General features: G+C 33.3%; 124 protein-coding genes and 1 other annotated feature (2 of these 125 cut by a window edge). Of the genes, 112 read left to right on the forward strand and 12 right to left on the reverse strand.

Going from position 1 to position 115,343, the window contains the following annotated elements; genetic code table 11:
- Positions 1 to 820 carry the 5' portion of a polysaccharide deacetylase family protein gene (locus tag ERL59_RS16070; protein ID WP_160647253.1) on the reverse strand. The gene continues 47 nt to the left of window position 1, outside the view, so only the first 820 of its 867 coding nucleotides appear in the window; the start codon lies at positions 818 to 820; the stop codon falls past the left edge of the window.
- A gap of 175 nt (positions 821 to 995) precedes the next feature.
- Here ERL59_RS16070 and ERL59_RS16075 point away from each other — a divergent pair, with 175 nt between their 5' ends.
- The 56 genes from ERL59_RS16075 (at position 996) to ERL59_RS16335 (ending at position 47,859) form a co-directional block, all read left to right on the forward strand.
- Entirely contained in the window at positions 996 to 1,316 is a 321-nt protein-coding gene (locus ERL59_RS16075; RefSeq protein ID WP_160647254.1) for a YtxH domain-containing protein, read from the forward strand.
- Positions 1,317 to 1,607: 291 nt separating this feature from the next.
- Positions 1,608 to 2,204, forward strand: a complete 597-nt coding sequence (locus ERL59_RS16080; protein WP_160647255.1) for a genetic competence negative regulator — start codon at positions 1,608 to 1,610, stop codon at positions 2,202 to 2,204.
- A gap of 145 nt (positions 2,205 to 2,349) precedes the next feature.
- Positions 2,350 to 3,600 (forward strand): Glu/Leu/Phe/Val family dehydrogenase, encoded by a 1,251-nt coding sequence (locus ERL59_RS16085; RefSeq protein ID WP_235929924.1) that lies wholly within the window; start codon positions 2,350 to 2,352, stop codon positions 3,598 to 3,600.
- The gene (gene prsW / locus ERL59_RS16090; protein WP_160647256.1) at positions 3,600 to 4,286 is read left to right on the forward strand and encodes a glutamic-type intramembrane protease PrsW; all 687 of its coding nucleotides are present in this window, start codon (positions 3,600 to 3,602) and stop codon (positions 4,284 to 4,286) included. The genes ERL59_RS16085 and prsW overlap by 1 nt, the downstream gene beginning before the upstream one ends.
- A 51-nt stretch (positions 4,287 to 4,337) precedes the next feature.
- The gene (locus ERL59_RS20815; RefSeq protein WP_201763592.1) at positions 4,338 to 4,499 is read left to right on the forward strand and encodes a hypothetical protein; all 162 of its coding nucleotides are present in this window, start codon (positions 4,338 to 4,340) and stop codon (positions 4,497 to 4,499) included.
- A gap of 64 nt (positions 4,500 to 4,563) precedes the next feature.
- On the forward strand, positions 4,564 to 5,892 hold the full coding sequence (gene ypeB / locus ERL59_RS16095) for a germination protein YpeB (RefSeq protein WP_160647257.1): 1,329 nt from the start codon (positions 4,564 to 4,566) through the stop codon (positions 5,890 to 5,892).
- 204 nt (positions 5,893 to 6,096) lie between these two features.
- On the forward strand, positions 6,097 to 6,744 hold the full coding sequence (locus ERL59_RS16100) for a flagellar brake protein (protein WP_160647258.1): 648 nt from the start codon (positions 6,097 to 6,099) through the stop codon (positions 6,742 to 6,744).
- 71 nt (positions 6,745 to 6,815) lie between these two features.
- Positions 6,816 to 7,052, forward strand: coding sequence for a hypothetical protein (locus tag ERL59_RS16105; protein ID WP_160647259.1), 237 nt, complete (start codon positions 6,816 to 6,818; stop codon positions 7,050 to 7,052).
- 122 nt (positions 7,053 to 7,174) lie between these two features.
- Complete coding sequence (cmk, locus tag ERL59_RS16110; RefSeq protein ID WP_201763593.1) at positions 7,175 to 7,891, forward strand: (d)CMP kinase; 717 nt, start codon at positions 7,175 to 7,177, stop codon at positions 7,889 to 7,891.
- Positions 7,872 to 8,453, forward strand: a complete 582-nt coding sequence (locus ERL59_RS16115) for a lysophospholipid acyltransferase family protein (protein ID WP_160647260.1) — start codon at positions 7,872 to 7,874, stop codon at positions 8,451 to 8,453. Before cmk ends, ERL59_RS16115 begins: the two co-directional genes overlap by 20 nt.
- A 180-nt stretch (positions 8,454 to 8,633) precedes the next feature.
- On the forward strand, positions 8,634 to 9,854 hold the full coding sequence (gene rpsA / locus ERL59_RS16120) for a 30S ribosomal protein S1 (protein WP_160647261.1): 1,221 nt from the start codon (positions 8,634 to 8,636) through the stop codon (positions 9,852 to 9,854).
- A 118-nt stretch (positions 9,855 to 9,972) separates the two neighbouring features.
- Entirely contained in the window at positions 9,973 to 10,575 is a 603-nt protein-coding gene (locus tag ERL59_RS16125; protein WP_456236792.1) for a YphA family membrane protein, read from the forward strand.
- Between the two features lie 89 nt (positions 10,576 to 10,664).
- The gene (der, locus tag ERL59_RS16130) at positions 10,665 to 11,984 is read left to right on the forward strand and encodes a ribosome biogenesis GTPase Der (RefSeq protein ID WP_160647263.1); all 1,320 of its coding nucleotides are present in this window, start codon (positions 10,665 to 10,667) and stop codon (positions 11,982 to 11,984) included.
- Positions 11,985 to 11,999: 15 nt separating this feature from the next.
- Positions 12,000 to 12,593 carry a glycerol-3-phosphate 1-O-acyltransferase PlsY gene (plsY, locus tag ERL59_RS16135; RefSeq protein ID WP_328699964.1) on the forward strand — a complete coding sequence of 198 codons (594 nt, stop codon included), beginning with the start codon at positions 12,000 to 12,002 and terminating at the stop codon, positions 12,591 to 12,593.
- 239 nt (positions 12,594 to 12,832) lie between these two features.
- Complete coding sequence (locus tag ERL59_RS16140; RefSeq protein WP_160647264.1) at positions 12,833 to 13,879, forward strand: NAD(P)H-dependent glycerol-3-phosphate dehydrogenase; 1,047 nt, start codon at positions 12,833 to 12,835, stop codon at positions 13,877 to 13,879.
- 60 nt (positions 13,880 to 13,939) lie between these two features.
- A complete protein-coding gene (locus ERL59_RS16145; protein ID WP_160647265.1) occupies positions 13,940 to 14,236 on the forward strand; it encodes a stage VI sporulation protein F in 297 nt (98 codons plus the stop codon).
- Between the two features lie 264 nt (positions 14,237 to 14,500).
- Positions 14,501 to 14,680, forward strand: coding sequence for a DUF2768 family protein (locus tag ERL59_RS16150; protein ID WP_160647266.1), 180 nt, complete (start codon positions 14,501 to 14,503; stop codon positions 14,678 to 14,680).
- A gap of 17 nt (positions 14,681 to 14,697) precedes the next feature.
- Positions 14,698 to 15,066: a 2Fe-2S iron-sulfur cluster-binding protein gene (locus tag ERL59_RS16155; RefSeq protein ID WP_160647267.1), complete on the forward strand. Its 369-nt coding sequence runs from the start codon at positions 14,698 to 14,700 to the stop codon at positions 15,064 to 15,066.
- 33 nt (positions 15,067 to 15,099) lie between these two features.
- On the forward strand, positions 15,100 to 15,705 hold the full coding sequence (locus ERL59_RS20820; RefSeq protein ID WP_201763594.1) for a nucleotidyltransferase domain-containing protein: 606 nt from the start codon (positions 15,100 to 15,102) through the stop codon (positions 15,703 to 15,705).
- A 3-nt stretch (positions 15,706 to 15,708) separates the two neighbouring features.
- Complete coding sequence (locus ERL59_RS16160; protein WP_201763595.1) at positions 15,709 to 16,050, forward strand: 2Fe-2S iron-sulfur cluster-binding protein; 342 nt, start codon at positions 15,709 to 15,711, stop codon at positions 16,048 to 16,050.
- A 45-nt stretch (positions 16,051 to 16,095) separates the two neighbouring features.
- The gene (locus ERL59_RS16165) at positions 16,096 to 16,818 is read left to right on the forward strand and encodes a hypothetical protein (RefSeq protein ID WP_160647268.1); all 723 of its coding nucleotides are present in this window, start codon (positions 16,096 to 16,098) and stop codon (positions 16,816 to 16,818) included.
- A gap of 213 nt (positions 16,819 to 17,031) precedes the next feature.
- Complete coding sequence (gene spoIVA, locus ERL59_RS16170) at positions 17,032 to 18,510, forward strand: stage IV sporulation protein A (RefSeq protein WP_160647269.1); 1,479 nt, start codon at positions 17,032 to 17,034, stop codon at positions 18,508 to 18,510.
- A gap of 270 nt (positions 18,511 to 18,780) precedes the next feature.
- The gene (locus tag ERL59_RS16175; protein WP_160647270.1) at positions 18,781 to 19,053 is read left to right on the forward strand and encodes an HU family DNA-binding protein; all 273 of its coding nucleotides are present in this window, start codon (positions 18,781 to 18,783) and stop codon (positions 19,051 to 19,053) included.
- Between the two features lie 194 nt (positions 19,054 to 19,247).
- Entirely contained in the window at positions 19,248 to 19,466 is a 219-nt protein-coding gene (gene mtrB, locus ERL59_RS16180; RefSeq protein WP_160647271.1) for a trp RNA-binding attenuation protein MtrB, read from the forward strand.
- A 204-nt stretch (positions 19,467 to 19,670) separates the two neighbouring features.
- Positions 19,671 to 20,201, forward strand: coding sequence for a hypothetical protein (locus ERL59_RS16185; protein WP_160647272.1), 531 nt, complete (start codon positions 19,671 to 19,673; stop codon positions 20,199 to 20,201).
- Between the two features lie 108 nt (positions 20,202 to 20,309).
- Positions 20,310 to 21,173: a heptaprenyl diphosphate synthase component 1 gene (locus ERL59_RS16190; protein ID WP_160647273.1), complete on the forward strand. Its 864-nt coding sequence runs from the start codon at positions 20,310 to 20,312 to the stop codon at positions 21,171 to 21,173.
- Positions 21,174 to 21,191: 18 nt separating this feature from the next.
- A complete protein-coding gene (locus ERL59_RS16195) occupies positions 21,192 to 21,908 on the forward strand; it encodes a demethylmenaquinone methyltransferase (protein ID WP_160647274.1) in 717 nt (238 codons plus the stop codon).
- Positions 21,908 to 22,777 carry a UbiA-like polyprenyltransferase gene (locus ERL59_RS16200; RefSeq protein ID WP_160647275.1) on the forward strand — a complete coding sequence of 290 codons (870 nt, stop codon included), beginning with the start codon at positions 21,908 to 21,910 and terminating at the stop codon, positions 22,775 to 22,777. Before ERL59_RS16195 ends, ERL59_RS16200 begins: the two co-directional genes overlap by 1 nt.
- Positions 22,777 to 23,427 (forward strand): UbiX family flavin prenyltransferase, encoded by a 651-nt coding sequence (locus ERL59_RS16205; protein ID WP_160647276.1) that lies wholly within the window; start codon positions 22,777 to 22,779, stop codon positions 23,425 to 23,427. The genes ERL59_RS16200 and ERL59_RS16205 overlap by 1 nt, the downstream gene beginning before the upstream one ends.
- A complete protein-coding gene (locus ERL59_RS16210; RefSeq protein ID WP_160647277.1) occupies positions 23,387 to 24,244 on the forward strand; it encodes a menaquinone biosynthesis protein in 858 nt (285 codons plus the stop codon). Before ERL59_RS16205 ends, ERL59_RS16210 begins: the two co-directional genes overlap by 41 nt.
- A 23-nt stretch (positions 24,245 to 24,267) precedes the next feature.
- Entirely contained in the window at positions 24,268 to 25,242 is a 975-nt protein-coding gene (gene hepT, locus ERL59_RS16215; RefSeq protein WP_160647278.1) for a heptaprenyl diphosphate synthase component II, read from the forward strand.
- Positions 25,243 to 25,317: 75 nt separating this feature from the next.
- Positions 25,318 to 25,761 (forward strand): nucleoside-diphosphate kinase, encoded by a 444-nt coding sequence (ndk, locus tag ERL59_RS16220; protein WP_160647279.1) that lies wholly within the window; start codon positions 25,318 to 25,320, stop codon positions 25,759 to 25,761.
- A 7-nt stretch (positions 25,762 to 25,768) separates the two neighbouring features.
- Positions 25,769 to 26,554, forward strand: coding sequence for a CheR family methyltransferase (locus ERL59_RS16225; protein WP_160647280.1), 786 nt, complete (start codon positions 25,769 to 25,771; stop codon positions 26,552 to 26,554).
- A 169-nt stretch (positions 26,555 to 26,723) separates the two neighbouring features.
- Positions 26,724 to 26,876 (forward strand): hypothetical protein, encoded by a 153-nt coding sequence (locus ERL59_RS20825; protein ID WP_201763596.1) that lies wholly within the window; start codon positions 26,724 to 26,726, stop codon positions 26,874 to 26,876.
- Positions 26,877 to 27,119: 243 nt separating this feature from the next.
- On the forward strand, positions 27,120 to 28,283 hold the full coding sequence (gene aroC / locus ERL59_RS16230; protein WP_160647281.1) for a chorismate synthase: 1,164 nt from the start codon (positions 27,120 to 27,122) through the stop codon (positions 28,281 to 28,283).
- A gap of 1 nt (position 28,284) precedes the next feature.
- A complete protein-coding gene (gene aroB, locus ERL59_RS16235) occupies positions 28,285 to 29,379 on the forward strand; it encodes a 3-dehydroquinate synthase (RefSeq protein WP_160647282.1) in 1,095 nt (364 codons plus the stop codon).
- A 7-nt stretch (positions 29,380 to 29,386) separates the two neighbouring features.
- A complete protein-coding gene (aroH, locus tag ERL59_RS16240) occupies positions 29,387 to 29,755 on the forward strand; it encodes a chorismate mutase (RefSeq protein WP_160647283.1) in 369 nt (122 codons plus the stop codon).
- A 389-nt stretch (positions 29,756 to 30,144) separates the two neighbouring features.
- Entirely contained in the window at positions 30,145 to 31,674 is a 1,530-nt protein-coding gene (gene trpE / locus ERL59_RS16245; protein WP_160647284.1) for an anthranilate synthase component I, read from the forward strand.
- 109 nt (positions 31,675 to 31,783) lie between these two features.
- Complete coding sequence (trpD, locus tag ERL59_RS16250) at positions 31,784 to 32,821, forward strand: anthranilate phosphoribosyltransferase (RefSeq protein WP_160647285.1); 1,038 nt, start codon at positions 31,784 to 31,786, stop codon at positions 32,819 to 32,821.
- Positions 32,811 to 33,599, forward strand: a complete 789-nt coding sequence (gene trpC / locus ERL59_RS16255) for an indole-3-glycerol phosphate synthase TrpC (RefSeq protein ID WP_160647286.1) — start codon at positions 32,811 to 32,813, stop codon at positions 33,597 to 33,599. The genes trpD and trpC overlap by 11 nt, the downstream gene beginning before the upstream one ends.
- Positions 33,596 to 34,294 (forward strand): phosphoribosylanthranilate isomerase, encoded by a 699-nt coding sequence (locus tag ERL59_RS16260; protein WP_160647287.1) that lies wholly within the window; start codon positions 33,596 to 33,598, stop codon positions 34,292 to 34,294. The genes trpC and ERL59_RS16260 overlap by 4 nt, the downstream gene beginning before the upstream one ends.
- The gene (gene trpB, locus ERL59_RS16265; RefSeq protein ID WP_160647288.1) at positions 34,287 to 35,492 is read left to right on the forward strand and encodes a tryptophan synthase subunit beta; all 1,206 of its coding nucleotides are present in this window, start codon (positions 34,287 to 34,289) and stop codon (positions 35,490 to 35,492) included. The genes ERL59_RS16260 and trpB overlap by 8 nt, the downstream gene beginning before the upstream one ends.
- A complete protein-coding gene (gene trpA / locus ERL59_RS16270) occupies positions 35,479 to 36,285 on the forward strand; it encodes a tryptophan synthase subunit alpha (RefSeq protein WP_160647289.1) in 807 nt (268 codons plus the stop codon). Before trpB ends, trpA begins: the two co-directional genes overlap by 14 nt.
- Positions 36,286 to 36,408: 123 nt before the next feature.
- Positions 36,409 to 37,500 (forward strand): histidinol-phosphate transaminase, encoded by a 1,092-nt coding sequence (hisC, locus tag ERL59_RS16275; protein WP_160647290.1) that lies wholly within the window; start codon positions 36,409 to 36,411, stop codon positions 37,498 to 37,500.
- A 41-nt stretch (positions 37,501 to 37,541) separates the two neighbouring features.
- Positions 37,542 to 38,633, forward strand: a complete 1,092-nt coding sequence (locus ERL59_RS16280; RefSeq protein ID WP_160647291.1) for a prephenate dehydrogenase — start codon at positions 37,542 to 37,544, stop codon at positions 38,631 to 38,633.
- Between the two features lie 582 nt (positions 38,634 to 39,215).
- Complete coding sequence (locus ERL59_RS16285; protein WP_160647292.1) at positions 39,216 to 39,806, forward strand: RNA polymerase sigma factor; 591 nt, start codon at positions 39,216 to 39,218, stop codon at positions 39,804 to 39,806.
- Position 39,807: 1 nt separating this feature from the next.
- Entirely contained in the window at positions 39,808 to 40,365 is a 558-nt protein-coding gene (locus ERL59_RS16290; RefSeq protein WP_160647293.1) for an anti-sigma factor family protein, read from the forward strand.
- A 90-nt stretch (positions 40,366 to 40,455) separates the two neighbouring features.
- Positions 40,456 to 41,034, forward strand: coding sequence for a histidine phosphatase family protein (locus tag ERL59_RS16295; RefSeq protein ID WP_160647294.1), 579 nt, complete (start codon positions 40,456 to 40,458; stop codon positions 41,032 to 41,034).
- Positions 41,035 to 41,637: 603 nt separating this feature from the next.
- Positions 41,638 to 42,759: a hypothetical protein gene (locus tag ERL59_RS16300; RefSeq protein ID WP_160647295.1), complete on the forward strand. Its 1,122-nt coding sequence runs from the start codon at positions 41,638 to 41,640 to the stop codon at positions 42,757 to 42,759.
- 130 nt (positions 42,760 to 42,889) lie between these two features.
- Positions 42,890 to 43,072, forward strand: coding sequence for an IDEAL domain-containing protein (locus ERL59_RS16305; protein WP_201763600.1), 183 nt, complete (start codon positions 42,890 to 42,892; stop codon positions 43,070 to 43,072).
- 118 nt (positions 43,073 to 43,190) lie between these two features.
- The gene (locus ERL59_RS16310; protein ID WP_160647297.1) at positions 43,191 to 43,625 is read left to right on the forward strand and encodes a DUF2487 family protein; all 435 of its coding nucleotides are present in this window, start codon (positions 43,191 to 43,193) and stop codon (positions 43,623 to 43,625) included.
- A gap of 327 nt (positions 43,626 to 43,952) precedes the next feature.
- A complete protein-coding gene (locus ERL59_RS16315) occupies positions 43,953 to 44,495 on the forward strand; it encodes a ubiquinol-cytochrome c reductase iron-sulfur subunit (RefSeq protein WP_407925730.1) in 543 nt (180 codons plus the stop codon).
- 17 nt (positions 44,496 to 44,512) lie between these two features.
- Positions 44,513 to 45,184: a menaquinol-cytochrome c reductase cytochrome b subunit gene (qcrB, locus tag ERL59_RS16320; protein ID WP_160647298.1), complete on the forward strand. Its 672-nt coding sequence runs from the start codon at positions 44,513 to 44,515 to the stop codon at positions 45,182 to 45,184.
- Between the two features lie 57 nt (positions 45,185 to 45,241).
- The gene (locus tag ERL59_RS16325; RefSeq protein ID WP_160647299.1) at positions 45,242 to 46,144 is read left to right on the forward strand and encodes a menaquinol-cytochrome c reductase cytochrome b/c subunit; all 903 of its coding nucleotides are present in this window, start codon (positions 45,242 to 45,244) and stop codon (positions 46,142 to 46,144) included.
- Positions 46,145 to 46,294: 150 nt separating this feature from the next.
- Positions 46,295 to 46,903 (forward strand): DUF1405 domain-containing protein, encoded by a 609-nt coding sequence (locus tag ERL59_RS16330; RefSeq protein WP_328699965.1) that lies wholly within the window; start codon positions 46,295 to 46,297, stop codon positions 46,901 to 46,903.
- Positions 46,904 to 46,998: 95 nt separating this feature from the next.
- Positions 46,999 to 47,859 (forward strand): sporulation protein YpjB, encoded by an 861-nt coding sequence (locus ERL59_RS16335; protein ID WP_160647301.1) that lies wholly within the window; start codon positions 46,999 to 47,001, stop codon positions 47,857 to 47,859.
- Positions 47,860 to 47,902: 43 nt separating this feature from the next.
- On the opposite strand, the gene ERL59_RS16340 is transcribed toward ERL59_RS16335, so the two are convergent.
- Complete coding sequence (locus tag ERL59_RS16340) at positions 47,903 to 48,775, reverse strand: YitT family protein (protein ID WP_160647302.1); 873 nt, start codon at positions 48,773 to 48,775, stop codon at positions 47,903 to 47,905.
- Between the two features lie 215 nt (positions 48,776 to 48,990).
- Between ERL59_RS16340 and ERL59_RS16345 the strand changes: the two genes are divergently transcribed.
- From ERL59_RS16345 to ERL59_RS16495, 31 genes are all read left to right on the forward strand, one after another.
- Positions 48,991 to 49,317, forward strand: coding sequence for a nucleotide pyrophosphohydrolase (locus ERL59_RS16345; RefSeq protein WP_160647303.1), 327 nt, complete (start codon positions 48,991 to 48,993; stop codon positions 49,315 to 49,317).
- Between the two features lie 164 nt (positions 49,318 to 49,481).
- On the forward strand, positions 49,482 to 50,003 hold the full coding sequence (locus tag ERL59_RS16350) for a tetratricopeptide repeat protein (protein ID WP_160647304.1): 522 nt from the start codon (positions 49,482 to 49,484) through the stop codon (positions 50,001 to 50,003).
- A gap of 21 nt (positions 50,004 to 50,024) precedes the next feature.
- Complete coding sequence (gene dapB, locus ERL59_RS16355) at positions 50,025 to 50,828, forward strand: 4-hydroxy-tetrahydrodipicolinate reductase (protein WP_160647305.1); 804 nt, start codon at positions 50,025 to 50,027, stop codon at positions 50,826 to 50,828.
- Positions 50,829 to 50,881: 53 nt separating this feature from the next.
- Positions 50,882 to 51,301 (forward strand): methylglyoxal synthase, encoded by a 420-nt coding sequence (gene mgsA / locus ERL59_RS16360; RefSeq protein WP_160647306.1) that lies wholly within the window; start codon positions 50,882 to 50,884, stop codon positions 51,299 to 51,301.
- Positions 51,298 to 51,999, forward strand: a complete 702-nt coding sequence (gene bshB1 / locus ERL59_RS16365) for a bacillithiol biosynthesis deacetylase BshB1 (protein WP_160647307.1) — start codon at positions 51,298 to 51,300, stop codon at positions 51,997 to 51,999. The genes mgsA and bshB1 overlap by 4 nt, the downstream gene beginning before the upstream one ends.
- Positions 52,000 to 52,073: 74 nt before the next feature.
- Positions 52,074 to 53,225, forward strand: a complete 1,152-nt coding sequence (gene bshA / locus ERL59_RS16370; protein ID WP_160647308.1) for an N-acetyl-alpha-D-glucosaminyl L-malate synthase BshA — start codon at positions 52,074 to 52,076, stop codon at positions 53,223 to 53,225.
- A 50-nt stretch (positions 53,226 to 53,275) separates the two neighbouring features.
- Positions 53,276 to 54,568, forward strand: coding sequence for a CCA tRNA nucleotidyltransferase (locus ERL59_RS16375; RefSeq protein WP_160647309.1), 1,293 nt, complete (start codon positions 53,276 to 53,278; stop codon positions 54,566 to 54,568).
- On the forward strand, positions 54,555 to 55,538 hold the full coding sequence (locus tag ERL59_RS16380; RefSeq protein ID WP_160647310.1) for a biotin--[acetyl-CoA-carboxylase] ligase: 984 nt from the start codon (positions 54,555 to 54,557) through the stop codon (positions 55,536 to 55,538). The genes ERL59_RS16375 and ERL59_RS16380 overlap by 14 nt, the downstream gene beginning before the upstream one ends.
- 355 nt (positions 55,539 to 55,893) lie before the next feature.
- Positions 55,894 to 56,739, forward strand: coding sequence for a 3-methyl-2-oxobutanoate hydroxymethyltransferase (gene panB / locus ERL59_RS16385; RefSeq protein WP_160647311.1), 846 nt, complete (start codon positions 55,894 to 55,896; stop codon positions 56,737 to 56,739).
- Positions 56,740 to 56,769: 30 nt separating this feature from the next.
- Entirely contained in the window at positions 56,770 to 57,690 is a 921-nt protein-coding gene (gene panC / locus ERL59_RS16390; protein WP_160647312.1) for a pantoate--beta-alanine ligase, read from the forward strand.
- Positions 57,683 to 58,066, forward strand: a complete 384-nt coding sequence (gene panD / locus ERL59_RS16395; RefSeq protein ID WP_160647313.1) for an aspartate 1-decarboxylase — start codon at positions 57,683 to 57,685, stop codon at positions 58,064 to 58,066. Before panC ends, panD begins: the two co-directional genes overlap by 8 nt.
- Before the next feature lie 133 nt (positions 58,067 to 58,199).
- Entirely contained in the window at positions 58,200 to 58,790 is a 591-nt protein-coding gene (locus ERL59_RS16400) for a tetratricopeptide repeat protein (RefSeq protein ID WP_160647314.1), read from the forward strand.
- Positions 58,791 to 58,847: 57 nt separating this feature from the next.
- Positions 58,848 to 61,697 carry an ATP-dependent DNA helicase DinG gene (dinG, locus tag ERL59_RS16405; protein WP_160647315.1) on the forward strand — a complete coding sequence of 950 codons (2,850 nt, stop codon included), beginning with the start codon at positions 58,848 to 58,850 and terminating at the stop codon, positions 61,695 to 61,697.
- A 26-nt stretch (positions 61,698 to 61,723) separates the two neighbouring features.
- Positions 61,724 to 62,338 carry a redox-sensing transcriptional repressor Rex gene (locus tag ERL59_RS16410; protein ID WP_160647316.1) on the forward strand — a complete coding sequence of 205 codons (615 nt, stop codon included), beginning with the start codon at positions 61,724 to 61,726 and terminating at the stop codon, positions 62,336 to 62,338.
- Between the two features lie 44 nt (positions 62,339 to 62,382).
- The gene (locus tag ERL59_RS16415) at positions 62,383 to 63,288 is read left to right on the forward strand and encodes a CPBP family intramembrane glutamic endopeptidase (protein ID WP_160647317.1); all 906 of its coding nucleotides are present in this window, start codon (positions 62,383 to 62,385) and stop codon (positions 63,286 to 63,288) included.
- Positions 63,289 to 63,376: 88 nt separating this feature from the next.
- Positions 63,377 to 64,666 carry an amidohydrolase gene (locus ERL59_RS16420; protein ID WP_160647318.1) on the forward strand — a complete coding sequence of 430 codons (1,290 nt, stop codon included), beginning with the start codon at positions 63,377 to 63,379 and terminating at the stop codon, positions 64,664 to 64,666.
- A 2-nt stretch (positions 64,667 to 64,668) separates the two neighbouring features.
- Positions 64,669 to 65,193, forward strand: a complete 525-nt coding sequence (locus ERL59_RS16425) for a cell wall elongation regulator TseB-like domain-containing protein (RefSeq protein WP_160647319.1) — start codon at positions 64,669 to 64,671, stop codon at positions 65,191 to 65,193.
- 122 nt (positions 65,194 to 65,315) lie between these two features.
- Positions 65,316 to 65,840 carry a cation transporter gene (locus ERL59_RS16430; protein ID WP_160647320.1) on the forward strand — a complete coding sequence of 175 codons (525 nt, stop codon included), beginning with the start codon at positions 65,316 to 65,318 and terminating at the stop codon, positions 65,838 to 65,840.
- Positions 65,841 to 65,842: 2 nt separating this feature from the next.
- A complete protein-coding gene (locus ERL59_RS16435) occupies positions 65,843 to 67,324 on the forward strand; it encodes an AAA family ATPase (protein WP_160647375.1) in 1,482 nt (493 codons plus the stop codon).
- Between the two features lie 263 nt (positions 67,325 to 67,587).
- Positions 67,588 to 67,887, forward strand: coding sequence for a hypothetical protein (locus ERL59_RS16440; protein ID WP_160647321.1), 300 nt, complete (start codon positions 67,588 to 67,590; stop codon positions 67,885 to 67,887).
- 196 nt (positions 67,888 to 68,083) lie between these two features.
- Positions 68,084 to 70,330 carry a YcdB/YcdC domain-containing protein gene (locus tag ERL59_RS16445; RefSeq protein WP_160647322.1) on the forward strand — a complete coding sequence of 749 codons (2,247 nt, stop codon included), beginning with the start codon at positions 68,084 to 68,086 and terminating at the stop codon, positions 70,328 to 70,330.
- Between the two features lie 181 nt (positions 70,331 to 70,511).
- Complete coding sequence (locus tag ERL59_RS16450) at positions 70,512 to 70,838, forward strand: PadR family transcriptional regulator (protein WP_160647323.1); 327 nt, start codon at positions 70,512 to 70,514, stop codon at positions 70,836 to 70,838.
- Entirely contained in the window at positions 70,835 to 72,145 is a 1,311-nt protein-coding gene (locus ERL59_RS16455; RefSeq protein ID WP_160647324.1) for a DUF2812 domain-containing protein, read from the forward strand. Before ERL59_RS16450 ends, ERL59_RS16455 begins: the two co-directional genes overlap by 4 nt.
- Before the next feature lie 111 nt (positions 72,146 to 72,256).
- Complete coding sequence (locus tag ERL59_RS16460) at positions 72,257 to 72,685, forward strand: hypothetical protein (RefSeq protein WP_160647325.1); 429 nt, start codon at positions 72,257 to 72,259, stop codon at positions 72,683 to 72,685.
- Positions 72,686 to 72,860: 175 nt separating this feature from the next.
- Positions 72,861 to 73,979, forward strand: coding sequence for a carbohydrate kinase (locus ERL59_RS16465; RefSeq protein WP_160647326.1), 1,119 nt, complete (start codon positions 72,861 to 72,863; stop codon positions 73,977 to 73,979).
- Positions 73,969 to 74,892 carry a pseudouridine-5'-phosphate glycosidase gene (locus ERL59_RS16470; RefSeq protein WP_160647327.1) on the forward strand — a complete coding sequence of 308 codons (924 nt, stop codon included), beginning with the start codon at positions 73,969 to 73,971 and terminating at the stop codon, positions 74,890 to 74,892. Before ERL59_RS16465 ends, ERL59_RS16470 begins: the two co-directional genes overlap by 11 nt.
- 220 nt (positions 74,893 to 75,112) lie before the next feature.
- Complete coding sequence (locus tag ERL59_RS16475; RefSeq protein ID WP_160647328.1) at positions 75,113 to 75,982, forward strand: 3-hydroxyacyl-CoA dehydrogenase family protein; 870 nt, start codon at positions 75,113 to 75,115, stop codon at positions 75,980 to 75,982.
- Entirely contained in the window at positions 75,979 to 77,175 is a 1,197-nt protein-coding gene (locus tag ERL59_RS16480; protein WP_160647329.1) for an acetate/propionate family kinase, read from the forward strand. Before ERL59_RS16475 ends, ERL59_RS16480 begins: the two co-directional genes overlap by 4 nt.
- Positions 77,176 to 77,225: 50 nt before the next feature.
- Positions 77,226 to 78,521, forward strand: a complete 1,296-nt coding sequence (gene asnS / locus ERL59_RS16485) for an asparagine--tRNA ligase (protein WP_160647330.1) — start codon at positions 77,226 to 77,228, stop codon at positions 78,519 to 78,521.
- A 72-nt stretch (positions 78,522 to 78,593) separates the two neighbouring features.
- On the forward strand, positions 78,594 to 79,274 hold the full coding sequence (locus tag ERL59_RS16490; RefSeq protein WP_160647331.1) for a DnaD domain-containing protein: 681 nt from the start codon (positions 78,594 to 78,596) through the stop codon (positions 79,272 to 79,274).
- 130 nt (positions 79,275 to 79,404) lie between these two features.
- Positions 79,405 to 80,052, forward strand: coding sequence for a hypothetical protein (locus ERL59_RS16495; protein ID WP_160647332.1), 648 nt, complete (start codon positions 79,405 to 79,407; stop codon positions 80,050 to 80,052).
- Between the two features lie 99 nt (positions 80,053 to 80,151).
- Here ERL59_RS16495 and ERL59_RS16500 read toward each other — a convergent pair whose 3' ends face one another.
- A complete protein-coding gene (locus ERL59_RS16500) occupies positions 80,152 to 80,538 on the reverse strand; it encodes a hypothetical protein (protein WP_160647333.1) in 387 nt (128 codons plus the stop codon).
- Positions 80,539 to 80,768: 230 nt separating this feature from the next.
- The gene (gene cls / locus ERL59_RS16505; protein ID WP_160647334.1) at positions 80,769 to 82,214 is read right to left on the reverse strand and encodes a cardiolipin synthase; all 1,446 of its coding nucleotides are present in this window, start codon (positions 82,212 to 82,214) and stop codon (positions 80,769 to 80,771) included.
- Between the two features lie 315 nt (positions 82,215 to 82,529).
- Between cls and ERL59_RS16510 the strand changes: the two genes are divergently transcribed.
- Positions 82,530 to 85,970, forward strand: coding sequence for a BadF/BadG/BcrA/BcrD ATPase family protein (locus tag ERL59_RS16510; protein ID WP_160647376.1), 3,441 nt, complete (start codon positions 82,530 to 82,532; stop codon positions 85,968 to 85,970).
- Positions 85,971 to 85,992: 22 nt separating this feature from the next.
- Entirely contained in the window at positions 85,993 to 87,639 is a 1,647-nt protein-coding gene (locus tag ERL59_RS16515) for a 2-hydroxyglutaryl-CoA dehydratase (RefSeq protein WP_160647335.1), read from the forward strand.
- A gap of 156 nt (positions 87,640 to 87,795) precedes the next feature.
- On the opposite strand, the gene ERL59_RS16520 is transcribed toward ERL59_RS16515, so the two are convergent.
- A complete protein-coding gene (locus ERL59_RS16520; RefSeq protein WP_160647336.1) occupies positions 87,796 to 88,206 on the reverse strand; it encodes a hypothetical protein in 411 nt (136 codons plus the stop codon).
- A 169-nt stretch (positions 88,207 to 88,375) separates the two neighbouring features.
- Positions 88,376 to 89,302, reverse strand: a complete 927-nt coding sequence (locus ERL59_RS16525) for a phosphotransferase (RefSeq protein WP_160647337.1) — start codon at positions 89,300 to 89,302, stop codon at positions 88,376 to 88,378.
- 202 nt (positions 89,303 to 89,504) lie between these two features.
- Between ERL59_RS16525 and ERL59_RS16530 the strand changes: the two genes are divergently transcribed.
- The 6 genes from ERL59_RS16530 (at position 89,505) to ERL59_RS16555 (ending at position 95,213) form a co-directional block, all read left to right on the forward strand.
- Positions 89,505 to 90,185 (forward strand): RNA polymerase sigma factor, encoded by a 681-nt coding sequence (locus ERL59_RS16530; protein ID WP_160647338.1) that lies wholly within the window; start codon positions 89,505 to 89,507, stop codon positions 90,183 to 90,185.
- Positions 90,186 to 90,257: 72 nt separating this feature from the next.
- Positions 90,258 to 90,620 (forward strand): VOC family protein, encoded by a 363-nt coding sequence (locus ERL59_RS16535; protein ID WP_160647339.1) that lies wholly within the window; start codon positions 90,258 to 90,260, stop codon positions 90,618 to 90,620.
- A 345-nt stretch (positions 90,621 to 90,965) separates the two neighbouring features.
- A complete protein-coding gene (locus ERL59_RS16540) occupies positions 90,966 to 91,391 on the forward strand; it encodes an NUDIX hydrolase (protein ID WP_160647340.1) in 426 nt (141 codons plus the stop codon).
- Between the two features lie 24 nt (positions 91,392 to 91,415).
- The gene (locus tag ERL59_RS16545; protein WP_160647341.1) at positions 91,416 to 92,339 is read left to right on the forward strand and encodes a 5'-nucleotidase; all 924 of its coding nucleotides are present in this window, start codon (positions 91,416 to 91,418) and stop codon (positions 92,337 to 92,339) included.
- A 250-nt stretch (positions 92,340 to 92,589) separates the two neighbouring features.
- On the forward strand, positions 92,590 to 94,377 hold the full coding sequence (locus ERL59_RS16550; protein ID WP_160647342.1) for a S9 family peptidase: 1,788 nt from the start codon (positions 92,590 to 92,592) through the stop codon (positions 94,375 to 94,377).
- Between the two features lie 197 nt (positions 94,378 to 94,574).
- Positions 94,575 to 95,213, forward strand: a complete 639-nt coding sequence (locus ERL59_RS16555) for a winged helix-turn-helix domain-containing protein (protein WP_160647343.1) — start codon at positions 94,575 to 94,577, stop codon at positions 95,211 to 95,213.
- Between the two features lie 67 nt (positions 95,214 to 95,280).
- On the opposite strand, the gene ERL59_RS16560 is transcribed toward ERL59_RS16555, so the two are convergent.
- Positions 95,281 to 95,460 (reverse strand): hypothetical protein, encoded by a 180-nt coding sequence (locus tag ERL59_RS16560; RefSeq protein WP_160647344.1) that lies wholly within the window; start codon positions 95,458 to 95,460, stop codon positions 95,281 to 95,283.
- Positions 95,461 to 95,663: 203 nt separating this feature from the next.
- Between ERL59_RS16560 and ERL59_RS16565 the strand changes: the two genes are divergently transcribed.
- From ERL59_RS16565 to ERL59_RS16610, 10 genes are all read left to right on the forward strand, one after another.
- A complete protein-coding gene (locus ERL59_RS16565) occupies positions 95,664 to 96,731 on the forward strand; it encodes an undecaprenyldiphospho-muramoylpentapeptide beta-N-acetylglucosaminyltransferase (protein WP_160647345.1) in 1,068 nt (355 codons plus the stop codon).
- 17 nt (positions 96,732 to 96,748) lie between these two features.
- Complete coding sequence (locus tag ERL59_RS16570; protein WP_160647346.1) at positions 96,749 to 97,543, forward strand: DUF3891 family protein; 795 nt, start codon at positions 96,749 to 96,751, stop codon at positions 97,541 to 97,543.
- A 3-nt stretch (positions 97,544 to 97,546) separates the two neighbouring features.
- Entirely contained in the window at positions 97,547 to 98,221 is a 675-nt protein-coding gene (locus tag ERL59_RS16575) for a hypothetical protein (RefSeq protein WP_160647347.1), read from the forward strand.
- The gene (locus tag ERL59_RS16580) at positions 98,214 to 98,687 is read left to right on the forward strand and encodes an NUDIX hydrolase (protein WP_160647348.1); all 474 of its coding nucleotides are present in this window, start codon (positions 98,214 to 98,216) and stop codon (positions 98,685 to 98,687) included. The genes ERL59_RS16575 and ERL59_RS16580 overlap by 8 nt, the downstream gene beginning before the upstream one ends.
- Positions 98,665 to 99,045, forward strand: coding sequence for a hypothetical protein (locus tag ERL59_RS16585; protein WP_160647349.1), 381 nt, complete (start codon positions 98,665 to 98,667; stop codon positions 99,043 to 99,045). The genes ERL59_RS16580 and ERL59_RS16585 overlap by 23 nt, the downstream gene beginning before the upstream one ends.
- 108 nt (positions 99,046 to 99,153) lie before the next feature.
- Positions 99,154 to 99,405 (forward strand): hypothetical protein, encoded by a 252-nt coding sequence (locus ERL59_RS16590; RefSeq protein ID WP_160647350.1) that lies wholly within the window; start codon positions 99,154 to 99,156, stop codon positions 99,403 to 99,405.
- A gap of 157 nt (positions 99,406 to 99,562) precedes the next feature.
- Entirely contained in the window at positions 99,563 to 100,087 is a 525-nt protein-coding gene (locus ERL59_RS16595; protein ID WP_160647351.1) for a YfiT family bacillithiol transferase, read from the forward strand.
- A 45-nt stretch (positions 100,088 to 100,132) separates the two neighbouring features.
- The gene (locus tag ERL59_RS16600) at positions 100,133 to 101,194 is read left to right on the forward strand and encodes a DUF6687 family protein (RefSeq protein WP_160647352.1); all 1,062 of its coding nucleotides are present in this window, start codon (positions 100,133 to 100,135) and stop codon (positions 101,192 to 101,194) included.
- 217 nt (positions 101,195 to 101,411) lie between these two features.
- On the forward strand, positions 101,412 to 102,197 hold the full coding sequence (locus ERL59_RS16605; protein WP_160647353.1) for a nucleotidyltransferase domain-containing protein: 786 nt from the start codon (positions 101,412 to 101,414) through the stop codon (positions 102,195 to 102,197).
- A gap of 133 nt (positions 102,198 to 102,330) precedes the next feature.
- Positions 102,331 to 103,665 carry a glycoside hydrolase family 30 protein gene (locus ERL59_RS16610; RefSeq protein ID WP_160647354.1) on the forward strand — a complete coding sequence of 445 codons (1,335 nt, stop codon included), beginning with the start codon at positions 102,331 to 102,333 and terminating at the stop codon, positions 103,663 to 103,665.
- Between the two features lie 84 nt (positions 103,666 to 103,749).
- Here the strand turns inward: ERL59_RS16610 and proC are convergent, their stop codons facing one another.
- Genes proC through proB form a run of 3 tightly spaced genes read right to left on the reverse strand, consistent with a single transcriptional unit; the run spans position 103,750 to position 107,005 of the window.
- Positions 103,750 to 104,598 (reverse strand): pyrroline-5-carboxylate reductase, encoded by an 849-nt coding sequence (gene proC, locus ERL59_RS16615; protein WP_160647355.1) that lies wholly within the window; start codon positions 104,596 to 104,598, stop codon positions 103,750 to 103,752.
- 15 nt (positions 104,599 to 104,613) lie between these two features.
- Positions 104,614 to 105,858: a glutamate-5-semialdehyde dehydrogenase gene (locus ERL59_RS16620; RefSeq protein WP_160647356.1), complete on the reverse strand. Its 1,245-nt coding sequence runs from the start codon at positions 105,856 to 105,858 to the stop codon at positions 104,614 to 104,616.
- A gap of 34 nt (positions 105,859 to 105,892) precedes the next feature.
- Complete coding sequence (proB, locus tag ERL59_RS16625; RefSeq protein WP_160647357.1) at positions 105,893 to 107,005, reverse strand: glutamate 5-kinase; 1,113 nt, start codon at positions 107,003 to 107,005, stop codon at positions 105,893 to 105,895.
- A 177-nt stretch (positions 107,006 to 107,182) separates the two neighbouring features.
- Positions 107,183 to 107,400: a binding site (T-box leader), on the reverse strand.
- Positions 107,401 to 107,534: 134 nt separating this feature from the next.
- Between proB and ERL59_RS16630 the strand changes: the two genes are divergently transcribed.
- The 4 genes from ERL59_RS16630 to ERL59_RS16645 all read left to right on the forward strand — a co-directional run bounded on the left by ERL59_RS16630 (position 107,535) and on the right by ERL59_RS16645 (position 110,173).
- The gene (locus tag ERL59_RS16630) at positions 107,535 to 108,161 is read left to right on the forward strand and encodes a LysE family translocator (RefSeq protein WP_160647358.1); all 627 of its coding nucleotides are present in this window, start codon (positions 107,535 to 107,537) and stop codon (positions 108,159 to 108,161) included.
- A 7-nt stretch (positions 108,162 to 108,168) separates the two neighbouring features.
- The gene (locus ERL59_RS16635; RefSeq protein ID WP_160647359.1) at positions 108,169 to 108,351 is read left to right on the forward strand and encodes a hypothetical protein; all 183 of its coding nucleotides are present in this window, start codon (positions 108,169 to 108,171) and stop codon (positions 108,349 to 108,351) included.
- Positions 108,352 to 108,501: 150 nt separating this feature from the next.
- Complete coding sequence (locus ERL59_RS16640; RefSeq protein ID WP_407925731.1) at positions 108,502 to 109,347, forward strand: YitT family protein; 846 nt, start codon at positions 108,502 to 108,504, stop codon at positions 109,345 to 109,347.
- Between the two features lie 34 nt (positions 109,348 to 109,381).
- A complete protein-coding gene (locus ERL59_RS16645; RefSeq protein ID WP_160647360.1) occupies positions 109,382 to 110,173 on the forward strand; it encodes a carbon-nitrogen family hydrolase in 792 nt (263 codons plus the stop codon).
- On the opposite strand, the gene ERL59_RS16650 is transcribed toward ERL59_RS16645, so the two are convergent.
- On the reverse strand, positions 110,170 to 111,066 hold the full coding sequence (locus ERL59_RS16650; RefSeq protein ID WP_160647361.1) for a LysR family transcriptional regulator: 897 nt from the start codon (positions 111,064 to 111,066) through the stop codon (positions 110,170 to 110,172). The two genes, ERL59_RS16645 and ERL59_RS16650, sit on opposite strands and share 4 nt — an antisense overlap.
- 242 nt (positions 111,067 to 111,308) lie before the next feature.
- Between ERL59_RS16650 and leuC the strand changes: the two genes are divergently transcribed.
- Both leuC and leuD read left to right on the forward strand, forming a co-directional pair.
- Positions 111,309 to 112,718: a 3-isopropylmalate dehydratase large subunit gene (leuC, locus tag ERL59_RS16655; protein WP_160647362.1), complete on the forward strand. Its 1,410-nt coding sequence runs from the start codon at positions 111,309 to 111,311 to the stop codon at positions 112,716 to 112,718.
- 68 nt (positions 112,719 to 112,786) lie between these two features.
- On the forward strand, positions 112,787 to 113,374 hold the full coding sequence (gene leuD, locus ERL59_RS16660; RefSeq protein ID WP_160647363.1) for a 3-isopropylmalate dehydratase small subunit: 588 nt from the start codon (positions 112,787 to 112,789) through the stop codon (positions 113,372 to 113,374).
- Positions 113,375 to 113,547: 173 nt separating this feature from the next.
- Here leuD and ERL59_RS16665 read toward each other — a convergent pair whose 3' ends face one another.
- Entirely contained in the window at positions 113,548 to 113,718 is a 171-nt protein-coding gene (locus ERL59_RS16665; RefSeq protein WP_160647364.1) for a hypothetical protein, read from the reverse strand.
- A 432-nt stretch (positions 113,719 to 114,150) separates the two neighbouring features.
- Between ERL59_RS16665 and ERL59_RS16670 the strand changes: the two genes are divergently transcribed.
- Positions 114,151 to 115,343 carry the 5' portion of an N-acetylmuramoyl-L-alanine amidase family protein gene (locus tag ERL59_RS16670; protein WP_160647365.1) on the forward strand. The gene runs 325 nt beyond the window's last position, so 1,193 of the gene's 1,518 nt are visible here — the first part of the coding sequence; the start codon lies at positions 114,151 to 114,153; its stop codon lies beyond the right edge, outside the window.

Here is a 115,343-nt window from a genome sequence, read left to right on the forward strand (position 1 = left end):
CATACCCTTCTGCTTCAATTTTAGTTAATAATTCATCCAGAGCTTCTACTGTCCATGGTAATTCATGCATAAGAATATTGCTGCCTGCTCTTAATTGCTCCATCACTCTTTGAATGACTCCCTCAGGATATTGATACTTTTTAACCCAATCTTCTGAACCATTGGACCAAGTCATGTATAACATACCTTCTTCTTTCACTTTTGTGGTTAAATGAATATTGCCAGCACCTTGGCCATGTGGAGGACGGAAAAATAAAGGTCTTTCTCCTGTCAATTCTTCAACAATGTTTTGAACATCACCTACCTGTTGATTTATAGTCTCACTAGTCTCATTTTTTAAACTAATATGATCCCAAGAATGATTGCCAATGATTTGACCTCTTTTATGTATTAGCTGCAATAATTCTGGATTTTGCTCTATTCTGAATCCATTTACAAAAAAAATAGCTTTAGCTTCGTGTTTATCCAAAATGTCTAACATCTTAGTTAACATTTCTTCTTCTTTTGGACCATCATCAAAAGTTAACAGTACAACATTTTTATTAATATCTTCATTTTTAGGTTTAATGTCATAAATACCGTTCATATAGTAATCTAATTCAATTGGTGGTTCACTAACCGGTTCAATCTCTTCATTGATTTCATTTACTTTTTCTGTTTCCGTTTCACCAGTTTCATTTAAATTTTCATTACCTTTATCTTCAATCTGAATAGGATTTGTGGGAGGGGATTCATTTGAATTTTCACTTGGATTTTGTCCACATGCTGTTAAAGTTAAACTTAGTGAGATGAGAGAGATAAGAGCAAATTTTAATTTCATTTTTTTTGTATCCTCCTGTAGTTTTATTTCATTTTATCTGTATTTTACCATGTGAATTATAAAATGTAATTGTTTTTTTCCCATCCATAAATTACTTTTAATTTTCTGAATGTTTATGCTATAAAATGAAAAAAATAAATTTGAAAAGAAAGTAATGAAAAGGAGGTTGATGGAGTTGAGAGGGTTTTTAATGGGTGGACTTTTCGGAGCTGCATTAGCACTATACTTAAATAAAAGCAACAATAGAGAAATGTTAATGGCAAACATGGATAAAATGGCTAATTCTTTGGGTGATATGTTTGATACAGCTACAGAGAAAATGAAGGAAGTAACTTTTAATCAAATGACTAAAAACATGGAAGGAAAGAAAGATAAAAACTTTCAAGATTTTGACAATGGGATAGAACAAATACAGGATATAATCAATGAAGATCCAAAAGTAAAAGCAGAATCAGACAAAATTTTAAAAGAAAATGAAAATTCAATAACACAGTAAAGTATTTCTCTTTCTATTTTCATAGGAAAAAGAACGATTAGTTTTTAAATCATATAAAAAATCATTTTCATTTCGTAAATTTGAAAATGATTTTTTTTTGTTTTTTAGGTCATTTATATTAGTGCAATAAATTGGTTTTAATGTTAACATAAGTAGTAAGATTATGATAAAAAAAATTGTAATTTGGTCAAGCTTAATTTCACGATTATGTGTGTTCTAACATATTTTATAACATAATACATTCATCTTAAAATATGTTGAATTAACTTTAATAGAAGGGAGCTCCTAATCATGAAGATGGAACGTTTAAGTACAGACAAAATTCGTATATTTTTAACTTTTGAAGACTTAACTGAACGTGGTATTCAAAAAGAAGATATGTGGAAGGAGATCCCAAAAGTCCGCGAGCTTTTTAATGATATGATGGAGCAAGCCTATTCAGAATTGGGATTCGAAGCATCTGGTCCATTGGCCGTGGAAGTAATTACTCACCCTGCTCAAGGAATGGTAGTCATAGTTACTAAAGGTAATTTAGATGAAGGTGATTTTCCTGAGTATGATGAAGAAGAGTTATTATATGAAATGGAAGTTACTTTGGAAGAATCTCACTTGATCTCGTATACATTTCAAGACTTTGAACATGTTATCACTGTATCTAAATTATTAAAGAAGTATTTATCCGAAGAGGAAGGTATGTTATATTCTTATGAAGATCAATGGATTTTACAAATAGATTCTGAAAAGTTTGATGACAACTTGTTTCACACACTTATCGCTTTATTATCAGAGTATGGTGAGACCACCTCACTTACCCAGTCTATTTTAGAAGAATATGGTAAAGTTATCATATCCGAAAATGCAATAAAAGTTATAAATGAGCACTTTTAAAATGACCTCTATAACATATGATTGAGAGCATCTACAAAACTATTTTGGTTTTTGTGTGATGCTTTTTCATGGATTATATTTTTTCTCTTTTCTAAATTGGCTAGGAGCCGGATCAATACAAAACCAGTAAAAGAAGGTGGATTGTTTGAATCTCAAAGAAACAGATAACATACTTTACTCTACACAAACAGTCATTAAAGAAGCATTGACAAATTTAGGTTTTGGGGAAGATATGTTTAATTTATTAAAGGAACCTCTAAGGCTATTTAAAGTACGAATCCCAGTAATGATGGATGATGGTAAAGTACATGTGTTTACTGGTTTTAGAGCGCAGCATAATGATGCTGTTGGTCCTACAAAAGGTGGAGTTAGGTTTCATCCAGATGTAACTGAAGATGAAGTAAAAGCACTGTCCATATGGATGACATTGAAGTGTGGTATAACAGACATTCCATACGGGGGAGGAAAAGGTGGAATTATTTGCGATCCTCGAAAAATGTCATTTAAAGAACTGGAAAGATTAAGCAGAGGTTATGTACGTGCGATTAGTCAGGTAGTTGGTCCTTCAAAAGATATCCCTGCCCCTGATGTGATGACAAATTCACAAATCATGGCATGGATGCTGGATGAATATAGTCGAATAAGAGAATTTGATTCACCTGGATTCATTACAGGCAAACCTCTTGTGTTAGGAGGCTCTCATGGTCGTGAGACCGCTACAGCAAAAGGTGTATCCATTATGATTCAAGAAGCTTTGAAGAAAAAAAATATAGCAATTCATGATGCGAAAGTTATTATTCAAGGTTTTGGAAATGCAGGGAGTTATCTTGCCAAGTTTATGCATCAAATTGGAGCTAAGGTGGTAGGAATATCAGATGTCCTTGGAGGTTTATATGATCCAAATGGACTAGATATTGATTTTCTAATTGATAGAAGAGATTCATTTGGTACAGTAACAAACTTATTTAAAAAAACGATTTCTAATCAAGAGTTACTTGAAATGGATTGTGACATCCTTGTACCAGCCGCAATAGAAAATCAAATAACAGTCCATAATGCAGAAAAAATAAAAGCAAGTATTTTGGTAGAAGCTGCAAATGGACCTACTACACTAGAAGCAACTCAAATATTGACGGATAGAGGAGTTCTGCTAATTCCAGATGTTCTGGCAAGTGCAGGGGGGGTAATTGTATCTTATTTTGAATGGGTACAAAATAACCAAGGTTATTATTGGAGTGAAAAAGAAGTTCATGAGAAATTAGAGGATATTATGGTAAGAGCTTTAGACAAAATATATCAGACACATTCATCAAGAGGTGTTAATATGCGTTTAGCTGCTTATATGATGGGAGTTCGTAAGGTGGCAGAAGCCGTTAAATACAGAGGCTGGATTTAATGCAAATTCTAACTATACTATGTATTGCAATAGCACCAAGTTTAGCTCTGCTGACTTATTTCTATTTAAAGGAGAGTCACTCTTCAGAACCAATAAGTATGGTAATGAAATTATTTTTATTTGGTGTATTACTCGTATTTCCGACAATGGTTATTCAGCGTGGTTTAGTTTTAGGCTTAGGAGAAAATGATTTTTTATTTTCATTTGTAATTTCAGGTGGAATTGAAGAATTTTTAAAACTGTTTATTTTATATTATACAATTTACAATCATCACATTTTTGATTCCCCTTATGATGGGATAGTTTATGGGGTGTCTATCTCATTAGGGTTTGCAACTCTGGAAAATATCATTTATGCATTTTCTTATTCATCTTCATTTTTTACACTGTTGTTAAGAGGGTTGCTCCCAATTTCAGGACATGCAATATTTGGTGTAATGATGGGTTTCTATATAAGTAAAGCCAAGTTTCTTTCACAAAAGAGATATTTAATTTTAGCGTTGGCTCTTCCAATCACTTGGCATGGACTATTTGATTATATTATGCTTGTATTTCAAACCAATTGGATTTTGATTTTAGTTTTATTTATGGCTTTGTTATGGATTAAAGGGTTAAGAAAAGTGAAGCAGGCGAATCATTATTCAGCAGGGTTTAATGTTTCTAATGATAAAAAGTTTGAAGTATAACTAATTTGGTAATGATAAAGCGTATCATCATTTGCAGGAGGATTTTCATCTATGCCAAACTACAGAGTGAAAGTTACAATCCGATGTCAATCTTGCGGTGAAAAATATATTCTCAAAGGTAGAAGAGAAAAGGGAAGAGTGGATACAGGTTTTAAAAAATGTTTATGTAATAATGATTCTAATTTTGAAGTTCAATATGAAAATGAATTATAGTGTATAAAGCCTCTTTCATTAACAGAAACTATGTAACAAATTGTTAATGAAAGGGGCATTTTTGATGTATAGGCGATTAAGCGCAGTTGCGTTTCCTATCCTTATCATTGCTTTAGTAGGTACTTCTTTTTGGGGGTATCAAGAACATCAGGAAAAAAACTCAATATTAATAAAAACAGAAAATCAATATCAACGAGCTTTTCATAATTTATCATTTGAATTAGATCAACTGCATAACGAATTAGGGAATACATTGGCTGTGAATTCATCATCTCGTAATTTCCATAGAAGATGTTTGGTAAATGTGTGGAGAATTACGAGTGAAGCTCAAAGTGATATTAATCAATTACCACTTACATTATTGCCATTTGATAAAACAGAGGAGTTATTGGCTAGTTTGGCTAGTTTCTCATATTCAGCAGCAATAAGAGATTTATCTGATAAACCATTGTCAGAAAAAGAAATGGAGAACTTGAAATCATTATACGAGCGAACAGGTGAAATATCTAATGAACTAAGGTCTATCCAGTCTAACGTATTGAGTAATAATCTTCGTTGGATGGACGTAGAGGTGGCTATAGCTTCTGAAAAGGAGCCGTTAGATAATGGTATAATAGATGGATTTAAAACTGTTGATAAAAAAGTTACTGAATATTCTGAAATTGATTGGGGACCTTCTAACACTCAAATGTTTCATAATAGAGACTATAATCAATTAAGTGGAAATATTATCTCTTCTGAAGAGGCTAAAGAGATTGCTGGAAAAATATTGAATGTGAAAGAAACAGAGCAAATGAAGGTGAAAGAAAATGGAAAAGGGACTGAATATCACACTTACAATATTCAGATTAACAATTCTGATAATAAATCCAATATAGAGATGGATGTATCAGCCAAAGGTGGGCATGTAGTATGGTTTATGAACACTCGTCCTGTAAATGGGAACAAACTTAATGTTAACCAAGCAAAGGAAAAAGCGATAAAAGCTCTTGATCAGATGGATTTTAGAGGAATGAATGCAGTGAGCTTTGATCAATATGAAAATGTTGTAAGTTTCGCATTTGTAACAAAAATCGATGATGTTATTATATACCCTCAAAAAATATCGGTCAAAGTAGCGCTAGATAACGGAGAAGTAGTTGGAATTCAAACTACAGATTATATTTTTGCAAATCAACAACCTAAAATAGAAACACCTAAGCTAACAATTGAAGAAGCTAAGAAAACATTAAATCCAAACTTTAAGGTAGAAAGTACAGATAAAGCCTTAATCCTAAATGACATGAATGAAGAAACTTTATGTTACGAATTTCTAGGAGAGATTAACAGTCAGCTTTATAGAATATATATCAATGCAAGTACAGGAATGGAAGAAAAAATCGAACAAGTTTAACACACCCCAAAAAGTGAAGAAATGAGTTTGTAGCAAAATCCGAATATTTTTCGGGAATATATAATTAAAAATAGTCCCACTAAATCCGGTATTGAAATCATTGATTTTCGACCGAATTTAGATGGGATTTTATTTTTTTCTACAAAATCTGAGTTCTTTTGATATAATTTGATATATCCATTGAGTTTTTTTGAGGTGAGATACTTGAAATTAAAAATTGGCCAAATCCTTTTTTTAGAAATTGAGCCTATTACTGAAAAGGATAAAAAGGATGTATCTTTTTATAAAACTAGAATTTCTGATATTGAGAATAATTATATTTCTATAGAAACGCCAACAAATGAAGATGGGGAATATAAATACTTATATGATGGAGATGAAATTTTTGTACGTTTCAGTTCGGAGGATAATATAAAATATGCTTTCTCGTCTTTTGTTATCGGTACAAAAAAAGAAATAATTGAGCAATTTTTAATAAAAAAACCTTCTTCACAAGAAATTATACATATTGATGATCGGAATTATTTACGAGTTCCAGCACAGTTGGAAATTGCAGTGAAACTTTTTAGTCAAGTGCGTTTTTTAGCTAAAACAATTGACATCAGTGGGGGTGGACTAGCATTTATTTGTGAAGAAGATATTAATATTCAAGATTCGATTAGCTGTTGGTTGTTAATTAAACATAAAAATGAATTACAACACATCCCTTTTGAAGGTAAGATTATAAGGACGAAGAAAATAGATACTGAGAAGACAAAAGTTATGGTTTATTACCGTAATATTGATGAAGAGGATCGGAGAGCGATTATTCGTTATTGTTTTGATCGTCAATTTGAACTACGAAAAAAATAAATTGATTATAAATGAATGAAGAATTTTTTTTGAGGTAAAATATGGTTACCAATATACAATAGGTGAGAATCATGTCAACTCAAAAAAAACATCCAAAATTTGAAGATCTCTTTATTGTTTTTTCTAATATAATTGAAAATTTCTTATTAAAAATATTTTTGTTTTTATTTATTATTCTTATTATCTTGCAGTTTTTATCCCAATTTGATTTTGTTCGTTCTAATTTAATTAAGGTTGAAAAACTAGAAGGTGTTCCCTATCAAATTAACGATTGGTATCAAAATGAAAACGACAAAAATAGTAATTGATTTTTGCAAAAATCTTAATTCTGTGTTACAATCTTCATCATAGCAGGCATTGCCTGCTTTTTTGCTGAAATTAGAAGGGGTTTATTTACATAATTATTGTAGACATAAAGGAGGTGACTCCATTGATCCAGCAACGTCATAAAATTAATGTTGCTATTGATGGTCCTGCCGGGGCTGGGAAAAGTACTATTGCACGTTTAGTGTCAAAAGAATTAGGATATGTTTATATTGATACAGGTGCAATGTATAGAGCTGTAACCTTAAAGGCGATGGAAAAGCAAATTCCTCCAAATGATGAACTGAAGATCGTTGAATTAACAAAACAGTTGGATATTGAATTGATTGCAACAGAAAGTGGCCAAAAGGTGATTGTAAATGGAATTGATTTAACTGAATCAATTCGCTCAAATGAAATAAATAAACAAGTATCCAAATTCGCTGGGATTAGCAAGCTAAGAGAAATACTTGTGGAAAAGCAACAACAACTGGCTTCATCAAAGGGAGTGGTTATGGACGGGAGAGATATAGCTACTCATGTGCTTCCAAATGCTGAAGTGAAAATCTTTTTAACAGCAAGTGTTGAGGAAAGGGCATCAAGGAGATATAAAGAAATGCTTGAGAAAACTCCTGAGTTAACAATAACTTTGGAACAGTTGAAAAACGATATTTCTTTACGAGATCAGATGGATTTAGAAAGAACAGCTTCACCATTAAAAATGGCTGAGGATGCCATAAAAGTCGATAGTACAAACATGACCATTGTAGAGGTTGTGCAAACCATTAAAGAATTATGCATTAAAAAAATGGGTGGGGATAATCATGTTATACAAAACGGTTAGAATGATATTGAGGTTTTTGTATGTTCTAATATATCGATTAAAAGTAGTAGGTAAATCTAATATCCCTGAACACGGAGGTGTCATGCTCTGTTCCAATCATGTAAACTTATTAGACCCTACCATTGTAGGAATTCCTCTAGATAGGCAAGTACACTTTATGGCAAAAGAAGAGCTGTTTAAAATTCCTGTGTTAGGAAAATTAATTGTTAAATTAGGGGCTTTTCCAGTAAAACGAGGCGGGGTAAGTAAAGAATCAATAAGAAACACTATAAAAATTTTAAATGAAGGAAAAGTTTTTGGCATTTTTCCTGAGGGGACTAGAAGAAAATCATTAGGGGTAGGGAAAAAGGGAGCAGCGAGTTTTGCACTTCGTTCTGATGCAACAGTTGTACCAGTTGCAATAATTGGAAATTATACTCCTTTTCGAAAAATGAAAGTTATTTACGGAAAGCCTGTTGATTTAAGCGAATTCAAGGAAGATTCATCAGGTGATCGCTTAGAGAAAGCCACTGATAAAATTATGTCCAATATTGATAAATTATTAAAAAGTAATTCAAGTTAAATAAAACTATTTAATTTTTTTGAATAAATGTAAAGTTGAATATGGAACAATATCTACAAATGATTTATATTTATGTAGAGTTAATGATTTGAATCTGTATTATACAGATATTATTTAATAAAATATACAGTGAAGGATCTGATTTTAAAATAATCAGATAAGCACTAGGAGGTTATTATAATGACAGAAGAAACAAAGGTTGTTCAAGAGCAAGAAGCTGCAGAAACAGTAACAAAAGAGGAAATGTCGGATGTAAACGTCATTCAACAAGGAGATATTGTTAAAGGGAAAGTAGTTAAGGTTGAAGATAATCAAGTCATAATTGATATTGGTTATAAATATGATGGTATTGTTCCTGTTCGTGAACTATCTTCCGTTCATTTAGAAAATGCAGCTGAGGCTGCAGAAGTAGATCAAGAAATTGAATGTAAGGTTATAAGTATAAATGATGATAAAGAAAAATTAATTTTGTCTAAAAAAGCAATTGCTAGCGAGAAGGCATGGGGTGAACTTCAATCTTTATTTGAAAGCCAACAGGTTTTTGACGCTAATGTGGCAGATGTTGTAAAGGGTGGATTAGTTGTTGATTTAGGTGTTAGAGCTTTTGTACCAGCATCTATGGTAGAAAGACATTTTGTAGAGGATTTTTCAGACTACAAAGGGCGTACTTTAAGAGTTAAGGTAAAGGAATTAGATCAAGAAAATAATAAAGTCATTTTATCTCAACGTGACGTTTTAGATGAAGAGTTTGAAGCTAAGAAAAAAGAAATACTTTCTCAATTAGAAGTTGGTCAAGAAATTGAAGGTACAGTTCAACGTCTTACCCCATTTGGAGCATTCATTGATCTTGGAGGTGTAGATGGTTTAGTACACATTTCAGAATTATCATGGTCACATGTTGAGCAACCATCTGATGTTGTAAATGAAGGGGATAAAGTAAATGTAAAGGTTCTGAAAATTGATGCTGAAAAAGAAAAAATTAGCTTAAGCTTAAAGGCAGTTCAACCTGGTCCTTGGGAAAGTGTTGAAGAGAAATTTAACGTTGGAGATGTGGTTAAAGGTGAAGTAAAACGTATTGCTCAGTTTGGAGCTTTTGTAGAGATTTTACCAAGTGTAGAAGGGTTGGTTCATATCTCACAAATCTCTCATAAACATATTGGAACTCCTCATGAAGTTCTTAAAGAAGGTCAAGAGGTTGAAGTGAAAATTTTAGAAATTAATGCAAAAGAAAAAAGAATTTCTTTAAGTATTAAGGAAACAATCGAAGCACCTGAAGAAACAGATAAACCAGATAAAAGCAACAAAAAAGAAGAAAAGAACTTTGGAGAGTATGTGGATAATAAAGGATTGAATTTAACTTTAGGTGAACGTTTTGGAGATAAGTTAAGTAAATTGAAATAATCTTAAATTTCATTCTTATATCAATCGGCGGTCTCAGAGCGAGTTCGCCGATTTTTTCCTTTCATTGAGTAAAAAACAACATTTTTTCAAAATATAAGAGTAGAAAGTGGTGAAAAATATGAACCCTGGATACTTATCATTTTTGCTCTTATGTATAACATGTATTTTGTTGTTTTTTGGTTGGAAGAATCAAATTATACAAGAGGTTTCAAGAAGAACAATATTATTGTTTTTAATGTTGTGGACGTTTTTTTTATTTATAAATATACCATTTGCTGGAGGTTATATTGTAAACTTAAGTTATTTATTCATGGTTATAACCTCAGTATATGTTACATATAGATTTCAAATAGTTACTTTGAATTTCTTTTTGTATTTCATATTTATTAGCACTTTATATGTATTGTTTCAAATGCTGTATTTTATAGACCCAATGTTTATTATTTATCATCCAAAAGTGGATATTGCTGTAGTACTAGCTTTGTTAAGTGCCAGTCTAATTAAAAATTCTTTGGAACAATTTGCAGCAATAACACTTGGAATGATCTTTGGAGATATTATTTTGTCTCTTTTTATATTTCATAAGTCTCCTTTACAATTAGGAACATTTGAATTGTATGATATGTGGTTATTAACTTTTATCACTTGCAGAGTGATCTCTGAAGTGGTTAATAGAGGGTATCAAGGATTAAAGCAATATTTTGTGAAAATCAAAAATTAAGTACTAATGCACCTTAGATATTCTATGGTCTTTAAAAATTAAATTTGATATGATAATATTCATGAGGAATTAGATTAGGAGTGGACATTTTGGCTAAACCAATTGTAGCGATTGTAGGCAGACCAAATGTTGGTAAGTCTACTATATTTAATCGCATTGTCGGTGAAAGAGTCGCCATTGTTGAAGATAAACCAGGAATTACAAGAGACCGAATTTTTGCTAATGCAGAATGGTTGGATAAACAATTTAGTGTTATAGATACTGGTGGAATTGAAATTAGTGAAGATGAAATTACACAATCCATCAAAGCTCAAGCAGAGCTGGCTATAGAAGAAGCAGATGTCATTATATTTATGGTAGATGTGAAATCAGGGATCACACCGTCTGATTCAGAGGTTGCAAACTTGCTGTTTCGTTCAAAAAAGCCTGTAGTTTTAGCTGTTAATAAAGTTGATAATTTAGAACGAGAAAATGAAATATATGAATTTTATTCTCTTGGTTTTGGAGATCCCTTTCCTATTTCAGGTTCACACGGATTAGGGATAGGTGATTTATTGGATAAAGTAGTTGATTCTTTCCCAGACCAAGACGAGAAAGAATATGAAGAGGATGTTATTAAGGTTTCTTTAATTGGCAGACCCAATGTTGGTAAATCCTCTATGGTAAATGCAATTTTAGGAGAAAAACGAGTAATTGTAAGTAATCAGGCTGGAACTACTAGGGATGCAATAGACACTCCATTTGAAAAAGATGGACAAAAATATGTTTTTATTGACACAGCGGGGATGCGTAAAAGAGGCAAAGTATATGAAACAACTGAAAAATACAGTGTGATGAGAGCAATGAGAGCAATTGAGCGCTCTGATGTTGTATTAATTGTTATCAATGCTGAAGAAGGGATTATAGAACAGGATAAACATATTGCTGGGTATGCAGATGAAGCTGGTAAAGCTGCTATTCTTTTAGTAAATAAATGGGATGCTGTTGAAAAATCAGACAAGACCCTACAGGAATTCACAACTAAAATTCGTGAACAGTTTCAATTTATGAGTTATGCTCCAATTCTTTTTGTTTCAGCAAAAACACAACAAAGATTACATAAATTAATGCCAATGGTTGACTTTGTAGCTGATCAGCACGCGTTAAGAATTCCTACACACGCTTTAAACGACGTGATTTCTGATGCAGTGGCAATGAATCAGCCTCCTATAGATAAAGGGAAGAGGCTAAGAATTAATTATGCTACACAAGTTTCTATCAAACCGCCTAAATTTGTTTTGTTTGTGAATGATCCTGCATTAATGCATTTTTCTTATAAAAGATATATTGAAAACAGGATCCGTGCTTCGTTTAATTTTGAGGGTACTCCAATCCAAATATTTTTACGAAGGAAATCACAAGATGATTAAGTAGGGGGTGAATGAGTGAATTATATAATACCCATATTAATAAGTTATTTATTGGGTTCGATTTCCTTTAGTACCATTACAGCTAAATGGATTAAGGGCATCGATATTCGTAAACATGGAAGTGGAAATGCAGGGGCGACGAATACGTTGAGAGTTTTAGGACTTTGGCCTGCTATTGGTGTGCTTGTTTTAGATATTTGCAAAGGTATTATTGCAGTTTTGATAGGAAATTGGTTTGAGCCTGACCAAATTTTAATTCCAACTTTATGTGGGTTGTTTGTTATAGTGGGTCATAATTGGCCAGTATTTTTTGGATTTAAAGGTGGAAAAGGAATTGCCACAACCATTGGAGTGGCAATTACCATAGCACCAATACCAACTATATGTGCAGGTCTCATTGCATTTTTGTTCTTAATTTTTACTCGTTATGTTTCACTTGGTTCATTATTATTTACTTTATTACTGCCTTTATCAATATTCATTTTTAGTGAATCAAATGAAGTTTTTTATTTAAGTATATTTATTTGGATTTTTGCTTGGTATCGACATAGGTCAAACATAATTAGGCTTATTCAAGGTCAAGAACAAAAAGTGGGACAAAAAGGGTAACAGGTACCCACAAAAGTTTTGAGTTCCCAGTTCATGGAAGAACTGGTGTCGATGTTAGTCACATGGACGTGGCTGCTTTTAATCGACCTATTACTTTTGCGGGGCCCGGGAACAAAAAGATTCACCCCAAAAAGTGAAGAAAAAAAGCTGCATATAAAGTTATACATAAATAAGTTTTATAAAAATCAACTATAATCACACCACGTCCAAGTGGGGATCGTATGGCAGGTGGAAGAACAATGTTAAATAAAAAAGTATCTGTATTTGTTGCTGGAAGTTGGGGAACAGCACTTGCTTCAGTTTTGGCTGATAATGGATTAGAGGTTATGATTTGGTCACGAAATCAAAAACAAGTAGAGGAAATTAATCTTAAACATACGAATAGCAAGTATCTTCCTAATATTTCTCTTTCTGATCGAATTAAAGCAACTACATCTATTGAGGAAGCTATGAATGGAACTGCAGCAGTAATTATTGTGGCACCATCATCTGGTATGAGAGAGGTAGCTTCTAAAATCAAACCATATGTTCATGAAGATCATCTAATTGTTCATGCAACAAAAGGGTTTGAACCAAAATCTTTAAAACGAATGTCACAAGTGATAGCTGAAGAATTTACTACTATAGAAGAAGAGAACATAGCTGTGCTGTCAGGTCCAAGTCATGCTGAGGAGGTAATTAATAAATCTCCTACTACTGTAGTTATTTCATCCGTAAATTTAAAAGCTGCAGAAAAAGTTCAAGATTTATTCATTAATTCCTATTTTAGAGTCTACACCAATCCAGATATTATTGGAGTAGAAATAGGTGCAGCTTTAAAAAATATTATCGCTTTAGGTGGTGGGATGTCTGACGGTTTATCTTTCGGTGATAATGCAAAAGCTGCTTTAATTACTCGTGGTTTAGCTGAGATCGCTAGGTTAGGGGTTGCTATGGGGGCTAATCCGTTAACTTTTATTGGTTTAGCTGGAATTGGTGATTTAGTTGTAACCTGTACAAGTCAACATAGTCGAAATTGGCGTGCTGGATACTTACTTGCTCAAGGAAATACACTAGACGAAACGTTGAAAAAAATGGGTATGGTTGTTGAAGGTATTAAAACTACGCAGGCTGCTTATGAGCTTTCTAAAATATATGACATCAAAATGCCTATTGCCTCAGAACTGTACGAGGTATTATTTAATAAAAAAGAGCCCAAATTTGCAGTTGAAGATTTAATGGGGCGTGTTAAAACCCATGAAATGGAGGATATTGCAAAACCATCGTCAAAAAAATGGGTGGAATAGCCTACACGAATTGCCCTTCTTATTCATAAGATGCATTAGCACAGAATAAGGAGGGTTAGTATGAGTAGAAGTAGTAAAGGTAAGGATCTATCTAAAGATGTGTTAGATGTTGTTAAGAAAAAAACAGGTAAAAAAGTATCTCACAAAGAGATTGAAAAAATAGCTAGTGGAGTCAAACCTTCAACCTTACAGAATGAAAAAGAATTGCGTGAATTAATTCTAAGTGTTTCAAAAATGGTAAAAGTACCCGTTGCTGAATCGACAATAAATGAAATTATAAAAGCTGTTAAAGGTAGTGGGTTTAATACAGGTCAATTAGAACAAATGATGCAAGGTATGATGAAAAAAAAGAAATAATGATGTAAAGCATAAGGTATTGACCTTATGCTTTTTTAATGTTGAAGAGTAAGCCAAAAGTAAATTCATAGTACTTTTCGAGGTCCCCATGATTAAAAGAAGTATTTGACTACTTTTTCTATAGGGGTTTTTGATTTGTTGAATTCACAATTTTATGACAATCAATGTGTTAACCCTTTCAACTCTTTTTGGGGTCCATATTATGTGTTATAGTAGATGGTGAAAAATAAAGATAAAGTGATAAGGATTAGGAGTTAGATAATAATGGATTCAATGGATAAAATGTGGTTATCATTCTTTGCAATTGGTTTTATGGTATTGGCCTCTGTTTTAATAACATTTGCACGTGCAAAAACAAAAGGAGTTATTCGATTTATAATTTCTTTCGCTGCTGTTTTTATTTTAATTTGTTCCTTCTTTTTAGGTTTGATTTCAATTATATGATGAAGGGGTACAAGAAGATGAAATTCCAAAGATTATTTACAAAAAAAGTGAAGCACACCCCCAATTCAAAACAAAAAAACGAAGATGAACATGTCGTTGAGTTAAAAGGGAAATTTATAGAAAAAAGTGTGAAACCTGAACTAAATATTTCACTGTTGGATCTGGCATTAAAAAATAATATTGACTGGCAATTTGCTTGTACGAATGGAAATTGTGCAAGGTGTCGATGTTTTGTTCAATATGGCTCAGAATTGCTAAGCGATGTGAATTCAATGGAGAAATCTAGGTTGGATATACAGGAGATTAAAGATGGCTATCGACTAGGATGCCAAGCTATGATTATAAAAAATGGAGCAATTAAAGCAAGGAATAAAACTTATTTTTGACGCGCAGGATATATTGAAAATGGATGGAAAGGTGTGGCATCATTGGTTTTATCAAAATCATTAATTGATTGTATAACATATATATATAATAAATCAAAAACTTCAGAGGTAGACTGGTATGTGGGAGGCAGTTGTGGTCTTCTTTTACAAGATATTACTTTAAAGACAGATCCACGAGATTTAGACATTCAAATTGAAACTAAATTCTCACCAATCTTTCATTCTCTTTTACAACCCTACGCTTTAGATAGACCTCATTACAGTGAAACAGAAATTTTTAAATCACTTCTAAGTCATTATAAAATTTGCGGAATAGAAGTGGAATTAGTTGCTGATTTTAGCGTGCATTCATTAAAGTCTGATTATAAAGTTGATATGAGCTTTTTAAAAAATTATAGTACTACTCAGAATTTAAATGGTTTTGAAATAAAGGTTATGCCTTTAGCACATGAGTTTGTTTTTAATGTTTTACGTAATAGACCAGATCGATTTTTAGCTATTGCTAAAAAAATGACCTCAAATCGAACATTGTATTTTCCAGTCTTGTATGAAATTTTAAAAAGAGATCAATTTGATGAATTACATGTACAAAAAATGAGTGATTTATTAAGTGAATCTTTGTGTGAAAGGGAAATGTAAACTATGGCAGAAGTCACTTTTTTACCTCGTAACAAAACAATTAAGGTGAAACCAGGTACTTCTCTGTTAGACACTAGTAAACGTGCAAGAGTAGTTATTCCTGCAAGATGTGGAGGAAATGCAGCATGTTTAATGTGCAAAGTTAAAGTGGATGACTCTACAACTCTGTTACCTTTGACTCAAAGTGAAAAGACGAAATTGAGCCAAGAGCAAGTTTCCGATAATATACGATTAGCTTGTCAAGCCAAAGTCTTTAATAAAAAAGTAATTGTAACTATCCCAGAAAGTCCTTTGAATAAAGCTATTCAAGCACAATTTCACAAAGACAATAAAGACGATTTCTAAAATACTTTTATAATGAGATTTATTGGAAGGATGAAGGAATAATTGATGAACAAAATAAGCTATGGATTTATGAGTTTGTTCCTTATTATATTTACTTCAGGATGTTTATATCCAGATGATATGAGAGGAGACAAGAGTCCAGGTGCAATCAAAGAATCAGTTACATTAGTTCAAACCGCAGTTGATGCGTACCAACAAGCTTCTGGTGGATTAATTCCTATAAAAAATAGTGAGATGGATACGCCTATTTATGAAAAATACACTATTGATTTTAATAAGCTTGGTGCATATATCGGTCAAATTCCAGCAGTTGCTTTCGAAAATGGAGGTAATTATTATTTTGTACTAGTTAATGTTGAAGAAGATCCTACTGTTAAGTTAATGGATATAGTTTCTTTTCAAAAAATAAATGCACTTGAAAGAGAAATTTTATTATATATTAGTGGAAATAATGGAGCTTTGCCTAAAGGTGAAGAAGTATATGAAAACTGGTATAGTATTGATTTTAGTTTATTAGGCCAAAAAAGACTGCAAATTAAAAGCCCTTATTCAGAATCATTTTTAAGTCCAATCGTACATACATCTGGTATTGTAAAGATTGATTATGGTATAGATATAATGAAGGTAATAGAAAATTATGGAGAAGAGAGTATAAATACAGATCAAGACTTGAGAGAATTATTAATTGAAACCTCGATCTTTGTACCTGTGAAATCAAATCCTTATGATTGGATAAGTGAGGAGCCTGTAATTCGTAATATGTTTTAATAATCGCTCATTATATGAGTGATTTTTTTTGTGGTTTTTAGTATATATCTTTAGAAGACTGTTCATCTTTTAAAGTTATTTTTTATTGCAATCATATATTTCTCAAAGAATAGGTTGGTTTGTTCAAAAAATTCAGTCATATTCATTTTTTTGTTACATATATTGTTACTAGTCCAATTGAATGTACGATACCTTGTATAGGAGGGGATCTTTTTGGAAAAAGTGGATATTTTTAAGGACATCGCAGAAAGGACAGGTGGGGATATTTACTTAGGGGTAGTTGGTGCCGTTCGAACTGGTAAATCAACTTTTATTAAACGATTTATGGAAACCATCGTATTACCAAACATCTCTAATGAGGCTGACAGAGTCAGAGCTAAGGATGAATTGCCTCAAAGTGCTTCTGGTAGAACGATCATGACAACAGAACCTAAGTTTGTTCCAAATAATGCAGTAAAGATTACTGTAGATGAAGGTTTAGAAGTTAATGTGCGTATGGTAGACTGTGTTGGTTATGCTGTTGTCGGCGCACATGGGTATGAGGATGAAAATGGACCTAGAATGATTAATACACCATGGTTTGAGGATCCAATACCATTTCAAGAAGCAGCAGAAATAGGTACAAGAAAAGTTATACAAGAGCATTCTACTTTAGGTGTAGTCATTACAACTGATGGATCTATCACAGATATTGATAGAGAATCTTATGTTCAAGCTGAGGAACGTGTCATTAATGAGTTGAAAGAAGTAGGTAAACCATTTATTTTAATTGTAAATTCAACTCGACCAGATCATCCTGATACGAACCAGCTATGTGTGGATTTGTCAGACAGATATGATATTCCTGTGATGCCTATGAGTGTAGACACCATGGGGGAACGAGAGATGACTTCTGTATTAAGAGAAGTACTATACGAGTTCCCAGTTCATGAAGTGAATGTGAATCTGCCAAGCTGGGTGATGGTTTTAGATGAAAATCACTGGCTGAGAGCAAATTTCGAAGAAAGTGTTAGAGAGACTGTAAAGGATATTAGTAGACTGCGAGATGTAGATCGAGTAGTTGGGAATTTTGAAGGATTTGACTTTATTGATAGAGCGTCTTTAGCAGGTATGAATATGGGGCAAGGTATAGCTGAAATAGATCTATACGCACCAGATGAATTGTATGATCAAATTCTTATGGAAGTCGTTGGTGTAGAAATCAGAGGCAAAGATCATTTGCTTCAACTAATGCAGGAATTTAGCCATGCGAAAAGAGAGTATGATCATTATGCTGAAGGCATTGAGATGGTGAAAGCGACTGGATATGGAATAGCTGCTCCACCTATAGAGGATATGACTTTAGAAGAACCAGAGCTTATCCGACAAGGATCAAGATTTGGAGTTCGTTTAAAAGCGGTTGCCCCATCCATACATATGATACGTGTGGATGTAGAATCTGAATTTGCACCCATTATAGGTACAGAAAAACAGAGTGAAGAACTGGTAAGGTATTTAATGCAAGATTATGAAGATGATCCAGTTAGAATATGGGATTCTGATATTTTTGGAAGGTCATTACAATCGATTGTGCAGGAAGGAATTCAAGTAAAACTTGCAATGATGCCAGAGAATGCAAGACATAAACTACAAGAAACTTTAGGAAGAATTACAAATGAAGGATCTGGGGGATTAATAGCTATTATTTTATAGACTTTATTATGAAACCCTGTATTAAATATAGTGAATAAACCGATTTCCTAAATAAAAGGTTAAATCGGTTTTTTGCTCTTTCCTTTTTCAAAAGGAAAATGTATAATATATTAGGATTTGGAAGATTATTAATCTGATTATGTATTATTTCTTTTGTTTATCATCATAAAATGTAGTAATTTAAACATTTTTCAGTGTTTATATGTATATTTTTATTTAAAAAGGTTAACACAAATGATATTATAGTATTTTTGGGAGGAGGTGAAGAACTTGAATAAATCTGAATTAGTTACTAAAGTTGCTGAAACAGCAGAACTTCAAAAGAAGGATGCATCCAAAGCTGTTGATGCAGTTTTCCAAGCCATTTCAGAAGCATTACAAAGCGGAGATAAAGTACAATTAGTTGGATTCGGTAATTTTGAAGTTCGTGAACGTTCTGCAAGAAAGGGTCGTAATCCTCAAACAGGAGAAGAAATTGATATCGCAGCTAGTAAAGTCCCGGCCTTTAAACCAGGCAAAGCTTTAAAAGAAGGTATAAACTAATAATTACATATCTTACAGCTATTTATTAGAAACCGTTGTATCTATTTGATACAGCGGTTTTAACTTGTATCATAGATTTTTATTCATTTTCAATATATTTTTTAGCGCCCTTTTTGCATTTTTCCTGGTTGTTTGATAATGTGTTATAATTCTGAGAAAGTGCGTAATTGATAGTATAGAAATGGAGGCTTATCATGCAGAAAATAAATGATGAATACGTTATAATTAAGGCGAATGAAGATGGCGTAAACGTTATCGGATTAACTAGAGGCCAAGATACTAGATTTAATCATACGGAAAAATTGGACAAAGGTGAAGTGATGATAGCACAATTTACAGAACATACTTCTGCAATGAAGGTACGAGGTAAAGCAACGATACAAACAAAACATGGAATGATAGATAGTGAATAAAAATTTTTTATGAGCAGGCAGGCATAGCCTGCCATTTTTATTTGTACAATGGGATATAAGTGATTGTTCAAAAAGTTAGTTTTCAGCATTTTCAGTCACTCCTTGTGACTAATGTAGGATTAACACTAAGATATCTTACATCCATGCACTGCCTATTGATGGGCTTTTTGAACGACTTTATAAGATAAATAGGAGGAGAATGAAGTGAAATGGAAACGGATATTCCTTATCTTAGTGATAATGTTGATCATCCCATTCGTATTGTCAAGTTTTTTTCATTTGGAGTTTAAAGAGACTGGATCGATATTTAGTGATGAAAAAGAAATGACTAAAGAAGTCATTCAATTAACTGAAAGTAATATTGTTGATTTTATGAGTGATTTACCTCTTCAAAGTAACCTCAGCAAGGTAGGGTGGGATCATTCCACATTATCTATTGACTTGAATATCTCGGGACAAATAAAGGACCCTAATTTGGTATATAGAGATTTATATACGATCCTCCAATTAGGTTTTGAAGATACTTCAAATGTAAAATTAATCTTAATCAGAGTATTTGAGTATAACCAGTTTGATGGAAGTCATAAAAAGCTTTTGATGACGATTGATGCAAGTGCAGGTCGTTGGTCAGAAGAGATGGATCAGATTGAAAATAGTTATGAAGAGCTGTTATCCACATTTTTCAAGTTGAAAACTACCGATTATTGGGAACAATGGATGAATGACATCTTATAAACTACTTGAATTTCAAAATGAAATTCTATTTTGGTAAAGTGCGTGTGTCAGGCGGATATGATATAATGATTTAGATTTTAATAATGTAATGATTTCGGAGGCAATTAAATGGATGGCTATGTAGTTCCTCAACTAGCAAAAAAAAATATACAATATGATATGATTCAAAAACATACGGATCTTCCTTCTTTTCCGTATTCTCGCTCAAGGCTGCTTTATATTTTTCTAAATAAGCATTCAACCTCATCTACTGATAAAATTTCTGAGTTATATACATTGGTTACCTCATTAATACAAATAGGGATGGATACACATGATCTAGTTGATGTCGGGGAAGAACAGATCGAGATGAAGAAGATGCGAACAAGACAACTTAGAGTATTAGCTGGGGACTATTTTAGCAGTAAATTTTATCACCTGTTATCTCAGGCAGGACAGATAGATACCATCCATTCATTATCTCATGCTATTAGTGAGGTAAATCGATTAAAAATAAATTTATATATGAAGATGAAAAAATTTAAATTAAGTGCTGAAGATTACTTTCAACACTGCATTGATATAAAATCACAGTTATACCTTATTTTTACTAATTATATGGACGAAATGTTACAAAAACAATGGCCTGACATATTAGTTTCAATAACAAAATGCGAACTTATTACTGAGGAAATTGATAAAATGAATCAGATCCAGATTAAGGATTTAAGGGGAAGCTGGGCTTATTGGTATATTTTAAAACAGGCAACCTCTGAAGAAAAGGAAATGTTAAAAAAAGATAGTTGTAATAAGTCTTTGATACAATCCGTTTTATTGAAATATAACATCAAAGTTAAACTCCATCAGATGTTAGAAAATCAATGGAAAGATGTGAGTGAAAAAGTTAATAATATAAAAAACGAGAACATAAAAAATGAGCTGGAAAAAATAGGACAACCCTTCATATCATATTTATCTGCTTCTAAAGTTTAACGAAAAAAGGTGATTGAAATGGAAGGAAATGCAAAGAAAGAATTCGTGCACTCTGTATTTGAAAATATTGCACCTAAGTATGATGTAATGAATGATATTATAAGTTTTAGACGTCATAAATCATGGCGCAAATTTACGATGAAAAAAATGGATATGAAACCTGGTGAGACAGCGATTGATTTATGCTGTGGTACATGTGACTGGACAATAAGTATGGCAGAGGAAAGTAAAACAGGGAAAATCGTCGGCCTTGATTTTAGTTTAAACATGTTAGAGGTAGGTAAGAAAAAAATAGCATCTTATGGATTGGACAATCAGATTAAATTAGTACACGGTGATGCAATGGAGTTACCTTTTGAAGACAATTCTTTTGATTACGCTACGATCGGTCTTGCACTTCGAAATGTTCCTGATCTCAGACAGGTTCTTAAAGAAATGAGAAGAGTAGTTAAACCAGGTGGACAAGTTTATTGTTTGGAATTATCAAAACCTACTTGGCAACCGTTTAAATCCATATATTATTTTTATTTTAACAGAATTCTTCCTCTAATTGGAAAAATAGTAGCTAAAAAGTATGAGCAATACAAATGGTTGCCAGAATCGTTGATCACATTTCCTGATCATAAGGAACTTGCTAGAATATTTAAGGAAATTGGTTTAAATGAAGTTCAAGCCTATCCTTTAACTGGAGGAATTGCTGCGCTTCATATTGGTACAAAGGGGAAATTAGAGTGATGTTAAAGAAAACTAAAATATTTCTTGAGATGATAAAGTTTGAACATACGATTTTTGCTTTGCCTTTTGCTTTTATGGGAGCAATTTTAGGATCATTTATGATGAATGGTCATTTACCTTCATGGGCACAAATTGGATGGATTACTTTAGCAATGATTGGGGCTAGAAGTGCAGCAATGGGGCTAAATCGAGTAATAGACAAAGTTATAGATGGTAAAAATCCCAGAACAGCTGCAAGGGCTATTCCAGCAGGTTTGCTCTCATCTAAAGAAGTCATTTTATTTATTGTTTTGTCTTTTGTTTTATTGTTTTTTGCTTCGGCAAAATTGGATCCATTAGCTGTTAAATTGTTACCTATTGCTGTATTTTTCTTAGTTGGTTATTCATATACAAAACGATTTACCTGGGCATGTCATCTTATTCTTGGATTTACCATTGCTTTAGCTCCTTTAGGTGGCTGGATAGCCATTACGGGCGATATTAATACAACTGCAATTATTCTATTTATTTCTGTTGCTTTATGGACAGCCGGTTTTGATATTATATATGCTTGTCAAGATATAGATTTTGATCGAAAAGAAGGATTGTTATCTATTCCAAGTTCATTTGGAATAGAAAATGCATTAAAAATTGCCAGGCTCCTTCATTTCATAACAGCTATTGGATTAGTCAGCATTATGTTCCTAGCTAATTTAAGTTGGTGGTATTTAGTTGGAACTATAATAGCGGCTTTATTGTTGATTTATGAACATCAACTTGTTAAACCAAATGATTTGTCAAAATTAAATGCAGCATTTTTTACAATGAATGGTGTACTAAGTGTTGTTGTTTTCGTATTTACGTTAATTGATTTGGCGGTGCTTAAGTAATGAGTCAATCTTTCAAAACAGATAAAGAATGGATTGTGGGCATTACTGGGGCAAGCGGGGCCATCTATGGTGTTCGATTATGTGAGGTTTTATTAGAGTTAGGATTCCATGTTAAAATTTTAATTACGGAAGCTGGCTGGCGTGTTTTAAAAGAAGAATTAAACTGGAATGTTTCTCAGAGACAAGAAACCTTAAAGAAATATTTTTCACTATTTCCAGGGGAATACTCTTATTTTCCAATTCAGGATATTGGCGCTAGCATTGCAAGTGGTTCTTATCAAACGGAAGGCATGGTTATAATGCCTTGTTCTATGGGAACCTTAGCTGGGATATCACATGGAATGTCGGATAATTTGATGGAACGTGCAGCTGATGTTATGTTAAAAGAAGGACGAAAATTGATCGTAGTACCTAGAGAAACCCCACTTCATATGATTCATTTGGAAAACATGCTCAGATTATCAAAGGTAGGTGCAACAATCATACCTGCAATGCCAGCTTTTTATTATAAACCTAAAACAATTGAGGATATCGTATCTTTTTTGGTGGGTAAAGTTTTAGATATGATGGGGATAAAACATAATATGTTTACTAGATGGGGAGATTTAGATGAGTCTAAAAATGGATTTGATTCGAATCGGGGAAATTAATTATACGAATATATGGCCTATATTGTATCATTTTCCTAAAGAGAAATTTGAAAATCAAATACAATTTGTTTCAGAGGTGCCAACGAAACTCAATAAATCTTTATCTGAAGGAGAATTAGACATGGCGCCTATTTCTTCTTTTGCCTATGCAGAATCTTATAGAAATTATGTGTTATTTCCTGATTTATCTGTAAGTTCTTTTGGTAAAGTGAATTCAATTTTGTTATTCCATAAAGAACCATTGGATCAAATTGCTAATGGAAAAATTGCACTTCCAACTACTTCTGCAACATCTGTTAATTTGTTGAAAATTATGATTCATAAATTTTACAGTGGGGCTCCTGATTATTTTTATTCTACTCCTCATTTAGATGAAATGATGAAAGAAGCAGATGCTGCATTGTTGATAGGTGACGATGCTATTCGAGCTAAATGGGCTAATTCACAGTTTCAGGTAACAGATTTAGGTGAACTTTGGACAAACTTGACAGGAAGTTGGATGACATTTGCAGTTTGGGCTGTTCGAAAAGAAACTGTTCAACATAACCCTAATATGGTTCATCGTATATATAGTTTACTAAAGCAAAGTAAAAAGCTTGGTTTAAATGATAAAACTGAGATGATCAAAGAGGCACAAGCTAGAATTGGGGGATCAAAGTCATTTTGGGAAAAATATTTTTTTGAATTAAGTCATGACTTTGGACAATTACAAAAAAATGGGTTAAAGTTATATTATCAGTATGCAAGAGAGATGAATCTCATACCAGAGCAAGTCCCTATCCAAATGTGGACAAACCAAGAGTTATCTAAATTATAAAATCTTGATGTATAGGAGATATAATGAAGCTAATAGACATCTACTCACGTTATAAAAAAGATATTCAATATATAGAGAGTGAACTTGAGAGAAATATTCAATCCAATCATGACGTATTAAATGAGACCTCACTTCATTTGTTAAAGGCAGGAGGAAAGAGAATTCGTCCTGTATTTGTATTGCTTTCAGGAAAATTTGGAAACTATCATTTAGAAAATTTGAAAAATGTTGCAGCTGCATTAGAACTCATTCATATGGCAACCCTAGTTCATGATGATGTGATCGATAATGCAATAACACGTAGAGGCGAACAAACCGTTATGGCAAAATGGGATAACAAAATCGCTATGTATACTGGAGATTATATATTTGCTAAAGCTTTAACAGTGGTTACTCAACTAGAAAATCCAAAAATACATCAAATCTTATCTAAATCGATTGTTCAGATGTGTATTGGTGAGATGGAACAAATACGTGATTTCTTTAATACAGAGCAATCTGTTCGTAATTATTTACTTCGAATTCGTAGAAAAACTGCATTATTAATTGCGATCAGCTGTCAGTTAGGGGCCCTAGCTGCAGAAGCACCTAGAAATACGGTAAGAACTTTATATTCATTTGGTTACAATGTGGGTATGGCCTTTCAAATTACAGATGATGTATTAGATTTATGCGGAACTGAAAAACAGATAGGAAAACCTCCAGGCAGTGATATCAAACAGGGAAATATTACACTTCCAATGATATATGCTCTGCAAGAAAAAGATTTGAAAGAACCGCTATTAGCACTAATAAACAAAATTAAACAAACAGAAGACCAGTCAGATGTTAATCAATTCATTCAATTGATTCGTAGTAGTGGAGGCATTGACAAAGCAGAAATCTTAGCCAATCGTTATATACATAAAGCAACTAAACAACTAGATCAATTACCGGATATAAAAACAAAGAAGCATTTACATGATATTGCAAACTTTGTTTTGAGTCGTAAATACTAACTTATGACAAGGTAACAACTTTACCTTGTCGTAATTTTGCATTTACTTATATATTACATTAGTGGAGGGTAAAAAATGGAAAAAACATATTTAATGATTAAACCAGATGGAGTTCAAAGAAATGTGATGGGAGAAATTATCACTCGATTTGAACAAAAAGGTTTTCAACTTTTGGCTGCTAAATTCACTGTTCTAAGTAAGGAACAAGCTGAAAAACATTATGAAGAACATAAAGAAAAACCTTTCTTTGGAGAATTAATTGACTTCATCACTTCTGGTCCCGTTTTTGCGATGGTTTGGGAAGGAGATAATATCATTGAAATCTCTAGAATGATGATTGGAAAAACAAATCCTGCGGATGCTTTACCAGGTACTATTCGTGGTGATTTTGCTGCGCATATGAGTTTAAATATTATTCACGGTTCAGACAGTAATGAAAGCGCTGCAAGAGAAATAGAAAATATATTTAATGAATCAGAATTAGTATCTTACGAAAAAACATTGGCTTCTTGGATTTAAATCTCATATGTTAGATCTAGATACGGATTACCGCTCATTTATTGGGAAATTAAAGCAACATATTAATGTTGATCTATCTCAATATAAAGAAACGCAAATGAAGCGTAGACTCACTATGCTAAAAAATAAAAGAGGATATCAACATTTTCAGGAGTATTTAAAAGACATATTAAAACATCCTGATCTAATGGATGAGTTTTTAGACCGTATGACCATAAACGTATCTGAGTTTTGGAGAAATCCAAATCGCTGGGGGTTATTGGAGAAAAAATATATTCCTGAATTATTAACTCAAAAAGAACAGCTTGTATGTTGGAGTGCAGGCTGTTCAACAGGAGAAGAGGCTTATACACTGTCCATGATTTTTGCTGAGCAAACCCAGTCTTCTAGATATAAAATTATTGCTTCTGATATAGACTTACGCGTGTTGGAAAAAGCAAAAGAAGGTAAGTACGATGAACGCTCTTTACGTGAGCTGCCAGAAAAATATTTTAAATACATAAAAAAAGAACAATCTATATACAAAATATCTGATCTATTACAAAAAAATATATGTTTTGAAAAGAAGAATTTATTATCTGACTCTTTTGATACTCTTTATGATTTGATTATTTGCAGAAATGTTATGATATATTTTACGAATGAGGCAAAACATTTACTTTACCAAAAATTTTCTAATGCCCTAAAACCAGGTGGTATTTTATTTGTAGGGAGTACGGAGCAAATTTTTTCGCCTAGTAATTATCAACTTGAAACAGAGGATATGTTCTTTTATAGGAAGATGACAAATTGATTGCCTTTATTCGCTCCACTTAGATTAAGGTATATCGACTAATGCCGACACATCCTTGTGTTTAACATTGACATCGGATATCCACTTCCAAAAAGTCAAGTGAATAAAAGATTCCAAGTTTACCCATACTATTCCTAATGGGAGTACACTATACTTGGAGGGTTCTCTTATGGATAAAAGAAAGGTGATAGAAGCTTATCAACGAGGGTTTCTAACCACAAAGGAATGTGCTCAAATATTGGGAATAGATTCTGTAAAGATTATGAAAGTTGTTCATGATTCAAATTGGTCTGATCAACAAAAAACACAAAAAGCGAGATAAAGATATATTAAATTACCCACAAAATTTTAAACGACCTATAACTTTTGCGGGGCCCTAAACCAGTATGAGGATGGAATGCTTTCCTATCTTAATAAAAACACGTTAAGCAAAATAGCTAGCGTGTTTTTTTGCTTTCTTGTCAACTTTACACAACTATACTATAATTATCAACATGAATTCTAGGAAAATGGACGACGGATACACGTACACGTCATGTGGAAAAGATGAAGGGGGATTTAATGAGTGAGATATTTAACAGCCGGTGAAACACATGGACCTCAGCTAACTGCTATTATTGAAGGTATGCCAAGTAATTTGAAAATTAATTTTGAAGAAATAAATAGAGAGTTGCAGCGGCGTCAAAAAGGGTATGGACGCGGTAGAAGAATGCAAATAGAGAAGGATTCAGCAAATATAGTAGGTGGAGTCAGACATGGAAAATCTACAGGAGCTCCGATCGCTTTAATTGTAGAAAATAAAGATTGGACACACTGGACTACCGTGATGAATATAGAGCCTATTGAAGGATCAGATGAAGAAAAACGACGTGTGCACAGACCTCGTCCAGGACATGCAGATCTCAACGGAGGTTTAAAATATAATCATAAAGATTTAAGAAATGTTCTTGAACGATCCAGCGCCAGGGAAACGGCAGCAAGGGTAGCAGTAGGTGCTGTTGCAAAACAATTACTTACTGAATTTGGAATCAAAGTTGCAGGTCAAGTCATTCGAATAGGGGAAGTAGAAGCACAAGTTCAAAATCTCCCCATTGATGAATTAATAAAAGTTACAGAGGAATCTCCAGTTAGAGTAGTAGATAAAGAAGCAGAAGCAAAAATGATAGCTCATATCGATCAAGTGAAAAAAGAAGGAGACTCCATTGGTGGTATTGTGGAGTGTATTGTAGAAGGTGTTCCGATTGGTCTTGGAAGTCATGTTCAGTGGGACCGCAAATTAGATGGGAGAATTGCTCAAGCAGTTGTATCCATCAATGCTTTTAAAGGCTGTGAGATTGGGATAGGTTTTGAAGCAGGTTCAATTCGAGGCTCTCAAGTGCATGATGAAATTTTATATACACCAGAAAAAGGGTATCATCGTAAAACGAACCGTTTAGGCGGATTTGAAGGTGGAATGACTAACGGTCAACCTATTGTTGTTAGGGGAGTAATGAAACCTATCCCTACATTGTACAAACCTTTAGCAAGTGTAGATATCGATACTAAGGAACCATTTACAGCTCAAGTTGAACGTTCTGATAGCTGTGCTGTACCAGCAGCTAGTGTTGTGATGGAACATGTTGTAGCATGGGAACTAGCTTGTGCATTAATGGAAAAATTCGGTGGAGACTCCATTGATGAGGTTCGCAATAATATAAATAATTATTTAGAGCAGCTGGAGCGTTACTAATATGAAACAATTAATTGTTGATTTAGATGATCGTTCTTATCCTATATATATCGGTGAAGGCATTTTAGACCAAATTAGTACTTTTTTCCGTAAGCATCAGATTAACGATCAATCTCCACTAATGATTATAACAGATGATAATATTGCACCTTTATATTTAAAGAAAGTAATAGTGTCTTTACAAGAGAGTGGTTATAAAGTTTGTGAATATATCGTTCCAGCTGGTGAGTCTTCTAAATCTTTATCAGTATTAGAAAAAATTACTGGGGTTGCTTTAGATGCAGGTTTAGATCGGAAATCTTCTATAGTTGCTTTGGGTGGTGGAGTTGTAGGAGATTTAGCTGGATTTGTAGCTGCAAGTTTTATGAGAGGTATTCCTTTTATACAAATACCTACTACAATACTAGCTCATGATAGCAGTGTTGGGGGAAAGGTTGCAGTAAACCATCCGAAGGCAAAAAATATTATTGGAGCTTTCCATCAACCTCAAATGGTTTTATACGATACTTCAACCTTAAGAACACTACCTGAGAGAGAAATTAAAGCGGGCTTATCAGAATTAATTAAACATGGTCTAATATGGGATGCCAAATTTGCTGAGTGGAATCAACTAAACGCAGAAAAATTGTTAGCATTAGATTCTGAATCACTTGAATATGCATTATACAATGGTTGCAAAATAAAAGCTCATGTTGTATCTGAAGATGAACGAGAAAATGGCCTAAGAGCAATACTTAACTTTGGACATACGATCGGACATGCATTAGAAGCGGTATCGCAGTACAATAAACTTTTGCACGGTGAAGCGATAGCGATTGGCATGGTTGGTGCGGCAAAGTTATCTGTACATCTTGGATATCCACAGCGAATTTATAAAGAAACAAAATCTGTAATGAAAAAATATGGTTTACCCATTCAAATTCCAAACCATTTAAATGTCGATGAGATTATGGAAGCCATGTTACATGATAAAAAATTTAGTGAAGGACAAGTTGTGTTTACAATCTTAAAAGATATTGGAGAAGCGCATATTCAAAGAGGAATATCCATAGATTTGATTAGAGAGATAGTTGAAAACTTAAGATTGGAGGAATAAATAAAACATGTATGTTAGGGGAATAAGAGGAGCAATTACAGTAGAGCATAACGAGGAGTCTGAAATATTAGATGCTACTTCTGAATTATTAAAAACAATTATTACGGAAAATGAAGTGAAACCTGAAGACATATGTAGTGTTTTTGTAACGGTAACACATGATATTACTGCAACATTTCCTGCTAGAACAATACGTCAAATGAATGGATGGGAACTTGTACCTTTGATGTGTTCACTGGAAATCGATGTACCAGGAAGTTTGCCAAAATGTATTCGTTTAATGGTTCAGATAAACACAACAAAACAACAAAATGAAATGCAACATGTTTATTTAAACGAAGCAACAAAACTTCGTCCAGACTTAAAATCAAGTTGACGTATTTGTTTTTCTTAGTGTATATTTAATTTAGTAGAGTAGAGTTTAGTTAGATGAGTATAGAGGGATTTTTAGTCCAAAGTAGAGTTAAGATGAGATTTTTTAAATTTAAAATAGTACCCATCATATATAATTATTGAAGCTATGAAAACAAGTTTATTATTTTTGGAATTCACATTTGAGTAAAAAGTTTTTAATAACTTTTGTAATTATAATATTGAAGTGTATTTTTTGGGTATATTAAAACGGACTATCATTTCATTATTCATATGACAAACCTCTGCTATGTTGAAGCAGAGGTTTTTTGAGTTAAGAATTTCTATATTGCATGCTAACCGCTGACTATGGTTAATAAAAGATGAATTAGCATTACAAGGAGTTGAACATGAATGTATTACCCTGAAATCACAAAAGTGAAGGAATTAGCAAAAGAATATAATTTAATACCTATTGTACGTGACATACTAGCTGATATTGAAACCCCAATTCGAGTGTTTAATCATTTTCATGAAGAGAGGAATGCTTTTTTATTAGAGAGTGTTGAGGGGGGTGTAAATTGGGCTAGATATTCTTTCATAGGTAAAAATCCATTCTTAATTATCCAAGGTAAAAATGGAAACATAACCATAATGAAACATGGTGATAAACAAAATGTGAAAGAACAACCTATCGAAGCTTTGAAACATTTGCTTCGTTCATATTCTAGTCCGTCTCTACCGGATTTACCAAGATTCACAGGTGGAGCAGTTGGTTTTTTTGGATATGATTTATTACAATATTACGAAAATCTCCCAGCCCATGACATTGATGATTTACAAATGAATGATATTCAATTTATGTTTTGTGATGAAGTGATTGTTTTTGATCATTTTAAACAACAGGTAAAAATTATTGCTAATGTACATGTACCGAACCAAGCAACAGATATGGAAATTGAGAAAGCGTATAGTGAAACTTGTAGACGTATTGATAAGACTATTATAAGGTTACAAGAACCATTGGCAGTGCCACCGATGGCAAAAAATCAAAAATCTGATGTAGATTTGGAACATATACATTCTAATGTAACTAAAGATCAATTTATGAATAATGTAGAAGCAGCAAAGGAATACATCCGAGCAGGGGATATATTTCAGGTTGTACTATCTCAAAGGTTTGAAATTGAAACAGAAATCTCACCTTTACATGTATATCGAGTTCTTAGAACCATGAATCCTTCACCATATATGTATTATTTAAAGATGGAAGATGAGGTCATTGTAGGAACTTCTCCTGAATCTCTGGTGAGAGTTGAAGAAGGACGTGTCCAAACGAAACCGATTGCTGGTACTAGACCAAGAGGAGAAACAGAAGAATTAGATTTACAGTACGAAAAGGATCTTCTTTCTGATCCTAAAGAATTAGCTGAACACCTTATGTTAGTAGACTTAGGCCGAAATGACATCGGACGAGTGGCAGAGTTTAGTACTGTAAAATGTGATACATTTATGGAAATAGAAAGGTATTCACACGTTATGCATATTGTATCTAATGTATCTGGAAAGCTTAGAGATGACAAAGATTTTTTTGATGCTTTTATTTCCTGCTTGCCAGCAGGTACAGTATCAGGTGCTCCTAAATTAAGAGCGATGGAAATCATAGCTGAATTTGAAAATGAAGCTAGAGGAGCTTATGCAGGGGCAATTGGCTATTTAGGATTTTCAGGAAATTTAGATACCTGTATTACAATTAGAACGATTATTTTTAAAAATGGAAAAGCTTATGTGCAAGCAGGTGCTGGTATTGTGTGGGATTCAGTCCCAGAAAAAGAATATGAGGAAACAGTCAATAAGGCAAAGGCACTGCTCAAAGCAATTCGTTTGGCCGAAGTGTGGTTTAATAATGAGCAGTCTAGTCTAGTGAATCAGGATTATTATTAATAAAATTTATAAATGTAATTGCTCTTATTTGTTCTATTTGCATAAATCACATAAGTTACTCACAAGAACAATTGCAAAAAGTTTTTTATTTTGTTGAGGGGGTTAGTATATGGAGACAAATGTAATCAAAGATGTGTTGATAAAATTGTTGGATGGAAACCATTTATCTAAAGTTGAAGCTCGTCATGTGATGGAAGAAATGATGGAAAGCCGTGCAACATCAACACAGATTGGCAGTCTTTTAACTGCGTTAAGAATAAAAGGAGAAACAATTGAAGAAGTTACCGGATTTGCTGAAACGATGCGAAGCAAATCCCACAGAGTTCAGACTACGAATCATCCATTGTTAGATACATGTGGAACAGGTGGGGATGGAGCGAATACGTTTAATATTTCCACAACATCCGCCATTGTAGCAGCCGCAGGAGGTATTCGAGTTGCTAAACATGGTAATCGTGCTATGTCTAGTAAAAGTGGAAGTGCAGATGTTCTTGAAGCATTAGGTGTAAATATTAATCTAGATCATAGTCAGGCCCAGTTATGTATTGATCAAATAGGTTTATGCTTTATGTTTGCACAAAAATATCATGAATCAATGAAAAATGTTGCATTACCAAGAAGAGAGCTTGGTTTTCGTACTGTATTTAATATGTTGGGACCTTTAACGAACCCGGCAAATGCAGATCGACAGCTGATGGGGGTATATGAACGTAGTAAAACGGAGCTTATTGCTTCTGTTTTACGTGAATTGGGATTAGAAAGAGCTCTTGTCGTTTCCAGTTATGACGGATTAGACGAAATTAGCATCTCTGCTCCTACACAAGTTACCGAATTAAAAGAAGGAAACATAGAAACATATGATATTACTCCAAATGAATTAGGGCTTGAGAGTTATTCTGTACAGGAAATTGTAGGTGGAGATGCTTTAGAAAATGCAGAAATTATACGTTCCATTTTTAAAGGTGAACAAGGAGCTCGTAGAGATATTGTATTGGCAAATGCAGGTGCTTGTTTTTATGTTTTTGATCACTGTTCATCTCTGCAGGAAGGTGTTAAAATAGCTGCTAATATGATTGATAGTGGAAAAGCTTTGGCAAAATTAGAGGAATTAGTGCATTTTACAAAGGAGATTAGCCATGATTCTTGATCAAATCGTTGCAACCAAAAAAGAAGAAGTTGAACGTTTAAAAAGTGCATTTTCCATTAGGAATTATAATAACATTATTTCAACTTTACCTCCTTGTAAAGGATTTGAAAAAGCCCTAACACAAACCAAAAATAGATCCTTGGGTTTAATTGCGGAAGTCAAAAAAGCATCACCGTCCAAAGGATTGATTCGTGAAGATTTCAACCCTGTTGAAATCTCCAAGAGTTATGAAAAGGCTGGGGCAGATTGCCTCTCCGTACTAACAGATAAGCAATATTTTCAAGGATCTATAAAATATTTAAAACAGGTTCGAGAAGTGGTGGATCTCCCACTTCTACGAAAGGAATTTATTATTGATCCTTTACAAATATATGAGGCTAGAATTATTGGAGCAGATGCGGTTCTTTTAATCGCCTCTATACTAACTGTGGAACAGATGCGTGAATTTACTGAATTGTCTACAGACTTAGGCATGGATACATTGATAGAAGTTCATAATTTAGAAGAATTAGAGCAAGTTCTATCGTTGGATATTTCTTTAATTGGGATCAACAATCGCAATTTAAAAACCTTTGCAACAGATATTCAAACAACTGAAACTTTAATCACACATATCCCGAAAAATGTGACAGTAGTTAGTGAAAGTGGGATTTCAAATGCATCGCAAATAAATCATCTATTAACTAAAGGGGTTGGAGCTGTACTAGTAGGTGAACATTTTATGAGACAGGAAAGTATAGAACTAGCAGTAAAACAGCTAATGGGTGATAGATCATGAACAACGTAGGTGTAAAAATTTGTGGGATTACAGATGTAGCAACTATTGAATCCATGCTGCATCTTCCTATTGATTATATTGGTTTTGTATTTGCAAAAAGTAAGAGACAAGTAACACCCAAGCAAGCTGCAGATATGATCCAAGCATTAAAAAATCATTATATCAAGGTGCCGGAAACAGCAGGTGTTTTTGTTAATCCAAGTGAACAAGAACTTGAGGAAACAATTAAACATGCATCATTAGATATCATACAATTACATGGTCAAGAATCACCTGAACTTTGTAAGTGGGTGAAGCAGTCACTAAAAGTAAAAGTATTTAAAGTTTTCTCCAACTTTCATCAATTTATATTGAGTGATGTTTCTAACGAACAAGTTGATGAACAATGTTCTAAATGGTTAAACCCATATGTGCATCATATCGATGCGTTAATGTTAGATACGTTTGATCCAGTTGTTGGTGGAGGAACTGGAAAAACCTTTAATTGGGAATTAATTCCGATTGTTCAGCGTTGGACAAAGAAAAACAATATTCCTTTGATTGTTGCAGGAGGGCTAGATGTAGATAATGTGAGCACATTAATTACAACTTATGAACCTAGTGGAGTAGATGTATCAAGTGGAGTTGAAACGAATCGAATAAAAGATATTAAAAAAATAAAAACCTTTGTTGAAAGGGTGAAATTAAATGTTTAACGTACCAGATGCTCAAGGAAGATTCGGAAAATTTGGAGGAAAATACGTTCCAGAAACATTGATGAACGCACTAATTGAGTTAGAAGATGCATATAAACATTATTCAAAAGATAAGGAATTTCAGAATGAAATCCGGTATTTATTAAAGCAATATTCTGGTCGTCCCACTTCTTTGTATTATGCTGAGAGATTGAGTGAACACTTGGGAGGCGCAAAGATCTATTTAAAACGAGAAGATTTAAATCATACAGGAGCACATAAAATCAATAATACGATTGGACAAGGTGTGCTAGCAAAGAGAATGGGGAAAAAGAAAGTTATAGCTGAAACTGGAGCAGGTCAGCATGGGGTAGCTTCAGCTACTGTCGCTGCTTTATTAGGTTTGGAATGTAAAGTTTTTATGGGTGAAGAAGATACAAAAAGACAACAATTAAACGTGTTTCGCATGAATTTATTAGGTGCACAGGTGATACCTGTTACTTCAGGAACTCGGACCCTAAAGGATGCTGGAAATGAGACTTTACGATATTGGGTTAGCAATGTTCATGATACATTTTATATTTTAGGTTCTGTAGTAGGTCCACATCCATATCCGATGATGGTACGTGATTTTCAAAAAATTATCGGTGAAGAAGCTAGAAAGCAAATTATTGATAAAGAAGGAAAACTACCGGATACAGTAATTGCTTGTGTAGGTGGGGGTAGTAATGCAATAGGTATTTTTTATCCATTTGTCAATGATTTTAGTGTGAAATTAGTTGGTGTTGAAGCTTCAGGTAAAGGTGTTCATACTGATCAACATGCAGCAACGATGACAAAAGGATCACATGGAGTGTTTCAAGGATCAATGAGTTATTTATTACAAGATGAGTTTGGTCAAGTTCAAGAAGCTCATTCCATTTCAGCAGGTTTAGATTACCCAGGCGTAGGACCCGAGCATGCCTATTTGAAAGATACAAAAAGAGCAGAATATGTTTCCATTACGGATGAAGAAGCATTGAACGCTTTAAAATTGTTAAGCAGAACAGAAGGGATCATTCCAGCTTTGGAAAGTGCTCATGCGATTGCTCAAACGATGAAAATCGCTCCTACGATGGAAAAGGATCAAGTGATAGTTGTTAATTTATCTGGGCGTGGAGATAAAGATGTTGAGTCTATTATGCATTACTTAGAGGGGGACTACCATGAATCTGATTGATCAAAAATTTAAAGAACTCAAAAAGCAGGACAAGACCGCTCTAATTCCATTTTTAACGATGGGAGATCCTGATATAGAAACCTCTATTCAAATTATTAAAGAATTAGAGGCGGCTGGAGCTGATATTGTTGAATTAGGCCTTCCATATTCAGATCCGTTAGCTGATGGTCCAGTGATTCAAAGAGCTTCTGAAAGAGCTCTCAAACATAATATCAACATTCATAGTTGTTTGGAAATTGCAAAAAAAGCCAGACAAAAAAACGTATCTCTACCATTTATACTTTTCACTTACTATAATCCTGTGTTGCAATTTGGACTTGAATCTTTTTTTGAGGAATTACAGGCACATCAGATTAGCGGAGTCATTATTCCTGATCTTCCAATTGAAGAAGATGAAGAAGTTAGAGCTATATCTGAGCGATATCAAATTCATCTCATACCGCTAGTAGCACCAACATCAAAAGATAGAATAACGAGTATCTCAAAAAAAGCTGCGGGATTTGTATACTGTGTGTCTTCATTAGGTGTAACGGGAGTTCGTTCGTCCTTTTATGATGGCATTGATGATTTTATATCTCTTGTAAAACAATCAACTGATTTGCCAGTAGCTGTAGGTTTCGGGATATCTACAAATGAGCAGTTTGCTAAATTTTCAAAAATCTGTGATGGTGTTGTAGTAGGAAGTGCAATCGTTCGTAATATAGAGGAACAACTTCCATTACTACAATCTGCAGAAACGAAAGAAAAAGGACTATTGCAAATTCGTGAATTTGTGGCACAATTAAAAGAATAGTCTTGTGTTAAAGACATATCTACCCATTTTTATGACCAGTTCAATATGAACTGGGACAATAACATCTTATAAGATGTGTTTCTTCTTTGTGGGAAAATTTATTGATTGTAGAGGTGAAGCGGTATGCATCCAAAGTCCAATATTGTTCATTTACCAGTTTATAAGCCTGGAAAATCTACCGATGAAGTAAAATCAGAATTTGGTTTAGAAAAAATTATTAAACTTGCTTCTAATGAAAATCCATATGGTTTTTCTAACAATGTAAAAGAAGCTGTAATGACAGAATTTGAGAGCACAAATATATATCCTGACGGAGCTAGCACAAAGCTAACTGAAAAATTAAGTGAATTTTATAATGTATCACCTAATCAATTGATTATTGGAGCAGGATCTGATGAAGTCATATTAATGATTGCACGTGCCTTTTTTGTAAAAGGAGACGAAACGATCATGGCAACTCCAACATTTCCACAATACAAACATAATGCTGAAATCGAAGGGGCTGTTTGCATTGAAGTTCCTTTAAAAGATGGAACGCATGATTTAAATGAAATGTTAACAAGAATTACAAAGAATACAAAAATCATTTGGCTTTGTTGCCCTAACAATCCGACAGGGACCATAAATCATCATGAAGAAGTGAAAAGCTTTTTGACTAAAGTTCCAAGTGATGTGCTTGTCGTATTTGATGAAGCATACGCAGAATACAATGAGCAGAATGAATTTCCTGATAGCTTGTCGCTATTAAAACAATTTAAAAACTTCATTGTTTTAAGGACTTTTTCAAAAATATATGGACTAGCCTCTCTAAGAATTGGTTATGGTATTGGACATCCAGATGTAATTCATACGATCAATCAAGTAAGAGAACCATTTAATACTACCAGTTTTGCTCAAACTGCTGCATTAGCGGCAGTAGAAGATCAGGAATTTATTAGAGAATGTCGAGAGAAAAATAAATTAGGTTTAGCTTATTTAACAGATCAATTTAAGAGCATGGGTTTATCTTACTTTCCTGCATATGGAAATTTTGTGATGGTTGATGTAAAAAAACAGGCAGATCAAGTTTTTCAAGGTTTACTTCAAAAAGGAATTATTGTTCGTGGTGGTCATCAACTTGGCTTTCCTACCTCTTTACGTGTTACTATAGGATCACAAGAGCAAAATGAAGAGTTCATAGACGCATTAAAATTAGTATTACAAGAAGTGAATTAATGTTAATACATCTTTGAAATTATAGAAAAAGAGTGAATATAATGACAAAAATTACAATATTCGGTGTAGGTTTAATTGGAGGGTCGCTTGCTTTATGTTTTAAGGATAAACCGAACATAAAAGTAGTAGGTCACTCAAATAATCCTGAATCCGTTCAAAAATATTTAGAAAAAGAAGTAGTTGATGAAGCGACTACATCTATAGAAGAAGCAGCATTGAATTCAGATTTTATCTTTCTGTGTGTACCAGTAGGCTTGTTAGAGGATTATTTGATAAAATTAAGTCAACTTCCTTTAAAAAAGAACTGCATCATTACGGATGTAGGTAGTACTAAAGAATCCATTACATCTTGTGCTAGATCAATTTCTCTACAAAATGGTTATTTTATCGGTGGACATCCGATGGCAGGTTCAGAGCGATCAGGAGTTGATGCTGCATCTTCATATTTGTTTGAGAATGCATTTTATGTGCTTACACCTGATCCAGAAATTCCTGATCATATTTATCAAAAATTAGAGGACTTATTAACTTATACAAAATCACAAATTATTAAAGTGGATGCTTCTACACATGATGATATTGTTGGTGCTATTAGCCACTTACCACACATTATTGCAGTTTCCTTAGTCAATCAAATCTCTAAATACAATGATCAGAATGATTTGTATGAACGATTGGCTGCGGGTGGATTTAAAGACCTTACGCGTATAGCTTCAGGTGACCCAGTAATTTGGAGAGATATATTATTAAATAATAAAAATATCTTATTACATCTTTTGAATGATTGGCAGCAGGAAATTTCAAAATTTGCTGATTTATTAAAAATGGATGACGGTCAAGGTGTTGAAGATCAGTTTAAATTTGCAAGTGATTTTAGAAGTAAACTTCCTGAACGTAGAAAAGGAGCGATCTCATCACTTTTTGACGTTTATGTTGACATACCAGACCATCCTGGTGTGATTGGACATATTACATCAGAATTAGGTAATCGTAAAATCAGCCTGAAAAATATTGAAATTATTGAAAGTCGTGGTGAAGTTCCAGGTATTTTAAGGTTATCATTTAGAGATGAAGAAGATTTAGAAAATGCAGTGTATGTTTTGAAAGAATTATCTTATTCAGTCCATTTTTAAACATTTACTCCATGTGCTCGTTACAAAATTTAAAAGTAACGAGCTTGTTTTTTTTCTAATATTTTTGCTTTTAGGAGGATTGGAAAATAAGATGTTGACAAAATGAAAACGTATACATTATACTAATATTACAGTATGGTTTCTCTCCACTCCTATCCAAATATAAGCACATGGAATATGTGCAGCCACCTTCATTTAGAAGGTGGCTTTTTTTATTTCAAATTGGTTTTTATTTTATCAATTATTCTTAAGGGGTTGTAACTTTTTTTTTTGAAAGTCATGTTATAATATTTAAGTAACTAATAATTGAAAATAGTTAAGCGCTTGAAATTTTTTCTAAACTGGTTTACAATTAAATCTTTGCCACAGTAACAATATTAAAGAAAAATGCCAACTTTATCTTAAATACTAGATTCTAAATACATACATATTTATGTGAATGAATTTATTTTATATGAATACACTTTTTTATGAATACAAGGAAAGATTTTTTTAATAAAACAACGCAACTTTTTATCCCTAGTGTAGTAAAAATATAATATAACACTGGGGAGGAGTTTTGAACTAGGGGGTACGCTTATAGTGACTGATTCCCAGTTGATCAGAGATATAAAAGATGGAGATACACAACTATACTCAATACTAATTAAACGTTATGAGCGTAAAATTTATTCTTTTATTTATAATATGTTGAAGAGTTCAGGTTTGGAGAGCTCATCTGAAGATTTATGTCAGGATACATTTTACAAAGCTTACCGGAGTTTGAGCACATTTAGGGAAGTAGAGGCTTCTTTTTCTACTTGGTTATATACTATTGCTAGAAATACTGTTTTAAGTGAACTTCGTAAACATAAAAGCACTAAGGTATCTATTGATGATGAAAGTGGATATATCCCACTAGCAGCTTTCGATACGTTACCTGAACAATCTATTCTTAGAAATGAAAAAGTTTCCTTAGTAAGAGAAGCTATAAATAATTTGCCAGAAAAACAAAGATCAGCACTTATATTAAGAGAATACAATCAACTAGACTATCAAGAAATTGCAAATATATTAGGTCAGTCGATTAGTTCGGTAAAATCTTTGTTGTTTAGAGCTAGGGTTAGTGTGAAGAATCAATTGGAACCATACTTTCATGAACCTAAATATGAGGAGTATGAGGGGATGAAATAAAATGAATTGTAAAGAGGCTCAAGAATCATTTGCTTTATATTGGGATTTGCCAGAAGACAACTTTAAACGAATAAAAACAGACCAGCATCTTAAGACTTGCACCTCTTGTGCCAAAGAGTTTGAACTTTGGGAAAAGAGCCATGAATTTATACATATGACATCATCATTAGAAGATGAGCATCCTTTTCAAGCTAGCCAGAATATCTCTGGTTCAGTTATGGATAGAATTTACAATGAGGAGTCATGGAAGGTTCCGATTCAAGATCGAATATATTCCTTGTCTTTTAAATTTAAAAGGAATGTCACTCTTCTAATTTCATTCTGTTTTGCCATTTTTGTGATGAGTTTATTCTTATCTATATCGAATAAATTTCAAGGAAACATTGCTGAACCAGTTGAACCAACGTCTGGAATTGTCACTGTTGCAAGTATTAATAATCCTTTGCCATTAGAAATTGTTACTGATCCAAGTTTTCCAGATTACCTAGTTGTACTATCTTTATTAGGAGTTATTGGAACCATTTTAATATTAAATTGGTTCACAAGAATTAGAACTTAACAATCTATATTTAGTGAGTCTCCTCTATTGAATGAAGCAGGAGACTTTTTGTGTTTTTAAAGATGAACAAAAAAGAAAGGAAATTAAATGATGATAACAATTGGATTAGTAAGACATGGTGTAACAGATTGGAATCAGCAGCGTATCATACAAGGACACAAGGATATTTCTTTAAATGAAGAAGGAAGAGAACAAGCAGCTGCACTAGGCGAGCGTTTAGTGGATAACCAATGGGACATTATTCTGAGTAGTGATCTATCTAGGGCAAAAGAGACGGCATGCATTATAGCTAAACGACTTAATCTTGAAATCTCATCTTACGATGAGAGGTTAAGAGAGCGACATTTAGGAGCACTGGAAGGGTTATCTTATGAAGATAGAGTCAATAAGTATGGAGATGATTGGAAGGCAATTCATCAAAATTTAGAATTGGATATTGAAGAAGATAATCAATTAAAGAAAAGAGGTCTTCAGGTAATAAACGATGTGCAGAAATTATATCACAATAAGAGAATTCTAATTGTAAGTCATGGAGGTTTAATAAATCAACTATTAAGAGAACTACTTGACAATTTTGATTCTAAGATCCATAATACTTCAATTTCAATATTAGAAAAAGAAAAGGATCAATGGAAGTCCATTCTTTTGAATTGTACAAAACATCTCTAAGTACCCCAAAAAGTGAAGCAAATCTTTATAGTTTAGTCCGATTACTTTTCGGGGACCCCGTAACATTAACAAATTCCCACTTAAATTGAAGAGATACTTCTTTGGTCCCCAGTTCTTGGATGAGCTGGTGGCAGCGTTCACCCAGCTCATGGATGTGCTGGTGCCAGGATTGTCAAATGGAGGTGACAGTTTATGATTGGCCACATGGATGTGGTGTGAATTTAGCTGGCGATTACTTTTGCGGGGCCCAGAACAAAAACATAATACCCAAAAAGTTTTGATCCCAGTTTAGGAAGAACTGGTGTGGATGTTAGCCCCATGGACATGGCTGTTTTTTTAATCGCCGATTACTTTTCGTATACCCCGTAATTATTTTTATTTCCCCATTTTTTATCTTATATTAACAAGGAAGATAGTCTAGTCAAAACGTATGTTTTAGAAACTCTCAGAAAAACTCCAAATCCAGTTTATAACTTTCCATGTATGTTGAAAAAAAAATGATAAAGTATCCCCAAACAATATTTTTTTCCAATATTATGAATATTTTTCATTTAAAATCCCATAATGGTACTAGAAATATGTGCAGTTTCTGGAGGTACCATTATGAATTTAGCAGACATGTTAAGTTTTGCGGATATTCAACAGTTAGATCGTATAGCAAAATATTATGAATGCGAGTGCAGCAGTCACTCCAAAAATGATTTAATACAATCCATTTTAACTAGAATAAATCGAAAAGATGTGTTTGAAGATAATCTGAAAAGACTTAGTGTTGAAGATTTGCGTTTTATCAATATGGTTATTTTTGAAAAAAGAGAGGCATTTAGTCTTGAAGAACTGCTGGCTAGAGTAAAAAATACTAGGTTTACTGAGGAAGACAATGAAAAAATAAATCCTAGAGATACGATTACTATGTTTAAAAAAAGAGGCTGGATATTTAATGGTGTCTCACATAAAACTAAATATTTGTTTCAATTCCCTGAGGATCTAAAAAAGCGTTTTGTCGATTTAATTGCTAATAACTTTCAACAAAAGATAGAACATATACAAGAACCTGATTTATACAGAGATGAATTTAATCTTATCATTCAAGATATAAATGTTTTTTTAAAAGAGTTATACCATATGCAGGAAGTACATTTAACAGCCTCAGGAGCGATGTATAAACGATCCCTATTTCAATTCCTAAATCAGCTCTCAATTCAGGAAAACCCGATTCAAAAAGGGGAATGGAGATTTGGTTATGGAAGAATGTTTAAAGATTATCCAAATCGATTTTCACTTATATACGATTACTGTTATTTCAATGATTTTATTAAAGAAGAAAATGATGTTCTAATATGTTCAGAAAAAGGTAAATCAATCGTGGAAGAAGGGAAAAAAGAAAAGTTAGAAAATGTATATAGATTCTGGATTAGATTGTATAAGGGACCTATTCATAACATTCAATCCATTGTTCATTGGATAAGTATTTTAAGTCAAAATTGGGTGACAGTCTCATCATTAAAAGAAGTTTTAAGTGATTTAATAAAACCATACTATTATGACAATGTAGATTCCATCTTAGATGAAAGAGTTTTTAAAATGATGATGCATTTAGGTTTACTAAAAGTAGGTGAACACGAAACCAAAGGTGTAGTTATTCAAATGACAAAAATAGGTACGCTCATCGTAAAAGGAATACATATTAATGAAGAAGATACAATTATTTTAGATCAAAAATGAAATTTGGACATAAATCATATAAAATGGGTGGTCAAATCCCAAACCTTATATCAAGTAAGTGAATATAATTTATTATGAGTACCATAAAGTTTCTTTTTCAAATGATGGAGGGTGTAATATTGTGGGAAATATGAGTATTATTTATGAAGCTTTGTTAGATCTCCATGCAGAAGTGGTCATAAAAGAATCTATAAGAAAATTCCGCGAAGTAAACTTATATAAAGAAATAGACGATGCTTTACAAAACGGAGATGAAGATTTATTTATTAAATTGACAAACGAACTAAAAACAATAAACGAATCATCTGCATAATGTAAGATAAATGAAATACTTCATTTATCTTTTTTTTGTAAGGTTTTGTATGGACAATTCTAATAAAAGGAAATAAAATAAGATATGGACTTATATCACACTACTTGGGAGAAAATATATGAAATTTAGCGAGATTGAAAGGAATATATGGGAAGAGCACCAACAATATCTAGATACTTGTATTCTCCCATTTACAGGATTGAAAGGTAATGAAAATCCGATGGAAACAACAAAGGCACTTGAAGATTTAGGAGATATATTAGAATGGATTGAAATTCCTTTTAAAGGAAGGGTTGTTACATATCCTGCTGTACATTATTCTTATGAAGAACAGTCTCTAGAATCTTATTTAAACACAATTTGCCTTAACCTTAAAAAGCAAGGGTTTGCATATGTTATTTTAATAAGTAATCGTTCTGAAATACATAATTTAAATCTGCAAGAATTCTGTTTGATATTGACACCAAATGAAAGTAAGGAGGAGAATGTGAATTTAAAGGAAGAGATTTCTAATAAAGTACAAGCCTTATGGAATAATATCAAAGACTCTTAACACCGAATAATAAACTAATAATGATTTAATTAATGATTATGACCTACTTTCTTGGACTAAAATGGGTATATGCAAAAATTGGACATAAAACATGAATCCTTTGGAAAAACTACACGAAGAGATTTAACAAAATTGATAATAAATGTATTTTTAAACTTGTGACAATTTCCTTACATTTTTTAAAAGGGAGGTTGAATGTGAATTATACATACAGATCATTCTTGACGACCCCTTAGTCGTAAGCTATTATTATTATGTTCTAGTATGTTGAGAATTTTATCAACAAAATGATAACGTGAGATATGTAGTAAAGGGGGTAAAAGAGACGTGCAAGATCATAATAAAGAGAAACAATCACATGGGAAACCAGTCAAAAGACGTGAAATGTCTCGTCGACAATTCCTTTCCTATACCCTCGGGGGCACAGGTGGATTCATGATGAGTTTACCTTTGATAGCTAATTTGAGATTTGCAGTAGATCCACTATTGCAACCAAAAGCTGAATCAGATTGGGTTAAGGTTATTGAAGTAGAAAAAGTTACCGATACTCCAACGTCGGTCAATTTTGAGAAAAATGTTGTTGATGGTTGGTATGAGTCAGATAAGGGTTTTGGAGCATGGATCACTAAAGAGGCAAATGGTGATATATTTGCTTTATCACCGATTTGTAAACATCTAGGTTGTACCGTTGAATGGGAAAAGAATGTGAATTATCCAAATGAATATTTTTGCCCATGTCATGCCGCTCGTTACACGAGAGACGGTAAGAACTTAGCCGTTGCACCTGCACCTTTGGATGAGTATGAAGTGAAAGTTGAAAATGGTTTTGTATATTTAAGTCAAATCAAACCGAATACGAGGGTAGAATAAAGGAGGCGTACAATCAGATGTTAAAGAGTGTATATAATTGGATTGATGAACGTCTTGATATCACGCCAATGTGGAGAGATGTTGCAGATCATGAGGTTCCTGAGCACGTGAACCCAGCTCATCACTTTTCTGCATTCGTATACTGCTTTGGTGGACTGACGTTTTTCATTACGGTTATTCAAATTTTATCAGGAATGTTTTTAACGATGTATTATGTAGACGATATCGTAAATGCATATAAAAGTGTTGATTATTTGCAGCATAAGGTTGCATTTGGTGTTATCGTACGTGGTATGCATCATTGGGGTGCAAGTTTAGTTATTGTAATGATGTTTTTACATACGTTACGCGTATTTTTCACAGGTTCTTATAAAGCACCTAGAGAAATGAACTGGATAGTAGGGATGTTAATTTTCTTTGTGATGTTAGGATTAGGTTTCACAGGCTATCTACTGCCTTGGGACAATAAAGCCTATTTTGCAACACAGGTAGGAATTCAAATTGCAGCTTCAGTTCCTATACTTGGACAATATATTGAAACTTTCTTACAAGGTGGAGAAATTGTTGGTGCTCAAACTTTAACAAGATTTTTCGCTTTACACGTATTCTTCTTACCAGGTGCTTTACTAGCATTACTTGGTGGACATTTCTTCATGATACGTAAACAAGGGATATCTGGTCCTCTATAAGATTATTAGTAGGAGGATTTTACAACATATTAAAATTCATGAAAGGAGGAGCAATGCGTGGCTCATGATCATAATTCGAAAGAAAAAGTAGTTTATGTTGGGGATTCAAGAGTAAAGAAGTATAAGAAAAATAATGTTCCTCTTGATTATTCCGCTTATCCTGGAAATTCAGAGGCATTTGTTCCCAACTTTTTATTAAAAGAATGGATGGTTGGTTCTGTTTTTTTAGTCGGTTTTATGATTCTTACCATGTCTCATCCTTCTCCGCTCGGTTATCCAGCGGATCCGACTAAAACAGATTTTGTTCCAATTCCAGACTGGTACTTTTTATTCTTGTATCAGTTGCTTAAATATCCATATACATCAGATGCTTTTGTTGTTTTAGGTACACTTGTATTACCTGGTCTTTTGTTCGGCGGATTAATGCTTGCTCCATTTTTAGACACTGGAAAAGAAAGACGTTGGTACAAACGTCCAATTGCAAGTTCTTTAATGTTTTTATCTTTGTTTGCAATCGTATTTTTAACAATGGTTTCATGGCAAGGTTATCAGCATGAATTGGAAGAATTGAATATCATTCCAGAGCATATTGAAAGGGCAGAGAAACTCGAAGCTGGATTAGAGGTGCCAGGTGGTAAAGAAGAAGAACCTGTAGCTATCGTTAACAAGGAAAGTGAAGGATATGATATTTATCAGAAGTCTTCCTGTATTTCTTGTCATGCTGCTGATTTGAATGGGGCTGTTGGTCCAACGTTACTTGGCATTGGTGATAAATATTCAAAAGAAGAAATAACAGATATTATTATTAATGGCTTTGGAAACAGAATGGGACCTCAACTTCAGCAAAATCTTGATGCTGGGTTAACAGAGGCTGATCTTGATACACTTGCTGTTTGGTTAGCAGAACAAAAAGCGCCTGCTGGCGAAGAAGCTCCTGAGGAAGTTACAGATACTAAATAAATCAACGGCTATAATGAATAACGGAGAAATGTGTTATTCTCCATACAATAAAGAAAAACCTGATCGGAGTTCGATCAGGTTTTTTTAGAAGTACCAGAATGGAGGTTTATGTTAACATTGTCTTTTTCATTTTTTTGGAGTAGAACATTTTTGTTAAATCGTCATTTGTTGTGGTTATTGTTCTTCACTAATTTTTTGGGAACAATTTATGGCTATTACTGGTATAAGAATCAACTTATATATACGATGAATGAATATTCTAACTGGTTTTTATTTGTAGTTCCAGATAGTCCAACAGCGAGTTTATTTTTTACGATATCCATTTTATATTTATTGGTTGATGAATATAGAGATGATTCCAAAAAAAATGGATTCCTTCGTGGGATTATTGAAGTTTTTGGTTTAATTACTTCAGTGAAATATGGAATTTGGGCAGTTGTTATGATATTTGCAGCTGCAGCACAAGGAGACGCGATGGTTTGGCAAGATTGGATGCTGACGGTTTCCCATTTAGGGATGGCAATAGAAGCTATGTTGTTCGTTCGTTTTTTTGGTTTTAAACTAATTCATATCATTCCTGTAGGTATTTGGACTTTATTTAATGATGTTGTTGATTATAAATATGATGTATTTCCATGGCTTCCTGCTGAGTTACGAGATGATTTATTAGAGATTCAAATATTTACTATTCTTCTAAGCATTCTGAGTATTTTTGCAGCTTATATTGGGTTAAAATATAGAGTGAATAATAGGGAATAACTATAACACATCTTTATATTTTTGGTCTAAAAGTGGACATCCCTCCATATATTATATCAACCGTGATGTTGACCGTAATAGGGGGATGTTTTTTTATGTATTTTTTTAATCGAAAAACTATGTTCATTGTGTACATGCTTTTCATAGTGTTTAGTTTAATACTTTTAAGCGGTTGTGCAAAGAAAGGACCTAATCATTCTGCAACAAAAGTAATGAACTTAGACGAGGAAAATTTAAAACAATTAGAAACCATGAACATGTTAGCTAGTGAGATGGTTCAAAAAACAACGGAGAAGAATTATGCTGAAGCTAGAGATATTTTGTTGAAATTAAGTGAACAGTTAACAGAGGTAAACTATGAAGGCTTAACTTCTATTGAAGGGTTAAGAGCACTCTCTGATACATTTATTATGGCAAAACGGAATTTTAATTCTGTAAATCTTTCTGAACAGGATGCACTCCTGTCATCGGCTAAAGTACATTTAGTTATCGATGCTTTAAGCCATCAGAAAGAGCCAATGTGGTTACAATATTACAGCGTTTTAAATTCGGACCTAAGTGAATTACAAACTGCGGCTTCTTTAGGTAATAAAGAAAAAACAAGTCAGCTTATAGAAACATATAAACAACACTATGACTTTATTCGCCCTGCTATGATCATCAATAGAGAACCTGAAAATATAGAGCAATTAGATTCCTATCTTACATTTTTGCAAAATCATATTTCAGTTGATGATAAAAAGGAAAACGTAAATGCGGTGATCGAGGAATTAAAACGATTTTTAAAAGAAGTTTTTTATCAGAATCAATCCTCAACAGTATCCCCTCTTACCGGTGACCAAACTATTTTTTCATGGGCAATATCGATAGGAACAATCATCGTTTCAGTATTATTTTACGTTGGTTGGAGAAGGTATGATTATGAAAAAACGAATATTTTCACAGTCAAAAAATAAAATCAGCCCTTTTTGCAGATAAAGGGCTGATTTGGTGGGGGGTTTATACTTCTTCCTCTTTAAAGCCCTCACCTAACACATCGTGCACGTCACCTATAATGATAAAAGCTTTTGGATCCACGGATTTTATCAAAATAGTCATCCTTCTAATTTCACGTCTACTCACAACACAATAAACTGCTTCTCTATGTTTTTTTGAATAGGCTCCTTTAGTCATAAATAAAGTTAACCCTCGTTCTAATTCATTTGAAATCACTTCTGTTATTTCCTCTGATTTTTCAGACATGATGGTAAATGCTTTGGCAGAATATGCACCTTCTTGAATAAAATCAATAATTCTTGCTGCAATAAATACAACAACTAATGTGTATAAAATCTTTTCTTTTTCGATATAAAATATAGAGACACCGATAATAACGAAATCTATAGCTAATAAAACTTTACCTATACTCCATCCTTTTAATTTGTGGCCCGCTCTGGCTATAATATCTGCCCCTCCTGTAGTTCCTCCATATCGAAATACAAGTCCCAATCCAACTCCACTTGCTACCCCAGCATAGAGGGTAGTTAAGAAATAATCATTATTTTGAAATGGTTCTATCCATTGATTTTTAATGCTAAATTCCATTAGCCATAAAAAAACAGAAAGGGAAACCGTTCCAAATATCGTTAAAATCATTGATTGTTTTCCAAACAATCTCCATCCTAAATAAAACAATGGGATATTTATGATTAAAGTCATATATGAGGGAGGAAGATCAAATGCATAATTTAAAAGTAAGGCAAGCCCTGTAACTCCACCTTCCATTAGCTCATTTGGTATTACTAAAATATTAAGTCCAAATGCGTAAATTGCTGTACCTACCATAATGAAGAATAATTGTTTAATTGAAAAGTTCATTTTGCTCCAATTCATTGTTAGTAAAACTCCTTATTTTTGATGATGTTATTATTTTAACCCATAATGAAGGTCATGCAAAATAAATATTTTTAACACCATATGGATGTAAAGTGTTATGTTGCCAATATGAGCTTTTTGTTTTCATAACATTGTTTTTCATCATTCTTTGAGATAACATAGTAGAAAGACAATATCAAGGATGGATGTTTTGTAGAAGGGATAGGGTATATATGGCTGATAAAACTTTAAATCAACTTCAACAAGAAGTAGATGATTACATATCACAATTTAAAGAAGGATATTTCAGTCCGTTGTCCATGCTTGCTAGAATATCTGAAGAAGTAGGAGAACTTGCTAGGGAAGTCAATCATACATTTGGTGAAAAACCAAAAAAGCCTTCAGAAGAAGATAATTCGATTGAAATGGAATTGGCGGATATTTTATTTATAATCATTTGTTTTGCTAACGCCCAAGGGATTAATTTAACAGATGCTTTTAATGAAGTTATGAATAAATTTCAAACAAGAGATAAGGACAGATGGACCAAAATTAAGTAAAAATGGACTAATCGTAACACCGAATCAATGTAATATTCATATGCTGTACCATCACTTTCATATATAGGATGTTTAAAAAGAAACAGTTTGGTTCAAAAAGTTTAGATGACTTTATGAACCACTGCTAACTAAACTTTCTAAATATAGAGAGGAGGTAGGAGCAGATGAATGGAGAGCAAAAAATAAAAAAAGCCTATCAATCCATTTTAAATAGTGATTTTGAACAAGCAATCATTTGGTTTGAAGAAGCTATAGAGCAAGAACCTAATAATGCAATTTATCACTATAAATTATCTATTACTTACGCAAGAAGTAATAAGTTGATCAAAGCATTAGAGCATGCAGAAAAAGCTTCTTTATTAGACTGTAACAATGAAGAATATTTGTTTCATTATGAACATTTAAAAGCAAAGGAACTTACTAAACATGCAGAAGCTTATTTTGATCAAGAAGATGACCAGCTGCACCTGGCAGTCATATTATTAAAGGAAGCAACGGTATTGGATCCATTATCTGTTGAAGCTTGGTTATTAATGGGTATAGCTTATGCTCAACTAGAAGAATATAGTCAAGCTATTCAAACATTAAAGGAAGTTTTAAATTTAGATCCAAATCATGAAATTGCTAAAGAGCTTTTAAAGCAATATAAAATGATGTTTAAAATTTATTTACAATCGTATAAATGAAAGGGATAAGGTGAGTGCAAAATGAGTGATCAAACAATTAAAGTAGCTGTATCAGGAGCTTGCGGTAGAATGGGTAAAGAAGTTGTTAAGATGGTCTTATCTTCTCCTGAGCTGGAGTTAGTTGCAGCCATAGATTCAAAAGGTGGGGAAGACGCAGGTACTTTAGTTGGTTTAGACCCATGTGGGGTAATGATTCAAAATGATTTAGAGTTAGCTTTAATTGAATCAGGGGCACAAGTCATTGTTGATTTTACAACCCCTCATGTTGTTTTGAAAAATACAAAAATGGCTATTAAACACAAAGTAAGACCTGTGGTGGGGACAACTGGGTTTACACCTCAGGATATCGAGGAATTGGACGAGCTATGTAAAAAAGAAGATATTGGGGGCATTATCGCTCCAAACTTTGCTATCGGTGCGATCTTAATGATGAAATTTGCTGCTCAAGCCGCTAAGTATATGCCTCATTTAGAAATTATTGAATATCATGGTGATCAGAAGTTAGATGCACCGTCTGGTACGTCAGTTAAAACAGCGGAGTTGATCTCTGAAAGTCGCAAGGAGTTTCGCCAGGGAAATCCTGATGAAAAAGAAACAATCGATGGATCTAGAGGTGGGCAATATAATGGATTTAGAATTCATAGTGTTAGACTTCCAGGAGTATTTGCACAACAAGAAGTTATATTTGGAGGATATGGTCAATCTTTAAAAATTCGTCATGATTCCTATGATAGAGAAGGTTATATGCCAGGAGTTAATTTAGCTATACAAAAAGTAATGGATTTAAATGGAATCGTATATGGGTTTGAACATTTTGTAGAATAATAGAGGTTGTTTGAACATAGATTATATTTGTTCAGAGGGGAGTAAAAGTACAAATGAAAATTGCTTTTATTGCACATGATAGAAAAAAAGAAGAAATGGTTAATTTTGCGATTGCTTACGAAAAAACCTTCTTACATCATGAACTTTATTCGACAGGTACTACTGGCAAAAAAATCATGCAAAATACAGATTTAAAAATTCACCGTTTCATGTCAGGCCCTTTAGGCGGTGATCAGCAAATTGGTGCTATGGTTGCTAAAAATGAAATGGATTTAATTATTTTTTTACGTGACCCATTAATGGCACAGCCCCATGAACCTGATATTATTGCTCTATTAAGATTATGTGATGTTCAAGGTATTCCTCTTGCAACGAATGTTGCGACTGCAGAAATATTAGTGAAAGCTCTTGAACGTGGTGATTTTGCATGGAGAGAGTTAGTACATAAATATAAACCAGGTGATTCAGAATGAATCATTCATTAGACATACTTATATTTGGGGCTCATCCAGATGATGCTGAGATCGGTATGGGTGGTACAATTTATAAACATATATTAGAAGGTTATCGAATAGGTATATGTGATTTGACATATGCAGAAATGTCTTCTAATGGTGACGTAAAAACAAGACAACAGGAAGCTATGGAAGCAAATAAGGTATTAAGGCTAACTGCTCGCTCAAATTTAGGTTTGCCTGATCGCGGCTTACAGTTAATTAAGGAACAAGTTGACAAAATCACAATAGAAATAAGAAAATACCAGCCTAAAGTCGTTTTTGCACCTTATTGGATTGATCGGCACCCAGACCATGTCATGTGCAGTAAAATGGTTGATGAAGCAATATTTAATGCAAAACTTAGAAATTACCTACCAGAAGAATATGAATCTTGGAAAGTGGAGAGAAACTATTATTATTTTATAAACGACATTCAGGAAGCTGACTTAATGGTTGATATTTCTTCTTTTTATCAACAAAAAAAGAAAGCACTGCAAGCGTATCGTTCACAATTTGAGAAAATAGATTCTCTAAAAAATATAGTTGATACCCCTTTAAATCAAGGTTATTTGGATAACGTTGAGGCAAGAGATCGTTTATTAGGTCAAAAAAGCAATGTATCTTATGCTGAAGGTTTTATTACAAGATCTCCTTATTTAGTTGAATTGTTTTAGGTTACGGATATTACAACCAGTTCTGAAAGCCTGTTATTTGTATGTGGGTTATTTATAAAGGAGGAGAGGAATAGATGACTAAAAAATTGAAAATAGGTATTACTTGTTATCCATCTTTAGGTGGTTCAGGCATCATTGCCACTGAGCTTGGAAAACTACTAGCTGAAAATGGTCATGAGGTACATTTTATCACACATGGAATGCCTTTTCGTTTAGGTAAATATCATAAGAATGTTTTTTACCATGAAGTTCAAGTCACTAATTACCATGTGTTTAAATATCCTCCTTATGATTTATCACTCGCTAATAAATTAGCACAAATTGTGAGAATGAAAAATCTTGACATATTACACGTTCATTATGCATTTCCTCATGCTGTTTGTGCATATCTTGCTAAACAAATTGTAGGAGAAAAACTGAAAATAGTGACAACTTTGCATGGAACAGATATTACCATTCTCGCACAGGATGAATCTTTAAAAGATTTGATTCGATTAGGTATTAATGAAAGTGATGCAGTTACAGCAGTATCTAAAGATCTTATACAAGAAACGAAAAGTGTACTATCAATAGAAAAGCCAATAGATTTAACTTACAATTTTGTAGACAAAAGAGAGTATTATCCTCGTGATGTTTCGGATTGTAGAAAAGATTTTGCACAACCAAATGAAAAAATACTAATTCACATATCAAACTTTCGTCCTGTTAAACGAATTTTGGATGTGTTAGACATTTTTTATAAAGTAAATCAAAAGGTACCTTCCAAGTTATTATTTGTAGGTGAAGGACCGGAGCTTTCAAAAGTACAATGCAAAGCTGAAAAATTGGGTATTGATGATCGCATCATCTTTTTAGGGAAACAGGACGATGTAGCTCAGGTATTATCTTTGGCTGATGTTATGTTACTTCCATCTGAAAAAGAAAGTTTTGGTTTGGTAGCATTAGAAGCAATGGCTTGCGGTGTACCAACGATTGGTTCAAACGCAGGAGGAATCCCTGAGGTTGTTACTCAAGGAGAGACAGGATATTTAGCTAATATTGGAGATACAAATCAAATGGCAAACGATGCAATAAAAATATTATCTGATGATGATTTATACGTTCAGCTTGTAAGTAATGGATTAGAGCGAGCTAGGCATTATTTTTGTAATAACTTGATAACAGAAACTTATGAAAAGATTTATTACCGTGTTTTAAATTTAGAACCTATTGGGGTACATTCATAATATGAACCATATGTGTGCAAAAAGTTGATAAAGTAAAAGTGGTGTAATTGATGAAAGATTTGATATTAATGGAACAAGAAGCTTCAGAAGTAATACGTCATTTAGAGAAACATGGTTATGAAGCCTATTATGTTGGAGGATATGTCAGAGATAAATTTTTAAATAGAAACATCAAAGATATAGATATCACAACTTCTGCGTATCCATCCATCGTGATGGATATTTTTTCTCATACAGTTCCTACAGGTTTACAGCATGGTACTGTGACAGTAATTATGAAAAATTATCACTTTGAAGTGACGACTTTTCGTACAGAAACTGAATATCAAGATCATCGTCATCCTAAAGAGGTACAATTTGTAAGTAAATTAATAGATGATTTAGAACGAAGAGATTTTACAATGAATGCTATGGCAATAAATATTAATGGGACAATCATTGATCCTTTTGGAGGTAAAAAAGATTTAAACGCAAAAATACTAAGATGTGTGGGAGATCCTGTACTTCGCTTCTCGGAAGATGCCTTAAGGATGATGAGAGGGATTCGCTTTGCTGCTGAATATGATCTGCAAGTTGAACCAAAAACATGGAATGCAATTTTATTGCATAAAGAGTCAATTAAACATGTGGCTATGGAAAGAATATCTGCAGAATTGGATAGAATGATTGAAGGATCAAATCCCAAGAAAGGGATTGAGCTTTTAGTTGCTAGTGAATTAATGAATTACACAAAAGAAAATTTGCAAATTCAAAAAGAGAATTGGTTAGCTTTGTCAGATAACAATGTTTTAAAGGCCTTTCAGCATCTTGATGAAGGATCTTTAAGATGGTTTTTATTGCTTTTGATGTTAAAGACAGAAACAAATCATATAAAAACTTTATTAAAAAAACTCAAATTTCCCAACTATAAAATAATGCGAATTCATGCTGTGAAACAGGTAAAAGATTGGTTAAATGAAAATCAGTATTCTGAAAGATCCTGGAAAAAAGCTGTTATTCATTACGGTGCAGATGCGGTAAAGGATTTGCATACTATACTAAATACTGTAGCTTTAGATCATTGTGATTTAAGATTGTTGTCATTTAAAATGAACAAAGCAGAGTTTGACCAAATGCTTCAAAAAGGATTGGATTGGATACGTGAAATACCTATTAAGCAATTAAATGAACTTGAGATTACAGGGGGAGAAATAAAGGATTTAAAAAATAAATCTGGACCATGGATTCGTAGCGTTTTAAATCAACTACTTATAGAGGTAGCTTTAAATGAACTAGAAAATAAACAAAAGGATTTAATGAATAGAGCTACACAAATTATAAGAGGAATGAATGAATATGAATGAACAAATCATCCAGATATTTTTAGATCATCCAAATCAATATATTTCTGGTGAAAAACTAAGTGAAGAATTAAACTGTAGTCGAACTGCGATTTGGAAACATATACAAACCCTTAAGAAGAAAGGTTACATGTTTGAATCAACGCCTCGTTTAGGATACAGAATGTTAAAAACCCCACCTGAACCGCTAGATGTGAGCAGGATTATTTCAGCTTTAAATACTCGATGTATGGGATTGAAAATAAAATACTTACAAGAAGTTGATTCAACCCAAACGATGGCAGCGGAAATGGTGAAAAAGGGTGAAGAGGAAGGTACGGTTATTATAGCAGAACAACAGACTGATGGACGAGGTAGATTAGGGCGGAAATGGTTTTCTCCACCTGGTACGGGCATATGGATGAGCATGATTTTAAAACCACAAATCCCACTTCAATTTATTCATCAATTAACGCTCTTAATTTCAGTTGCCATTTGTCGTGTGATTAAAAGGATGTTAGATGTAGATGTGGGAATTAAATGGCCTAATGATTTATACATAAATGGTAAAAAAGTGTGTGGTATTTTACTTGAATCAAGTGCTGAGGATGAACGTGTAAAACATGTTATAGCTGGTGTTGGAATTAGTGTAAACTTGTTACAAAAAGATATTCCAGAAGATTTAAAAGATAAGATGACTTCTTTATGTATTGAGACGGGTATTAAATGTAATAGAGAAGAGCTGCTCATATCTTTATTTAAAGAATGGGAAGAACTATATATGTTATATTTAAGTGAAGGTTTTGCACCGATTCGTATTCTATGGGAAGCTCTATCCATTTGTTTGCATTGTCCAATACAAGTTCATACACATCAAGGTATTGTGAAAGGTAAAGCTTATGGAATGGACGAAATGGGTGCGCTAATGATTAGAGATGAAGAAGGAAAAGAACATAAAATATACTCTGGCGATGTCAGTTTAACTTTGGTATAATAGATTTACAATGAGGCGATATCTGTTGAGAATTGCACTCCTTAGCATACTTACAATAACATAACTTTTGCAGTGTTGGATTCTGCTCTGAGCCAAATCTGGACCGAGACAGAAGGATCATCGCATAAACAAATATACTTATACTTTTTAGAATAAAGTATTTGTACTATTATATATGCTTATGAAAACCTTTTAGTCTTTGACTAAGGGTTTTTTTATTTACTACTGGGCAAAAGTATTGTTCATTGTTTTATCGGGGTCCCCGAATCATAATATGATTTAACAACTATGAATTTTGCTTCTTATTTTTGGGGTATGAGTATCTCATTGTAATAATTTAAATGAGGTGTTGAATATGGAATATCGGAAAATATTAAGCACAACGGCAATGAAAAAAATGAAAAATGAAAAAGAACCAATCGCTATGGTAACTGCCTATGACTATCCTTCTGCTAAGCTTGCAGAAGAAGCACAAGCGGATATTATTTTTGTAGGAGATTCTTTAGGTATGGTGGTTTTAGGATATGATTCCACAATACCAGTTACTATGGATGATATGATACATCATACGAAAGCGGTTGCACGTGGTGCAAAAAATAGCTTCGTTTTAACAGACATGCCTTTTTTAAGTTATCATGGAAGCATTGATCATACATTAAGGAATGCTGCAAGGATTATGCAAGAGGGATCTCCAAAAGCTGTAAAAATGGAAGGTGGAATTGAAATAAGTGAATCCATGTCTTCTTGTGTAAAAGCGGGAATTCCAGTGATGGGGCACATTGGTTTAACACCACAAGCTGTAAATCAATTAGGTGGTTATAGGGTTCAAGGAAGACAGCCAGAACAAGCTAAGAAATTAATTGAAGATGCTAAGGCTTTGGAGCAAGCGGGTGCATTTGCTGTTGTTTTAGAAATGGTTCCAGAAGAACTCGCTTCATATATTACAGAAACAATTTCCATCCCTACGATTGGCATTGGTGCAGGGAGAGGTTGTGATGGTCAAGTGTTAGTTTTTCATGATTTATTACAATACGCATCTCCAATTCAACCTAAATTTGTAAAGGCTTATAAAAATGTTGGTTTGGAGATAAAAAATGGAATTGAACAATTTGTTCAAGAAACGAAAAACCAAACATTCCCAAGTGAAAGTCATGTTTTTCACATGGATTCTGATGTTTTAAAGGATATCCTAGATGTATGAGCAATTTTCTGAAAGTGGGTGTTTAGTATCATGGAAGTGATGAATACAATTTCGCAATTAAAACAATTTATATATCATAATAAAGAACAAAAACAATCCATTGGATTTGTTCCTACAATGGGCTATTTACATGAGGGTCATAGGAGTTTAATGCAAAAGGCAAAATCAGAATGTGACATTGTTGTTTTAAGTATTTTTGTAAATCCTTTGCAATTCGGACCAAATGAGGATTTTGAAGTTTATCCAAGAGATACTGAACGAGATTTACAAATTGCACAAGATATGAATATAGATGTAGTTTTTTTACCAACAGTCAAAGAAATGTATCCGTCCGAAGTGAATACAAAAGTTTCAGTCTCAAATCTCACTTCACGTTTGTGTGGTGCTTCTAGACCTGGACATTTTGATGGAGTATCTACAGTTGTAATGAAGTTATTAAATATTGTAGAACCTGATAAAGCATTTTTTGGACAGAAAGATGCTCAACAAGTTGCTGTTATTACACAGATGGTTTTTGATTTAAATATGAATGTTGAAATCGTACCTTGTCCAATCATTCGTGAAAAAGATGGCTTAGCTCTAAGCTCAAGGAATGTTTATTTAAATGACGAAGAAAGAGTACAAGCCATCAGACTATTTGAAGCATTAGAACTGTCTGAACGCTGGATTGGTGAAATGAACGTAACTACTGAGGTGCTACAAAAACATTTGTATGCTCATATATCTTCTGCTCCCTTAGCAAAGATTGATTATATAGAAATTTTGTCTTATCCTGATTTGCAACCTATAGAAAAAACAAATACTGTTACTCAAATTTTAGCAGATAAAGAAATTATTGTTGCTTTAGCAGTAAAGTTTGGAAAAACAAGGCTTATTGACAATCGAATTTATACGAATAATACAATTAAAGTTAAAAAACAACCTGATTTAGGAGGAATTGTATATGTTTAGAACAATGATGAAATCTAAATTACATCGTGCAACGGTTACGGAAGCAAATTTAAACTATGTGGGTAGTATAACGATTGCTGAAGATTTAATGGAGGCAGTGGACTTGTTGCCAAATGAAAAGGTGCAAGTTGTTAATAATAATAATGGTGCTCGATTAGAAACGTATGTGATAAAAGGGGAGCGCGGTTCAGGCGTTATCTGTTTAAATGGAGCCGCAGCAAGATTAGTTCAACCTAGAGATACCGTTATTGTGATTGCTTACGCAATGATGTCTGAAGAAGAGGCTAGAACTTTCCAACCTAAAGTTGCAATAATGGGGCAGGATAATAACATCGAGGAACTCATGACTGAAGAAATTCATGCTACTATCGTTTAAGACGAGTCACAAATAAGAACAAATCACTTCTATAAACTTGAATACCTCGACTAAAATCCAACACGTCCATGTGTTGAACGTCAACACCAGCTTGTACATAAGCTGGCAGATCACTGAAGGTAGGGATGTACCCATGTTCAGGGAATTGTTTGATTCAATGAATCAAGTTTTGGACGAAATTATGATTGAATACTCATCAGCTACAGAAGATAAAAAAGGGGAATTAAATGAGCAGATTAAAGCCTTAAAAGAAATGAGCAATTCATTTATTGAAGAATGGTTGCTTTTTGAAGAGAAAATGGATAAGTTTAATGAGGTACATTTAGAACTACCAAAACCTACATTATCCATAATGTCTAAACAAGAAAATTCGTTTATACAAGAAATTAATAGTGATTATTTTCAAAAAGGACTCGGATATTTTAAACTTTTAATGTATAATCAGGCCGTTGATCATTTTAATAAAACAGTTAGTGATCATCCAGAATTTTTATTATCGAGAGTATTTTTAGCATTATCTTATTTAGAACTTGGAGAAAAAAATGAAGCATATAATCATTTTCAATTTGTGACTTCTGTTTCTGAAAATGATAAAATTAATGCCATTTCATACAACGCAATGGGATGTATTCAAATGTTTCGTAAAAATGTGGAAAAAGCAGAAGAATATTTTAATATGGCCAAAAAAATTGATCCTGCTTTAAGTTTTTATTCCCTTTCTTAGACATTTTTTGATATCCTTTAATGGAGTGTGGTTTTAGAAGGGAAGGAAACATAAAAGATGAAATTTGCAGTCTTAGATTTTGAAACAACAGGAAATCAATTCGAAGATCGTATTATACAAGTTGGACTTGTTGTTATAGATAATAAAATAATTACAGAAACTTATACATCATTTGTAAATCCCCAAATAGAAATACCTGCATTTATAACTGAATTAACAGGAATTTCTAATAATATGGTGGAAAATGCTCCTCTAATTAACGAAGTAATCACTCAATTTCAACCTATGTTGAAGGATTGTATATTGGTTGCTCATCACGCTGCATTTGATTATGGCTTATTACAAAAAGCTTTAGCAGAAGCAGGATATCCTACCTTTCATGGCAAAGTATTAGATACCATAGATTTACTGCGCTTAATGTATCCTGAAATGACAAGTTTGCAGTTGTCTATGGTTTCTGATTCATTGGGAATTCATCATGATAAACCTCATCAAGCGGATAGTGATGCTTTAGCAACCGCAAATATTTTAATGCAATGCATTGAACGTTTCTTTAACTTACCTTTGTTAACTGTGCAAAGGATTTCTCAAATTTTTGAACCAATGACTGATGATTTAGCTTGGTTTATTCATGAATTAAAAGCTGAAGTGGAACTTGAAACAAGCTTGGATACTAACACTCATAAATACTTCAGACAATTTGCTTTAAACGTGAATGATTGGTCCGATGATTCTGCAGATTCAAATTTGAATCAGTTTGAACCCTCTAACTTAAATCCATCCTTTGAACATTTCATAAATGAAATAAAACATTCATTAAATGAACAGTTTGAAACATATAAAGAACGTCCTGCTCAAGAACAAATGATTCATGAAATATATCAATCATTTGAAAATGAACAGCATTTAATGATAGAAGCAAGTACAGGGACAGGAAAATCACTAGGATATTTAATCCCTTCACTTTATTTTGGTTTGATGAATCATGAAACCATTTTAGTGAGTACAAATACTATCAATTTACAAGCACAGCTCATGGAACGTGATATTCCATTATTGCATAAGATTTTTCCAGCCCACTTTCGTGCGGCTGTGTTAAAAGGAAGAAATCATTACCTTTGTTTAAGAAAATTTGAAAGTAAAATTAATTTAAAGGATATTGCAGATACACGTGAAGATCGTATCACTGCTGGGCAAATGTTAGTATGGTTAAGTGAAACAAATCACGGAGATGATGAGGAGGTTTCATTTGGAAGTAAAGGAAAGGAATTTTGGATGGATGTTGCAAGCGATGCTGATTCTTGCTTAAATCGAGCATGTCCTTGGTTTAAGAAGTGTTTTTATCATCGTGCTAAATATCAGGCAAACCAAGCGGATGTAGTTATTACGAATCATTCTATGATTATGACTGATGTCATTGCAGAAAATCGGTTATTGCCTTCCTATGACCATCTTATAATTGATGAGGCTCATCACTTTGAACAGGTAGCTAGTCATCATTTGGGAAGTAATCTAACTTATTTTTCTTTAATTAAAATATTAAATTGGCTTTATAAAGACAGCAAAAATGGTTTATTACCACATCTCCGTTTTCAATTGGAGCATTTGGAGGAAATAGATGGTCATTTATATATAGGGAAAATAGATAAAACGCTTGAAAAGCTAATACAAATTAAAGAAGAGTGGGACATTTTATCTAGCATGTTTTTTGATGTGATCATGAATAAAAGAAACACCTCTACAATGGAAGCAGGGCAAATCGTTCTTCGATTAAAAGAGGATCAACAACCAGAATCCTGGAGCTCCATTACAACAACTGAACAAAATATATATCTTGAACTGAATGAAGTTTTAAAAATATGCAATGAGTTGTTAACTATCTTAAAAGAATATCAAGATGAATATGATTTTCAAAGCTTAGCAACTGATCTTTCCGGTGCAATGAAAGATTTATTCCAGTTAAGGGATGATCTTAGATTGTTTGTTCAAATGAATGACTACAATGAAGTTTATTGGATAGAAGCAAATGCTCATTTCAAACACAAATCAATCCAATTAAAGCGAGTACCTATTGACGTAAGTGAAATATTGAAACAAAACTTCTTTGAAGTGAAAAATAGTATAATAATGACATCAGCAACAATGTCTGTCAATGAAACTTTTCAATATTCATTGGAACAGATCGGTTTAGAAGATGATTTGAAAAATGAAAGATTGCGTACTGTTCAACTTCCTACAGCTTTTAATTACCGTGAGCAATCCTTGGTTTGCATCCCAAGAGATTTCCCAGCTATTCGAGGTGCTGATGGGGATGAACATTTTATACAAAGCTTAACAAATTCTTTAATTGACGTTGCAATACAAACTCAAGGTAGAATGCTTGTATTATTCACATCCTATCGCATGCTTAAGCAGGTACATGAGAGTCTGAAAGACGCTTTAAAACCACAAGGTTTTCAAATCATAGGTCAAGGTGTCGATTCAGGAAATAGAAGCAAATTAACTCGTATGTTTCAAAATAGTGATAAAGGTATATTACTAGGTGCAAGCAGTTTCTGGGAAGGTGTAGATATTCCAGGTAAAGTACTTAGCTGTTTGGCTATTGTTAGATTGCCTTTTCAGCCACCAAATGATCCTGTTGTTGAGGCTAAATGCGATTATTTAAAGGAAAAGAAGCAAAATCCATTTATGAAGTATTCTGTTCCTCAAGCTGTCATAAGGTTTAAACAGGGGTTTGGAAGACTCATTCGCACTGAAAAAGATAAAGGTATTGTTATTATTTATGATACCCGAGTCATTCATACACAATATGGTAAACATTTTTTATATTCACTTCCAAAGCCTAAAATAGAACATATGAAATCAGAGCAGATGGTGCCACGAATCCAAGAATGGTTTTTGGATTGATGAAGTAAGAAAAGAGGTTGTACAAAATGAAAAAAATTTCTGAAGCAGTTGTGAGAAGACTCCCGATCTATTTGAGGTTTTTAAATGAATTACATGTAAGAAATATTCAAACTGTATCATCAAGGGATTTTGGAGAGAAGTTAGGTATGAATCCTGCCCAGATTCGAAAGGATCTTAATTATTTTGGAGAATTTGGGAAAAAAGGAATCGGTTATGATGTACCTTATCTTATTGAAAAAATTCAACAGATATTGAAATTAGATCAGACAAATCATGTTGCACTAGTAGGTGCTGGTAATTTAGGTCATGCATTGTGTAATTATAATATTTATTTAAAAAGCAATATGAAGATTACGGCTGTATTTGATGATTTCCCTGAGAAAATAGGGAGCCAAATTAACAATTTAATCGTTCAACCCATGAACGAGCTTACAGAAACTGTACAATCACAAAAAATCAGAATAGGTATTATCACAGTTCCTGCCATTGAAGCACAAAATGTTGCAGATGCTTTTGTGAAAGCTGGTATTGAGGCCATTTTAAATTTTGCTCCTAAAATTATAAAAGTTCCACCTGAAATTAAAGTACATCATGCAGATTTTACAACTGAGCTACATAGCTTGGCGTATTATTTAGATTAGAAAATGATGATATATATTAGAAAGTTAAGGTGATGAAGAAATTTATGTCTGAAGGAACGAATAATACATTATTAAAAGTTATTGGCAAGGTTTTATTAAGTTTATTATTGGCATTATTCATTACATTTATATTATCTATAGTTTCGACACTTTTATATGTATTCATTTCAAATGATCCAGTAGCTCTTGAATCTATTGCCGGTTCTGTTGATTTAAACGATCCAGTGATTGTTTTAGTATTATACATACCACAAGTTTTAGGTTTTATATTGGCAGTTATTTTGATGTATATTATATTTGAAAAAAAACAGAAGTGGTTTATCGGATGGAAGCAACGTGATTGGGGCAAACAAGTTTTATTTGGATCTATCATCGGAATGATATTAATGTCTATTTCATTTTTAATCATATGGATATTAGGTGGAGTCACTGTTGATTCTATAAACGCTAACTCTGGATTATGGATACAGTTGGCCTTATCCTTCTTGATATTTATTTTAACTGCCGTTAATGAAGAGCTGTTTTGTAGAGGTTATTTGCAGGGGTTATTTAAATATCATTACGGAGTATGGCCTGCAATACTAAGTTCAAGTTTTATTTTTGCTGGATTACATTTGTTTAATGCTTCCGTACTAGACTCTCCGCTTCCCCTAATCAATATATTTTTAGTAGGTGTTTTGCTGGCGTTAAGTAGAGAGGTTAGTGGTGGGCTCTGGATGCCAATAGGCATTCATTTAACATGGAATTATTTTCAGGGAAATATTTTTGGGTTTGAAGTTTCTGGAAATGAAGTGAATTCATGGATTCAAATTAGCTCTCAAGGTTCATCACTTATTAATGGTGGTTTATTTGGGGCTGAGGGTAGTATAGTGGCTACCTTAGTTATTCTTGTTGCCACTTTTACTTTCATTAAATGGGTTCAAAAACATTCCCATTTGACTTTATCGTAACGTAAACGTTTATAATTAAAATCATACAACTTATAGAATAAAAAGAATCTTTAGTGAGTTTATTGAAATGAAAAGAGAGGAATCAAGAATGAAATTATTCATTAAAAATGGAACATTTATTACAATGAATGGGAATGAAACGATTAAAGATGGTTATATGGTTGTTGAGAATGAGTTTATTCAGTATATTGGTAAAGAAAAACCAGTTGAAAATGACTATGATCAGATTATAGACGGTTCTAACCGAATCTATATGCCTGGATTAGTGAATACACATAATCATGCAGCAATGTCATTGTTACGTGGTTACGCAGATGACTTGGCACTTCAAATATGGTTAGAGGATTATATGTGGCCTATGGAAGCTAAGTTTACAAGTGAAGAGGTAAGATGGGGGACATTCTTGTCTATATTAGAGATGATCAAGGGCGGGACTACCTGTTTTGTAGATATGTATGATCATATGGATGTAGTGGCACAAGCAGTTGAAACATCAGGGATGAGAGCATGTTTAACGAGAGGTATGATCGGTTTTGGGGGTAAAGAAGTACAAGATGCAAAGTTAAATGAGGCGAAAACTTTTGCAAAGAATTGGCATGGAAAAGCCAATGGAAGAATTACAACCATGATGAGTCCTCATGCTCCTTATACTTGCCCTCCTGAATTTATAGATAAAATTGTACAAGCTGCTTCAGAACTTCAACTCCCTATTCATACTCATATGTCGGAAACACGTCATGAAGTTTTGGAAAACGAGAAACAGTATGGTTTCAGACCTGTAGCACATTTGCAAAAGTTGGGTGTGTTTGATCAATCTTGTCTTGTCGCTCATGCAGTACATTTAACGGATGAGGAAATTGGTATATTGAAAGAACATTCCGTACACATTTCACATAATCCAGGAAGTAATTTGAAATTAGCAAGTGGAATTGCCCGATTACCTGAGTTAATGAAAGAAGGAATTCTTGTTTCTTTAGGAACAGATAGTGCGGCGAGTAATAATAATTTAGATATGTTTGAGGAAGTAAGGTTGGCTGCATTAATCCATAAGGGAAATACCTTTGACCCCACAGCAATCCCTGCAGTGGATGCGTTACGTTTAGGTACAATTGATGGTGCAAGATCAATATGGTTAAATGATGTTGGAATGTTAAAAGAAGGTATGAAAGCAGATTTTATCAGTGTTAATAGCAACCAAGCTCATTTATTACCTAAATCAGATGTTATATCACATATCGTATATTCAGCTTCTGCAAGTGATGTTGTAGATGTATGGGTTGATGGTAAACAGCTTGTTAAAAACAAAGAACTTCTTACTTTAGATGAAGAAAGAATTAAATATGAATTTAATGCTTGTTTTGAAAGGTTAACCACATAATTATGGTTCGAGAATATGAACGAAATTTAAAAAAACAAAAAGTCATTAAATATAGTGTACTCATTTTTTTATTTCTTATTATCTTATTTATATGTTTTCGGTGGTATTATCTAATAATTCAAAGTCCACACCGAGCAGAACTAAAGAAAGCTATAACAAGAGCATATGCTGAAACTAATCTGATTGAAGTAATTGATACTGATACATTTGTTGGAGATGAGGTATATACCATTATTTATGGTTTAAATGACGAAGAACAGAATATCATTGTTTGGTTAAGTGAAAATTATATTCATACTGAATTAGCTTCTGATGGCATCTCAAAAGATCAAGTCAAAGAACGTATATTTAGCGATAAACCAGATGTAGAACTTTTGCGTGTTACTCCAGCAAAATGGACTGATGAATGGGCTTGGGAAGTATTTTATAAACGTGACGAAGAAAAAGGAACAAGACACTATTATGATTTTTATCGCTTTGAAGATGGTGAATGGTTAGAAACATATACCATGAGTGTAATGAGATAAAAGACGTCCGAGAACAATCGGACGTCTTTTTTTCCACACATTACATTCGAAGCAACATACATATATGTGATATACTAGATGTACATACTAAAATGATATACTATTTTGAGGAGGCGTATAATATGAAATTTCGTCCTATACCCATTTTAGTTACTTTAGTGATTTCATTTTCAGTTTTATTTGGTGGATGGTCTCTATACAATAGTTACGCCTTAACTAATCCTATGACAGATATAATTTCTAATATAGATGGTGTGAATGAAGTAAATACAGCTTTTGATGCGGATCAAGTAACAATTGAATTAACATTAGATCCCAACATTAGTATAAGAGAAGTCATTCAACAGATTGAAGCTGAAGGGAAGTCTGTTATTAACGACCGTGAAGTAACATATCACATACAGGATGATTCTAATCATAAGATAGACGAGTGGTGGTCTTCTTCTTTATTTGATGTTGCTCAAGCAATGGAAAATAAACAATATGGAGACATCCCTTTAAAACTTGAGCAACAGATACATGAATTAGAAGGTTTAGAGGTGAAAACAGAGATAGATGATTCGAATGTTTATGTACAATTAAAGCTTGATGAACATTTTAAAGTCATTATTTTACCTCGAACACCTGCGGAATTGGAGGTTTGGTAATGATGAATAAATACGGAAAAGAAATCGCTTTGGGTTTCCTACCCGTCCTCATCTTATTTTTATTGTATATTGGTGTAAATGTAACACCCATAGTTGTAATCTTAGCATTAGGCTTTGCAGTATTTTATTTTACTAAAGTAAAAGGAACCGTAGGTATTCAGGGGGAGAGAAAACGTTCTGAAGCTAAGATTTCACAATTAACATTTGAAGATATTGGCGGGCAAGAGAGTGCAAAAAATGAATTGAAGGAAGCACTAGATTTTTTAATTCATAAAGATGAAATCGCAAAGTTGGGGATTCGTCCTTTGAAAGGGATTTTGTTAACAGGACCTCCTGGAACAGGTAAAACATTGTTGGCCAAAGCAGCCGCACACTATACAAATTCAATATTTGTATCAGCATCAGGAAGTGAATTTGTTGAGAAATATGTTGGGGTAGGAGCTAGTCGTATTCGTGATATGTTTAAAGAAGCAAAGATGAAAGCGATCAAGGAAAAAAAAGAAAGTGCTGTAGTTTTTATTGATGAAATTGATGTCATTGGAGGCAAACGTGATGGTGGACAGCATCGTGAATATGATCAAACTTTAAATCAGTTATTAACTGAAATGGATGGTATTCATACGGCGGATACACCTCGTATACTTATGATGGCAGCAACAAACAGAAAGGAAATGTTGGATAGTGCCCTTCTTCGCCCAGGACGTTTTGATCGACAGATTCAAGTTGATCTTCCTGATAAAAAAGGCAGATTCCATATTCTTAATATTCATGCGAAAAATAAACCTATTCATAATGAGGTAGATTTAAACAAAGTTGCAGCTGAATCTTATGGGTTTTCTGGTGCACAGTTAGAGAGTGTAATGAACGAAGCAGCGATATATGCAATGAGAAATAAGGAAAAAGACATTCAACATACACATCTTTCTCTAGCAATAGATAAGGTGATGTTAGGTGAAAAAACGGATAAAGAATCCACCAAAGAAGAGCGAGAAAGAGTTGCCCTTCATGAATTAGGCCATGCCATTATGGCTGAATTAGTTCGACCTGGCTCTGTATCACAAGTATCATTAACTCCAAGAGGTCATGCTCTAGGATTCGTGCGTCATAACCCGCAAAAAGATCAGTATTTATATACGAAGACCTATTTGGAACAGCAAATTCAAATTGTTTTAGGTGGTTCAGTAGCTGAACAAATATTTTATGGAGGTAGAAGCACTGGATCGAGGAATGATTTCGAAAAAGCATTAAATCTAACAGAAAATATGATTTATTCAGGTCTAACTGATCTAGGAATTGTGAATCAAGATATGGTTACAAAAGAAGATTTATTAAAAACAACCACAGGCATTTTAGATGATTTAACTAAAAAAACGCGTGAGGATTTAGATCAATATAAACCTGTATTTGAACAATCTTTACAAATATTAATTGATGAAGAAGTTTTAAATGGTGAAGAATTTAGAGAATTAATGCAAAACAACTAGATCCATAGTCTTAATTTACACCTTCAGTTGAAGTTATATAGGACCATCCTCATGATTAATATTACTCATTGTGGATGGTTTTATTATGTTTTATGAAAATTATGAAACGAATTTCCTATTTACGATCCTTATTGGATTTTGTAAGATTTATACATATAGTTGAGTTTTTAATAGTATAATTATAATTTAATGATGAATACTTTAAGCAATTGAATCATAAAAAGAAAGAACTGAATTAAAAAAGATTGTATGAGGTGATGAAAATGGACACACCACAAGAGTTAATAGATGAATTTGTTGACGCATCAGTTAGATATGGGGAAGCATTAGAAATTGGAGATTTTAATCAAACCATCATAGAAAGAGCTAATATTTATAAAATTAGAGAATATGTAAATGGTTCTGAATATGTGGATGAATTTAAAAAGTTATTAGATCATTCAAATGATTATGTTAGATATAAAACAGCATTTTGTATTATGCCATTTGAGCCTGATAAAGCTAGGGAGATTATAAAAGAACTATCACAAAAAAGCGGTTTTTGGGAAATAGGCCAAAAGTAATAAAAAGCCATTATTAAGGTGTTACACCTTGATAGTGGCTTTTTTATACTTTTAGCATTTATAAATATCAAAAATGCTTCATATGAATAAGATCATATTTGTATTATTAGTAGAAAGAGCTGATTCAGTGATTTAATTAATAAATAAGTTGTTGACTTCTAGAACAAAATTTTAAAAAGGAGGATAAAGATTGCAAATGAAAAAGAAAATAGTAGTTTTGTTTTTAACATCCGTATTATTTATAAGCAGTTTTATGTCAAGTGTTAGTGCAGAGAAAATGACTAAAACAACTTTCATTGAAATAGGCACAACACCAATCGGAATCAGTAATATAACTTCAAATAGTAATACATCAAGTAAACATGATATGTCAAGAAATGAACTTGTGAGTATAATAAGAGAATTATTTCCAAACCAATTTGATTTCATTCATGATGAAGAATTTGAGTTGGAAACTTTAAATGATGAAGAAGGGTATAGGATATCGTTTTATAAAAGGTTTAGTGAAAATAAAAGTATATATGGAGATTTCCAATTTGATGAGTCCATGCAACTAATAAGTTATTATTATGATGCGGAAGATTTGAGAATGAATCAAGATGCTCTTTTTCCGCCAAAGGTGGAGCGTGATCAAGCAAAAGAGATTGCTAGAGAATTTTTAAATACGATTCAATTAACAAACGTTGAATTTAAAAATGACTCTTTTCAATTTGGGAATACGTCACCGTTAACAGAACCAATCGAATATCGCTTTTCTATTATTGCAAAAGAAAAGGGTATACCAATACATGATCAACAGGGAAGTATTACTGTTCTAAGTGATGGTGACATTACTAGGTATTATAATAGAAACAGTAGCAGCAGTGAAACATTTGAAGATATAAGCAACATTTCATCTTTAGAAACGATAAAAGAACAAGTTGAAAAAGACATCAATCTTGAATTGGTCTATTTAATAGATTGGGATTATCGGAACGATGAAATCCAAGCATATCTAGCCTATGGTTTAAATCCTAATTTTGATAAAGTTTATGCGGAAGATGGTTCTTATTTATTAAATGGTGACTTAACAAATGATCTTAAGCCAAATCTAAAATACAAATTCATCAGTGACTCTCCTCCACAAAATACTAACTTTTCTAAAGAAGATGCTGAAAAATTGGCTATAGAATTGTTATCCCCTGTAGACGAGGGTGTTGAGCTTGTAATACAAAGTGTGAACGAAGAGGGACGTTCAGGTCTCTCAACTTATGAAGTGAATTATATGTATTATTTTGGAAATTCAGGCACAGGGTCTAGTGTGAGTTTTGATAAAGAAACTGGGGATGTATTAAGTTTTTATAAAACTGATTATAGAAATCAAATTTCCTCTTCTGAACAAAATAGTATGATCACCTTGAATGAAGCTTCAGCTAAAGCTATCGAATATATAAAAAAATATGCACCCGCCAAAACTCATGAATTGGTTTATTATGAAAATGGAAGTAACTTGAATCAAACTTATTTGAGATTTGGAGAAGGAACAGAATATGTTTTTCATTTTCCACAGTATAAAAACGGTATAAGAATTGAAGGAAATGGTGCAGATGTTTCTGTGAGTAAAACAGATGGAACTTTATTAAGGTTGAATGTAAATGATTATCAGCCTAGTCAGTGGCCAAATCCAGAAGATGCATTATCTCTAGAAAAAGTGATACCCGAATTTAAAAAGAATATGAGATTAGATTTAATTTACGATGTGAGTCCGGATTATAAAACCGGAGGAGAAAAAAATTACATTCCTTATTATAATATAAGTTTTGCTCCTGATGAATATAGTTTTTATGATGCTATTCAGGGAGAATGGGTACTTCGAAGTTACGTATCAGACCAATTGTCGCCTAATGTTGAAATAGAACATCCATGGGCAAAAAAAGAAATCAATCATCTGATTATGAAAAAAATTATTTCTTTTGATGAAAACGAAATAATTGATCCATATAAATCATTATCTGTTGGAGAAGGCTTGAATATACTCATAAAATCAATTAATGATTCTTATGATATTAGTGATGCAGAAGTTATCTCTCAAACCTTCTCAAATATTAATGCAGAGCATGATGATTTTCATATCGTAGAGAGAGCCGCTTTTCAAGAAATTATTAATGCTCAAGTAAATTCTTTTGCTGTAGATGAAATTTTAACTAGAGAAAAATTAGCATATTGGTACGTTCGTGCATTAGGTTTGCAAAAGTTGGCTCAGCAAATAAATCTATATGTTATTGATTTTGCAGATACTGAACAAATTTCAGAAGAATATTTAGGGCATGTTGCTATAGCAAACGCTTTAGGTTTATTAACAAAGAATCAAAATGATCAATTTCGTCCACAGGCATCGGTATCATTGGCGGAAGTCTCTGTTTCCGTTATTCGTTTAGCGAATATGATGGATGAGTTTGAGTGATGTAGCATTATTAAAATAATTTTAGGGCTATAAGTATCCTATAGTCCTTTTTTCATTGGGTTTTGGAGTAATGCAACATATAGTTTATTTGTAATTGACTCGATAGAAAGTTTGTGATACTATATCGATATTAGATATATTAGATATCGATATAGTAAGCATTTAGTTATGAGGTGAAGTTGTGGCAAGAGAGCAATTAAAAAACTTAACAGAACCGATGTATTATATCCTCCTTGCATTAACAACAGAGCAGCATGGTTACGGGATCATGCAACAAGTAGATAAAATTACAAATGGACGAGTAAAGATTGGAGCAGGAACACTTTATGCACTTCTTTCTCGATTTGAAAAGGAGCATCTGATTGTTCAAGTTGCAGAAGATGGCAGAAGAAAGATCTATTCATTAACTGAAAAAGGTTTAGGGATATTAAACGATGAATATGTAAGGCTTAATAGATTAGTACTTGATGGGAAGGCATATTTAAATAAAAAGGGTGAGAAAAAATGAGTAAGAATACGAAAAAAGTATTTTGGGGATTTCTGCTATTTGATTATAAAGCAGTGAATGAATACCTAGAAAAAATGGCGGAAAAGGGTTGGATGTTACAAAAAGTCGGTAGATATACAGCTCAGTTTAAAGCGATTGAACCACAAAGTATAAAGTTCTATGTAGATGTTTTCCCAGGATCTGTATTAAGTGCTGATAATAACCAAGAGTTGATTAACTACCGTGATCTTTGTGAGGAATCAGGTTGGATCTTTGTTGACGATTATTATCAATTACAAATTTTCTTTGCACCCTCAGATACCTCTACACCAATACCAATTCAAACGGATAAGGTAATTGAACAAAAAATTGCAGAGTCTAAAATAGTAAAAAATGAGTTGCTGCCATTTACCTTATTACTACTTTTTTACCTTTTGATATTTGCTTCAGATTCTCTTAATCCATTTCAAATTGAATATACAGAATTGCTTACTTTTATTGGTGTTACAAATACAGTTTTACTCCCATATATTATTTTCTTCAATCTCATAATCATATTATTGATGAGTATATGGGTCTTTAGAACTAGAAAGGCTGTAAAAAGAGGGATTCCTCTTCCAAAGCCAAACATAAAAATTGCAAAAATAAGGGGAACATGGTTTTACTTTTCATTTCTATTTATTTTTCTTATATACTTTATATCTATAATAGGAGATGTTATTTCTACTCCCATAACAGGGATCATTATGTTGTTTATTCCATTAATTGGTGTTTTTGGAGGCCTGTTTTTAAGAAAGTATGTTAAAAATAATGGATTAAATAATAAGAAAAGTATAATTTTTGTAGCTGTGAGTACGATTCTAATAGTAACAATAGGTGTAGTAATTATGATCTTTGGGATTATAAATGCAAGTGTTTTTATAACTAAAGAAAGGGAACTACCTCAAGGATACGAAGTTATGAAACTAGATGATTTTTATGATGGCAATAATGTAGTCCTTCATAGAAATTTTGACAATGGTAATAGTCCATTAGTACCAACTCATTATGATTATTATGAAATAAGTAAAAAGGGATCAATACGTACAGAACATTACCAAGCTATTAATTCTTATTTTGCTAAAATTATTTTTGATGGAATTATCGAAGAACATGATGAGAAGTTAATAATAACAAATCCAACGGATTGGAATGCTGATGATGTAGTGTTTTTGGATAATACAGGGACGATTTTAATATTAAAAAGTAATAAAGTAGTTTTGATAGATGGAGATTTTGATTTTAGTGATTCAAATACTCGAAATATTGTATTATCTAAACTATTTTAAAAATCTTAACCATAATCCCCTAGTGTACACTTATAGATGACTTTATTATTTTCTCAAAAAATGGGAAAGCTAAATGAACTAACTTATAAATCATCTACAGGAGTGTGAAATATGAATAAAATGAAACTGTGTTTTTATGTTTTGAATATTTTATTAATCTTGATTTTAATTAGTTGTACAAACAACAATAACAATATGAAAGAAGAACTAACTTTAGATGATGTGACAACTACTCTTATGGAAGAAGGAATTAAATTTAAAGAGGCGGAGAGAAATTCCAGAAGTATTTTTCAATTAGAACTAAATGGTGTTACTCCTAACGTCTATGCTGTTCAGGATAATGAACTATCCATTTATATTTTTGAAAATGAGGAAGAACGAAATAAAGGAATGGATGAGTTTAAAGAGAAGTTAGGTTCAGCAGAGATTGATGTAGACAAATATACACATGAAATCAATAATGTCACTATCTTTTATTTGTATCAGGGTGAAGATATAGATGAGCAGATGGAAAATGCAATTAACAAATTATCTAGTTAAAAAGTTTTAATATAAAAGTCTACTCCCTGATGAACAAGGAGTAGGCTTTTAAAATTTATTAAAATGTTCATGGTGAATGGAATAATTCCAAATTATCCCTTCCGTTGCCATGATCTAAACAAAAGTTTATAATATAAACAAGTATCATATAAATAATGATGAGGGCGGTGAAACTATGAATGTAAAAGAGCAGCGCATCCTTCATTTAATCCAAGAAAATCCCTTTATTACTCAAAACGAACTAGCAGAGATTTTGGAACTATCTAGACCAGCTGTAGCAAACTATATTTCCACTCTTACCAAAAAGGGAAAACTTGTAGGACGGGCATACATTTTACCTAAGGAAAAACATATTACTTGTATAGGTGGAGCAAATGTAGATCGAAAAGCGAAAGTGATAGGATCAGCACAATTTGGAACATCAAATCCAGTTACATCTTACAAATCAACTGGGGGAGTGGCACGAAACATTGCAGAAAACCTCGGTAGATTAGAAAATTCTGTTTCGCTTTTATCACTTGTAGGAGATGATGTTGAAGGTGAGTGGTTATTAGAAAAAAGCAAACCTTATATCGATATGAGTTTAATTTATAAAGTTCCAAACAGCAATACTGGAGATTATACAGCAGTTATTAATTCTGATGGTGAAATGGTCATTGCTTTATCTGAAATGTCTATTATCGATCAAATGGAAGTATCTCATGTACAAAAAAGATGGGGGCGTATTGCTGGTTCAGATTTAATATTAATGGATACGAATTTACCTCCAGATGTCATTGAACATACTATAAAACAAAGTTATATCAAAAACATCCCAGTTTGTATAGCTTCTGTGTCATCCCCTAAGATCAATAAGATTCCTAAGGATTGTACAGGAGTGACTTGGTTGATTTTAAACAGAGACGAAGCTGAAACTTTAACAGGCATCCCTTTAAATGAGAAAAACAACTATAAAAAAGCAGCAAATTTAATGATAACAAAGGGAATAGAAAATGTAGTGATCACACTCGGAGAACAAGGGTTATTTTATGCTACTGGCAGAGGAGAGGCAAAGCATATTCATCCTCCAAAAATCCATGTTAAAGATGTTACAGGTGCTGGGGATTCACTAATAGCAGGAATAGTTTATGCCACGCTTCTAGGTGAAGATATACAAACGGCTTGTAAATATGGGATGTCTTGTTCAGTAATGACTTTACAAACGAATGAAACAGTACATTCTGGATTAAACAAAAAAATGTTACATGAAAATTATATAACTTATTTTGAAGGGGAAGATCAACATGAAACTTGAGTCATTCATACAATATTCAAACGAAGTTTTAGCAGCCCGAAATAATAATAAACCTATAGTTGCTTTAGAATCTACAATTATCTCTCATGGAATGCCTTATCCGCAAAATGTTGAAACAGCGAAAGTAGTGGAACAGATTATTCGTGATCATGGGGCTGTCCCTGCTACAATTGCCATCATCAATGGAAAAATAAAAATAGGATTAACGGAAGATGAAATTGAGTTTTTAGCAAAAAGTGATGAGATTGAAAAAGCAAGTCGCAGAGATTTACCTTATTTATTAATGAAAAAGAAAAATGGTGCTACGACGGTTGCGGCTACGATGATTTGTGCACATTTAGCTAATATAGAAGTATTTGTAACAGGAGGAATTGGGGGTGTGCATCGTGAAGCTGAAACAACGATGGATATTTCAGCAGATTTACAGGAACTTGCTAAAACGAACGTAGCAGTCGTATGTGCTGGAGCAAAATCTATTTTGGATATTGGTTTAACATTAGAATATTTAGAAACACATGGTGTACCTGTTTTAGGATATGGAACCAAAACATTGCCTGCATTTTATTCACGTACAAGTGCATTTGAGGTAGATTATCAAGTGGACTCCCCAAGTGAAGTTGCACAGATGATAGATACGAAATGGGGGTTAGGATTAGACGGTGGAATTGTCATTGCTAACCCAGTTCCAGATGAAGCTGAACTTTCACCGGAATTTATAGATCAAATTATCCATCAGGCTTTATTAGAAGCTAAAGATAATCACATTTCTGGCAAAGAAACAACACCATTTTTATTAGACAAGGTAAAGGAATTAACAAAAGGTCAAAGTTTAGTGACTAATATAGCACTTGTGAAAAACAATGCTAAAGTGGGCTCACAAATTGCAGTTCAGCTTCACGATTTAAAGAAGTAAAAACTAGTGATAATTTTTTTAGGATGAGGACGGTGAACAACTATGTTGAACATCGTCTTTTTAGTATAATTAAACATAAGTTTAATCAGTACCTGTGAACATTTTGTGTAATTGATGAAAATGAATGTTACATTTGTTATGATCTTTTAGGGAAAATTAATTTACATGTAATTGTTTAACAAGTTATTTTCATAAATTTATAGATAAAAAGGTGATTTTCATGTTTAAAAAAATAGGTGTTGTAGGGGCAGGCACGATGGGTCAAGGCATTGCAGAAATGCTTTCCAAAAAAGGGCTCGAAGTGTACCTTGTAGAAAAAACAGAAGAAAAGTTAGAACAATCATGGAATAGTATTGAAATCAGCTTAGATAAACAATTGGAAAAATGGGCAATAACGGAAGCTGAGAAAAAATTGACTCTATCTAGAATAGAAAAAATTACTAATGTACATAAGCTTTCTGAATGTGAAATGATTATAGAAACGATTACTGAAAATTTACGTGAAAAGAAAAAAGTATTTGAAATGTTAGATGAAATTTGTTCCCCTGATGTTATTTTAGCTAGTAATACTTCAACATTAAGTTTAACGGAACTGGCAAGTAAAACAAAACATCCTGAAAGAGTAATTGGACTGCATTTTCTACACCCTGTTGCTGAAATCGACTTAGTAGAAATTATAAGAGGGTTAAGAACATCAGAAGAAACCTTTCTAACTACTTTGAAATTTGTACAAGAAACGATAGAGAAAAAAGGGATTATGGTTTATGAATCTCCAGGGTTTGTTACTTCCCGACTGATCTGTTTATTAATTAATGAAGCACTTCATACTTTAGAGGAAGGTGTCGCTTCAGCAGAGGATATTGATACAGCAATGAGACTGGGTTACGATTTCCGTTACGGCCCGCTTGAAATGTGTGATCGATTTGGATTGGATGCTGTATTGGCGGCGTTGGACCGTTTATTCCGTGAATTTGGAGATTTGAAATATCGTCCATCTTATTTATTGAAAAAGATGGTGAGAGCTGGTAATCTTGGAGTGAAAACAGGTGAGGGATTTTTTAGATATGATGTGGATGGTGATCGGATATGAAAGTATTAGTGATCAATGCAGGAAGTTCATCTTTAAAATACCAACTGTATAACATGGAAGATGAATCTGTACTTGCAAAGGGAAGAGTAGAAAGAATCGGTTTTGAATCGTCAATATTGACGCATGAACCTGAGGGTAAACAAGAAGTAACAGAAGTAAGTGAGATATTAGATCATACAACAGCAATAAAAAAAGTAGTACAAATATTAGTTCATCAAGAACATGGTATAATAACATCTGTTGATGAAATTGAAGCGGTGGGTCATCGTGTAGTGCATGGAGGAGAGAGTTTTTCTAACTCTGTCATCGTAACACAAGAAGTGAAACAAGAAATTAAAAAGTTGTTTGATTTAGCTCCATTGCATAATCCTGCTCATATGATGGGGATTCAAGCAGTTGAGATTACAATGCCAAACATTCCTCAAGTAGTTGTGTTTGATACCGCATTTCATCAGACCATGCCCGCATCTTCTTATCTTTATCCAATACCTAAGGCACTATATAAGAAATACAAAATCAGACGATATGGATTTCATGGAACTTCACATGATTATGTAAGTCAAAGAGCTGCAGAATTTTTAGGAAAAAACTTGGAAGATCTTAAAATCGTCACCTGTCATATAGGAAATGGAGTAAGTTGTACAGCTATAAAAGAGGGTAAATCTTTTGACACTAGTATGGGGATGACTCCATTAGAAGGGTTAATGATGGGTACACGAAGTGGAGATTTAGATCCTGCAGTTGTACCTTATATTATGGGGAAAGTAGATTTAAGAATATCAGAAGTCAATTCCATGTTAAATAAACATAGTGGGCTGATGGCTATTTCAGGACATACGAGTGATATGAGAGAAATTGAAGAGGACATGAATGAAGGAGATGCTAATGCTAAACTTGCTTTCGATATGTATGAATATCGATTGAGAAAATATATTGGCTCTTATGCAGCTGCAATGGATGGTATGGATGTACTTGTATTCACAGCAGGAGTTGGTGAAAACTCAGTTACATTAAGAAAAAGAATTTGTGAACAATTGACCTTTTTTGGTATTGAAATAGATGATAATATGAATGAGACTAGGTCTTCTGAGGAACGTAGAATTTCATCTAAACATTCAAAAGTAGAGGTTTTAGTGATACCTACAAATGAAGAATTAGTTATTGCTAGAGATACTTATAAACTTATAAAGTAAATAGGGGCAAGTAAAGCTTTCAATTAAAATCGATCTAAAAGGGTGATGATATGAGTAGTAAATGTTTGGTTCGTGAAGTTGGACAATATGTAGGACAAGAAGTTACAATCGGATGTTGGGTTCATAATAAAAGATCAAGTGGAAAAATTCAATTTTTACAATTAAGAGATGGTACTGGTTTTATCCAAGGTGTCATGGTTAAACAAGAAGTTGAAGAAGAGATCTGGTTAGCAGCTAAAGAGTTAACTCAAGAAAGCTCTTTATATGCGACAGGAATTGTAAGAGAAGAAGAGAGAAGTCCTTCCGGATTTGAGTTAACTTTAACTGGTGTAAAAGTGATTCATCTAACAAAAGATTATCCGATTACTCCGAAGGAACATGGAGTTGACTTTTTAATGGATCATCGCCATTTATGGATGCGTGCTCCTAGACAACGTGCTATTTTAGTGATTAGAAATGAAATTATTAGAGCCGTACATCAGTTTTTTAATGAAAAGGGGTTCACAATGGTGGATGCACCAATTCTTACACCTTCTTCATGTGAAGGAACGACAGAATTATTCCATACAAAATATTTTGAAGAAGATGCTTTTCTTTCACAGAGTGGACAACTTTATATGGAAGCAGCTGCAATGGCATTAGGGCGTGTTTATTCCTTTGGTCCAACATTCAGAGCAGAAAAATCCAAAACACGTAGACATTTAATCGAATTTTGGATGATTGAACCCGAGATGGCATTTGTAGAACATGAAGAAAGCTTACAAATTCAGCAACAATTCATTTCACACATTGTAGAATCTGTACTGAAAAATTGTCAGAAAGAGCTTAAGTTTTTAAAGAGAGATTTAAGTAAACTTGAACAAGTTACAGGGGACTTCCCTCGTATTACATACGATGAAGCAATTCAATTTTTACAGGAAAAAGATTTTGAGATTAAATGGGGAGAGGATTTTGGAGCTCCACATGAAACAGCCATAGCTGAACACTATGATAAACCTGTGTTTATTACACATTATCCAACAGAATTAAAATCATTTTATATGAAACCTGATCCAGAACGTCCAGAAGTCGTTTTATGTGCGGATCTTATTGCCCCTGAAGGATATGGTGAAATCATTGGAGGTAGTCAAAGAATTGATGATGAACAATTAATGGAGCAGCGATTTGTTGAGCATAAATTATCAGAGGAAGCCTATCAGTGGTATATGGATTTAAGAACATATGGCTCAGTTCCTCATTCTGGTTTTGGTTTAGGTTTGGAAAGAACAGTGGCTTGGATTTGTGGATTAGAGCACGTTCGTGAAACGATTCCATTCCCACGTTTGTTATATCGTATGTATCCATAAGTGAATGTTCAAAAAGTATGGAATAACCTCCTTTTTGAACAAAAGATAAAATCAAAGAGGAGGCATGATGGAATGAATAACAATTTTGACATCTCTCAGATATCAAAAGGAATTCAGTTAGGTATAAAAGAAGGAACTGTATCTGTTCCTAACTTGCTATTAAAATATTATAAAAAACTTAACCTTTCTGAAGTGGAAGTGATGATGATCATTCATATCCTTTCTTTTAAGGAAAAAGATCACAAAGATTTCCCAACATTAGAGGAAATTCAATTCAGAATGAGTGTCTCTCCCGATCAAGTGATTTACTTCATGCAAAAAATGATGAAGGACGGGATTTTAAATATAGATGATCAAATTGATCCTGTTTCAGGCATGCAGTCTGAACGATATAATTTGGAAGCTTTGAATGAAAAGTTAATTGATTGTTATGTAGATGATATTTTGATGTCGGATTCAGATGAATTAGATCATAATAAAATTGAATCACAAGATGAATCCAATCTATTTTCGGTATTTGAAAAAGAATTTGCCAGACCTTTATCACCCATGGAACTTGAAACGATATCTGGTTGGATTGATCAGGATCAATATAAAGAGGAACTTATTTTGGCCGCTTTAAAAGAAGCAGTTTTTGCAGGCAAAGTTCACTTTAGATACATTGATCGGATTTTATTAGATTGGAGTCGAAATCGAGTATTTACTGCTCAGCAAGCTAAGGATTATTCACAGAGATTTAGAGGAGCAAGATAATTTTAAATTTTTCATAATTAAAGCTATTGATAGTTTTGACTATTGATAGCTTTTTATGTGAAAATAAATGCACTCTTGCCTAGTTAGAGCATATACTGCCATTGTAAAAACATATCAAGGAAGAAGTGACTTGATCATGAGAAACAATGGGACAAATCGTATAAATCACAATAATAAAAATATGTATTCTTATAGACATCAAACAACTGACTATTTATCTCCTATAAATAATAAAGTTTATGTAGGGCAAACAATTTGGACCTACATTCCTAGTTACGGGAATGTGCGAGCATACGTAAGAAATATTGACCATTTTAATGGTATGGTGGGGTTGGATATACAAAATGTTTATGGCAGTTGGCAACCTATACAAGTCCATTATTCACATTTGGTTGGATCAGCTCCCCCCCCTTTGAGGGTAAATCCTTATCAAATTTTAAGTTGTATGAACAATTGGATTAAAATTAAATTAATTGACGGGACTGTGATTACTGCTTTTCTTAAATCCTTTAATATGAGTCAAGTAGAAGGTTTTGTCTCTCACAATGCTTATAAATCAATGACATGCCAAGGAAAGGTTATAACGAACGAAGAAGAAGCAAAACATTGTATCAATCGGTGGGTTACAGTGATACTACACAATGATATTTCACTATCTTTTTATTTAACAAGCTATGACCAAAACTATGTTGGCGGGTATTTAAAAGTATCTGAGCTATTTCCATTACTAAATAAGGTAGAATCTATTGACTGTTTAAGGAAATGCATCGAGAACTGATGCATTTTAGATTAAAAAGCTTCTTCACGGGGTGTGTGTGATAGAAGCTTTTTATGCCTTATAATTACTCTTTTGAACTCCCCTTTAAGACTTGAATTTTTAACATTCTGTGTCTTCTATTAATGGTGCACATATTTTCATTAACTGATCTTGAGTAAGGGTAAGACCACACACTGTAAATCCATCAGCATCTGCTGCAAAAGTATTCACGATGACGTTCTTACTACCTGGATGTTTGATCCTTATTTCATAGTGAACTGTATTTAAAGTATCATCAAACTCTACTGTTTCACCTGGAGATAAATCAACCTCCTGATCGAAGAGGACTACAGGTGGTGAGGGTACCCAATCTATGACTTGAAATCGAACTGTCTCTGATTTTTTTGAATTTAGATTCACTAGCTCTAAGTGTGCATTTACCGTATCTTCAGTCACATTTAATACTCCTGTTGATAACATTTTTCTTTTACTTTTTCTTTTTCTCATTAAAACACCTCCTATCATTGCAGATATAGTATTATATGCTTGATAGATTACTAATGTATAGACAAGTAACTCATGCTATTAAAAAAACTACTTCTACCTATTAATAAATCTATTAGAGTTTCTAGGACGACAAGCCAAGACGAATTAAACAACAAATGGTTCAATTGTTGGTCGAGGAACAAGTGCTAAGGGATTAAAAAGGAAAATAAACAACTTGAACTGATTTTCATCTATAAGAGAGGAGAAACTAATCTGGCTATTGATTCTTTAAATCTTATCCATAATGGAAATTTAGCATACTCGTCAAGTGTAAGTTCTCGAGATACTTTTATATCCTTTTGAAATGTTTCTGTCAGTCTTTGAGCAAATCCCTCATCATATAGAAAAGCATTTACCTCAAAATCTAATTTGAAACTTCTTACATCTATATTCGCTGTTCCAACGGATGATATTTTTTCATCGATAATAAGAGTTTTAGCATGTATAAAACCATCATCGTATATATAGACCGTTGCACCAGCTTTTAGTAATTCACCAATATAGGAAAGAGTCGCCCAATACACACAAATGTGATCTGGTTTATTAGGAATCATAATTTTAACCTTAACACCAGAAAAACATGCAATGCGAAGCGAATCCAATAAACTAGTGTCTGGAATAAAATAAGGTGTTTGAATGAACACGGATTTTTTTGCTAATTGAATCATTTTAATAAATCCATTTTTAATATGTTCCCATTCAGAATCAGGACCACTTGAAACGATTTGAATTCCGATATTCCCTTGAAAAGTGGGCTCTGGAAAGTATTCTGGACTATAGGTAATATTCTGTGAGTGGGATGCTTGATTCCAATCAAGAATAAAACGAGTTTGTTTCGAATGCACGGCTGTACCCTGTATCCTTAAATGTGTATCTCGCCAATATCCAAACTTTTGATTTTTCCCAAGATATTCGTTGCCAATGTTAAAGCCACCAACATAACCTATTTTTCCGTCAATAATAACTAACTTACGATGATTTCGATAATTTAGCCGCAGATTGATGAGACGAAATTTAGAAGGAAAAAAAGCTTCCACTATACCACCAGAATCTCGAAGTTTTTTGAAAAATCGTTTGGTTAATCTTCTTGAGCCTAAATCGTCATATAAAACCCGTACTTTAACCCCTTCTTTTGCTTTTTTTGCTAAAACTTCAATGAGTTTTTTACCGAGCTGATCGTTCTTAATGATATAGTACTGTAGATGAATATGGTCTTTTGCCCCTTGGAGATCTTTAAATAACATGTCGAACTTTTCTTGACCATCCGTAAACAATTCAACCGAATTATCTTCAGTTAAAACAACTCCATGAATTAAATGCATGTATACTAAATCTTCACTATCTTTAGTAGCTTGATTATGAAATTGGAATTGATGATTTCGAATTTGCATTAATTGAGTCCCTAACATTTTTTCACTTTTAATCTTTTTACGGTCCTCCCATTGAAAGAGGTGGTAACGCCTAAGGTTTTGTCCGAAAAGAAGATACAATATAAATCCGAGTAAAGGAATAAATAATAACACCAGTAACCAAGCCCATGAAGAACCTACATCTCGTCTTTCCCGAAATATAACAATAAGTATAAAAAACATATTTAATACAATAACTAGTTGAAACAATAAAGTAATAATATACATAATGAAATCCTCACAAAAAATGTTATGTTTTTGTCTTGATCCTAAAATTCCCTTTATGGTTAATGTTGATTTATAGATAATGTTTAAATGGTAAGTTTTTATCTATTATCGCCACTTATATGAATATCATCCAGAAAATTGTATTTAAAATATTCTGCTATCTCCTCACAATATCGTTGAGCTATAACTATGATTTTATAATTTTTTTATATATTGGTAATAATATCTAGAATTTTTGAAAAACATAAACTCTATATTCAATATGCTTTTTAAAAAAACCAAATAGTTGAGAGGTAAGCTGAATTGGAAAATATAATGATTGGGATTGATGTTGGATCTACCACTGTAAAAGCAACGGTAGTAAATCCAAATACAAAAGAAATTCTATGGTCTGATTATCAACGCCACAATACGAAACAAGCTGAGAATGTTTTAGATTTCTTGGTTCGTATTGGAAATGAATTTTCACAAGTAGAAAAAGAAAAAATTCGAGTGTTTATTACCGGATCTGGTGGTGGTCCGATTGCCAAGCATATCGGTGCCAAGTTTGTTCAAGAAGTAAATGCGGTTACCATGTCCGTTGAAGAATTGCATCCTGATGTAGGGAGTGTAGTTGAACTAGGAGGACAAGATGCAAAGATCATTATTTTTAAAGAAAATGAAGAGACAGGTGACAAACAGGCCATTACTTCCATGAATGATAAATGTGCCTCTGGTACGGGTGCTACGATTGATAAGTGTGTCATTAAAGTAGGCATGCCGGAATCAGAGGTTGCTAAGCTTGATTTTGATGACAGCAAATTACATCATGTTGCAGCGAAATGTGGGGTTTTTGCAGAAACGGATATCGTAAACCTCGTGAAAAGCAGCATTCCTTCATCAGAAATCATGTGTTCTTTGGCAGATGCAATCGTGATGCAGAATCTTTCAGTACTGACCCGTGGAAATACATTACGTCATAAAGTCCTTTTGTTAGGAGGGCCAAACACCTATTTGCCTTTTCTTCAGCAATGTTGGCGAAAGCGAATTCCTGAATCGTGGGAACAAAGAGGATACAATTATCCGAAAGATATACCCATTGATGAACTGATTTTTGTTCCGGAAAATGCTCAGTATTATGCTGCATACGGTTCCGTCATTTATGGGCTTCATGAATCGAGTGAAGTTGGACGTTATAAGGGCTTAGAAGAGCTAAAGAAATTTATTACTCATGGACGTAAGGCAAAACTGGGTGAAAAAGCCGGTGCCCCATTAGTAAAAAGCGCAGAGGAGTTGGAAGAATTTCGTCGTCAGTATAGTATTCCTAAATTTAATCCTGCATCTTTTGAATATGGGGATACAATTAAGGCTGTCATTGGGCTAGATGGGGGTTCTACTTCATCAAAGGCAGTAGTAGTCGATGAAAATGGAAAGATTCTTCTTAAGGAATATCAACTTTCTAAAGGGAATCCAATTCAAGATACAAAGGAGCTTCTCGGTCGTATTCATGAAAAAGTTCATGCATCGGGTGCCAGTTTGGAAATTATCGGTTTTGGTGCTACTGGGTATGCTGCTGATGTCTTGGAAAAAACATTAAAAGCGGATGTCAATATTGTAGAAACGGTTGCTCATATGATGAGTGCAGTTCATTTTTTTGGGGACATTGATGTGATTTGTGATATAGGGGGACAAGACATCAAAGTCCTTTTTCTAAAAAACGGAGATATTCGTAACTTCCGTTTGTCAAACCAGTGTTCAGCTGGGAACGGAATGTTGTTACAGGCCATGGCTGATCAGTTTGGGATTCCTGTTCAGGAGTATGCTGAAACCGCATTTAAAGCTGACCTGAGCCCGAAATTTTCCTATGGTTGTGCAGTATTTCTTGACTCTGACCGGGTGAATTTTCAGAAAGAAGGCTATGCAAAGGAAGAGCTGTTGGCTGGGCTTGCTTTAGTACTCCCGAAAAACGTCTGGCAGTATGTAGTTCAAATTCCGCGTATGGCGGAACTTGGTCGTAAGTTTGTGTTACAGGGAGGGACACAACATAATCTGGCAGCCTTAAAAGCACAAGTGGATTATATTAAAGAGCGGGTTCCAGATGCTGAGGTATATGTTCACCCTCATACAGGTGAAGCTGGAGCCATTGGAGCTGCCATGGAAACCCTTCGTGTAGTAAAGCGAAGAGGATATTCCACTTTTCTTGGGCTTGATGCAGCAATCGGGTTAAGTTATTCATCTCGCAATGATGAATCAACCCGCTGTAATTTTTGCCCAAATAACTGTAGTCGCACGTTTATTGATTCCACAACCCCTGATGGACAGACAGCTCGTTATATTTCAGGTTTTAGCTGTGAGAAAGGGACGGTAGAAAACAAGGAAGCGCTGATTAAACTGACTCAAGGGCGCAATCAACAGAAAAAACAATATCCGAATCTTGTAGATTATGAAGCAAAACAAATGTATAGACATTTCTATGATCCAGCTCCCATGCCCGCGTCAGATCAAGCCGTTGAGGATGTCAAAATCAAACCGGGTATCTTAGGTCTTGGAATAAAACAAAGAAAATTTAGTCGTCAGTTCCAACGTTCTTCTATGGAGGCGAGTGAAAGACGCAAACAGTTGCGTATCGGCATCCCGAAAGTGTTGAATATTTGGTCTACAGCTCCGTTTTGGAGAACTTATTTTGAAACGCTAGGCATTGATCAGAAAAATATTGTATTCAGTAATAATACAAGTGAGGAAATGTGGCAGGAAGGCGGAAAGTACGGATCCATAGACCCTTGTTACCCGTCAAAAGTAGCACAAGCGCATATTCATAATTTGTTGTTTAAACATCATGAGCGCAAAGCTTTGGATGCAATTGTTTTCCCATGTATTACTCATATTCCAACTCATCTACAGAATGTGATGGATTCATCAAGCTGTCCGATTGTCGCTGGAGCACCAAATGTGATTAAAGCTGCTTTTACGAAAGAAACTGACTTTTTTAAGGAGAGGGGGATCATTTATTTTGATCCAGCGGTGACGTTTACGGAACAGAATATGCTGAAAAAACAACTATTTGAGGCGTTTCATGAGTTCTTACAAATCACTGAGGATGAGAGTGATTTTGCTGTAGATGAAGCATGGAAGGCAATGACTCTTTTTGATCATGAAATGCAAGAAAAAGGGAAGCTTATCCTGGAGCAAGTGGAGCAGGAAAACCGCATTGCCATTCTTATGATCGGACGTCCTTATCATTCAGACCCAGGACTTAACCACAGTATATTGGATGAATTTCAGGTGTTAGGTTATCCGATTTTATCGATGCGATCCATTCCGAAAGATGAGGCATGGTTACAAAGATTTTTTAAAGATGATTTAGAAAGCGGGAGAGTGAATCATGCTTTGGAAGTGACCGATGTATGGCCTGAAAATTTCAGCTCAAATAGTGTTCAGAAGGTTTGGGCTGCTAAGTTCTCAGCTAGACATCCGAATGTAGCGGTATTGGATCTTTCCAACTTTAAATGTGGACATGATGCCCCTACCTATGGACTGATCGACTCGGTCATTTCAACGGCTAACACTCCTTATTCCGCCCTTCATGATATCGATGCGAATAAGCCGAGTGGTTCCATTAAGATCAGAGTTAAAACTTATGCTCATAGTCTAGGACTTCATGAGGAACGGATTGAAGATTTAGCACAAAAGAAGTTGCAATTACAGCAACTGATTGAACAAAAGCGCTGCGAATTACTGCAGCAATCGAGTTCAGAGAAAAAAGCGATATCTGAATAAACAAGAAGGAGTTGATTTGAAAGTGCGTAAGTCAAAAAAACGAGAAGTTGTCAAGGAGAGTTATCAGCCAGATTATTATTTTCAAAAAGAATTAAACCGGTATCAGACTGAACAAGAAGAAAAATTGGGTTTGAATCAATCAAAAGCACAATGGTTTGATCCAGTTCCCCGCCAATTTTTTGCAAAAGATAAAGATTCAACAACGATTCTATTCGGTGGTCTTACCATGGCGCATGACTACTTAATGGAGGGAGCGCTTAAAGGATTAGGATATCATGTTAAACACATGGATTGTCCAGATTCAGAATCTCTGCGTTTTGGCAAGGAATATGGAAATCGTGGGCAATGTAATCCAACATATTTTACTGTTGGGAATCTGATCAAATATCTTACTCATCTTCGAGATGTTGAAGGAAAATCGAAGGAACAAATTGTAAGTCAGTATCTATTCATTACAAGCGGTTCCTGTGGACCTTGCCGTTTTGGTACCTATGTAACAGAATATCGAAAGGCGCTCAGGGATGCAGGGTTTGATGGATTTCGAGTCTTGCTCTTTCAGCAGCAGAGTGGCTTAAAACAAGCAACAGGTGAAGAGTCTGCTCTCAAACTAGATAGTTCATTTTTCCTTACCTTTTTAAAGGCTGTATTGATTGGAGATATTTTGAATGCATTAGGGTATCGTATCCGTCCATATGAAGTAGAGGAGGGTTCGACCAATGCTGCACTTGAACGCTGCAAACAACATTTATTTAAAGCTTTCAGTGAACGTAAACAACTTATGCCTGCTTTATACCGATGTCGTAAAGAACTTCAAGCAGTGAAAGTTGACCGAACTCGAGTAAAACCAAAAGTAAGTATTATTGGAGAGTTTTGGGCGATGACAACCGAAGGAGAAGGCAACTATCAACTGCAAAAATTTCTTGAAAGTGAGGGTGCTGAAGTAGAAGTGCAGTCTGTCACGGCATGGATCTTGTTTCTGATTTGGGAAGGACAGTATGATACTCGAAAGCGGATGAATTTACGTGAAGCGGATTCCGGAAGTAAAGGCTTAAAAGGTAAGAATCCTTTAAAACGTTTATTCATCTTAGGGTTGGCAGATCGTGTCGTACGTGGAATGTTCTACACCTATGCTAGAGTGATTGGGCTTCGTGGGTATCACTTACCTCATATGGATGAAATCGCTAAAGTGGCTGACACACATTATAACAATCACTTAAGGGGTGGGGAAGGACATATGGAAGTAGGCAAACTCATTCTTAATGTGAAAAAAAGGAAAGTAAATATGACGGTTTCTGTTAAGCCATTTGGTTGCATGCCTTCTTCTGGTGTTTCTGATGGAGTTCAATCACTCATTACGGAGATTTATCCTGAAGCGATTTTTCTTCCCATTGAAACGACGGGAGATGGGGCCATTAATGTATATAGCAGAATCCAAATGATGTTATTTAAGGCCAAACAAGCTGCCCAAAAAGAATTTGAAGAAGCTTTAGCCAAGAAGGGTTACTCCGTAGAGCATCTTCAGAAAAGTATTTTCAGTCGCTCGCTCATATCAAAACCTTTGAGAGCAAGTAAACATTCTGTTGCATGTACATCAGCAAATATCGTTTATCATTTACGGGGAATTTCAAATCGATTTCCTTTTCGCCGCAATAAAATTAAAGAAGCATAAATTTATTGGTCATGATGCTCAAACAATATGCTCCCTTTTAGGTAGTTAGGTATTATAAAAATTCGACTACTTAAAGGGGAGCTGTTTTTATGTCTGCTAGAAGGTAAACCAGGTTCCCATTTATAGTCCACACAGAGACTTCATACAGCTGGAGATCTAAGGAGTAAAATTTAATTTTTCTAAAAATGATTCTGTATCCCCTCTAAATGTAAAAAAGAGAGGTCTATTTTCATTATCAAATATCAATAAATAGGGAGCTTCTCGAGTAGTAAATATAATGATGACTTCATCAACTAGCTCATTTATCCATTGGTTTTTTACCAATACACTGGGCTCTAAAGGGACTTTAACTAAATATCCTTCTCTTGGAATTGGATCAATCCTAACATATAACCCTGTTATTCCCTTAAGAAAAGACTCTGCATCCCTTTGTATGTCTGTATTCATCAGCACATTTTTGATGACTTCTTCCTTGCTTATGTCAAATATTTCAATCTGGTTATAGGTTTGTGCACTAACATCTTCTAAAAAAATGATTAAAAATGCAATAAGTATTATTTTTTTCATCACTATAATCCACCTCAATGGTATTGTTTCCTAAAATTGAAGTTGGTATTTCAGTCTTTTTACAGATTTAATAAGGGCTTGAACGTTCCTAACATCATGATAATCCACTCCTTATCCATAGTAAATAGCTTGTTTCTAAATGGGAATCATGTAATGAATGTGCTACCATTCAACAATCAATTTTTATTTTTCTTAAAAGCCCTTCTATATTAATAATCATACTTTCAATCCAATATTCAGATCCCTCTATAACTTTTCTACCATAATCAAGAATCCATTTGATACTATGTATGTACCAGCATATCCCACTAAAATCTACAAACCAATTTAATTCAGTCAAGGTATAGGGTCTGTTATTTATTTCGTTATAATAAGCTTGAATTATATGTTTAGGGTTGTAATGTCGATACTTCGCCTCTTTAATTAACCCATATAAGTCTCCAAGATGATGACTAATATATGCATTGCTCCAGTCAATCACTTTGATGTTTTCATTAGTAACAATTAGATTTTTAGGAAAATAATCATTATGAATAAGAGTCATTGGGAATATATAATAATATTTTCTAATTTTTTTGGGAAATAATTTAACTAGTTGACTTATTGTTTCCTTTTGAATCTTAGTAAAAAATATATGCTTGTTTAAATAAAGTAGTTCTTCAATAAAAATATCCAGAGACACATAGTAACGCTTCATTGTTTCCTTTGGTAAAAGGTTTTTTTCTATGTTTATAGTAGATTGATGATGTAAGTGTGCTAACTTTTTTGCAGCAAGGATAAAGTTCTTTTCTAGTGGTTTTTGCTCAAGTGTGTCTTTGCCTAAATCTTGCATAATTATATAAGAACCAAGTTTAGACTTATGATTTTCATAAATGATTGGTTTTTCTATATCAAGAGGTATTAATAGATCATTGTATACGTCTATTTCTCTAGTCATGTTTCCACCTGACCATTTGGCAATCTTTGTTTCCGTGGATTGAAGTGTAATTCTATAAACTGAGGATAACGACCAATCTCTTAAAGATTCCCACTTAATTACATGATCTAATACGTCAAACTGTACGTTTTTCCACTTTGTAGGTATTTCACTTTTCATTATAATAACTCTCCTTTATTTAAATATGTTCCGATTATAGGGATTAATTGAATAAAATAATAGACTTATATTTTTCAATTTGTTATAATGAAAATTGAATTGTCGATAAAAATAATATACTAACTTTCAAGTAGCCTGAAATCATTCTGGCTACTTTTTTAGTATGTAAAACTTCATTCTTGTTTTTTGAGAGAGGTAAGTTATGATAGAAAACGAAAAAATAACTTCTTTTTTACCAGATCTAAAAAGATATTGTATATCCATAGCTAGGACACCCTGGGATGGTGAAGACCTTTATCAAAACACCATGTTAAAAATGATAAAATATCAATCATCCATTCAAAATCATCCAAACCCCAAAGCGTATTTATTTAAAATAGCAACAAATCAGTGGAGAGATATGTTAAAGAAAAACAAATATTGGAGAAATATGAACAGTTTTGATGAAGATACATCCTTACTTGAAATAGCCACAGTAGATTCAAGTATGATAGAATTCATTGAAATTCTAGTTGCTTATCTTCCATTTAAACAAGCTTCCACCATCCTTCTTATTGATTATTATGATTTTACTGCCAAAGAAGTGTCTGAGATGCTAGAAACGACAATAGGAGCGGTGAAATCAACGCTACATAGAGGAAGAAAATCAATACAAAATTTAAGGAATAATACCTGTAAAAAAGAGAAAACTCATTCTTTAAATGTTCTTATCAACCGGTTGTTGAATGCTATTGAGAGAAATGATGTTAAGACGGTCATATCAACTTATCATTTATTAATTACACGAGGAATAAAGGTGAATAAGGATGATGAATGGTTTTACTTTGAATTCCAAGATCTGGATGGAAATCTAATGAGTATGAAAGAAAAAATAAATAAATAAAATGCGTATCTTTTTGAGCTATATAGACGTTATTATTATGAGTACTTAAAAATATTAGAGGAGGCATTTAAAATGAAATTAATAAAAAGAATTGATACAGTATTTGTACCGGTGACAGATTTAAAGAAATCAGAACAATGGTATATGAATATCTTCCCATTTGAAGTTGTTTATCGAAGTGGTGACGGAAATTATATTGGTTTTAGGTTCGATGATCCTAAAGAGATGAAGACTGCACTAACCATTTATAAAGTAGATGAAATTCGTCCAACAAATCATATGGCGTTTAACTTTTATACAGAGGATGTAGACGCTTTACATAACAAACTAAAGAAATCGGGTGTAGAGGTGTCTGAAATTCATGCTAGTGACGGTATGCGCTTTTTTGATTTTGAAGATCCTAATGGAAATCAACTAGGGGCGGTTACTTTTTAAGTCAAGTTGTTTTATTAAAAATGGAATTAAAAAACATAGTAAGAAAAACCATCTAAAGTTATTAGATGGTTTTCTTCTAGTTGAGAAGCCTGCTGTCTTTTTACTGCAGGATGAAAATTATATTAAAAAGGGGTTAAGTTCATTATAAATATACTTTGTTAAAAAGAGATGAAAGTAATGTTAAAATTATATTACAAAAATCTATTAACTTTTTAATAAATTGATTTTCCATATGTTTATATATTAAAATACAGGAAATTAAATCTTTTTATTGAAAGTATATACTAAAGAATAAAAGAGAAAGTAGGATTAAATAAAAATTAATCAATTGTCAGGAGAATAAGAATGAGACCTATAAAAAATATAACAAAAGCCGCAATTACACTGAATGATAAAATCCTATTAACAAAAAATAAAGATAAGGATGGAGATTATTTTTTATTACCAAGTGAACCTCAAAAAAGTGGTGAACAACTAAGAGTTACTTTAAAAAGAGGTTTTACTACTAAATCAGGTTATGAGATTGATGTTCATGAGATGTTGTATGTAAAAGAATATATGGCCGAATATTATGACAATCCTGAGTGGGAAAAAGAAACTCATCAAGTTGATTATTATTTTAAATGTAATTTCAGCAAAGATGAAATTACAAATGCTAATAAATTAAATTTAGACAAGAATATATATGAATGGATAGATCTTGAAGCATTGGACGGTGTACGTGTATATCCTGAAGATCTTGAAAATATATTAAAATACGGACATTCTTAATAATGATATATAGTGAGGTGTTTCATGCCTTATCAAATTGAAGAGAAATTTGTAGTTGCTGTAGCTTCAAGCGCACTTTTTGATTTGTCTGAATCTGATCAGATATTTTTAGAAAGAGGGGAAGAAGAATATAGAAAATATCAAAGAGAGAATGAGAGTAAAACACTTCAAACAGGTGTGGCTTATCCACTTATAAGAAGACTTTTAGATTTGAATGGAAATCAATTAGATGATCAACCTGTTGAAGTAGTACTCCTTTCTCGAAATGATCCTGATACTGGTTTAAGAGTGTTTAAATCTATTGAACATTATCATCTTCCCATTTCAAGGGCAGCCTTTGTAAAAGGGAGCAATCCATTTATATATATGGATGCTTTTAATGCTTCATTATTTTTATCTGCCAACCCTGAAGATGTTCTTCAAGCTGTACAAAGAGGACTACCAGCAGGACAAGTATTTCCTACAGAATTTATAGATAACGATGAAGAAGAGGAGTTAAGAATCGCATTTGATTTTGATGGTATTTTAGCAGATGATTCAGCGGAAGCAGTATATCAAGAAGGTGCGATCGAATTATTTCATAAACATGAAAAACAAAAAAAAGAAGAGGCTCTACCCCCTGGTCCACTAATGAAATTTTTAAAAGGAGTTTCTACCTTACAAAAGATAGAACTAGATAAAAAAGAATCCATTGACAACTATAAATCTAGAATTAGAATTGGAATTGTTACTGCAAGAAATGCACCGGCACATGAACGAGTCATCTCAACGCTTAGAAAATGGGGGATACAGGTTGATGAAGCCTTTTTCTTAGGTGGAATCAACAAGGAACGTGTGCTCAAAGTGTTTAAACCACATATTTTCTTCGATGACCAATTAGGTCATATTGAAGGAGTAGCTAAAATCACTCCATCTGTACATGTACCTTTTGGTGTTGCTAATCGTTAAATAAAAAAATTATAAAAACAAACGGTTCCTACAGTTTTTAGGAGCTTTTTTTCTGTATTAAATTACCCTTTACATTTTATACCATTCACGTTAAAATTATTTTATCGTTAAAATTATTTTAACGATAAAATGTGAATTACATTGAGGGTGATTTTATGAAATTATAAATTCTATTTATTAACTTCATAAAATAGTATTGAGAATGACAGTGATGTTTATAAATTTTGAAAGAAATGAAGGAGAGGTTAAAATGATTCAATTCAAAAAACCAGATGTAGAGCATTTTTTTCGTACTTTAGGCATTCAACAATTTAAAATTAGCCCAGATGAGACACAATGTATTTTCAGTACAAATATTAGCGGTAAATATAATTTGTGGGCAATGGATTTGCCTCAGATGTTTCCTTACCCACTAACTTTTATAGACCAAAGCTGTCAAGATATTTGTTATGACAAACAAGGTCGATTTATTATTGCTTCCTTTGATCATGATGGGGATGAAAACACTCAACTCTATGCACTACAAACTGTTGGAGGGGAATTAAAGCCCATTCGTGTGCAAAAAGGAAAACAGCATTTACAACCTATGATGTCAGATGATGGATCAAAATTATATTATACGTCAAACAAGGACAATGAAACCTTTTTAAATACTTATCTTTATAATTTGCTATCTGAAAAAGAAACCGTTCTGCACCAAGGGAAAAAAGGAGCTACATATCTAACTAATAAAAGTCCAGACGAACTCAGTTTTACATTCTTAGAGCATTTCTCAAATACAAACGTGAGAGCTTTTGTTAAGAAAGATGGTGAAGATATATATCTTACCCCACGAGAAGGAGTAGATCATACCATTTCAGATATGGTTTATACAAGTGAAAATGAGATTTATTTTACGACAGATTTTGAGTCTGATTTTTCATATTTGGCTCGTTTTGATTTACAAACTAAACAATTCACCAAGGTAAAGGCAATTGAAGGTGAAGAATTTACCATGATAAAAAAAGTAAAAGATCGTAATTTATTATATCTTGTTAATATGAAGGGGGTAATAGATCGTTTATATCAATTTGATCTTCATACAAAGGAGCTTTCGCTCGTTCACATTCCAGTGTCTGTAATTGATCAGATTGAAATCGCTGAATCAGGAAATGTATACATTTTAGGTAGAACAGCAACCAACACATATAATATTTATAAAAAAGAAGAAACAGAAGAGAAATGGATTAAATTAACAAACTATGGTGTTCCAGGTGTGTCTGATCAACAATTGGTTGAGCCTGAGGTATTAACATATCCATCATTTGACGGATTAGAAATTGAAGCCCTCTTATTTAAAGCACGTGAGGAAGTGAGTAATGGTCATGTTGTTTTGTGGCCACATGGTGGACCACAAGCAGCAGAGCGTCAATCGTTTAGGGCATTATTTCAGTTTTTAACCTATTACGGTTTCAGTATTTTTGCACCTAATTTTAGAGGTTCAACTGGTTATGGACTATCTTTTAAGAAAATGGTTGAAAGAAACTGGGGAGACGGGCCAAGACATGATAACATTGAAGGTTTAGAATTTTTATTTAAAAATAAACTAGCTGACCGTGATAAAGTATTTTTAATGGGTGGCAGCTTTGGAGGTTACATGTCTCTACTGTTGCACGGTCGACATCCAGAATATTTTAAAGCAGTTGTGGATATTTTTGGACCGAGCAATTTATTTACTTTCATTAATTCAGTTCCAGAACATTGGAAACCGATTATGGATCAGTGGGTAGGTAATCCAGAAAAAGATAAACAAATGCTAATTGATTATTCTCCAGATACGTATTTAGAAACAATGACAAAACCAATGCTTATCATTCAAGGAGCTAATGATCCACGAGTTGTAAAAGCTGAATCTGATCAAATTGTGGAAGCAATTCGCAATAAAGGTAGAGAAGTGGAGTATATCGTGTTTGACGATGAAGGACATGGTTTTTCAAAAAAAGAAAATGAAATCAAGACATATAGAACCATATTAGATTTTTTCAATAAGTATTTGTAAGATTTTTGTTTGGGATTTGAATGATCATATTAAAAAACAAAGGGTTTCATTGGAAACCCTTGTTTTATTCAAGTCAAAAATAATTGAGCATTTTGTCCATAAAATTAATAAAGAGCTCTATCTTCAAGATGGGAAATAAGAGGAAAATCATGCTACAATGTAAGCAATAGGAATGACTTTACGGAGGAAATACGATAATGAAAGAACAGAAGAAAATAACGGATATTGAGATGTTGGAAACATTACTTGATCCTAGAAGAAAACGTATTATTGAACTAGCAAAAACAAAACCATTAACTGTAAAACAGTTAGCATCAGGGTTAGGAGAAAAACCTTCTCGATTATATTATCATGTAAAAAAACTAGAAGAAAATAATCTTTTAATCCTTGTAGAAACAAAACAACAGGGTAATTTAATAGAGAAATATTATCAAACAAATAAAGAAAAGCTGGGTGAATATAAGATAGATGATACTTTTATAAAAGAACATTCATCATCCTTGTTAAAGGGAGTGCACCAAGTCATTTCTCCAGGTTTAAAACTGCTTGAGCATGCAGCAAAGGAAGGTAATCACGAGAAACAGATAGAGTTAACAATCACATATTCTAATATGTCTGGTCAGGAGTTCGAATTATCTCACAAACGAATGAAATCTGTTATTTCTGAACAAGAACTAAATAAACTTGAAAATATCGAAAAATTAAAAGAACTAGTAAATGATCATGATAGTAAAATGTCAAAAGAAGATTTAGAAAAACAAAGTGATTATGTCCATGTGTTGTTAAGTTATCGTATTAAAGATGCTCAAGATTTAGATTTAATGGATGATTATTGAATTCAACTTTTAGGGATTATTCTGACCTCCCGAGAGGAGGCAGTCTATCCCTTAGCTAGGTATATTATTAAACTTCATCCTTATGTTCTGTTTGATTCAGCTTTTTGTAAATCATTTTTAGAGTAGAATTAATATTGTTCAAGCTCATTAATATAATGCCAAGCATTATAAATGTTACAATTTCCCCTGTGAAAATGGAGATAATTCCTACGACTATCATATAAATACCATAAAATATATTTGTCATGTATTTATTGAACCTCTCTGCTTATCTTTTTGTATGTTTCATTACATCATTTTTCATTAATAATAATAAAATAAAAATGTACTAAAGTAAAATACGGTTGGTAATTTTGTTATAATGAACCATGATATGTATACATACAAAGTTCAACGTAACATATTGTCCCTACATAAGGTTTTTTAAGATATTGAAAGCAGGTGCACATCATGAATAAAAAAATCATATTTACAGGTGGAGGAAGCGCAGGACATGTGACAGTAAACTTGGCTTTAATTCCATATTTTATACATGAGGGCTGGGAAGTGGAATACATAGGTTCAAAAAATGGAATTGAACAAGAACTTGTTTCTAAGTTACAAGAAGTTCGATATCGCAGTATCAAAACAGGTAAACTAAGACGATATTTTGATTGGAATAATGTGAAAGATCCATTTAGAGTTGTACAGGGAATTTTTCAAGCTTACCGCATTATGCAGAAATCAAAACCTAACGTTGTTTTTTCAAAAGGTGGTTTTGTATCAGTTCCAGTGATTTTAGGAGCTAAATTAAAAAATATTCCTGTTATAACACATGAGTCTGATCTTACCCCAGGTTTGGCAAATCGTATTTCTATGCCTTTTGTTAAGAAGGTTTGCACCACTTTCCCAGAAACAGAAAAACATTTATCCGCTAAAAAAGCTGAGTATGTAGGGGCTATCATAAGAGATGAGTTAAGACATGGAGATGCAACCAAAGGTTATACCTACTGCAACTTCATTCGAGAGAAACCCGTATTATTGATTATGGGAGGCAGTATGGGTTCTCAAAAAATAAATAAATCAGTTAGAAAGAGTTTAGATGAATTACTAACTAACTTTCAAATCGTACATATTTGTGGTAAAGGGGGAGTTGATCCTACAATCAAAAAAAAGGGATATGTACAATTTGAATATATCAATGAAGAATTACCAGATATGATGCATATGGCAGATATAGTGATATCAAGAGCGGGTTCTAATGCGATATTTGAATTTCTTTCATTAAAGAAGCCAATGTTGTTAATTCCATTGTCAAAGGAAGCTAGCAGAGGAGATCAAATCTTAAATGCTGAATCGTTTAAAAAAGCTGGATACTGTGAAGTTTTACAAGAAGAGGAATTATCAGAGAATTCATTAACCAAAGCTGTAAATCATCTCTACAAAAACAGAGAGAAGTATATAAACAAGATGGAAACATACCAAGGACAAAACGCTATGTCTAAAGTAATTCAGCTCATTAAAAATGAGGCAAAGTAATAATAGGAGAAAGCTAAATGATTATTTACGAACAAGAAGATAAGTTTACCATGATAGAACAACATGAACATGCAAACGCATCTGGTGAAATGGCTAAACATTGGAATATGAAATACTTTCAAAACAAAGATAGATGGAATGATGTATTATTAGCTGTTTATGAACATGATCGAGGATGGATTGAATTAGATGCTGTACCTTTTTGGAATGATCACAAACAAGTTCCGTACTCTTTTATGGATTTTCCATTACCTTCCAAATTGAGAGCGTATCAATATGGTATTGATACGGTAGAGGAAAAAAATAGGTATGCTGGATTGTTGTGCAGTCTTCAATATACAAGTTTAATTAGTGAAGTAAGTGATGATCCTCAAGCTGTACCTTTTCTTGCATATGAACAAAATAGGCAAAACAACATAATAAAACAATTGATCAAAAATGAAAGTCAAAAAATCGATCTATATTTCCATTTAAGCTTCTTACAGTTTTTTGATGAATTGTCTTTGTACATATGTTTAAATGAACCTGGGACTAAAAAAGAAAATGAACATGTGTGGTTTCGTGATGGATTTACTAAATCCAACAACTTCCCTTTTATGAAAGGACAATCCATCATTGCTTATTGGGAAGATGAAAATCATGTAAAATTGTCTACTTTTCCATTTGTGAAAGACTTTGAAATTAACCTGAAAATTAAGAAGGTAATGAAAACACATATCAGCAAAAAAGGAATAGCCAAGGCGTATGAAGATACTCCCTATGATACAAGAACAGTAAATTTTTATGGGATAAGAAGTAATAAGGGAGAATAGAAGATGAAAAAACAAATGATGCTCATTTTATTGAGCTGCTTTATTTTATTGATATTAGTAGGTTGCAATGAAGATGAACCAGTAGTTGAAATCATTGAGGATAGAAAAATAGAAAGAGCCTCCACTTTAACTATTAGTTCCTCTGAATTTATTAAGGGAGATGCTGAAGTTTTAGAAGCTCACTTTGATGAATGGCAAACGGGGAAGGTGAACCTTCAATATACTGGAGAGGAAAAAATGATGGCTGTTTCATATGACATTTATGAAAAAGGCAAATTAACGAAGTCGTCGGGTACTATCGGAACTTTCTTTATGGATAAATATGAAGGAAAACTGTTAATTTCTTTAATTGATGAAGATAAAAGTGACTTACAAAATTATAATTTAGGACTACAAATTAGTAGTGAGAGTTCATCTAGTTATACAAATAGAGATATTCCAGAAATTCAATTTCCTGCTGAAGCAGCTAGAACGATATGGAATTTAAATAAGGGAATCACTTTACATGATAAAGAAGAAGCCATCGTTTGGGCGTATCTAGCTAATGTTAATAGTATTATAAATCCAGTGATTTTAACTGATGAAAATTTAAAAAAAGATTATGATTTTGCTTTTGTAATTAAAGTAAATCTCATTGATGAAGAGGACTATGATATGGAAGGAAAACAAGATGGATAAATTTGAAAAGATTTTTGGAGAGAAAAAAACAGATCAAACCTACACAGATAGACCTAGCGTATATGCGATCATTTTTAATGAAACTAAAGATCAAATCATGATTGTCCAATCTCTAAAAACAGGGAATTATTTTTTACCAGGTGGAGGTATGGAGGATAAGGAAACGAAAGAACAGTGTTTGCACAGAGAAGCACTAGAGGAGTTAGGTTGTAAGATCGAAATTGGCAAATACATTGGTTCAGCAGGGAACTACTTTTATTCACCGACCTATGATACTTATTATTTTATGATAGGATATTTCTATTTTGCTAGAATCATAGAAAAAGTTCAAGAGTCTACTGAACCAGGTGAAACTTATGGTTGGATGCAAACTTCTGAAGCAATGAAAGATTTGATACATGCACATCATAAATGGGCATTGGAAAAAGCATGGGAGGATCAAAATGGCAACGATTGTTTTACATAAAGCAAGTGGTAAGAGATATATATTATTAGGTACAGGATATGGGGCTTATAAAGCTACAAGACCAAGTTTCATAGGTGGAGATTTATTCCCAAATGAAGAACAAGACGAGATTCCTGCTGCTTCAGTATGTGATGAATTCGGAACTATACAGTGGCTGTATACGAATGAACTTCAAGTAGTTGAAGTGGATGGGAAAAGGTTAGATGATTTTAGAGAGAAGCTTTCAGTACCAAATGATAAGGTAGAGGAAAAACATAAATCTGAAGAAGTCCAAATTTGTCCTGCATGTGAGTTTAAAGTTGATTATGATCAGGTTGAATGTCCATCATGTGGTTTAACATTAGTAATTGAAGAATGAATGTACAGGACAAGTTAATAAAATCATTCAATCGATGAACATGATTTACTGTACAACAAATTAAATGAACAAATACTTTGTTATTAAGGAAAAAAAGGAGAAATAAATATGGCGACTATAGTGTTACATAAACCCAGTAATAAGAAATATATTTTTTTGGGCACAGGTTTCGGTGCATATAAATCCTCTAGGTCTAGTTTTTTGGGAGGAGATTTGTTTCCAAGTGAGGAAGAAGGTGAGTATCCTGTTGCCTCAGTAAGTGATGAATTTGGTCAAGTGAAATGGGTATATACTGAAGATTTACAGGTACTTAAAATTGATGGTAAATCATTAGATGAATATAAGGATGAATTGATTTAATTATGAAAATAGGTATATTAAAGAAAAAGATTGAAGATTTAAATGACAGTGGTGGGTATGATATTCAAACTTTATAAATGGTCAATAAAATGTCATAGATGAAGAGGTATTTGGGATGAAAGATGAGAGTTAAATAAATGATATGGGAGATGATTCGATGGAAGATTTACGTTACCCAATCGGGGAGTTTAAATATGATGAAGAGATTAGAGATCATCAGTTAGATCTTAAAATTAAGCAAATTGAGGATGCACCTAAAAATCTTCGTATTGCTGTTGATGGCTTATCAGAAAAACAGTTAGATACTCCATATCGCCCTGAAGGGTGGACATTAAGACAAGTTGTGCATCATTTGGCAGACAGTCATATGAATGGTTTCATTCGCTTTAAATGGGCATTAACAGAAGACAGCCCAACAATTAAAGCTTATGATGAAAAACGATGGGCTGAATTAAGTGATTCTTTTGAAGATATCCAAGTTTCTCTATCTCTTTTTGATGTACTAATCAAAAAATGGGTGTTATTATTAAAATCTTTATCTCCTGAAGATTTAGAAAAAAAGTTCATTCACCCAGATTCAGGTTTAGTCAGTTTAAGAAGGAATATACATCTGTATGCTTGGCATGGGGATCATCATATTGCTCATATTACGAGTCTAAAAAAAAGAATGGGTTGGGAATAATGGAATAAATGTTTAATTAAATTTCATAGAGGGGGGATAAAGAATATGATACCTAATTTTTATATTATTGGCAGCGAAACAAAAAGACCGCCAAGTAAAAGAACTATTTTTACAGATGGGGCTCCTGATGATACTTTTCGAGAAGGTGTTGACATTGAATTAAGTCATTGGATTCCTAATCAAACACCTGAGAGATACAGAGCAGATACTTCAACAGAAATATGCATGAATTTTGTTACAAACGAATCTTCGAAGGAATGGGATTTAGCGATTAATAACCATTTAGATGTGGATGGAATATTGTCTGTGTTTACTTTAGTACATAGTGAGTTTGCTTTAACGCATCGTGATACGATAATAGGCGCAGCAGAGATTGGGGATTTCTGGGGATATTCTGAGCGACCAAGTCAAATATTGTTCCAAGGTCTCACTAAGCTGATGTTTGATTTAAAAGGGAAAGAAGATATAAGAGAAATTTATGCATTGTGTTTTGAGAAAGTGTTCGATTTGATTCAAGAAGAATCATCAGACGATGTGATTATAGATGGAGTAGGTGCCTTAGAAAAGTCGCTCAATAGAGTGAAATCAAGTGAAATTCAAAGGCATGTTGTTTCAGAACACTTTGTAAGTTATCAAATCCCTAAACAGTTAGCTGAATTAAATATAGAAAAAGCCATCAAAATCCCTCGTTTTAATGACTTGTTACAAGATAATATGTGGTTAATCCCTTCTGTTCGAAATTATTATGATCGTGAGAAGGTTCAGCTAGTTTCAGCAGAAACATCGAAAGGATGGTATTACGATTTATGGTATCCAGGTTATATGTGGGCGGATACACCACATTCATGGCGTGCACCTGGATTTGAATTTAGTGGAAGTACAAATGCTTACTATTACGGACATAAACCTTTAAATGAAGCAATAGTGGAATTAAATGATTTAGAGAAAGCAACAGGACAATGGATTTTAGCTAAAGAATTAACCCCATTTCAAAGTATCAAAGGTAGAGATTTTCCTGTTATTTTATCTTTCCTAAATGAAGATAAGCCAGTAGTTAGCTCCCTTTTACCTGCTGAAGTGATCTCCAAGTTAAGTAAAGCTTTTTAATTTAAAAAAGTGGTGACACATCTTAACAATTTTATTGAGATGATTATCGCTGATGTGGTATCACCTTCACCTATTATTGAAAAAATCCGTTAATCCCAAAATAACATAAAATATTTACTAGAATGGCAATTTAATTGACAATTGGTATTGTATATAATTTTATTAGTCAGTCATAATCTTCGAATCTAAAATCATTTATAAAAGAAGGTGAAAGCAAATGTATGAACACCACAAAAAAACGATTGAAAAACTCATTCATCACTTCGAGAAAGATCCGAATGTTCTGGCTTTATTAATTGGAGGCTCTGTAGCAAAAGGATATGCAAAGGAAAATTCAGATGTTGATTTCATACTTGTTGTAACAGATGAAACATTTAATGACCGTAAACAAAACCATGATTTATTTTATTGGTCTGGCGAATTTTGTGATTATGAAGGTGGGTATGTAGACGGGAAATTTACTAGCTTACAGTTTTTAAAGGATGTAGCTGAAAGAGGGAGTGAGCCTGCTCGTTTTGCATTTTGCGATGCGATTGAAGGTTTTTCAAAAATAGAAGAATTGGAACCTTTACTGCAAAAGATAACGACCTATCCCGAAAATGAACAAAAACAAAAAATTGAAAGTTTCTATACCCAATTTGAAGCAGCTAGATGGTACGTAAATGAAGCTGAGAAACGTAACGATAAATATTTAATGATGCACATCGTATCATCACTTGTTTTATTTGGAGGCAGATTAATTTTAGCTCACAATAAAGTATTGTATCCTTATCATAAGTGGTTCATGAGAAAATTAAGTGAGGTTAAGAATAAACCGGTTGATTTTATGCAACTAACAGATCGTCTGTTGTCTGAACCCAACAAAGAGAATGCTGAGTCATTTTGCAAATGTGTGCTTGAGTTTACACAATGGCCTGAAATTAAAGAAGGATGGCCAAATCGTTTTATGATTGAAAGTGAATGGAATTGGATGAATGGAACGGCACCGATTGCAGATTTATAAAATCTGTATTTAGTAGATTATACTTGTTCATATTCATTACAGCATGTATAATATTTTTAGATAAGAGATAGAAATCGATTTCAATAAATTAGTTAGTTTAAATTTATTATAAAAAAATAAGAAGGTGTAATTAATGGAAGCAAGAGTAATAAGAACTGCAAAGAATACTGGGGATCGTTTAGCAGAGAAACAAACATTGGAATTAAAAGAAGACTTTAATAATCGTATTCCTGTGATTGCAATCAATCCTGAGGTTACTTACCAAGAACATATGGGATTTGGGGGTGCATTTACCGAAGCGGCTGCCTATACGCTTAGTGAAATGTCAGAGGAAAAACGTGCAGAAGTGATTAAAAAATATTACCATCCTACCGAAGGATTAGGTTATACATTAGGAAGAGTTCATATTCACTCCTGTGATTTTGCATTAGGTAACTATACTTATATAGAAGAAGGAGATGCTGAACTTTCTACTTTTGATATGTCTCATGAAGATAAATGGGTAGTGCCAATGGTTAATGACGCAATAAAGGCAGCAGGTCAAGAACTAACAATCTTAGCTTCTCCTTGGTCGCCACCAGCGTTTATGAAAACAAATAAAGAAATGAATTATGGTGGATATTTATTACCTGAATTCCGTCAGGCATGGGCAAACTATTATGTGAAATTTATTGAGGGCATGAAGGAAAGAGGAATAGATATTTGGGGTGTAAGTGTTCAAAATGAACCTGCAGCAATTCAAACTTGGGATTCTTGTATTTATTCCTCTGAAGATGAACGTGATTTTGTTAGAGATTATCTTGGTCCAACTTTCGAGCAATCTGGAATGGGAGATAAGGCAATTCTCATTTGGGATCATAATCGTGATGAAATTGTCGAGAGAGCTTCTACAGTTCTTCTTGATGAGGAAGCTGCAAAATATGTATGGGGAACAGGAAATCACTGGTATGTGAGTGAAGAGTTTGAGAATTTATCGGTTATACATGATTTATTTCCAGACAAACACATTTTATTTACGGAAGGTTGTCAAGAGGGAGGACCTAAACCAGGTGAGTGGTTTACTGGAGAAAGATATGGTAGAAATATTATCGGGGACTTTAATAACTGGTCAAGAGGATGGTTGGATTGGAACTTAGTATTAAATGAAGAAGGTGGACCGAATCACGTAGGTAACTTATGTGATGCACCTATTCTTGCTGATCGTAAAAATGATGAGTTAATCATCAATAGTTCGTATTATTACATTGGTCATTTTTCAAAATTTATTGTTCCAGGAGCAAAAAGAATTCAACATTCTATGAACTTACCTGAAAATGTATATGCAACAGCGTTTAAAAATCCAGATGGAAGCATAGCAGTTGTTGTACAAAATGAGCGTGACCATTTACAAGAGTTTTCTTTAGTTTATGGTAAAAAAGGTGCTGAGGTTGTAATTCCAGAGCATTCAATTACGACTTTTATTTTATAATGAATCAATAAACAAAGAACATGGCACATGTGTTTTGAACGGATATAAAATAAAGAATGAAGCGGTATTTCGCTTCATTCTTTATTATCTAGAGCTTATTTTAATCGTTTCTCCCATTTCTTTGCATTTCGTAGCCGCCGATTTTACTGCTTTTTGGATAGCATCATGAATGTGGTGTGAATCTAAAGCTTCTATTGCTTTTTCAGTAGTTCCACCAGGAGAGGTCACTTTTTTGCGTAATTCTGCAGGATGATCACCTGTTTTTTGTACCATATGAGCAGCACCAAGTATAGTTTGTTTTGTTAACTCCATTGCTTGTTCTTCTGTTAATCCTCCAGCAACTCCTGCTTGAACCATGGCTTCCATCATGTAATAGAAATAAGCAGGACCACTTCCAGATAATCCAGTAACTATTTCTAAAGTCTCCTCGGGTACAACACATGTTATACCGATAGCATTTAACATTTCTAAAGAGAGCTTTTTCTGCTGTTCATTAACATTGCATGAAAAGCTAATACCTGTAGCACTTAAACCAATAGAACTTGATGTATTTGGCATTGTTCGTACAATTGGATTATTCGACTTCAAAAGATCATGGATTGTCTCTATTGTTAATCCAGCTACTACAGAAATAATGATTTGTTTTTCATTTATAAGTGGGCTTAATTCATCAAATGCTTTTTCAACATTCTTTGGTTTCATGGCTAACACGAGTATATCAGATTGCTTGATTAAATTATTTTTAATGATTGAATCATTACTTGTTTGAATGTTATATAATTTTTTTAATTCATGAAGTCTTTTGTTATCTTGCTGATTCGTAACAGATAGATGTTGAACAGGAATAATCTCTTTTTCAATTAACCTTTTAAATATAGCCTCAGCTATTGAACCAGCACCAATAAAACATATTTTTTTTGATGTAATGACCATGATGAATCAACCTTTCTATTTAATTTGCCCTGTTCCATGAATGATATATTTTGTAGAAGTTAAGGCTGGCAATCCCATAGGACCGCGTGCGTGCAGCTTTTGTGTACTGATGCCAATTTCTGCTCCGAACCCAAATTCAAACCCGTCTGTAAAACGAGTAGAAGCATTATGATATACGGAGGTTGCATCTACTTCCTGAAGAAATTGATTTGCATTTTCTTCATTTTCTGTGACGATACATTCTGAATGTTTTGTTCCGTAAGTATCTATGTGATTGAGCACTTCTTTTATGTTGTTGACTATCTTAACATTTAAAATATAATCATTATATTCAGTGGCATAATCTTCATCTGAAGCATCTTCTATCCAAGGTACCATTTTCTTTGCCATGTTATTTCCTTTAATCTGAACGTCTGCTTCACGATATTTTTCAGCAAAAGATTGAAAATGCTCTTTAGCAAAGTTTTCATGTATAAGTAATGTTTCCATTGCGTTACATACTGATGGACGTTGTACTTTTGCATTGAAAGCAATGCTTCCAGCCATTTCAGGTTGGGCATATTTATCTATATATGTGTGGCAAATTCCAGAACCTGTTTCTATAACAGGGACAGTTGCATTCTGTACAACGTTTTGAATGAGTGATGCGCCACCTCTAGGAATTACTACATCTAATAAGCCATTTAATTTTAACATCTCATTTACAGAAGAACGATTTGGATCATCAATCAATTGAATTGCCTCTACAGGTACATCAGTTGTACTTAAAGCTTCACGTAAAACTTTAACGATCTTTTGATTGGAATTTAAAGCGGAAGAACCGCCACGTAGTACGATCGCATTTCCCGTTTTGATGCTCAATCCTGCGGCATCTACTGTAACATTGGGACGTGCTTCATAAATCATACCTATTACACCAATAGGTACGCGTATCTTTCGAATCAATAAACCGTTTGGTCTATTGATTTCTTCTAATTGTTCCCCAATTGGATCATTCAAATTTACGATTTGTCGTAAACCTTCAGACATACTTTCAATTCTTGCAGAATTGATCGCTAAACGATCCTGTAAAGAATTACTTAATCCGTTTTCCTTACCTATTTGCAAGTCTTGTTTATTTGCAGAAATGATTTGATTTTGGTGTTTTAATAAAGCATCTGCCATTATATTTAAAGCATAGTTCTTTTGTCTTGTTGTTAAGGTGACTAAGTTCTTAGATGCTCCTTTAGCTAAATTTGCTTTTTGTTTTACTTCACTCATACCCGTTGCCCTCCTTTAAATAATGATTTGCTTTTTATTCTACTTTGGTCAGTAGAGCAACCCATTCGTCACGATGGATGACTTCAATTCTTTGTACATCGATTCGTTTTTTCACTTCGATTGTGGATAATCCAACTACGGCTTGTAACTGCCATGATGCATAATTAACTACTCCACGACCAATAACTTTATTGGACTGATTTGTTACCTCGATAACGTCTCCAGGGTGAAATTCACCCATAACTTTTATAACACCAGCTGGTAATAAGCTTTTTCCACCTGTTAAAAGTGCTTTTTCTGCTCCGTTATCTATTTCAATTTTCCCTTTAGTCAAAGAATGGAATCCAAGCCATTGCTTTTTCATCGGTAGATTGTGCAGATGAGTGTCAAAATAAGTACCCTTTCCCTTTTGTTCAACAGCCAACTTCATATCTAATGGGTTTGAAGCTCTTCCTATAAATACCGGTACTCCACCACGCATGGCAATTCTTGCAGCTTCTATTTTTGAACGCATACCCCCAGTTCCAACAGATGACCCTGCTCCTCCCGCGATACGAAACATATCCTCATCTATTTCATTCACTCGGTGTATTTTTTTAGCTTTATCGTTTTTTCTAGGATCTGCAGTGTAAAGCCCATCTGTATCTGTAAAAATCATTAGTTGTTTAGCTTTCACTAAATTAGCAACGAGAGCTGATAATGAATCATTATCTCCAAATTTTATTTCTTCAACAGAGACTGTATCATTTTCATTGATAATAGGAATCGTATCTAGACGTATTAATTCTTCAAATGTATTTAAAGCGTTTTTCATTTGTTTACGATTTGTAAAATTGTTACGAGTTAATAAAATTTGTGCTACTTTACATTGATGTTTAGCAAATGCTTCAAAATAAGCTTGCATTAATATTGCCTGACCTACAGCAGCAGCTGCTTGTTTTTCTTGTAACATTTTTGGACGGCTTTCATAACCTATGATTTTAAATCCAGCGGCAACACTACCTGAAGTTACAAACAAAATTTGAAAACCCGATTTTTTAAGATGAATAATTTCCTTTGTAAAGTAGTTTATTTTTTCGTAATCTAATTCACCATGAGGTGTTGTAAGTGAACTGCTGCCAATTTTCACGACGATTCTTTGTTGCATAATAATCACACTTCCTGTATTTTTATTCCATGCATATTATAAAAACTCTATCGGTGACTCTGAGGCAGTGACCGAAGCTACATGTACAAGACTTGCAAATCGTCCAAATTTGTTTAGAATCTTGATGTGTCAAATCATTCTTATTTATTTTATATATCAAAAAAAGACCTTCATCCATTAAAGGACGAAAGTCTTTGCTTCCGCGGTACCACCTTCGTTGATAAATGATCAACATTTATCCGACTCTATCCCTAGATAACAGTAGGGTCACTGTTCAACTCTTCGTTGACCATTCAGGGGCAGGTTCGGAAAGGCTTCAAGGTAAATTTTCACAGCCAAGAAATTTACTCTCTGAACAGAAGTGACTAACCTACTATTCCCATCACTATGTTTTTGCTTTTTATAAGAATATCATGGGGAATCACGTTTGTAAATCCCAAATCAGCATAAAATTTAGTGCTTAACCGTTTTTTTTAATGTATAATTATTTTTGATTCTTTTAGATAAAACAGCTTAGAGGAGATTACAGATGTTTATTGAACTTTTTATCATTGCGTTATTTGCTGGGATTACTCCTGGCCCTGATTTATTTATTGTTATTAAAAATAGTCTTAGTTATGGCGTGAGAATTGGCTTTGCAACAGCGCTAGGTATTGCTTCATCTAACGTAATCCATATTAGTTTAACCATTATCGGTATTTCCGTTTTGATAGAACAATATCCAAGTCTAAATTCAGTGATTAAAATCTTAGGTGCTATGTATATTCTATGGATTGGAATTAACGCGATTCGTTCTTCACCATCTAAAGAGGAAAATGGAAGTGATCATGATAATCAAAAAGAACATAAATCGTTTTTTAGGGCACTCCGAGAAGGTTTTTTAATTAGTGTATTTAATGTAAAACCTCTTTTATTTTTCATCAGTATTTTTTCACAATTTATTGATCCAGAAACAGTTACGTATGTACGTTGGTTATATGCACTTGAAATGGTAGTTACTGTCGGTTTATTATTTAGTATAATAGCAATCATTTCCTCCTCCATTATATTTAGGAAATATTACAATAAATATGCATATTGGATTGATCGTATTTTCGGAGTAGTGTTAATTTTGTTTGCGATTACGATCGGTTTTTCAGTCTTTTTTGGGGGGTGAGAAAGAAATGAATGAGGTGGCTTATGTTCCTTTAACTCCATCATATTTACCCATCATTTTATTAGTATTACTAGTAGTAGGCATCATTTGTTTTGTCCTATTTGTATTTAAGATTATACGTTATTTTGTTAACAATAAAAATCAATTAATAGAAATTAATCAAAAGTTGGACAAAATAACTAGAGACTAAATTTTTATGCTTATCATATCCATTGTTCTTTGGAACATAATTATATGATAATAGGATTATTGAAGATTTACATAACTACTTTTAAAAGAGGAGAAATATAAAGTGGATGTTATAAAAAATAGGAAACAAAATCAACGTCAACACAATAAAATTTCAATAAGAGAAATCTTGGTACGTATCTTTTTCATTATTTTAGGAGCGACATTAGTAGCTGTAGCATTAGAAATGTTTTTAGTTCCAAATACGATTATTGATGGTGGAATTGTAGGGATATCGATTATTTCATCTTACTTGAGTAAAATCCCTTTAGGAGTATTTTTATTCTTCCTTAATCTACCTTTTCTGTTTATTGGTTATAAACAAATAGGTAAAACATTTGCTATTTCAACATTGCTTGGTGTTTTTGTAATGTCTATCGGCACCTTCCTTTTACATTCCGCAGAAATGGCAACAGATGAGCCTTTATTGGCAGCTGTGTTTGGAGGGACCATTCTTGGGTTTGGTGTTGGACTTGTTTTAAGATATGGGGGATCATTAGATGGAACAGAAATTGTAGCCATCTTAGTAAATAAAAAGACGCCTTTCTCTGTTGGTGAAGTTGTCATGTTTTTGAACTTGTTTATACTTGGAAGTGCAGGTTTTGTATTTGGTTGGGAACGTGCCATGTACTCACTGATTGCCTATTTTATAGCATTTAAAATGATTGATGTGACTATCAACGGTTTTGATGAATCAAAATCAGTGTGGATCATTAGTGAAAACCATAAAGAAGTAGGGGACGCGATTTTATTTCGTTTAGGTCGTGGTGTCACTTATTTGAGTGGAGAAGGCGGTTTTTCTGGTGATGATAAGAGAATCATTTTTTGCATTATTACTCGATTGGAAGAAGCAAAACTAAAATCTATAGTAGATGAATTAGATCCTGAGGCTTTCCTCGCTATTGGAAATATTCATGATGTGAAGGGCGGAAGATTTAAGAAGAGAGCCATCCATTAAGTAATCAAAATTATAACGGTTAGAGGAGATCACTATGAAGTTAAATTGGAATATTTCATGTATACAATTCGATGTAAAACAAGGATTAGTAGAAGAAAACATGGATAAAGCAAAAGAGATGATAGGAAAAGCAGTCTCAGCTCCCCATAAACCAGATGTGATTTTACTTCCAGAAATGTGGAATACAAGTTTTACAAAAAGTGTTTCAAGTCTGGCAGATGCTTATGGAGAAAAAACAAAACAGTTCATATTAGAAATGAGCAAGATACATAATGTACATATCGTGGCTGGATCAATATCTGAAAAAATAAATGGAGAAGTTCATAATATTAGTTACGTGTGTAATCCAGATGGAGAGTTTATTGCAGATTATTCTAAAATTCATTTGTTTCAACTGATGTATGAAGATCGTTATTATGTAGGGGGAAATGGAATAGGGGTATTTGAATTGTTTGGTGTTAAAGCTGGAATGGTCATTTGTTATGATATTCGTTTTCCTGAACTTGTACGTAAGTTAGCTCTAGAAGGTGTGAAGGTTTTATTTGTTCCAGCACAATGGCCAGATGTCAGATTACAACATTGGAGAACATTACTTATGGCTAGGGCGATTGAAAATCAGATGTATGTTGTAGCGTGTAATCGCATTGGGAGCAGTGAAAGAGAAAATTTCCCAGGGCATTCGATGATCATTAATCCTTGGGGGGAAGTGATCACCGAAGCTGAGGATAAGGAAACAATTTTACAAACAAAGATAGATCTCAAATTAGTACAGACTGTAAGAGATACGATCCCAGTATTTGAAGATCGTAGACCATCCCTTTATTAATTCATGACTTTCATCATAGTGTCTATAAAGGCTTCAGCTGCTTTGGACAAATATCTACCTTTTTGATGGGCAATGACAAGTGTTCGTTTTGGATTATGTTTTAATTTTAAATGAATTGGGGTAAAATGGCTCCATTTCGTTTGCGTAACCATATAGGGCACAAAGGCAATGCCCATTCCTGCAGCGACTAAAGATTGAACCGTTTCAATGTTGCTGCTTTCAAAAGCAATATTTGGTGTAAACCCTGCTTGTTCACATAAATCAATCGTAATGTGCCTAAATCCTTGTCCTTTTTTTAAAATGACAAAAGGTTCATCCTTTAAATCTATAATATCGATCTCATTTTTTTGATGATGAAGTTTAGTATTTAAATGATGTTTGGGTGGAACGGTTAGGATAATCTCTTCTTCCATCACAGGATAATAAGTTAGAGATGATTCTTGCATAGGCAAAGATAATAAGCTGATGTCTGTTTGTCCTTGTGCTGTTAAAATCTCTAGGTTGGTAGAGCTTTCTTCAATTAACACAATTTCAATGCCTGGATAGTTCTGTTGAAAAACAGGAAGGACTTGTGGTAATATATGCGAGCCTGTAATCGGTAAACTACCTATGATTAGTTTACCTTTTCTTGTTTGTGAGATGTCTTCCATTTCATTTTTCATTTGTTCGATTAAATCCATGACCTTATGTGCTTTTTCTACAAAAACAGTACCTGCATGTGTTAACTCAACAGCATTTGTATTTCTATCAAATAATTTTACATTCAGCTCTTTTTCTAATTTTGCAATTTGTTGACTTAGAGATGGTTGTGCAACATGTAACTTTTCTGCAGCTCTAGAAAAGTTTTTTTCTAATGCAATTTGAATTGAATATTGCAACTGTCTTAGTTCCATTATTTTTCCCTACCCTTCAATAGATATTTCATTTTATATAGGATTAATGAACTTAACTTTACACGTGTGCGTATATTTGGTTCCTGGGGTCCCCGAAAAGTAACAGGAATAAGCTTCAACGGCTAACCTCACTTTTTGGGTTATTAGTTTTACCTATAACAGTTATAACCATTATATCTTGGAACAATAAATAAAGAAATGTTAAACTATGATAAAGATTTTAATAAGAGGGTGAGATATCAATGTCTACTAAAAAAACAATTATTGAGAAAATTTGGGATCGCCACGTCATTCATCAAGAAGAGGGAAAACCGAGTATCATATATATTGATCTTCATTTAGTTCATGAGGTAACTTCACCTCAAGCCTTTGAGGGGTTGCGTTTAGCAGGGCGTAAGGTTCGTAGACCTGATTTAACTTTTGCGACTATGGATCATAATGTTCCTACTAAAGATCGCTTTAACATTACAGATCCAATTTCTAAGCAACAAATAGATACGTTAACTAAAAACTGTGAGGAATTCGGAGTTACATTATATGACTTGAATAGTTTAGATCAAGGTGTAGTTCATGTCATGGGTCCAGAACTTGGGTTAACACACCCTGGGAAAACCATTGTTTGTGGAGATAGTCATACATCAACGCACGGTGCGTTTGGTGCACTTGCATTTGGAATCGGCACGAGTGAAGTTGAGCATGTACTTGCAACACAGTGTTTACAACAAGCAAGACCTAAAACTTTAGAAGTTCGTATTAACGGTAAATTAAAACCTGGTATCACAGCTAAAGATCTTATTTTAGGTGTCATCGCTAAATATGGAACAGATTTTGCTACGGGTTATGTTGTTGAATATACGGGTGAAGCCATTCGTGATCTTTCCATGGAAGAAAGAATGACCGTATGTAACATGTCAATTGAAGCTGGAGCTAGAGCAGGTTTGATTACCCCAGATGATACGACTTTTGAATATTTAAAAGGGAGGGAGCATGTTCCTCAAGGTGAGGCTTTTGATCTTGCTGTAGAAGATTGGAAAAGCTTAGCAACAGATGAAGGTGCTGTTTATGATCACGTAGTAGAGTTTAATGCTGAATCATTAGTACCCCAGGTCACTTGGGGAACAAGTCCTGGCATGGGAACAGATGTAACAGCTGCAGTTCCAAATCCAGTAGATTTTGAAACTGAAAATCAACGAAAAGCGGCTGAAAAAGCAATTGAATATATGGGACTTACACCTGGAACGAAAATGAATGAACTTCAAATTGATCGTGTATTCATCGGTTCATGTACAAATGGTAGAATCGAAGATTTAAGAAGTGCTGCCAAGGTTATCAAAGGTTATAAAGTAGCTTCTAACGTTAATGCTATGATTGTCCCAGGGTCTGGTAGAGTAAAAATTCAAGCAGAAGAAGAGGGTTTAGACAAAATATTTGAGGAAGCAGGATTTGAATGGAGAGAAGCTGGATGTAGTATGTGTTTGGCTATGAACCCTGATTTCTTAAATCCAGGAGAACGTTGCGCATCTACTTCTAATCGTAACTTTGAAGGGCGTCAAGGACGAGGAGGAAGAACACACCTTGTATCTCCAGCAATGGCAGCTGCTGCAGCAATTAAAGGTCATTTTGTAGATGTGAGAGACTGGCAGTTTCAGTAATATATACATGATTTAAATATAGTATGGATAGTTTTCAATTTGATAGATTTGAGAGGAGAATGATTACAATGGAAGCTTTTAAACAACATTCCGGAATTGTAGCACCTGTAGATCGTGTGAATGTGGATACGGATGCAATTATCCCTAAACAATTTTTAAAACGAATAGAACGTACTGGATTTGGACAGTTTTTATTTTATGAGTGGAGATTTTTAGAAAATGGGGTTGACAAAAATCCTGATTTTGAAATGAATAAACCTCGTTATAACGGATCATCAGTATTAATTTCTCGAGTAAACTTTGGCTGCGGTTCCTCACGTGAACATGCGCCCTGGGCAATCTTGGATTATGGATTTAAAGTGGTTATTGCTCCATCATTTGCTGATATTTTTTATAACAACTGTTTTAAAAATGGAATATTACCTATTAAACTTTCTGAAGAACAAGTAGAAGGTTTATTCCAACGCACTGCCTCAAACGATGGTTATAAACTTCACGTTGACCTAAAAAATAAAGTGATTACAGATGATTTTGGATTAAAAATTGAATTTGATTTAGATGAACATCGACGTCAGTATTTATTGCAAGGCTTGGATGATATCGGACTCACGCTGCAACATGAAGACAAAATTGCTGCTTACGAGCAAAGAGCTTAATAATCGAACCTCCAGTCACATAGTAGTGGATTTGGAGGTTCTTTTTAATTTCACTTCTGCTTCTCCTTTTACAAAATTAAAAGGACTAATGGTTAAAATCGAAGCTTTTCTATTCTTGTTTTTTCAATATTCTAAACTCTATCCTCAACGATCTCAATATTTACTTCATCTACTTATTGAATTGAAACTTTTAGAATGGTTTCTTGCAAAACATCCGCACAACATTTCACTTTTACAAAAGGATCTAGCTGCTCTGTACATCGATTTTTCATTGTCTTTGATTCATTGTACAAACGCATCTTTCTTCCCTTTTTGAGCAAGTTTAACCATTTTTTTAACTCCACCCGATGCACTCCTTTTTTTGGATTTATTTATTAAATAGATCTTAATGCTATTTGGTTCACGTAAATTTAAAAACTAATTTTTATATGAAATAGTATATTTTAGATTCGGTAGTCTTTTCGGCTTATTTTCCGCAACTTTTTCCATCCATATACGTCTAGTAAATAAAGGAATATCAAATAAAATCTGATATTGTCATTCTTTCATTATATTTGCTAGAATATAGTGGTAAATCACATTTACTAGATTTTATGAATGAGAGATTTTGAAATGAAGTGATTGAATATATGGAGAGTCTCAAATTTTCATATATACATAAGGTTTTTCTTTTTAGGATTTTGCCAGTGTTTCATCTGGTTTTTTTTATCTGTATTTCAATTCTTTCATTAATTATAAATCTATTTTACATAAAAACTATTTTACAGAGGTGACTTATGAAACGTATATCCATTCTACTTACTCTATTACTATTTTTAAATGTATTTCCGGCTGTGTCTATTGCAGGAGAATCTTCAATTTCTTTATTTGTAAATGGTGAGAGACTAAAATTAAACGTATCTCCACTAAAAATAAACGGCAATCTTTATATCCCTTTTGAATTTTTTATAAAAGAATTGGACGCTGAAGTTGAATGGAAATCTGACAATAATCAAGTAAATATACAAAATAAATTAATCAATTTAGATATATATATGGATCGTAGTAAAATGTATTTAAATGGCTCAGCACTTGATATTAAAAATAAACCAGTGATCATATATGGGGATGTTTATCTACCTATACATGTAATTAGTGAAAACTTTGGTATGAAGTACATTTGGGACGCTTTAACCCAATCTATTTATATTTACAAAAATGTAAATGGTATACAAGTTTCCAGCTCAAAAAAACCCAATCCTCAACTAGAACCAATAAAAGATATAATTACAGTTACAAATTCACAATCAAATTTAAATCCATATCCTGAACCACAACCTTCGGCACCTGTAACTGATAATATTGTAATTCCTACCAACAATGGGGAACCTACTATTTATCAGATTGAAGTCTTGGAAGATGAAATTGTTTTTCACGGGAATACGACTCTAGAATATTCAAGTTTTTACTTGCCAAATCCTGAACGTATTGTCATAGATTTTGAGAAAAGTTCTTTTAACTCATCATTTATAGATCAAGAAACTGGTATGGCTAGTGGAATGATGGAAGTGACTCATTCTGATATAAAATCTATTCGTTATGCTATGTTTGAAGATCAATATCCTAGAATCGTCATTGATTTACATGAAAATATAGAGTATAGTATGATAGGAATTCCGGAAGATAATCAAGTAAAGGTATTATTAGGTGTGACGAATAACACTGCTGAACCAAGTAAAGATCAATCAAACGATAACGATGACATTATTGTTGATGATCCTTTCATTATAGTAATAGACCCTGGTCACGGAGGAGATGATCCAGGTGCAACAGGTAGTGTCTCTTCAAGGGAAGAGAAATATTTTACACTCGAATTTGCAGAGAAACTATATGACTTGCTTGATGCAGAGCCTTGGTTTCAACCCTATATGACACGAACAGATGATGTCAAAATTGAGTTGGATGATCGTGCTGAATTTGCAAATGAATT

Origin of the sequence: Chengkuizengella marina (assembly GCF_009910845.1) — a bacterium.
GTDB classification, from domain to species: Bacteria; Bacillota; Bacilli; order Paenibacillales; family KCTC-33759; genus Chengkuizengella; species Chengkuizengella marina.

Excerpts from the sequence above, each read along its gene's own strand:
- ERL59_RS16080 (WP_160647255.1), top strand. The coding sequence starts at position 1,608 with ATGAAGATGGAACGTTTAAGTACAGACAAAATTCGTATATTTTTAACT.
- prsW (WP_160647256.1), top strand. The coding sequence starts at position 3,600 with ATGCAAATTCTAACTATACTATGTATTGCAATAGCACCAAGTTTAGCT.
- ERL59_RS20815 (WP_201763592.1), top strand. The coding sequence starts at position 4,338 with ATGCCAAACTACAGAGTGAAAGTTACAATCCGATGTCAATCTTGCGGT.
- ypeB (WP_160647257.1), top strand. The coding sequence starts at position 4,564 with ATGTATAGGCGATTAAGCGCAGTTGCGTTTCCTATCCTTATCATTGCT.
- ERL59_RS16105 (WP_160647259.1), top strand. The coding sequence starts at position 6,816 with ATGTCAACTCAAAAAAAACATCCAAAATTTGAAGATCTCTTTATTGTT.
- ERL59_RS16115 (WP_160647260.1), top strand. The coding sequence starts at position 7,872 with ATGTTATACAAAACGGTTAGAATGATATTGAGGTTTTTGTATGTTCTA.
- rpsA (WP_160647261.1), top strand. The coding sequence starts at position 8,634 with ATGACAGAAGAAACAAAGGTTGTTCAAGAGCAAGAAGCTGCAGAAACA.
- ERL59_RS16125 (WP_456236792.1), top strand. The coding sequence starts at position 9,973 with ATGAACCCTGGATACTTATCATTTTTGCTCTTATGTATAACATGTATT.
- ERL59_RS16140 (WP_160647264.1), top strand. The coding sequence starts at position 12,833 with ATGTTAAATAAAAAAGTATCTGTATTTGTTGCTGGAAGTTGGGGAACA.
- ERL59_RS16145 (WP_160647265.1), top strand. The coding sequence starts at position 13,940 with ATGAGTAGAAGTAGTAAAGGTAAGGATCTATCTAAAGATGTGTTAGAT.
- ERL59_RS16150 (WP_160647266.1), top strand. The coding sequence starts at position 14,501 with ATGGATTCAATGGATAAAATGTGGTTATCATTCTTTGCAATTGGTTTT.
- ERL59_RS16155 (WP_160647267.1), top strand. The coding sequence starts at position 14,698 with ATGAAATTCCAAAGATTATTTACAAAAAAAGTGAAGCACACCCCCAAT.
- ERL59_RS16160 (WP_201763595.1), top strand. The coding sequence starts at position 15,709 with ATGGCAGAAGTCACTTTTTTACCTCGTAACAAAACAATTAAGGTGAAA.
- ERL59_RS16165 (WP_160647268.1), top strand. The coding sequence starts at position 16,096 with ATGAACAAAATAAGCTATGGATTTATGAGTTTGTTCCTTATTATATTT.
- mtrB (WP_160647271.1), top strand. The coding sequence starts at position 19,248 with ATGCAGAAAATAAATGATGAATACGTTATAATTAAGGCGAATGAAGAT.
- ERL59_RS16190 (WP_160647273.1), top strand. The coding sequence starts at position 20,310 with ATGGATGGCTATGTAGTTCCTCAACTAGCAAAAAAAAATATACAATAT.
- ERL59_RS16195 (WP_160647274.1), top strand. The coding sequence starts at position 21,192 with ATGGAAGGAAATGCAAAGAAAGAATTCGTGCACTCTGTATTTGAAAAT.
- ERL59_RS16200 (WP_160647275.1), top strand. The coding sequence starts at position 21,908 with ATGTTAAAGAAAACTAAAATATTTCTTGAGATGATAAAGTTTGAACAT.
- ERL59_RS16205 (WP_160647276.1), top strand. The coding sequence starts at position 22,777 with ATGAGTCAATCTTTCAAAACAGATAAAGAATGGATTGTGGGCATTACT.
- ERL59_RS16210 (WP_160647277.1), top strand. The coding sequence starts at position 23,387 with ATGAGTCTAAAAATGGATTTGATTCGAATCGGGGAAATTAATTATACG.
- hepT (WP_160647278.1), top strand. The coding sequence starts at position 24,268 with ATGAAGCTAATAGACATCTACTCACGTTATAAAAAAGATATTCAATAT.
- ndk (WP_160647279.1), top strand. The coding sequence starts at position 25,318 with ATGGAAAAAACATATTTAATGATTAAACCAGATGGAGTTCAAAGAAAT.
- ERL59_RS16225 (WP_160647280.1), top strand. The coding sequence starts at position 25,769 with ATGTTAGATCTAGATACGGATTACCGCTCATTTATTGGGAAATTAAAG.
- ERL59_RS20825 (WP_201763596.1), top strand. The coding sequence starts at position 26,724 with ATGGATAAAAGAAAGGTGATAGAAGCTTATCAACGAGGGTTTCTAACC.
- aroB (WP_160647282.1), top strand. The coding sequence starts at position 28,285 with ATGAAACAATTAATTGTTGATTTAGATGATCGTTCTTATCCTATATAT.
- aroH (WP_160647283.1), top strand. The coding sequence starts at position 29,387 with ATGTATGTTAGGGGAATAAGAGGAGCAATTACAGTAGAGCATAACGAG.
- trpE (WP_160647284.1), top strand. The coding sequence starts at position 30,145 with ATGTATTACCCTGAAATCACAAAAGTGAAGGAATTAGCAAAAGAATAT.
- trpD (WP_160647285.1), top strand. The coding sequence starts at position 31,784 with ATGGAGACAAATGTAATCAAAGATGTGTTGATAAAATTGTTGGATGGA.
- trpC (WP_160647286.1), top strand. The coding sequence starts at position 32,811 with ATGATTCTTGATCAAATCGTTGCAACCAAAAAAGAAGAAGTTGAACGT.
- ERL59_RS16260 (WP_160647287.1), top strand. The coding sequence starts at position 33,596 with ATGAACAACGTAGGTGTAAAAATTTGTGGGATTACAGATGTAGCAACT.
- trpB (WP_160647288.1), top strand. The coding sequence starts at position 34,287 with ATGTTTAACGTACCAGATGCTCAAGGAAGATTCGGAAAATTTGGAGGA.
- trpA (WP_160647289.1), top strand. The coding sequence starts at position 35,479 with ATGAATCTGATTGATCAAAAATTTAAAGAACTCAAAAAGCAGGACAAG.
- hisC (WP_160647290.1), top strand. The coding sequence starts at position 36,409 with ATGCATCCAAAGTCCAATATTGTTCATTTACCAGTTTATAAGCCTGGA.
- ERL59_RS16280 (WP_160647291.1), top strand. The coding sequence starts at position 37,542 with ATGACAAAAATTACAATATTCGGTGTAGGTTTAATTGGAGGGTCGCTT.
- ERL59_RS16290 (WP_160647293.1), top strand. The coding sequence starts at position 39,808 with ATGAATTGTAAAGAGGCTCAAGAATCATTTGCTTTATATTGGGATTTG.
- ERL59_RS16295 (WP_160647294.1), top strand. The coding sequence starts at position 40,456 with ATGATAACAATTGGATTAGTAAGACATGGTGTAACAGATTGGAATCAG.
- ERL59_RS16300 (WP_160647295.1), top strand. The coding sequence starts at position 41,638 with ATGAATTTAGCAGACATGTTAAGTTTTGCGGATATTCAACAGTTAGAT.
- ERL59_RS16305 (WP_201763600.1), top strand. The coding sequence starts at position 42,890 with ATGAGTATTATTTATGAAGCTTTGTTAGATCTCCATGCAGAAGTGGTC.
- ERL59_RS16310 (WP_160647297.1), top strand. The coding sequence starts at position 43,191 with ATGAAATTTAGCGAGATTGAAAGGAATATATGGGAAGAGCACCAACAA.
- qcrB (WP_160647298.1), top strand. The coding sequence starts at position 44,513 with ATGTTAAAGAGTGTATATAATTGGATTGATGAACGTCTTGATATCACG.
- ERL59_RS16335 (WP_160647301.1), top strand. The coding sequence starts at position 46,999 with ATGTATTTTTTTAATCGAAAAACTATGTTCATTGTGTACATGCTTTTC.
- ERL59_RS16340 (WP_160647302.1), bottom strand. The coding sequence starts at position 48,775 with ATGAATTGGAGCAAAATGAACTTTTCAATTAAACAATTATTCTTCATT.
- ERL59_RS16345 (WP_160647303.1), top strand. The coding sequence starts at position 48,991 with ATGGCTGATAAAACTTTAAATCAACTTCAACAAGAAGTAGATGATTAC.
- ERL59_RS16350 (WP_160647304.1), top strand. The coding sequence starts at position 49,482 with ATGAATGGAGAGCAAAAAATAAAAAAAGCCTATCAATCCATTTTAAAT.
- dapB (WP_160647305.1), top strand. The coding sequence starts at position 50,025 with ATGAGTGATCAAACAATTAAAGTAGCTGTATCAGGAGCTTGCGGTAGA.
- mgsA (WP_160647306.1), top strand. The coding sequence starts at position 50,882 with ATGAAAATTGCTTTTATTGCACATGATAGAAAAAAAGAAGAAATGGTT.
- bshB1 (WP_160647307.1), top strand. The coding sequence starts at position 51,298 with ATGAATCATTCATTAGACATACTTATATTTGGGGCTCATCCAGATGAT.
- bshA (WP_160647308.1), top strand. The coding sequence starts at position 52,074 with ATGACTAAAAAATTGAAAATAGGTATTACTTGTTATCCATCTTTAGGT.
- ERL59_RS16375 (WP_160647309.1), top strand. The coding sequence starts at position 53,276 with ATGAAAGATTTGATATTAATGGAACAAGAAGCTTCAGAAGTAATACGT.
- ERL59_RS16380 (WP_160647310.1), top strand. The coding sequence starts at position 54,555 with ATGAATATGAATGAACAAATCATCCAGATATTTTTAGATCATCCAAAT.
- panB (WP_160647311.1), top strand. The coding sequence starts at position 55,894 with ATGGAATATCGGAAAATATTAAGCACAACGGCAATGAAAAAAATGAAA.
- panC (WP_160647312.1), top strand. The coding sequence starts at position 56,770 with ATGGAAGTGATGAATACAATTTCGCAATTAAAACAATTTATATATCAT.
- panD (WP_160647313.1), top strand. The coding sequence starts at position 57,683 with ATGTTTAGAACAATGATGAAATCTAAATTACATCGTGCAACGGTTACG.
- ERL59_RS16400 (WP_160647314.1), top strand. The coding sequence starts at position 58,200 with ATGTTCAGGGAATTGTTTGATTCAATGAATCAAGTTTTGGACGAAATT.
- dinG (WP_160647315.1), top strand. The coding sequence starts at position 58,848 with ATGAAATTTGCAGTCTTAGATTTTGAAACAACAGGAAATCAATTCGAA.
- ERL59_RS16410 (WP_160647316.1), top strand. The coding sequence starts at position 61,724 with ATGAAAAAAATTTCTGAAGCAGTTGTGAGAAGACTCCCGATCTATTTG.
- ERL59_RS16415 (WP_160647317.1), top strand. The coding sequence starts at position 62,383 with ATGTCTGAAGGAACGAATAATACATTATTAAAAGTTATTGGCAAGGTT.
- ERL59_RS16420 (WP_160647318.1), top strand. The coding sequence starts at position 63,377 with ATGAAATTATTCATTAAAAATGGAACATTTATTACAATGAATGGGAAT.
- ERL59_RS16425 (WP_160647319.1), top strand. The coding sequence starts at position 64,669 with ATGGTTCGAGAATATGAACGAAATTTAAAAAAACAAAAAGTCATTAAA.
- ERL59_RS16430 (WP_160647320.1), top strand. The coding sequence starts at position 65,316 with ATGAAATTTCGTCCTATACCCATTTTAGTTACTTTAGTGATTTCATTT.
- ERL59_RS16435 (WP_160647375.1), top strand. The coding sequence starts at position 65,843 with ATGAATAAATACGGAAAAGAAATCGCTTTGGGTTTCCTACCCGTCCTC.
- ERL59_RS16440 (WP_160647321.1), top strand. The coding sequence starts at position 67,588 with ATGGACACACCACAAGAGTTAATAGATGAATTTGTTGACGCATCAGTT.
- ERL59_RS16445 (WP_160647322.1), top strand. The coding sequence starts at position 68,084 with ATGAAAAAGAAAATAGTAGTTTTGTTTTTAACATCCGTATTATTTATA.
- ERL59_RS16455 (WP_160647324.1), top strand. The coding sequence starts at position 70,835 with ATGAGTAAGAATACGAAAAAAGTATTTTGGGGATTTCTGCTATTTGAT.
- ERL59_RS16460 (WP_160647325.1), top strand. The coding sequence starts at position 72,257 with ATGAATAAAATGAAACTGTGTTTTTATGTTTTGAATATTTTATTAATC.
- ERL59_RS16465 (WP_160647326.1), top strand. The coding sequence starts at position 72,861 with ATGAATGTAAAAGAGCAGCGCATCCTTCATTTAATCCAAGAAAATCCC.
- ERL59_RS16470 (WP_160647327.1), top strand. The coding sequence starts at position 73,969 with ATGAAACTTGAGTCATTCATACAATATTCAAACGAAGTTTTAGCAGCC.
- ERL59_RS16475 (WP_160647328.1), top strand. The coding sequence starts at position 75,113 with ATGTTTAAAAAAATAGGTGTTGTAGGGGCAGGCACGATGGGTCAAGGC.
- ERL59_RS16480 (WP_160647329.1), top strand. The coding sequence starts at position 75,979 with ATGAAAGTATTAGTGATCAATGCAGGAAGTTCATCTTTAAAATACCAA.
- asnS (WP_160647330.1), top strand. The coding sequence starts at position 77,226 with ATGAGTAGTAAATGTTTGGTTCGTGAAGTTGGACAATATGTAGGACAA.
- ERL59_RS16490 (WP_160647331.1), top strand. The coding sequence starts at position 78,594 with ATGAATAACAATTTTGACATCTCTCAGATATCAAAAGGAATTCAGTTA.
- ERL59_RS16500 (WP_160647333.1), bottom strand. The coding sequence starts at position 80,538 with ATGAGAAAAAGAAAAAGTAAAAGAAAAATGTTATCAACAGGAGTATTA.
- cls (WP_160647334.1), bottom strand. The coding sequence starts at position 82,214 with ATGTATATTATTACTTTATTGTTTCAACTAGTTATTGTATTAAATATG.
- ERL59_RS16510 (WP_160647376.1), top strand. The coding sequence starts at position 82,530 with ATGATTGGGATTGATGTTGGATCTACCACTGTAAAAGCAACGGTAGTA.
- ERL59_RS16520 (WP_160647336.1), bottom strand. The coding sequence starts at position 88,206 with ATGAAAAAAATAATACTTATTGCATTTTTAATCATTTTTTTAGAAGAT.
- ERL59_RS16525 (WP_160647337.1), bottom strand. The coding sequence starts at position 89,302 with ATGAAAAGTGAAATACCTACAAAGTGGAAAAACGTACAGTTTGACGTA.
- ERL59_RS16530 (WP_160647338.1), top strand. The coding sequence starts at position 89,505 with ATGATAGAAAACGAAAAAATAACTTCTTTTTTACCAGATCTAAAAAGA.
- ERL59_RS16535 (WP_160647339.1), top strand. The coding sequence starts at position 90,258 with ATGAAATTAATAAAAAGAATTGATACAGTATTTGTACCGGTGACAGAT.
- ERL59_RS16540 (WP_160647340.1), top strand. The coding sequence starts at position 90,966 with ATGAGACCTATAAAAAATATAACAAAAGCCGCAATTACACTGAATGAT.
- ERL59_RS16545 (WP_160647341.1), top strand. The coding sequence starts at position 91,416 with ATGCCTTATCAAATTGAAGAGAAATTTGTAGTTGCTGTAGCTTCAAGC.
- ERL59_RS16550 (WP_160647342.1), top strand. The coding sequence starts at position 92,590 with ATGATTCAATTCAAAAAACCAGATGTAGAGCATTTTTTTCGTACTTTA.
- ERL59_RS16555 (WP_160647343.1), top strand. The coding sequence starts at position 94,575 with ATGAAAGAACAGAAGAAAATAACGGATATTGAGATGTTGGAAACATTA.
- ERL59_RS16560 (WP_160647344.1), bottom strand. The coding sequence starts at position 95,460 with ATGACAAATATATTTTATGGTATTTATATGATAGTCGTAGGAATTATC.
- ERL59_RS16565 (WP_160647345.1), top strand. The coding sequence starts at position 95,664 with ATGAATAAAAAAATCATATTTACAGGTGGAGGAAGCGCAGGACATGTG.
- ERL59_RS16570 (WP_160647346.1), top strand. The coding sequence starts at position 96,749 with ATGATTATTTACGAACAAGAAGATAAGTTTACCATGATAGAACAACAT.
- ERL59_RS16575 (WP_160647347.1), top strand. The coding sequence starts at position 97,547 with ATGAAAAAACAAATGATGCTCATTTTATTGAGCTGCTTTATTTTATTG.
- ERL59_RS16580 (WP_160647348.1), top strand. The coding sequence starts at position 98,214 with ATGGATAAATTTGAAAAGATTTTTGGAGAGAAAAAAACAGATCAAACC.
- ERL59_RS16585 (WP_160647349.1), top strand. The coding sequence starts at position 98,665 with ATGGCAACGATTGTTTTACATAAAGCAAGTGGTAAGAGATATATATTA.
- ERL59_RS16590 (WP_160647350.1), top strand. The coding sequence starts at position 99,154 with ATGGCGACTATAGTGTTACATAAACCCAGTAATAAGAAATATATTTTT.
- ERL59_RS16595 (WP_160647351.1), top strand. The coding sequence starts at position 99,563 with ATGGAAGATTTACGTTACCCAATCGGGGAGTTTAAATATGATGAAGAG.
- ERL59_RS16600 (WP_160647352.1), top strand. The coding sequence starts at position 100,133 with ATGATACCTAATTTTTATATTATTGGCAGCGAAACAAAAAGACCGCCA.
- ERL59_RS16605 (WP_160647353.1), top strand. The coding sequence starts at position 101,412 with ATGTATGAACACCACAAAAAAACGATTGAAAAACTCATTCATCACTTC.
- ERL59_RS16610 (WP_160647354.1), top strand. The coding sequence starts at position 102,331 with ATGGAAGCAAGAGTAATAAGAACTGCAAAGAATACTGGGGATCGTTTA.
- proC (WP_160647355.1), bottom strand. The coding sequence starts at position 104,598 with ATGGTCATTACATCAAAAAAAATATGTTTTATTGGTGCTGGTTCAATA.
- ERL59_RS16620 (WP_160647356.1), bottom strand. The coding sequence starts at position 105,858 with ATGAGTGAAGTAAAACAAAAAGCAAATTTAGCTAAAGGAGCATCTAAG.
- proB (WP_160647357.1), bottom strand. The coding sequence starts at position 107,005 with ATGCAACAAAGAATCGTCGTGAAAATTGGCAGCAGTTCACTTACAACA.
- ERL59_RS16630 (WP_160647358.1), top strand. The coding sequence starts at position 107,535 with ATGTTTATTGAACTTTTTATCATTGCGTTATTTGCTGGGATTACTCCT.
- ERL59_RS16635 (WP_160647359.1), top strand. The coding sequence starts at position 108,169 with ATGAATGAGGTGGCTTATGTTCCTTTAACTCCATCATATTTACCCATC.
- ERL59_RS16645 (WP_160647360.1), top strand. The coding sequence starts at position 109,382 with ATGAAGTTAAATTGGAATATTTCATGTATACAATTCGATGTAAAACAA.
- ERL59_RS16650 (WP_160647361.1), bottom strand. The coding sequence starts at position 111,066 with ATGGAACTAAGACAGTTGCAATATTCAATTCAAATTGCATTAGAAAAA.
- leuC (WP_160647362.1), top strand. The coding sequence starts at position 111,309 with ATGTCTACTAAAAAAACAATTATTGAGAAAATTTGGGATCGCCACGTC.
- leuD (WP_160647363.1), top strand. The coding sequence starts at position 112,787 with ATGGAAGCTTTTAAACAACATTCCGGAATTGTAGCACCTGTAGATCGT.